Source organism: Saprospiraceae bacterium (genome assembly GCA_016712145.1).
Classification (GTDB): domain Bacteria; phylum Bacteroidota; class Bacteroidia; order Chitinophagales; family Saprospiraceae; genus Vicinibacter.
This window is the reverse complement of record JADJRO010000001.1, coordinates 576,714-692,056: the sequence shown is the minus strand read 5'-3', so window position 1 is coordinate 692,056 and position 115,343 is coordinate 576,714. Positions and strand designations below refer to the sequence as shown.

The 115,343-nt window shown below is 35.3% G+C and carries 121 protein-coding genes, 1 tRNA gene and 3 pseudogenes (2 of these 125 cut by a window edge); 53 read left to right on the top strand and 72 right to left on the bottom strand.

Annotated elements, in window-relative coordinates:
* Positions 1-3,849: the 3' portion of a T9SS type A sorting domain-containing protein gene (locus IPK91_03005; GenBank protein MBK8296258.1), read on the top strand. Its footprint begins 1,263 nt before the window's first position; 3,849 of the gene's 5,112 nt are visible here — the last part of the coding sequence; its start codon lies off the left edge, out of view; its stop codon occupies positions 3,847-3,849.
* Positions 3,850-4,031: 182 nt separating this feature from the next.
* Here IPK91_03005 and IPK91_03000 read toward each other — a convergent pair whose 3' ends face one another.
* Genes IPK91_03000 through IPK91_02970 form a run of 7 tightly spaced genes read right to left on the bottom strand, consistent with a single transcriptional unit; the run spans position 4,032 to position 11,669 of the window.
* Positions 4,032-4,742, bottom strand: a complete 711-nt coding sequence (locus tag IPK91_03000; GenBank protein MBK8296257.1) for a S49 family peptidase — start codon at positions 4,740-4,742, stop codon at positions 4,032-4,034.
* Between the two features lie 19 nt (positions 4,743-4,761).
* Entirely contained in the window at positions 4,762-5,808 is a 1,047-nt protein-coding gene (locus IPK91_02995; GenBank protein MBK8296256.1) for a S49 family peptidase, read from the bottom strand.
* 4 nt (positions 5,809-5,812) lie between these two features.
* On the bottom strand, positions 5,813-6,460 hold the full coding sequence (locus IPK91_02990) for a deoxynucleoside kinase (GenBank protein ID MBK8296255.1): 648 nt from the start codon (positions 6,458-6,460) through the stop codon (positions 5,813-5,815).
* The gene (folK, locus tag IPK91_02985; protein ID MBK8296254.1) at positions 6,444-6,950 is read right to left on the bottom strand and encodes a 2-amino-4-hydroxy-6-hydroxymethyldihydropteridine diphosphokinase; all 507 of its coding nucleotides are present in this window, start codon (positions 6,948-6,950) and stop codon (positions 6,444-6,446) included. Before folK ends, IPK91_02990 begins: the two co-directional genes overlap by 17 nt.
* Complete coding sequence (locus tag IPK91_02980; protein ID MBK8296253.1) at positions 6,940-8,496, bottom strand: M28 family peptidase; 1,557 nt, start codon at positions 8,494-8,496, stop codon at positions 6,940-6,942. Before IPK91_02980 ends, folK begins: the two co-directional genes overlap by 11 nt.
* Positions 8,497-8,505: 9 nt before the next feature.
* Entirely contained in the window at positions 8,506-9,813 is a 1,308-nt protein-coding gene (locus tag IPK91_02975; protein ID MBK8296252.1) for a hypothetical protein, read from the bottom strand.
* Between the two features lie 26 nt (positions 9,814-9,839).
* Positions 9,840-11,669 (bottom strand): UbiD family decarboxylase, encoded by a 1,830-nt coding sequence (locus tag IPK91_02970; GenBank protein MBK8296251.1) that lies wholly within the window; start codon positions 11,667-11,669, stop codon positions 9,840-9,842.
* Positions 11,670-11,768: 99 nt separating this feature from the next.
* Here IPK91_02970 and IPK91_02965 point away from each other — a divergent pair, with 99 nt between their 5' ends.
* The 17 genes and pseudogenes from IPK91_02965 (at position 11,769) to IPK91_02885 (ending at position 29,170) form a co-directional block, all read left to right on the top strand.
* Entirely contained in the window at positions 11,769-12,572 is an 804-nt protein-coding gene (locus IPK91_02965; protein MBK8296250.1) for a thymidylate synthase, read from the top strand.
* 216 nt (positions 12,573-12,788) lie between these two features.
* Positions 12,789-14,195, top strand: a complete 1,407-nt coding sequence (locus tag IPK91_02960; protein ID MBK8296249.1) for a c-type cytochrome — start codon at positions 12,789-12,791, stop codon at positions 14,193-14,195.
* A gap of 20 nt (positions 14,196-14,215) precedes the next feature.
* Positions 14,216-17,416: a 4Fe-4S dicluster domain-containing protein gene (locus tag IPK91_02955; GenBank protein MBK8296248.1), complete on the top strand. Its 3,201-nt coding sequence runs from the start codon at positions 14,216-14,218 to the stop codon at positions 17,414-17,416.
* 18 nt (positions 17,417-17,434) lie between these two features.
* Positions 17,435-18,861 (top strand): annotated as a pseudogene (gene nrfD, locus IPK91_02950) (polysulfide reductase NrfD).
* Between the two features lie 21 nt (positions 18,862-18,882).
* Positions 18,883-19,404, top strand: coding sequence for a DUF3341 domain-containing protein (locus tag IPK91_02945; protein ID MBK8296247.1), 522 nt, complete (start codon positions 18,883-18,885; stop codon positions 19,402-19,404).
* Complete coding sequence (locus IPK91_02940) at positions 19,405-20,205, top strand: cytochrome c (protein MBK8296246.1); 801 nt, start codon at positions 19,405-19,407, stop codon at positions 20,203-20,205.
* A gap of 24 nt (positions 20,206-20,229) precedes the next feature.
* The gene (locus IPK91_02935) at positions 20,230-21,555 is read left to right on the top strand and encodes a hypothetical protein (protein ID MBK8296245.1); all 1,326 of its coding nucleotides are present in this window, start codon (positions 20,230-20,232) and stop codon (positions 21,553-21,555) included.
* Positions 21,556-21,574: 19 nt separating this feature from the next.
* Positions 21,575-23,080 (top strand): OmpA family protein, encoded by a 1,506-nt coding sequence (locus IPK91_02930; protein ID MBK8296244.1) that lies wholly within the window; start codon positions 21,575-21,577, stop codon positions 23,078-23,080.
* A gap of 10 nt (positions 23,081-23,090) precedes the next feature.
* Complete coding sequence (locus IPK91_02925; protein ID MBK8296243.1) at positions 23,091-24,941, top strand: cbb3-type cytochrome c oxidase subunit I; 1,851 nt, start codon at positions 23,091-23,093, stop codon at positions 24,939-24,941.
* A gap of 10 nt (positions 24,942-24,951) precedes the next feature.
* Positions 24,952-25,362, top strand: a complete 411-nt coding sequence (locus tag IPK91_02920) for a UbiA family prenyltransferase (protein MBK8296242.1) — start codon at positions 24,952-24,954, stop codon at positions 25,360-25,362.
* Positions 25,263-25,841: a UbiA family prenyltransferase gene (locus tag IPK91_02915; protein ID MBK8296241.1), complete on the top strand. Its 579-nt coding sequence runs from the start codon at positions 25,263-25,265 to the stop codon at positions 25,839-25,841. Before IPK91_02920 ends, IPK91_02915 begins: the two co-directional genes overlap by 100 nt.
* Before the next feature lie 14 nt (positions 25,842-25,855).
* The gene (locus IPK91_02910; protein ID MBK8296240.1) at positions 25,856-26,422 is read left to right on the top strand and encodes a cytochrome c oxidase subunit 3; all 567 of its coding nucleotides are present in this window, start codon (positions 25,856-25,858) and stop codon (positions 26,420-26,422) included.
* 15 nt (positions 26,423-26,437) lie between these two features.
* A complete protein-coding gene (locus IPK91_02905; protein MBK8296239.1) occupies positions 26,438-27,280 on the top strand; it encodes a cytochrome c oxidase subunit 3 in 843 nt (280 codons plus the stop codon).
* A gap of 86 nt (positions 27,281-27,366) precedes the next feature.
* Positions 27,367-27,771, top strand: coding sequence for a cytochrome C oxidase subunit IV family protein (locus IPK91_02900; GenBank protein MBK8296238.1), 405 nt, complete (start codon positions 27,367-27,369; stop codon positions 27,769-27,771).
* Positions 27,772-27,805: 34 nt separating this feature from the next.
* Positions 27,806-28,396 (top strand): hypothetical protein, encoded by a 591-nt coding sequence (locus tag IPK91_02895; GenBank protein ID MBK8296237.1) that lies wholly within the window; start codon positions 27,806-27,808, stop codon positions 28,394-28,396.
* Entirely contained in the window at positions 28,393-28,923 is a 531-nt protein-coding gene (locus IPK91_02890; protein ID MBK8296236.1) for a DUF420 domain-containing protein, read from the top strand. Before IPK91_02895 ends, IPK91_02890 begins: the two co-directional genes overlap by 4 nt.
* 10 nt (positions 28,924-28,933) lie before the next feature.
* Positions 28,934-29,170 (top strand): hypothetical protein, encoded by a 237-nt coding sequence (locus tag IPK91_02885; GenBank protein ID MBK8296235.1) that lies wholly within the window; start codon positions 28,934-28,936, stop codon positions 29,168-29,170.
* Positions 29,171-29,235: 65 nt separating this feature from the next.
* Here IPK91_02885 and IPK91_02880 read toward each other — a convergent pair whose 3' ends face one another.
* Positions 29,236-29,730: a hypothetical protein gene (locus IPK91_02880; protein MBK8296234.1), complete on the bottom strand. Its 495-nt coding sequence runs from the start codon at positions 29,728-29,730 to the stop codon at positions 29,236-29,238.
* A 182-nt stretch (positions 29,731-29,912) separates the two neighbouring features.
* Positions 29,913-30,590: a uracil-DNA glycosylase gene (gene ung, locus IPK91_02875; protein ID MBK8296233.1), complete on the bottom strand. Its 678-nt coding sequence runs from the start codon at positions 30,588-30,590 to the stop codon at positions 29,913-29,915.
* Positions 30,591-30,651: 61 nt separating this feature from the next.
* Between ung and IPK91_02870 the strand changes: the two genes are divergently transcribed.
* From IPK91_02870 to IPK91_02855, 4 genes are all read left to right on the top strand, one after another.
* Complete coding sequence (locus IPK91_02870) at positions 30,652-32,013, top strand: hypothetical protein (protein MBK8296232.1); 1,362 nt, start codon at positions 30,652-30,654, stop codon at positions 32,011-32,013.
* A gap of 114 nt (positions 32,014-32,127) precedes the next feature.
* A complete protein-coding gene (locus tag IPK91_02865; GenBank protein ID MBK8296231.1) occupies positions 32,128-32,733 on the top strand; it encodes a hypothetical protein in 606 nt (201 codons plus the stop codon).
* Positions 32,734-32,849: 116 nt separating this feature from the next.
* Positions 32,850-32,923, top strand: a tRNA-Arg gene (locus tag IPK91_02860).
* Positions 32,924-32,946: 23 nt separating this feature from the next.
* Positions 32,947-33,687, top strand: coding sequence for a hypothetical protein (locus IPK91_02855; protein ID MBK8296230.1), 741 nt, complete (start codon positions 32,947-32,949; stop codon positions 33,685-33,687).
* Here the strand turns inward: IPK91_02855 and yajC are convergent.
* Both yajC and IPK91_02845 read right to left on the bottom strand, forming a co-directional pair.
* Positions 33,684-33,965 carry a preprotein translocase subunit YajC gene (gene yajC / locus IPK91_02850; protein MBK8296229.1) on the bottom strand — a complete coding sequence of 94 codons (282 nt, stop codon included), beginning with the start codon at positions 33,963-33,965 and terminating at the stop codon, positions 33,684-33,686. The genes IPK91_02855 and yajC overlap by 4 nt on opposite strands.
* A 9-nt stretch (positions 33,966-33,974) precedes the next feature.
* Positions 33,975-34,427: a DUF1573 domain-containing protein gene (locus tag IPK91_02845; GenBank protein MBK8296228.1), complete on the bottom strand. Its 453-nt coding sequence runs from the start codon at positions 34,425-34,427 to the stop codon at positions 33,975-33,977.
* A gap of 27 nt (positions 34,428-34,454) precedes the next feature.
* Here IPK91_02845 and IPK91_02840 point away from each other — a divergent pair, with 27 nt between their 5' ends.
* From IPK91_02840 to trxB, 3 genes are read left to right on the top strand one after another with little or no spacing between them, the layout of a single operon-like run.
* Complete coding sequence (locus IPK91_02840; GenBank protein ID MBK8296227.1) at positions 34,455-34,772, top strand: hypothetical protein; 318 nt, start codon at positions 34,455-34,457, stop codon at positions 34,770-34,772.
* On the top strand, positions 34,757-34,993 hold the full coding sequence (locus tag IPK91_02835; protein ID MBK8296226.1) for a hypothetical protein: 237 nt from the start codon (positions 34,757-34,759) through the stop codon (positions 34,991-34,993). The genes IPK91_02840 and IPK91_02835 overlap by 16 nt, the downstream gene beginning before the upstream one ends.
* Before the next feature lies 1 nt (position 34,994).
* A complete protein-coding gene (gene trxB / locus IPK91_02830; protein ID MBK8296225.1) occupies positions 34,995-35,933 on the top strand; it encodes a thioredoxin-disulfide reductase in 939 nt (312 codons plus the stop codon).
* Here the strand turns inward: trxB and IPK91_02825 are convergent.
* Positions 35,930-37,879, bottom strand: coding sequence for a DNA primase (locus IPK91_02825; protein ID MBK8296224.1), 1,950 nt, complete (start codon positions 37,877-37,879; stop codon positions 35,930-35,932). The two genes, trxB and IPK91_02825, sit on opposite strands and share 4 nt — an antisense overlap.
* Positions 37,880-37,925: 46 nt before the next feature.
* Entirely contained in the window at positions 37,926-38,648 is a 723-nt protein-coding gene (gene dapB / locus IPK91_02820; GenBank protein ID MBK8296223.1) for a 4-hydroxy-tetrahydrodipicolinate reductase, read from the bottom strand.
* A gap of 148 nt (positions 38,649-38,796) precedes the next feature.
* Here dapB and IPK91_02815 point away from each other — a divergent pair, with 148 nt between their 5' ends.
* Entirely contained in the window at positions 38,797-39,648 is an 852-nt protein-coding gene (locus IPK91_02815; protein ID MBK8296222.1) for an acetyl-CoA carboxylase carboxyltransferase subunit beta, read from the top strand.
* On the opposite strand, the gene bshC is transcribed toward IPK91_02815, so the two are convergent.
* A complete protein-coding gene (gene bshC / locus IPK91_02810) occupies positions 39,645-41,261 on the bottom strand; it encodes a bacillithiol biosynthesis cysteine-adding enzyme BshC (GenBank protein MBK8296221.1) in 1,617 nt (538 codons plus the stop codon). The genes IPK91_02815 and bshC overlap by 4 nt on opposite strands.
* A gap of 129 nt (positions 41,262-41,390) precedes the next feature.
* Here bshC and IPK91_02805 point away from each other — a divergent pair, with 129 nt between their 5' ends.
* Complete coding sequence (locus tag IPK91_02805; GenBank protein MBK8296220.1) at positions 41,391-42,359, top strand: ABC transporter permease; 969 nt, start codon at positions 41,391-41,393, stop codon at positions 42,357-42,359.
* On the opposite strand, the gene IPK91_02800 is transcribed toward IPK91_02805, so the two are convergent.
* Positions 42,349-42,987: a PorT family protein gene (locus tag IPK91_02800; protein ID MBK8296219.1), complete on the bottom strand. Its 639-nt coding sequence runs from the start codon at positions 42,985-42,987 to the stop codon at positions 42,349-42,351. The two genes, IPK91_02805 and IPK91_02800, sit on opposite strands and share 11 nt — an antisense overlap.
* A gap of 92 nt (positions 42,988-43,079) precedes the next feature.
* On the opposite strand from IPK91_02800, the gene IPK91_02795 reads away from it, so the two are divergent.
* The 6 genes from IPK91_02795 to IPK91_02770 all read left to right on the top strand — a co-directional run bounded on the left by IPK91_02795 (position 43,080) and on the right by IPK91_02770 (position 48,513).
* Positions 43,080-43,709, top strand: coding sequence for a YihA family ribosome biogenesis GTP-binding protein (locus IPK91_02795; protein ID MBK8296218.1), 630 nt, complete (start codon positions 43,080-43,082; stop codon positions 43,707-43,709).
* Positions 43,696-45,402, top strand: a complete 1,707-nt coding sequence (locus tag IPK91_02790) for a 1-acyl-sn-glycerol-3-phosphate acyltransferase (protein ID MBK8296217.1) — start codon at positions 43,696-43,698, stop codon at positions 45,400-45,402. The genes IPK91_02795 and IPK91_02790 overlap by 14 nt, the downstream gene beginning before the upstream one ends.
* Before the next feature lie 32 nt (positions 45,403-45,434).
* Positions 45,435-45,977 carry an exonuclease domain-containing protein gene (locus IPK91_02785; protein ID MBK8296216.1) on the top strand — a complete coding sequence of 181 codons (543 nt, stop codon included), beginning with the start codon at positions 45,435-45,437 and terminating at the stop codon, positions 45,975-45,977.
* Between the two features lie 2 nt (positions 45,978-45,979).
* Positions 45,980-47,017 (top strand): tRNA 2-selenouridine(34) synthase MnmH, encoded by a 1,038-nt coding sequence (mnmH, locus tag IPK91_02780; protein MBK8296215.1) that lies wholly within the window; start codon positions 45,980-45,982, stop codon positions 47,015-47,017.
* Positions 47,007-48,059 (top strand): selenide, water dikinase SelD, encoded by a 1,053-nt coding sequence (gene selD / locus IPK91_02775; protein ID MBK8296214.1) that lies wholly within the window; start codon positions 47,007-47,009, stop codon positions 48,057-48,059. The genes mnmH and selD overlap by 11 nt, the downstream gene beginning before the upstream one ends.
* 109 nt (positions 48,060-48,168) lie before the next feature.
* Entirely contained in the window at positions 48,169-48,513 is a 345-nt protein-coding gene (locus IPK91_02770; protein ID MBK8296213.1) for a hypothetical protein, read from the top strand.
* A 50-nt stretch (positions 48,514-48,563) separates the two neighbouring features.
* Here IPK91_02770 and IPK91_02765 read toward each other — a convergent pair whose 3' ends face one another.
* On the bottom strand, positions 48,564-48,920 hold the full coding sequence (locus IPK91_02765; GenBank protein MBK8296212.1) for a hypothetical protein: 357 nt from the start codon (positions 48,918-48,920) through the stop codon (positions 48,564-48,566).
* A gap of 190 nt (positions 48,921-49,110) precedes the next feature.
* Here IPK91_02765 and IPK91_02760 point away from each other — a divergent pair, with 190 nt between their 5' ends.
* A complete protein-coding gene (locus tag IPK91_02760; GenBank protein MBK8296211.1) occupies positions 49,111-49,965 on the top strand; it encodes a hypothetical protein in 855 nt (284 codons plus the stop codon).
* A gap of 47 nt (positions 49,966-50,012) precedes the next feature.
* Positions 50,013-50,786, top strand: a complete 774-nt coding sequence (locus IPK91_02755) for a hypothetical protein (GenBank protein ID MBK8296210.1) — start codon at positions 50,013-50,015, stop codon at positions 50,784-50,786.
* Positions 50,787-50,794: 8 nt separating this feature from the next.
* Here IPK91_02755 and IPK91_02750 read toward each other — a convergent pair whose 3' ends face one another.
* The 22 genes from IPK91_02750 to IPK91_02645 form a co-directional block, all read right to left on the bottom strand.
* Positions 50,795-51,265 carry a hypothetical protein gene (locus IPK91_02750; GenBank protein ID MBK8296209.1) on the bottom strand — a complete coding sequence of 157 codons (471 nt, stop codon included), beginning with the start codon at positions 51,263-51,265 and terminating at the stop codon, positions 50,795-50,797.
* Between the two features lie 178 nt (positions 51,266-51,443).
* Positions 51,444-51,713, bottom strand: coding sequence for a hypothetical protein (locus IPK91_02745; GenBank protein MBK8296208.1), 270 nt, complete (start codon positions 51,711-51,713; stop codon positions 51,444-51,446).
* Between the two features lie 10 nt (positions 51,714-51,723).
* Positions 51,724-52,074: a hypothetical protein gene (locus tag IPK91_02740; GenBank protein ID MBK8296207.1), complete on the bottom strand. Its 351-nt coding sequence runs from the start codon at positions 52,072-52,074 to the stop codon at positions 51,724-51,726.
* A gap of 8 nt (positions 52,075-52,082) precedes the next feature.
* Positions 52,083-52,523 (bottom strand): thioredoxin family protein, encoded by a 441-nt coding sequence (locus IPK91_02735; protein ID MBK8296206.1) that lies wholly within the window; start codon positions 52,521-52,523, stop codon positions 52,083-52,085.
* A gap of 3 nt (positions 52,524-52,526) precedes the next feature.
* A complete protein-coding gene (locus IPK91_02730) occupies positions 52,527-53,099 on the bottom strand; it encodes a hypothetical protein (GenBank protein MBK8296205.1) in 573 nt (190 codons plus the stop codon).
* A 10-nt stretch (positions 53,100-53,109) separates the two neighbouring features.
* On the bottom strand, positions 53,110-53,754 hold the full coding sequence (locus IPK91_02725) for a hypothetical protein (protein ID MBK8296204.1): 645 nt from the start codon (positions 53,752-53,754) through the stop codon (positions 53,110-53,112).
* A complete protein-coding gene (locus IPK91_02720) occupies positions 53,751-53,975 on the bottom strand; it encodes a hypothetical protein (protein MBK8296203.1) in 225 nt (74 codons plus the stop codon). Before IPK91_02720 ends, IPK91_02725 begins: the two co-directional genes overlap by 4 nt.
* Before the next feature lies 1 nt (position 53,976).
* A complete protein-coding gene (locus tag IPK91_02715) occupies positions 53,977-54,213 on the bottom strand; it encodes a hypothetical protein (GenBank protein MBK8296202.1) in 237 nt (78 codons plus the stop codon).
* 12 nt (positions 54,214-54,225) lie between these two features.
* Entirely contained in the window at positions 54,226-54,558 is a 333-nt protein-coding gene (locus IPK91_02710) for a fibronectin type III domain-containing protein (GenBank protein ID MBK8296201.1), read from the bottom strand.
* Complete coding sequence (locus IPK91_02705) at positions 54,558-55,820, bottom strand: hypothetical protein (GenBank protein MBK8296200.1); 1,263 nt, start codon at positions 55,818-55,820, stop codon at positions 54,558-54,560. Before IPK91_02705 ends, IPK91_02710 begins: the two co-directional genes overlap by 1 nt.
* The gene (locus IPK91_02700) at positions 55,814-57,424 is read right to left on the bottom strand and encodes a hypothetical protein (protein MBK8296199.1); all 1,611 of its coding nucleotides are present in this window, start codon (positions 57,422-57,424) and stop codon (positions 55,814-55,816) included. The genes IPK91_02705 and IPK91_02700 overlap by 7 nt, the downstream gene beginning before the upstream one ends.
* Before the next feature lie 9 nt (positions 57,425-57,433).
* A complete protein-coding gene (locus IPK91_02695) occupies positions 57,434-58,195 on the bottom strand; it encodes a hypothetical protein (protein MBK8296198.1) in 762 nt (253 codons plus the stop codon).
* Between the two features lie 18 nt (positions 58,196-58,213).
* A complete protein-coding gene (locus IPK91_02690; protein MBK8296197.1) occupies positions 58,214-58,594 on the bottom strand; it encodes a hypothetical protein in 381 nt (126 codons plus the stop codon).
* Positions 58,591-59,013, bottom strand: coding sequence for a hypothetical protein (locus tag IPK91_02685; protein MBK8296196.1), 423 nt, complete (start codon positions 59,011-59,013; stop codon positions 58,591-58,593). Before IPK91_02685 ends, IPK91_02690 begins: the two co-directional genes overlap by 4 nt.
* A 13-nt stretch (positions 59,014-59,026) precedes the next feature.
* Complete coding sequence (locus tag IPK91_02680) at positions 59,027-59,758, bottom strand: hypothetical protein (protein MBK8296195.1); 732 nt, start codon at positions 59,756-59,758, stop codon at positions 59,027-59,029.
* Between the two features lie 3 nt (positions 59,759-59,761).
* Positions 59,762-60,238, bottom strand: a complete 477-nt coding sequence (locus IPK91_02675; protein ID MBK8296194.1) for a hypothetical protein — start codon at positions 60,236-60,238, stop codon at positions 59,762-59,764.
* Between the two features lie 83 nt (positions 60,239-60,321).
* Positions 60,322-61,140: a hypothetical protein gene (locus IPK91_02670; GenBank protein ID MBK8296193.1), complete on the bottom strand. Its 819-nt coding sequence runs from the start codon at positions 61,138-61,140 to the stop codon at positions 60,322-60,324.
* Positions 61,141-61,173: 33 nt separating this feature from the next.
* Entirely contained in the window at positions 61,174-61,542 is a 369-nt protein-coding gene (locus IPK91_02665; protein MBK8296192.1) for a hypothetical protein, read from the bottom strand.
* Between the two features lie 110 nt (positions 61,543-61,652).
* The gene (locus tag IPK91_02660; protein MBK8296191.1) at positions 61,653-61,913 is read right to left on the bottom strand and encodes a hypothetical protein; all 261 of its coding nucleotides are present in this window, start codon (positions 61,911-61,913) and stop codon (positions 61,653-61,655) included.
* A 142-nt stretch (positions 61,914-62,055) separates the two neighbouring features.
* Positions 62,056-63,738 (bottom strand): transglutaminase domain-containing protein, encoded by a 1,683-nt coding sequence (locus IPK91_02655; protein ID MBK8296190.1) that lies wholly within the window; start codon positions 63,736-63,738, stop codon positions 62,056-62,058.
* On the bottom strand, positions 63,735-64,184 hold the full coding sequence (locus IPK91_02650) for a hypothetical protein (GenBank protein MBK8296189.1): 450 nt from the start codon (positions 64,182-64,184) through the stop codon (positions 63,735-63,737). The genes IPK91_02655 and IPK91_02650 overlap by 4 nt, the downstream gene beginning before the upstream one ends.
* 97 nt (positions 64,185-64,281) lie before the next feature.
* Positions 64,282-64,473, bottom strand: a complete 192-nt coding sequence (locus IPK91_02645; protein ID MBK8296188.1) for a hypothetical protein — start codon at positions 64,471-64,473, stop codon at positions 64,282-64,284.
* Between the two features lie 460 nt (positions 64,474-64,933).
* Here IPK91_02645 and IPK91_02640 point away from each other — a divergent pair, with 460 nt between their 5' ends.
* A complete protein-coding gene (locus IPK91_02640; GenBank protein MBK8296187.1) occupies positions 64,934-65,086 on the top strand; it encodes a hypothetical protein in 153 nt (50 codons plus the stop codon).
* 458 nt (positions 65,087-65,544) lie between these two features.
* Positions 65,545-65,901 carry a hypothetical protein gene (locus tag IPK91_02635; protein MBK8296186.1) on the top strand — a complete coding sequence of 119 codons (357 nt, stop codon included), beginning with the start codon at positions 65,545-65,547 and terminating at the stop codon, positions 65,899-65,901.
* Between the two features lie 653 nt (positions 65,902-66,554).
* On the opposite strand, the gene IPK91_02630 is transcribed toward IPK91_02635, so the two are convergent.
* The 8 genes from IPK91_02630 to IPK91_02595 all read right to left on the bottom strand — a co-directional run bounded on the left by IPK91_02630 (position 66,555) and on the right by IPK91_02595 (position 70,969).
* Positions 66,555-67,049 carry a ribonuclease H-like domain-containing protein gene (locus tag IPK91_02630; GenBank protein MBK8296185.1) on the bottom strand — a complete coding sequence of 165 codons (495 nt, stop codon included), beginning with the start codon at positions 67,047-67,049 and terminating at the stop codon, positions 66,555-66,557.
* 9 nt (positions 67,050-67,058) lie between these two features.
* Complete coding sequence (locus IPK91_02625; protein MBK8296184.1) at positions 67,059-67,931, bottom strand: hypothetical protein; 873 nt, start codon at positions 67,929-67,931, stop codon at positions 67,059-67,061.
* 82 nt (positions 67,932-68,013) lie between these two features.
* On the bottom strand, positions 68,014-68,625 hold the full coding sequence (locus IPK91_02620; GenBank protein ID MBK8296183.1) for a hypothetical protein: 612 nt from the start codon (positions 68,623-68,625) through the stop codon (positions 68,014-68,016).
* Between the two features lie 25 nt (positions 68,626-68,650).
* Entirely contained in the window at positions 68,651-68,965 is a 315-nt protein-coding gene (locus tag IPK91_02615) for a hypothetical protein (GenBank protein MBK8296182.1), read from the bottom strand.
* The gene (locus IPK91_02610; protein MBK8296181.1) at positions 68,892-69,161 is read right to left on the bottom strand and encodes a hypothetical protein; all 270 of its coding nucleotides are present in this window, start codon (positions 69,159-69,161) and stop codon (positions 68,892-68,894) included. Before IPK91_02610 ends, IPK91_02615 begins: the two co-directional genes overlap by 74 nt.
* A 438-nt stretch (positions 69,162-69,599) precedes the next feature.
* Positions 69,600-69,824 carry a hypothetical protein gene (locus IPK91_02605; GenBank protein ID MBK8296180.1) on the bottom strand — a complete coding sequence of 75 codons (225 nt, stop codon included), beginning with the start codon at positions 69,822-69,824 and terminating at the stop codon, positions 69,600-69,602.
* 157 nt (positions 69,825-69,981) lie between these two features.
* The gene (locus IPK91_02600; GenBank protein MBK8296179.1) at positions 69,982-70,431 is read right to left on the bottom strand and encodes a JAB domain-containing protein; all 450 of its coding nucleotides are present in this window, start codon (positions 70,429-70,431) and stop codon (positions 69,982-69,984) included.
* Positions 70,432-70,699: 268 nt separating this feature from the next.
* Positions 70,700-70,969, bottom strand: coding sequence for a hypothetical protein (locus IPK91_02595; GenBank protein MBK8296178.1), 270 nt, complete (start codon positions 70,967-70,969; stop codon positions 70,700-70,702).
* A 340-nt stretch (positions 70,970-71,309) separates the two neighbouring features.
* Here IPK91_02595 and IPK91_02590 point away from each other — a divergent pair, with 340 nt between their 5' ends.
* Positions 71,310-71,903 (top strand): hypothetical protein, encoded by a 594-nt coding sequence (locus IPK91_02590; GenBank protein ID MBK8296177.1) that lies wholly within the window; start codon positions 71,310-71,312, stop codon positions 71,901-71,903.
* Between the two features lie 33 nt (positions 71,904-71,936).
* Positions 71,937-72,197 carry a hypothetical protein gene (locus IPK91_02585; GenBank protein MBK8296176.1) on the top strand — a complete coding sequence of 87 codons (261 nt, stop codon included), beginning with the start codon at positions 71,937-71,939 and terminating at the stop codon, positions 72,195-72,197.
* Between the two features lie 71 nt (positions 72,198-72,268).
* Here the strand turns inward: IPK91_02585 and IPK91_02580 are convergent, their stop codons facing one another.
* From IPK91_02580 to IPK91_02555, 6 genes are all read right to left on the bottom strand, one after another.
* Positions 72,269-72,604: a hypothetical protein gene (locus IPK91_02580; protein ID MBK8296175.1), complete on the bottom strand. Its 336-nt coding sequence runs from the start codon at positions 72,602-72,604 to the stop codon at positions 72,269-72,271.
* Between the two features lie 14 nt (positions 72,605-72,618).
* Complete coding sequence (locus IPK91_02575) at positions 72,619-72,855, bottom strand: hypothetical protein (protein MBK8296174.1); 237 nt, start codon at positions 72,853-72,855, stop codon at positions 72,619-72,621.
* 387 nt (positions 72,856-73,242) lie between these two features.
* On the bottom strand, positions 73,243-73,488 hold the full coding sequence (locus tag IPK91_02570) for a hypothetical protein (protein ID MBK8296173.1): 246 nt from the start codon (positions 73,486-73,488) through the stop codon (positions 73,243-73,245).
* A 453-nt stretch (positions 73,489-73,941) separates the two neighbouring features.
* On the bottom strand, positions 73,942-74,214 hold the full coding sequence (locus IPK91_02565) for a hypothetical protein (GenBank protein MBK8296172.1): 273 nt from the start codon (positions 74,212-74,214) through the stop codon (positions 73,942-73,944).
* A gap of 11 nt (positions 74,215-74,225) precedes the next feature.
* Positions 74,226-74,609: a hypothetical protein gene (locus IPK91_02560; GenBank protein ID MBK8296171.1), complete on the bottom strand. Its 384-nt coding sequence runs from the start codon at positions 74,607-74,609 to the stop codon at positions 74,226-74,228.
* A gap of 52 nt (positions 74,610-74,661) precedes the next feature.
* A complete protein-coding gene (locus IPK91_02555; GenBank protein ID MBK8296170.1) occupies positions 74,662-76,734 on the bottom strand; it encodes a hypothetical protein in 2,073 nt (690 codons plus the stop codon).
* Between the two features lie 353 nt (positions 76,735-77,087).
* Here IPK91_02555 and IPK91_02550 point away from each other — a divergent pair, with 353 nt between their 5' ends.
* The gene (locus IPK91_02550; protein ID MBK8296169.1) at positions 77,088-77,477 is read left to right on the top strand and encodes a hypothetical protein; all 390 of its coding nucleotides are present in this window, start codon (positions 77,088-77,090) and stop codon (positions 77,475-77,477) included.
* 163 nt (positions 77,478-77,640) lie between these two features.
* Entirely contained in the window at positions 77,641-77,796 is a 156-nt protein-coding gene (locus IPK91_02545) for a hypothetical protein (GenBank protein ID MBK8296168.1), read from the top strand.
* Between the two features lie 232 nt (positions 77,797-78,028).
* Here IPK91_02545 and IPK91_02540 read toward each other — a convergent pair whose 3' ends face one another.
* Positions 78,029-78,397, bottom strand: coding sequence for a hypothetical protein (locus IPK91_02540; GenBank protein MBK8296167.1), 369 nt, complete (start codon positions 78,395-78,397; stop codon positions 78,029-78,031).
* A 354-nt stretch (positions 78,398-78,751) separates the two neighbouring features.
* On the opposite strand from IPK91_02540, the gene IPK91_02535 reads away from it, so the two are divergent.
* The 3 genes from IPK91_02535 (at position 78,752) to IPK91_02525 (ending at position 80,724) form a co-directional block, all read left to right on the top strand.
* Positions 78,752-79,321: a hypothetical protein gene (locus tag IPK91_02535; GenBank protein MBK8296166.1), complete on the top strand. Its 570-nt coding sequence runs from the start codon at positions 78,752-78,754 to the stop codon at positions 79,319-79,321.
* A 17-nt stretch (positions 79,322-79,338) separates the two neighbouring features.
* Positions 79,339-80,043, top strand: a complete 705-nt coding sequence (locus tag IPK91_02530) for a hypothetical protein (protein MBK8296165.1) — start codon at positions 79,339-79,341, stop codon at positions 80,041-80,043.
* A gap of 93 nt (positions 80,044-80,136) precedes the next feature.
* Positions 80,137-80,724 carry a hypothetical protein gene (locus tag IPK91_02525; GenBank protein MBK8296164.1) on the top strand — a complete coding sequence of 196 codons (588 nt, stop codon included), beginning with the start codon at positions 80,137-80,139 and terminating at the stop codon, positions 80,722-80,724.
* A gap of 292 nt (positions 80,725-81,016) precedes the next feature.
* Here IPK91_02525 and IPK91_02520 read toward each other — a convergent pair whose 3' ends face one another.
* Positions 81,017-81,292: a hypothetical protein gene (locus tag IPK91_02520; GenBank protein ID MBK8296163.1), complete on the bottom strand. Its 276-nt coding sequence runs from the start codon at positions 81,290-81,292 to the stop codon at positions 81,017-81,019.
* A gap of 383 nt (positions 81,293-81,675) precedes the next feature.
* Between IPK91_02520 and IPK91_02515 the strand changes: the two genes are divergently transcribed.
* The gene (locus tag IPK91_02515) at positions 81,676-81,972 is read left to right on the top strand and encodes a hypothetical protein (protein MBK8296162.1); all 297 of its coding nucleotides are present in this window, start codon (positions 81,676-81,678) and stop codon (positions 81,970-81,972) included.
* Between the two features lie 2 nt (positions 81,973-81,974).
* On the opposite strand, the gene IPK91_02510 is transcribed toward IPK91_02515, so the two are convergent.
* The gene (locus IPK91_02510) at positions 81,975-83,033 is read right to left on the bottom strand and encodes a PA0069 family radical SAM protein (GenBank protein MBK8296161.1); all 1,059 of its coding nucleotides are present in this window, start codon (positions 83,031-83,033) and stop codon (positions 81,975-81,977) included.
* Between the two features lie 93 nt (positions 83,034-83,126).
* Here IPK91_02510 and IPK91_02505 point away from each other — a divergent pair, with 93 nt between their 5' ends.
* The 3 genes from IPK91_02505 to IPK91_02495 are packed head-to-tail and all read left to right on the top strand — an operon-like array spanning position 83,127 to position 84,548.
* The gene (locus IPK91_02505) at positions 83,127-83,732 is read left to right on the top strand and encodes a hypothetical protein (GenBank protein ID MBK8296160.1); all 606 of its coding nucleotides are present in this window, start codon (positions 83,127-83,129) and stop codon (positions 83,730-83,732) included.
* A gap of 33 nt (positions 83,733-83,765) precedes the next feature.
* A complete protein-coding gene (locus IPK91_02500) occupies positions 83,766-84,167 on the top strand; it encodes a hypothetical protein (protein ID MBK8296159.1) in 402 nt (133 codons plus the stop codon).
* A gap of 42 nt (positions 84,168-84,209) precedes the next feature.
* Positions 84,210-84,548 (top strand): hypothetical protein, encoded by a 339-nt coding sequence (locus IPK91_02495; protein MBK8296158.1) that lies wholly within the window; start codon positions 84,210-84,212, stop codon positions 84,546-84,548.
* A 16-nt stretch (positions 84,549-84,564) separates the two neighbouring features.
* On the opposite strand, the gene IPK91_02490 is transcribed toward IPK91_02495, so the two are convergent.
* From IPK91_02490 to gyrA, 3 genes and pseudogenes are all read right to left on the bottom strand, one after another.
* Positions 84,565-85,050 carry a nucleoside triphosphate pyrophosphohydrolase family protein gene (locus tag IPK91_02490; GenBank protein MBK8296157.1) on the bottom strand — a complete coding sequence of 162 codons (486 nt, stop codon included), beginning with the start codon at positions 85,048-85,050 and terminating at the stop codon, positions 84,565-84,567.
* Between the two features lie 22 nt (positions 85,051-85,072).
* A complete protein-coding gene (locus IPK91_02485) occupies positions 85,073-86,323 on the bottom strand; it encodes a hypothetical protein (GenBank protein MBK8296156.1) in 1,251 nt (416 codons plus the stop codon).
* A gap of 128 nt (positions 86,324-86,451) precedes the next feature.
* Positions 86,452-88,969, bottom strand: a pseudogene (gyrA, locus tag IPK91_02480) (DNA gyrase subunit A).
* A 242-nt stretch (positions 88,970-89,211) separates the two neighbouring features.
* Here gyrA and ubiE point away from each other — a divergent pair.
* Together ubiE and IPK91_02470 are read left to right on the top strand one after the other, a co-directional pair.
* Positions 89,212-89,886 (top strand): bifunctional demethylmenaquinone methyltransferase/2-methoxy-6-polyprenyl-1,4-benzoquinol methylase UbiE, encoded by a 675-nt coding sequence (gene ubiE, locus IPK91_02475; GenBank protein ID MBK8296155.1) that lies wholly within the window; start codon positions 89,212-89,214, stop codon positions 89,884-89,886.
* Complete coding sequence (locus IPK91_02470) at positions 89,859-90,578, top strand: PorT family protein (GenBank protein ID MBK8296154.1); 720 nt, start codon at positions 89,859-89,861, stop codon at positions 90,576-90,578. The genes ubiE and IPK91_02470 overlap by 28 nt, the downstream gene beginning before the upstream one ends.
* Here IPK91_02470 and IPK91_02465 read toward each other — a convergent pair.
* On the bottom strand, positions 90,550-91,149 hold the full coding sequence (locus IPK91_02465) for a DUF479 domain-containing protein (protein MBK8296153.1): 600 nt from the start codon (positions 91,147-91,149) through the stop codon (positions 90,550-90,552). The genes IPK91_02470 and IPK91_02465 overlap by 29 nt on opposite strands.
* Before the next feature lie 78 nt (positions 91,150-91,227).
* Here IPK91_02465 and ychF point away from each other — a divergent pair.
* Positions 91,228-92,165, top strand: a pseudogene (gene ychF / locus IPK91_02460) (redox-regulated ATPase YchF).
* Positions 92,166-92,178: 13 nt separating this feature from the next.
* Here the strand turns inward: ychF and IPK91_02455 are convergent.
* From IPK91_02455 to IPK91_02415, 9 genes are all read right to left on the bottom strand, one after another.
* Positions 92,179-93,066, bottom strand: a complete 888-nt coding sequence (locus IPK91_02455; GenBank protein MBK8296152.1) for a class I SAM-dependent methyltransferase — start codon at positions 93,064-93,066, stop codon at positions 92,179-92,181.
* Between the two features lie 66 nt (positions 93,067-93,132).
* Positions 93,133-95,481 (bottom strand): gliding motility-associated C-terminal domain-containing protein, encoded by a 2,349-nt coding sequence (locus IPK91_02450; GenBank protein ID MBK8296151.1) that lies wholly within the window; start codon positions 95,479-95,481, stop codon positions 93,133-93,135.
* Complete coding sequence (locus IPK91_02445) at positions 95,478-96,545, bottom strand: hypothetical protein (protein ID MBK8296150.1); 1,068 nt, start codon at positions 96,543-96,545, stop codon at positions 95,478-95,480. Before IPK91_02445 ends, IPK91_02450 begins: the two co-directional genes overlap by 4 nt.
* A gap of 15 nt (positions 96,546-96,560) precedes the next feature.
* Positions 96,561-96,968 carry a hypothetical protein gene (locus IPK91_02440; protein ID MBK8296149.1) on the bottom strand — a complete coding sequence of 136 codons (408 nt, stop codon included), beginning with the start codon at positions 96,966-96,968 and terminating at the stop codon, positions 96,561-96,563.
* Between the two features lie 22 nt (positions 96,969-96,990).
* A complete protein-coding gene (locus tag IPK91_02435; GenBank protein MBK8296148.1) occupies positions 96,991-98,949 on the bottom strand; it encodes a PD40 domain-containing protein in 1,959 nt (652 codons plus the stop codon).
* Between the two features lie 42 nt (positions 98,950-98,991).
* Positions 98,992-100,011 (bottom strand): PorP/SprF family type IX secretion system membrane protein, encoded by a 1,020-nt coding sequence (locus IPK91_02430; GenBank protein MBK8296147.1) that lies wholly within the window; start codon positions 100,009-100,011, stop codon positions 98,992-98,994.
* 147 nt (positions 100,012-100,158) lie between these two features.
* Entirely contained in the window at positions 100,159-103,806 is a 3,648-nt protein-coding gene (locus tag IPK91_02425; GenBank protein MBK8296146.1) for a gliding motility-associated C-terminal domain-containing protein, read from the bottom strand.
* Positions 103,793-106,243: a hypothetical protein gene (locus IPK91_02420; protein ID MBK8296145.1), complete on the bottom strand. Its 2,451-nt coding sequence runs from the start codon at positions 106,241-106,243 to the stop codon at positions 103,793-103,795. Before IPK91_02420 ends, IPK91_02425 begins: the two co-directional genes overlap by 14 nt.
* A 15-nt stretch (positions 106,244-106,258) precedes the next feature.
* Positions 106,259-107,275, bottom strand: a complete 1,017-nt coding sequence (locus tag IPK91_02415; protein ID MBK8296144.1) for a PorP/SprF family type IX secretion system membrane protein — start codon at positions 107,273-107,275, stop codon at positions 106,259-106,261.
* Between the two features lie 229 nt (positions 107,276-107,504).
* On the opposite strand from IPK91_02415, the gene IPK91_02410 reads away from it, so the two are divergent.
* Both IPK91_02410 and IPK91_02405 read left to right on the top strand, forming a co-directional pair.
* Entirely contained in the window at positions 107,505-108,986 is a 1,482-nt protein-coding gene (locus IPK91_02410) for an NAD(P)H-hydrate dehydratase (protein MBK8296143.1), read from the top strand.
* Positions 108,983-109,672 carry an NAD-dependent deacylase gene (locus IPK91_02405; protein ID MBK8296142.1) on the top strand — a complete coding sequence of 230 codons (690 nt, stop codon included), beginning with the start codon at positions 108,983-108,985 and terminating at the stop codon, positions 109,670-109,672. The genes IPK91_02410 and IPK91_02405 overlap by 4 nt, the downstream gene beginning before the upstream one ends.
* Positions 109,673-109,677: 5 nt before the next feature.
* Here the strand turns inward: IPK91_02405 and IPK91_02400 are convergent, their stop codons facing one another.
* The 4 genes in view from IPK91_02400 to IPK91_02385 are tightly spaced (at most 45 nt apart) and all read right to left on the bottom strand, a layout consistent with a single transcriptional unit that may run on beyond the window.
* Positions 109,678-112,554 carry an outer membrane beta-barrel protein gene (locus IPK91_02400; protein ID MBK8296141.1) on the bottom strand — a complete coding sequence of 959 codons (2,877 nt, stop codon included), beginning with the start codon at positions 112,552-112,554 and terminating at the stop codon, positions 109,678-109,680.
* Between the two features lie 45 nt (positions 112,555-112,599).
* Positions 112,600-113,826, bottom strand: coding sequence for a hypothetical protein (locus tag IPK91_02395; GenBank protein MBK8296140.1), 1,227 nt, complete (start codon positions 113,824-113,826; stop codon positions 112,600-112,602).
* Positions 113,827-113,831: 5 nt separating this feature from the next.
* Entirely contained in the window at positions 113,832-114,827 is a 996-nt protein-coding gene (locus IPK91_02390) for an HlyD family efflux transporter periplasmic adaptor subunit (protein MBK8296139.1), read from the bottom strand.
* 12 nt (positions 114,828-114,839) lie between these two features.
* Positions 114,840-115,343, bottom strand: partial view of a CotH kinase family protein gene (locus IPK91_02385; GenBank protein ID MBK8296138.1) — the 3' end only. The gene runs 1,821 nt beyond the window's last position; 504 of the gene's 2,325 nt are visible here — the last part of the coding sequence; its start codon lies off the right edge, out of view; its stop codon occupies positions 114,840-114,842.

Sequence of the window (115,343 nt, the reverse complement as noted above, 5' to 3'; positions counted from 1 at the left end):
GATGGATATTTGTTGGATTCTGCATATTGGCTTTCAACTAGTTTAAGAGTTCCTAAAAAACTTGGTTGGAACTGTTTGGATTACGGTCAATACATAGGCCATCCAAATCCACATGCGATCTATTATCCTGCTAAACCAGGATGTTGGGGAGACAACGAATTTGTTATGTGGGAAGGTACAGGAGAACCTGGTAATGCAGGTTGCTCAAATATTGCGGTAACTTTCAGAGACATTCGTATTGATATTTCCAAACCTGGTTGCGATGCAGGACCGGTTGGATGTTATAAAGTATTACGTGTATGGACATTGTTGAATTGGTGTACAGGAGAGGTTAAAGACACCAATCAAATTATTAAAGTAATGGACAATGTTCCACCTAAAATATTATACCCGGATAGTCTGGTGGTTAGCACAGATCCATGGAGATGCGAAGGTCGTTGGGACGTCGCACCAGCATGGTTAGCTGACAATTGCTCTAATGAAATTCACTACACAATTCGTGTAGAGGATGGCACAGTATTAGGCAATGACAAATCAGGTTATGTCGTGGTAAATCTTCCTCTTGGTATCCAAAACGCTTATATTGTTGCAGAGGACTGTTGCGGTAATGTTACCGAGAGACGTATAGTCCTTGACGTTCAAGATAATACTCCTCCAAATGCAGTTTGTGATCAAAAAACTGTAGTCACCATTTCTGGTACTCAAAGCCCTGGTGACAACACAGCGAAAGTTTTTGCAGAAACTTTTGATGATGGTTCTTTTGATAACTGTTCTGCTCATTTGTCCTTTAAAGTAATCCGTATGGATGAACTGTTAGGAACGAATAATGGAAGTACTAAAGATAATACTGCAACCTGTAATGGCGTAAACGGAGATGATGATCTACGTGAACTCGGAAATCAGGTTTACTTTGATGATTATGTAAAATTCTGTTGTGCAGATGTTGGTAAATCCATCATGGTTGTATTCAGAGTTTATGATGTAAGCACTGGAGCAGGCCCAGTTCATCCAAATGCAATGAATCAAGGTGGCTATTTATTCGGTCATTTTAGCGATTGTATGGTTGAAGTAGAAGTACAGGATAAAAGTATCCCGACTGTTGTAGCTCCACCTGATATCGTAATCAGTTGTAATTTCTGGTTTGATGTCAATACATTAGGCAATCCAAATGATGCAACTTTTGGTAAAGTTGTTAATGATTTAGCATGGAGATCAAAAGTGAAAACTTCAGATATTGTATGCCCATATTTTTGCCAAAAGAATTTAATCACAGGATATCCTGGTGGTATAGCTGGCAGACCAGCAAGTTTACAAACTGCTGCTGATAAAGCTTGTGATGCATATACAACTTTATTTAATCCTGCTCATCCTGATAACAAGTATGATATTGTTTGGGGATTTGATGGATATGTCTTGTCTTCTTGTAATGTTACCCCTTTAATTAACGTTAGGGATTTAAGGGTTTGTGGACAAGGTAGAATTTTAAGAGATGTAACGGCTAAAGGTCCAAATGGAGTTATAATTACAGCTACTCAAACAATTTGGGTTGTAAACTGTGATCCATTTTATGTAAATAGAGGAAATAACTGTGACCCAAATGACGATATTATCTGGCCTGATTGCCAAGGTTTAGGAACAACCATTGATGGTTGTGGTGCCGATATCAGCCCTGACAATCCAAAATTGGGTAGACCTGAAATTGTAAATGGTGCAAGAAATCATTGCAATTTGATTGCTATTGAACCTTTTGATGAGATCTTTACTATCGAACCAGACGCATGTTATAAAATATTGCGTAAATGGATTGTAATTGACTGGTGTCAGTATGATCCAAATATTGATCCTGAAAAAGGACGTTGGGAGTTTACTCAGATCATTAAAGTTAGAGATCAGGTAAAACCTATAGTTACTTGTAACGTTGGAAATTGTGAACCAGCTGTTTATAGCACTAGCTTGCAATCATGTGTTGGTCATATAAATTTAACAGTTACAGCTACCGATTCATGTACACCAAACGATTGGTTATTGGTTGAGTATAAATTAGATGCTTTCAATAACGGAACATTTGATTACAATGTTGGTAAATTAACTTTGAAAGAGTACAATCAAGGAATTAAACCGACACTGCACAACAATCAGTTTGCTGACAATCCAAATAATCCATTTGATGCAAGCGGTGTATATCCTATTGGTGTTCACAGAATTTGCTGGTACGTTGAAGATGGTTGTGGAAATATTGGTCAGTGCTGTACTTTGTTTGAAGTTAAAGACTGCAAAGCACCAACACCATATTGCTTGACAGGAATTATTACAGTTCCAATGCCAACTACAGGTTGTATTGATATCTGGGCAAAGGATCTTGATTTTAATAGTTCTGATAACTGTACTCCAAGAAATAAATTGAAATTCTATTTTGATGGTGATACAGCTAAAAGAAGTATTCGTGTATGTTGTGATGATTTCGTTAGACAACAAAAATCAGATGAATTGAGTATTTCAGTTCAAGTTTGGGTTGAAGACGAAGAAGGAAATAAAGACTATTGTGTTACAACAGTTATTGTACAGGACAATCAAAATATTTGTCCTAATCCTCCAACTGCAAATACTGGAAATGTGAACGGTTTGATTCGTACTGAAAACGGAGACCTCACTGCAAAGGCAGGAGTAGAATTGTACAATAAAAATTTATTGACAAGAGAAACAACTACCAATAATTCAGGTTCATATTTATTTGGAGATTTATCATTGAATACAGAGTATCAATTGAAATCTAAGAGAAATGATGAAGCTGCAAATGGAGTTTCTACTGCAGACATTGTTAAAATTCAAAGACACATTCTTGGAATTGAAGAATTGGCTTCTCCTTACAAATTGATAGCAGCGGATGTAAACAAATCCAATTCTATTACTGCATCAGATATTTCTGAAATCAGAAAACTGATATTAGGTATTAATGCAGAGTTTACTAAGGTGCCATCTTGGGCAATTATTCCATCTGATTATGTGTTCGTGACACCAAAACAACCATGGGACTATTCATCTGAAAAGACCTTTGTTACTTTGAGTCAATCAAGTAAAGTTGATTTCATAGCAGTTAAAATGGGAGATGTTAACAATACTGCAAATGCAAGCAATGCAAATGGAAATGCAAGTACCAGAAGTGGATCTAGCTTAAATCTGTTTGTTGATGAAAAACAACTTGTTGCTGGTGAAAGCTATACCATGGATATTAAAGCAATGGATTTTAATAACGTAAACGGATTTCAGTTTACCTTGAATTTTGATCCTGCTGTTTTATCATTTGATGGATTTGAGTCAAATGCAGTAGCTGTTGATGCATCTAATTTTGGAACTGTTAAATCTGAAAATGGTTTGTTGACCATGAGTTGGGATGCAAAACAAGCAATGACTTTAGATGAAAGTCAAATTTTATTCAGCTTGAAATTTAATGTGCTTGCCAATTCAGATAACAGTAAGTTGTTTGCAATTACAAGTGATATTACAGCTGCAGAAGCTTACAATAACAAACTTGACACGAAGTCTGTTAAATTAAGTGTGCGTTCTGGCAAATCTATTGTTGAGTCAAGTATGTTTGAGTTATATCAAAATGCTCCAAACCCATTTGACAAAATAACAGAAATAAGTTTCAGAATGGCTGAAGATGCAACTGCAAATTTGAGCATTTATGATGTTACTGGTAAAGTTATTTACATCAAACAATTAAATGCTCAGAAAGGCTTGAATACAATAAAAGTTGAACGTGCTGACTTAAATGGAGCCGGTATGTACTACTACCAATTGGATTCAGGAAATCATACTGCAACGAAGCGTATGGTGATTATCGAGTAATTCAGGTTTAATTTTAAATTAAAATACAAACAGCCCTTGCAAACAGTTGTGAGGGCTGTTTTTATTTTATGCAATTCCTAACATAAAATCAAACGTCTCGAAATATTCAGTTTTATTTAGAATATATATATACTAGAATTAAAGTTTAATCAATGCTTTTGGATCAAATCAATTAAAATCCTTTAATTACTAAAAACAAAGGGAAGTTTCATGTGGTAGCCTTTCTGTGATTTCCAATATTTAAATTCAGTATAGTACGGATATAATTCGGACATTTCTGACTTTAATATGGATTTTGTCAATACTTCACTTTGATCCTCTTTTTTTCCTTGGATTGCATCGATCCATTTCTGCATCGGATCTTTTTGCGTTGGGAATTCTGAAATTCTATATTTGTCGATAGAGGCCATTCTTGAAGCACAAAGTATTGCATCTTTTAATTCCCCTAAAGCATCAACAAGTCCGATTTCAATTGCTTTTGTACCGCTCCAAATCCTTCCTTTTGCAATTTCCTGAACTTTCTCTATTTCTAATTTACGGCCTTCGGAAATTACAGAAATAAAGCGATTGTACGTTTCACTAATGTTTTCTTGCAAAATTCTGGCCTCATCAGTTCCCCATGGTAACATTACATTAAACTTGCAGGCCATTGAGCCAGTGCCCACAGTATCAATGTCAATGCCCATTTTATCCCCACTAATTTTTGTGAAATTAGGAATGAGTGCAAAAACCCCAATGGATCCAGTTAAGGTATATGGATTTGCAAAAATACTGTCAGCATGGCAAGCAATATAATAGCCTCCGGAAGCTGCATAGTTACCCATACTCACAACTACAGGTTTTCCAGCAGCCCGTATTAAATCTATTTCTTTAAGAATTTCATCACTAAGCATGGCACTGCCCCAGGTGAATTTACTCGCAATACCATAGCTTTAATGCTTTTGTAGTCCGGATATCTCTGAATATTTTGATATATTTTCTACCAATTTGGCCTTCTTCTCCACTGGCATCAGTAATGTCACCTTCTGCATACACTACAGCAATTCGATTTGAACTGGAATAATCTTCATTCTTTGATTTAGATGTTTCAAAATAATCTTCTATAGATATAAAATTCATCTTGTCAGATTCTTGAAGTCCGATTTTACTTCTCATATTGGCATAAACATCTGACTCATAAGCAATAGAATCAATGAGTTTATTTGAAAGCGCTAGTTTAGGTGAATAACATTTATATAAATCAAATAAATTTTGCAATTCATTTTTATCTATAGTTCGGGAATTAGCTATTTCTTTTAAATACTCTTGATATTCACTCTGAAGGAACTCCCTAAGTTGCAGTCTGTTTTGTGCAGACATTTTATTAAATCGAAATGGTTCTGTTGCACTTTTAAATTCACCGGCATAATAAATATTAAAATCAATTCCTAGTTTATCAAACAATTCCTTAAAATGGGGTACCGATGCTTGGAATCCTTTTAAATCAATAAATGTATATGGATGTGCATAAATTGATTGAGCTACAGATTGCAGATAATAACTTTTGTGATCTATAAATTGAGCATACGTCACAATGAATTTACCGGAGTTTTTAAATTCCAATAATGCATCACGGATCACTTTTAAGCTTGCATATGGATGATTGAATCCACTTCCTTGAAGATAGATGCCTTTAATATTGCCATCAGTTGTGGCATTTTTAATTGCTCTGGTTAAGTCGTGCAAACCAATGCTGATTGAATTATCCAGATTAAAATTTTGCAAGGGTCTATTATTGGACTGTTCTGGTAATTCATCTGGAATTACTAGCCTAAGAATGGAATTTGCCTGAACATGTTTTGAGGCTTTAGAAGTTGCCATAAACGTTGAGCCAATACCAGCAAAAACCAATATTAATACAATCAATGCTAATAAAGTACCCAAACATGAAGAAAGAATGGAGCCTAAGAATTTTTTCATTTGTTTAATTTAAAATTTTAATATGATGTAAACCTGGCGTGTATTTTGTGAATAATACCGATGTTAATTCATTAAATAAATTTTGATTTTGAGTAAAATCCTGATTTGCAATATCGATTACTACTATAGGAATTACAGTTTGGTTTTTAAAAAAATCAAAATAACTATCTTGTATTTTGTTTAAATAGGTATCTGTTATTTCATTTTCAAATAAACGCCCTCTTTTGGAAATGTTGTTTTGAACGTGTTTAATTTCCCGGTGGATATATACGATTAAATCTGGTTTTGGCAAACCTTGGGTCAATGCTTGGTAAACTTTAAAAAATAATTTGTATTCATCTGGCTCAAGATTTGCACGTGCAAACAATAAGCTTTTTAAAATAGTATAATCTGATATAATAAAATCGTTAAAGAGATCTAAATTAGATGCTTCTTGCTGAATCTGTTTTTGACGTTCTGTAAGAAAAAATAATTCAACAGTCAATGCATATCGTTTGGGATCTTTGTAGAAATATTCCAAAAAAGGGTTTTCTGTAAATTGTTCTAATATAATTTTACATGGAAAGTCTAGACTCATCAATTGACAAAGAGTAGTTTTACCAGCTCCAATATTGCCTTCAATGCATATGTATTTATTAGGATTGCTTTTCATAATGATGGTATTTAGTTATTTGACCAGCGTCTTCACAATCAATCAATAATTGTTTAATTGAAGTGGAAAATAGGGGATGGATGATTTCACAATCTAGCTCTGCAAGGGGTTCTAGTACAAATCGGCGTCTTTGCATTTGAGGGTGCGGTATTGTTAGGCTGTGATTTTTAAAATACATGGTGCCTAATAAAATAATATCTAAATCAATCGTTCTTGGTCCAAATTTTAGAACACGAAGACGACCCAGATTTTTTTCAATATCAAAGAGTAGATCCCAAATTTTAAGTGGATTCAATTCTGTTTCAACTGAAATCACTTGATTTAAAAACGGCTCTTGTTCTTTAAATCCCCATGGTTCTGATTCGTAAATAGAGGAGCACATCGGCACTGCATTAAATTTTAACTCAATTTGCGATTTGGCTGAAGTTAAATAATGCAATCGATCTCCTAAATTACTACCAATTCCAATAAAGAGTTTTCTAATTGCCATTATTAAAATATTTCCCTGACCATTTTAGTAAGTCGGAAGTAAGTGTAATAAAATAAATGCCTGAAGGCATTTGTATTGTTGTTAATGGATTTGCTTGGTTACTTAAAATATCTATTTCATGTGTTTCTATTAATTTTCCTGAAACAGAATAGATTTTAATTATTGCATCATTAATAGTTATGGTTGAATTAAGTTGTAATATGTTATTTATGTCAGAAACTGTAATTTTTTCATTAACTCCATTTTGAATAGCTGTTCCCAAATCAACACTAAATTCAGTAGAGACACCATGTTGTGTTTCTGCCAATTCCAAAAGAGTTGCAATGGATGCTTTTGTAATTTGACTCATAAAATTAAAATTTAAATATTGAACAGAATCCTTAATTGTATGGTAATTCTTGTTTCTGAAATTGGCGGCATCTGTAATCATCAAGGCGGGTATATTTTTAAGCCAAAAAGCAAAATGATCACTTCTGGTTAAATCTGGAGCAATTGAACCGTTGCCGGGTACATCAAGTGAAATTACCTTTAATTGAGGAACGTAGCTTGTTGCAAGCTGGTGAAATTTTGAACGTAAGGAATACGATAATGTATTGCCTACATTTGTAATAAAATCACCTTTCCTATTGTTTGCGATGACTTGATTATAAGCATCTGGAAAGAGTATGTTAAATCCTGTTGGGAGATCTTGTGAATTGGGTTGCTCTGAATAAAATCCAATCATTTCAAAGTTTAACACGCCCTGAATGCTATCCTTAGTATTCAATTGATTCGTTACATAATATGTACTTCCAACGAGTCCGGCTTCTTCTAAATCAAATAGAATATATCTGATTGATTTTTTACTGGCATAATCACCTAGTATGCGGATGGCTTCTAATACCCCTGCTACACCAGATGCATTGTCATCTGCGCCTGGCGCATTTGAATATGAATCGTAATGTGCATCAATTAAAACAAGTGTAGCTGGCTTTTCATATCCTAGTTTCGTTGCTTCAAAATTTTTGCCATTGTATTGTCCGGTATTGAAATTCAGTTCGCGGGTAGGTACTGATGAATTTAACGTATTGTATAAATACTCACGGGTTTTATCATAGAAAACCTGATTTCCAGTATTTCGCCTACCTTGCAATTGGGTCACTTGCTGTTTTAAATTATTTGAGTCCACCTTGGAAATGATTTCTTGAATATTTAGTGATTCACGATCTAATGCTACCAATACAATTGATAATTTTTGATAGGGTAGTGCAGAATTAAAATGAATGCTAATTTGTTTATTTATCCCTTTGCCTATTGGAAATCCAATATCTCCTGTGATTTGATCAGGTACTATTTCAACATTTTTTGTTGTTGCATCAGCACTAAATAGTTTGCATTGAACTTCAAGCAATGAATTGTCGGCATCATCTAAATTGAAATTAATGATGATTGTATTATTAAATGCATCATAATTCAATATCTTATTTGATATTATTGGCAATTGATTTTGTGTCAATGCCTTTAAATTCAATAATGCACAAATTGAAAAGACAAGTAAGTTTTTCATGTACTATAATTAATAATTACGAATTCTTTGATTTATTGGAAAATAATTTTTTAAACCATTCTGATTTACTTTAAACCAGCCTAAGCAAGCAGATTTATAAATAGCAAGGATCCATTTTGCATTGATTTCTTTGTTCAAAGGGGCATAGGTTGCACGCAGAAAATTTAAAGCGTCCTTTAAGTCCAACTCGCATTTATAAATATGTTGATTTAAGTGAATGCTTAATGCTAACCCGTGTTCTGGATAAATGGCAATTCCTTTCATTTGACAAACAGGAATAGCGCCTCCTGAGAAACGTAAAAACGAATTTAAATATGCAAACTGCTCTAGTTGATTCTGATGCACCGCATAAAAGAGTTCTCTTACTGGGATGATTTGATATGCGGTTGAATTGTTTATCCATTCAACTGGATTAAATTCCTTGTTGAATTTAGAAACAGCAGATTTTAATTTTAAATTTATGGACGATTGTTCTTGTTGTTTTTGGATGACACTTATTGTGAGTCCTTCTGTGGATAGTTTATGAGGAAAAAATCTATACACATAGACATGCTTCTCCAGGTATTCTTGTGCAAATTGATTGGGTATTTGAATGCTTTTAAAACGCCCATCCTGTACATAAGGTTCTAATTGCTGTTCGTTTTCTTCTGAATTGTACGTACAGGTTGAATAAATAATGTAACCACCAGTTTCGCACAAGGCATCTGCAACTTTTAATATATTTTGTTGCATAAGGGTGCAGGCTTTTACTTTTTGTGAAGACCATTGCTTAAGTGCCTCCGGTTCCTTTCGAAACATTCCTTCGCCACTACACGGAGCATCAACCAGAATAATTTTATAGCGCATGGATGAATTCGATAATTGTTCAAGAGATCCTTGGCTTACAAACGTGTTATTGGTGCCCCAGCGTTCCAGATTTTGTTTTAAAACTTTAGCGCGATGTGGATCAAATTCATGGCAATGGACAAATGCGTCTTCAGAAAAATAGGATAATAAGAGCGTAGATTTTCCCCCCGGTGCACTGCATAAATCTAATACATTGCATTTTTTTGGTACTTTAAGTGAATTCAAAATAAATTCTAAAAACATGGATGCGGGCTCCTGGACATAATAATGACCTGCATGAAAAAATGGGTCTAATGTAAATGAAGGTCGTTCTGTTAAATAGTAGCCGGATGGACACCAGGGAATCTGATCTGTTTTATTTAGGTTAAAACCATTCGTATTTTTATAGGGGTTTATACGAATGGATACCGGTGATTTAGTATGTAAAGCATTTTCAAATTCCGGAAATTCCTCATTTAGAAGAATCTTCATATGTGTTATAAATTGTTCTGGAAGTTTCATGTAAAAAGGGTTCTCAATGAGGGTGTTTTACTAATGAATTCATCGACAATTTGACAGGTTACACGATCAACTTCTAATTCAGGTGCATGATGCGGTTTTTTTCTAGAGTCAATAATTAACGTATTTTTACAATGCCAATGTTTATGATGATAATCAGCGCGCACCCCATAGATGTCAGAAGCTGGATTGCTACGTGTAAAGGTCACCCATAAAAAATTAGAATAACTAGCCGAACAAAATTCGGTATTGTCGCATAGTATAATAAGCGGAAAACCGTGAAATTTTGATTGATCGAGATAGTCGGTAAGTACATTCAGTTCTTGGAGGGAATCATTATAATTTTTAAATGGCTTTGTTTCTAATAACACAATTCCCTTTTGAATTAATTTGCAGTTTTTATACAGAGATGGCAAATCATTAAAAACTTGAAGGTCAATTGATAATTCTCTGCTTTTATTTCTATTGCATGCAATAACAAGTTTAGAACCACCATTCCATTGATCACCTGAATAATCAAGCGTGTCAATGGTCGTATTTGTGTAGAAATGCAAATCACTGTTCCAGTCGATTCGTTCTAAAATAAACTCAAAAAAATCTTTAATATTATGAACATCTATTTGGCGCCCTGGCTCTTCTGCAGCAATAAAGACATATTTAGATAATGACGTTTGGCCTTTACCTAGAAGCAGGTTTGCACTGGTAAGCAATTCTTCAGGCTTTCTGTCTCTAAATGGCATGTAACGTTCAGATCCGACCGCCAATAATAAGGGATGGACACCAGTGGCATCAACTGCATGAAGCTGTTTGATGCCTGGATATTCAACGGATGTTAATTCGGATACCATCTTGTGTATTAAATATCCAAAAGATGAATCTTCTTGAGGAGGACGGCCAACAACTGTGAAAGGATAAATTGGATTTGGTTTATGGTATATTTTGATATCTGTTAAAAATGGAAAAGGATGTTGTAAACTATAATATCCTAGATGATCCCCGAAAGGTCCTTCCTGTTTTAATTCATTCATCGAAACCTTTCCAGTAATACAAAAATCAACATCCTGAGGAATGAAATACGAATTGTCTATGCGGTATCGATACCTTCTATTATTTAAAAAACCACAAAAAAGGATTTCACTAAGTCCTTCAGGCAATGGAAATATTGAAGCTAAAGTATAAGCTGGGGGCCCACCAATTCCAATGCTGATTCTAAAAGACGCTGTTGATTCTTTAAATTGTTGATGATGAATTCCAATGCCTCTATGCAATTGGTAATGCAATCCAATTTCTTGGTCAGGTTTATAATCATTACCATCCAATTGAATTCTATACATTCCAACATTTGCTTTCTTTGGATCCAAGGTTCCAGGTGGAAAACTGATAACTTGTGGAAGGGTTACAAATGAGCCCCCATCTTTTGGCCACGCTCTTATTTTAGGAAGTTCACGGAGGCTGCATTCATGATTTAATCGTTGTGTGTTTATTTTTTTTGGCAATCCTTTTATCAAATAGGGTATATGTTTGATAAGGCTGAAGGGCCTTTTAATTAGTTGCTCTGGATCTGCTTTTAATTTGATTAACCATTCCAATTTATACAGTACATCTTTAAATAAAAATTCACTTCGGGCATTCGTCCCAAACAAATTGGAGACCCCTGGAAATTTTGAACCTTTAATTTTCTCAAAGTATAGCGCTGGGCCCTGAATGGCTTGAACCCTTCTGTGCAATTCTGGAATAACTAAATTCCCATCAAGTTCATCCGGAATCCGGATTAACATGTTATTTTTCTCTAAATCAACACAGGCCTCCTGGAGGCTATTGTAGCTCATGTTTTGGTTTGGCTGTAAAATTAAGTCCTTTTAGAAGGAGTAAAGAAATATTTGAAAAAATTATATTAAGAATATTTTAATATGTTTCTTTGCTATCGAATTAAATATATGCAGGACTATTTGGACCTTCTCCGTAAGGTTAAGGATGAGGGAATTGAACGAACGGATCGGACTGGTGTTGGCACTAAAAGTATTTTTGGATACCAGATGCGGTTTGATTTAGCTAATTCTTTTCCATTGTTAACAACCAAAAAGCTGCATTTAAAGTCGATCATTTACGAGTTGTTATGGTTTTTAAATGGAGATACCAACATCAAGTACCTCAATGATCATGGAGTTTCTATTTGGAATGAATGGGCAGATGAAAATGGGGATCTTGGCCCTGTTTATGGAAAGCAATGGCGCTCTTGGGAGACCAGAGAGGGTCATGTAATTGATCAAATGGCAGAATTGTTAAAAACCTTAAAGTCCAATCCTGAATCGCGTAGATTGGTAATATCTGCCTGGAATGTGGGGGATTTGTCTAAAATGGCCTTGAGTCCGTGTCATTGTTTGTTTCAATTTTATGTGGCTGATGGCAAGTTGTCTTGTCAACTGTACCAGCGCTCGGCAGATGTCTTTCTGGGCGTACCATTTAATATTGCCTCCTATGCTTTATTGACATTAATGGTAGCTTCAAGTTGCGGATTGATGCCAGGAACATTTGTACACACGTTTGGAGATGTCCATTTGTATTTAAACCATATTGAACAGGCTGAATTGCAATTAAGCCGAACTCCTTATGAAAGTCCAAAGATTATTTTAAATCCATTGGTAAAAGATCTTTTTAATTTTAAGTTTGATGATTTTGAACTGGTTGATTATCAGTGTCATCCATTAATTAAAGCACCAATTGCAGTTTAATTCATAACTAAATGCAAATGGCAAAACACAGATTAACTTAACGATATTTTAACTGTTGTGTTATTTAGGAAATTGAACTTTTTTACATATCAAATAAAACAATTTGATCAGATGTTTTGGGAAACACATTTCTGGGGTATTTTTGCAGGCGATTCGTTAAACGATTTAAAACATCGTTGTTTTTTGAAATCATATTCATCTAGTTTTCAATAATTTATGAGCTACAAAGGGATATTTGGAACTATTTTATTTGTGTTTATTTCGATTGGGGCTCTGATTTCCGCACCTGATATCGAAGTTGGCAAAAGTTCTTTTAAGAATAATTGCGCCAGTTGCCATAATAAAAACATGAAAGACCCTCTTACGGGACCCGCTTTAGGTGGTTCTGTAGAACGGTGGGCTGCTTTTCCACGAGCTGATCTAAATAATTGGGTTAGAAACTCTCAAGCTTTAATTAAAGCGGGCCATCCTAGAGCCACGGAGTTGTGGAACCAATTTAAACCTACCGTTATGACGGCTTTTCCTAATTTGTCTGACGAAGAAATAGAAAGCATTTTCTTGTATGTTGACGGGGTTTATAAAGGTACATATGGTCCTAAACCAGTTGCTGCGGTAGGCGGAACTCAAGCTCCTCAGAATCAACAAAGTGGACTTTCATTTTGGATTTATCTGATCTTTGCTTTGTTGATTGGCCTGGCCTTGTTTTTATGGAATTTAATGACGGATCTGGCATATCAAATGAAAATAAAGGCTGGTGACACGACTGCCAAAAAACAATCTGTTTGGCAATTGATGACGAGTAAATCAGTTATCAGTTTTGTAATATTTGCCTTGGTCTTATTTGCCGGCTACACAACTGTTAATAATGCGATTTCATTAGGTAGACAGCAAAATTATCAACCGGATCAACCTATTAAATTTAGTCATGAAACGCACGCAGGTTTAAATAAAATTGATTGTAATTATTGTCATGATGGTGCAAGGAGATCTAAACAATCATTAATTCCAGCAACAAATACCTGTATGAATTGTCATGCCGCAATAAAAAAAGGCAGTCAATATGGTACTGCTGAAATTTCAAAGATTTATGCATCGATTGGTTATAACCCAAACACCGATAAATATATCGATCAATATGAAAAATTGACTGAGGACGAAATTGCAGCAATTTATAAGAAATGGATTGCCACAACCTTTGCAAAAGACAACAATTTAAGAGAAGGAGCTGAATCTGCAATTCGCGAATCAGAAACACAATGGGAAGAAATTAAAAGTTCTTTGACCAGTGACACGAAATCAACCATTCCAGGGCCAATCGAATGGAAGCGGATTCATAATTTACCTGATCATGTCTATTTTAATCACTCTCAACATGTAACCATTGGGAAATTGGCATGCCAAACATGTCACGGTAAAGTTGAAAACATGCCGTTAGTTAAACAGTATGCACCACTTTCACTGGGTTGGTGTATTAATTGTCACAGACAAACGGACGTAAAATTTGCTGATAATAAATACTACGATAGTTATAAAACCTATCATGATGAATTAAAAGCAGGAACCAGACAATCTGTCAAAGTCTCTGATATCGGAGGTCTGGAATGTCAAAAATGCCATTATTGATCAGAAGCTATTAGAATAAAATGAAAATGAACGAATCAACAATTTGGATTGGAGAAGAAGATCTGGTAAGAGATCCGGATTTTATTGCTGCCAGTAATTCTGAAATAAATCCTGTTAGTTTAGAATCTATATTGGATGATGAAAAAAGCGGATTGGTAGAAAGCAACCGCCGTGATTTTCTTAAACTTCTCGGGTTTGGTATTGGAGCTGCCACATTAGCTTCTTGTGAAATTCCAGTAAAAAAGGCAATTCCTTATGTAATTAAGCCGGATACCATTGTCCCTGGAATCGCTAATTATTATGCTTCAACGTTTGTAAACGGCGGAGACTATTGTTCTATATTAGTTAAAACAAGAGAAGGCAGACCCATTAAAATTGAAGGCAACGCGCTCTCTTCTATAACTAAAGGAGGAACAAATGCCAGGGTTCAAGCTGCTGTATTAAGTCTATATGATTACAACAGAGTTAAATTCCCTGCTAAAATGAGTCAAAATCAAATTTCAGAACTTAGCTGGAATGATTTAGATAATGAAATAAAAACCGCATTAGCAGCAAGTAAAAATATTCGAATTGTTAGTAGCACCCAACTGAGTCCAACAGCATTGCAAGCTGTTTCAGAATTTTGTTCAAAATTTTCTGGTGCGAAACATATTATGTATGATGCAATATCATCGGCTGCATTATTGGATGCTGGTTTACAATGTTTTGGAGAGCGCATCATTCCTGAGTTTAGATTTGATCTTGCCGAAACCATCGTGAGTTTTAATGCAGACTTTTTAGGTACCTGGATTTCACCCATAGAATATGCTTCTATGTATGCAAAAACCAGAACTATAAAAGCAGAGGCACCTAAAATGTCTCAGCATACACAAGTCGAATCGCATATGTCCTTAACAGGATCAAATGCTGATAACAGAATTTTAGTAAAGCCATCAGAGCAAGGTGCTGCAATAGCATTTTTATATAACGAAGTTGCTTCTAAAATGGGAGCTGCATCGGTTCCAGCTTTAGAATTAAACGATAAAGCTAAAGCCGCATTTAAAAAATTAGCTGAACGTTTAATAACACAAAAATCTAAGTCATTAATTGTTTGTGGAACAAATAATGTTGGCGAACAAATTCTGTGCTACAGTTTAAATAATTTATTAGGAAATATGGGTACAACCCTTGCTTTTGATAATGTTTCGTATCAAAGAAAGGGCAGCGACGCAGACCTTAATCAATTGATGACTGAAATGAAAGCATCTACGGTGGATGCACTTATATTTTGGAATGCCAATCCGTGTTATGATTTACCATTTGCCTCAGAATTTGCGCAAAATCTTGCGAACGTAAAAACAAAAATCAGCTTAAATGCTATAATTGACGAAACGAGTTCGCATTGCAATTATTTAGCTCCTGATCATCATTTTTTAGAATCTTGGGGTGACGTTGAAGCAAAACGCGGAATGTTAAGTTTAATTCAACCGACCATTAATCCAATTTTTAATACAAGAGCAAGCGGACATTCATTTCTTTCATGGGCAGTATCCCCAAATTTGAATGCTGCAGCAGAGCAACCCTATTATGAATATTTGAAAAATCAATGGGAGCGTAACTATTACTCCAATTCAGCTTCAACAGGAGGTTTTCAAAATTTCTGGGATGATTGTGTTCACAATGGCGTATTTGTTTTTACAAAATCAACTGCGGTTCCAACATTTAAAGGAGATCCATCTTTTGCTGCATCGAAATTAACTAAACCATCTGGAGCAGCCCTCGAAATATCTTTCATAGAAACAGTCGGAATTGGAAATGGTGTATATGCAGTAAACCCTTGGTTGCAAGAAATGCCTGATCCAGTTACTAGATGCGCATGGGGAAATTATCTTATGGTTCCAATAAGTTTTGACGGGGATCGCAGATTTATTGCCTTCAATAACGTGAAGGAAAATGGAGAGTTAATTGATTTGACAATTGCAGGTTCTAAAACTACTGTAGGTGCGGTAAAACAATTTGGTCAAATGCCAGGGACTGTTGCAATTGCATTAGGTTATGGAAGAACGATGGCAGGAGATTGCGGCACTGGAATTGGAACATATTTTTATTCAGCTTGTAAAGTAGTTGATGGATATATTCAATATTTTAATACAGAAATTGAAGTTTCGCAAAGCAGTGGCACCATTGAAAAACATTTTGCTTGTGTGCAACATCACCATACATTAGGAGTCACAGCAATTGAAAAAAGCAGTGGCCAGAAATTTAATGCAGACGAAGCTGCTTTGGTAGATGATGCTTTCAAAGGAATTGCAAAGGGCTTCCAAGGTTCATTAACAGATCGATCTGTATTAAGACACAGTCATTTAAATGAATTAAAAGAGAAAATAGAAAGCTTAAAGGAAGAACGTGCAGAATTTCAAAAATTAAATTCTCACACACTCTATCCAGGGCATGAATATAGTTACAATACGGGCCATCATTGGGGTATGCATGTTGACTTAAATTCGTGTATCGGTTGTGGAACCTGCACAATTGCATGCATGGCTGAAAACAATGTACCTGTTGTTGGTAAGAAAGAAATAGCCAGACATCATGAAATGGCCTGGTTAAGAATTGATCGTTATTATTATGGGGATGTAGAAAATCCAAATGTTGTATTTCAGCCAATGATGTGTCAGCATTGCAATAATGCACCCTGCGAAAATGTTTGTCCCGTAAACGCAACAAATCACTCATCAGAAGGCATCAATCAAATGGCCTATAACAGGTGCGTCGGTACCAGGTATTGTGCAAACAATTGTCCATATAAAGTAAGACGTTTTAATTGGTATGATTATACAGCAGCAGATTTGTTTCCTGTTAACCAATTTAACATAGCAGGGGAGAAAAGCCAACCATTCTATTCTGATAATTTCGGTAGAATGGTTTTAAATCCGGATGTTACAGTTCGCTCAAGAGGTGTAATAGAAAAATGTTCTTTTTGCATACAACGGATTCAAGAAGGAAAGCTTTCAGCAAAACGTGAGAATCGCACATTAAATGACAATGACGTAAAAACTGCTTGTCAAACAGCGTGTCCAACGGAAGCAATTACTTTTGGAGATATGAATAATCATGAAGGATCTCTGTTTAAGAAAATTGAGAACCCTTTAAATTATATTGTACTGGAAGAAGTCAATGTTAAATCTGTTGTGCATTACACCATGAAGGTGAATAACAGAGATGAAAATTTAGACGCATAAAACTATAAATACTAAAGCATGTCAGGAGGATTTGTAGCACCCGTAAGAAGGCCCTTGGTTGAAGGACACAAAACCTATCATCAGATAACTGAAGATTTGTGTTCTCCAACAGAAAGAACCCCAAGTAAAGCATGGGTTATAGCATTTATCATTGCAGCTTCAACGCTTGCTTTTGGTTTGTTTTGCATTTGCTGGACTATCTGGATGGGTATAGGTTCCTGGAATGTGAACCGGACGATCGGTTGGGCTTATGATATTACAAATTTTGTTTGGTGGATTGGTATTGGTCACGCCGGCACCTTGATTTCAGCCATCTTATTGCTATTTAGACAGCGTTGGCGCACGGGCGTTAATAGAGCTGCTGAAGCCATGACGATTTTTGCAGTTATTTGCGCTGCTTTATTTCCAGTAATTCACGTTGGACGATTATGGGTTGTATTTTATTTTCTTCCTTATCCTAATACAAGAGGGTCTCTTTGGCCAAATTTTAATTCGCCTTTATTATGGGACGTATTTGCAATTTCAACCTATTTTTCTGTTTCATTATTGTTTTGGTATACAGGATTAGTGCCTGATTTTGCAACCGTAAGAAATCGTGCTACAGGCCTTCGTAAAAAATATATAATTTCTTATCATTTGGTTGGACTGGTTCTGCAAAACAATGGCAACGTTGGGAATCTTTATCCCTTGTTTTAGCAGGGTTATCAACTCCTTTGGTTTTGTCAGTTCATACAATCGTTAGTTTCGACTTCGCGACTTCTGTTATTCCTGGTTGGCATACAACAATTTTTCCACCATACTTTGTTGCTGGTGCAATTTTTTCTGGATTTGCAATGGTTCAAACGCTAATGGTTATGACTCGTAAAATCCTTAAATTAGAAGAATACATCACGCTGGAACACATTGAATCCATGAACAAAGTAATTCTTGTAACAGGAACCATCGTTGGAGTAGCATATTTGACAGAATTATTTATTGCTTGGTATTCCGGATATGTGTATGAGCAATTTGCATTTTTTAATAGAGCGATGGGAGTTTATTGGTGGTCATACTTTGGTATGATGGCCTGCAATGTGATTTCACCGCAGCTTTTTTGGGTAAAAAAATACAGACGGAGTGTTTTTCTTACTTTTTTTATGTCCATTTTCGTAAACATCGGTATGTGGTTTGAGCGATTTGTAATTATTGCTACCACATTGGCCAGAGATTATCTGCCTTCATCATGGAGTTATTATCGCCCAACTTGGGTAGAGATTGGAATTTTTGTAGGAACGCTTGGTTTGTTTTTTACACTTTATCTAATTTTTGTACGTGTTGCGCCAGTTGTAGCTATCGCTGAAATTAAACACATTCTGAAAGTTGGAGGAGATCAATATATAGGTGAACATGCAACGCATAAACACCCTGTTTCAACTTCAGATTCACATGAACATCATCATTCCTAAATAAAAATAAATCATCCTTGCATGAGACAATTAAATAAAGATGTTATTTACGGAATATATTCCGATGAAGAAGAACTCTTGAGTGCTGTACGCTTAGCCAAAAGTAAACATCTTGAAATTATGGATGTCTTTACCCCTTTTCCTGTTCATGGAATGGAAAAAGCACTTGGTCTAGAAGAATCCCGTTTGCACTATGCTGGATTTGTTTACGGTGCGATTGGAACATTGACCGCTTTTCTTGGTATGACTTGGATTATGACAAGTGATTGGCCAATTATTTTTGGAGGAAAACCATACTGGCCTGTGCCTTCATTCATACCTATTGTGTTTGAGTTGACAGTTTTGTTTGCTTCCTGGGGAATGACAATTACGTTTTATACAATAAGTGGATTATGGCCTGGAGTTCAAAACCCTCAATTGGATTTAAGGACTACGGATGATAAATTTTGTCTTGCTTTTGATCAACATCATATTTCCGAAACTGAAGCCAGATCATTCTTTCAAGAGAGTGGCGCAGAAGAGGTAAATGTTAAATCTATATAAATGATGAATCGGATTATTTTCATATTCATTTCAATAGTTTGTGCATTGAGTTTATTTCAATGCAGTCCGGCAGGTGGCAATGCAACAGGAACAGAATACATGCCAGATATGGTTCATTCCGTTGCTTATGAACCCAATGTCAATAGTTATTATTATTACCATACTTGGGGAACATCAGCAGAAATTGCGAAATTATCTGCACCCAGATTTCCAGCTAAAGGATCGATTGCTCGTGGTGGAATTGCGACTTCAGATTCGGCGCATGCAGCTATGTATACTGGCAGTTTGAGTTCAAATGCCATACATACTCCAGTAAATGGATCTGTGAATTATTATTATGGAAATACAGAAGAAGAACGGCTAAGAGCTTCCAGGGAGATCACTGCAAACAAGATAAAACTTACAAAAGCCGGACTAGAAGAAGGAAAATTACTTTACAATATTTATTGTGGTATTTGCCACGGCGAAAAGGGTGATGGTGCCGGATATTTGGTTCGAGATGATGGAGGAAAGTATCCAGCACAACCTGCTAATTTTCTTAAAGATGAATTTATTGCTGCATCAGAAGGTCGTTTTTATCATGGAATCATTTATGGAAGAAATATGATGGGCGCTTATGCTGATAAATTATCTTATAATGAACGATGGAATGTTATACATTATATACGATCCTTGCAAGCAGCTTCTAAAAACTTAAAATATTCAGAATCAGAAAATACGTTTTCAGGTTCGCAAGCAGTTTTGGATGCAGCTAAATTGGCTGCAGCTGCAACTGCTCCGGTGGTTAATGTTAAAAAATAATTTGAATTTCAAGTAGGAAACAAAATGAATACGATACAGATACCAACAAAAGACAAAGTTGTATTAGGAGTGATGGGTTTTATAGGAATCCTGTCTCTGGTTACAATTTTGCTGACAGATGATGCTTATTTTACTCGCTTTTGGAGTAGTCTTCTGCAAAATGGTGTATTTTTTACATTGATTGCTTTAATGGCCTTGTTTTTTATTTGTGTTAGCCGAACCGCTTATGCAGGATGGAATGTTGGATTTAAGCGAGTTTGGGAAGCGATGTCTGGATTTTTATGGGTTGGCTTTGCTATTATGTTTTTTATAGCCCTCGGTGTATATTTTAACTGGCATCATCTATACCATTGGTCTGATACAGATATCGTTGCAAATGATAAAGTGCTTAAAGGCAAATCCAGTTTTTTAAACAAGCATTTCTACAGTGTCGTTGGTTTGGGCATTTTGGCAAGTTGGATATTTTTTGCTTCTAAAATGCGCAAATTAAGTGTTGAAGAAGATGATCATGGGGATCAACATTTTGAACACTATAATAAAATGAAATTTTGGGCTGCAATATTTTTACCAGTAGCTGGATTTTCAAGTGCTGCTGTTATTTGGTTGTGGTATATGTCAGTTGATCCGCATTGGTATAGCACCATGTTTGCTTGGTATACTGGAGCCAGTTGCTTTGTAAGCATGATTGCACTTACCATCTTGTTTCTGATTTATCTTAAATCCAGAGGATATTATCACAATGTAAATCAGGAACATTTTCATGATCTGGGTAAATTTATGTTTGCCTTCAGTGTTTTTTGGACTTATTTGTGGTTCTCACAGTACATGCTGATTTGGTATGGAAATATTGGAGAGGAAACAGTTTATTTTCAAACCCGGATTCAACAATATCCAATATTATTTTATGGGAACCTGGTTCTTAATTTTGCGTTGCCGTTTTTAATTTTAATGCGAAATGATAATAAACGCAAATACGGAACCTTAATTGCAGTTGGAATTATCGTATTTTTTGGTCACTGGTGGGATACGTTCCAAATGGTAAAACCAGGTACATATCATACGGCACTTGAAATGAGTATGGAACATCACGCTGGACCTGCAACAAGTGAGGCATTGACTAAAGACACACATGCTGCGCCTGCTCAACATGAAGTTAATGAACATGATGGTCATGCAAATGATAAACACATGCCTCCTGTAGGATATTTTATTCCAGGCTTGGCTGATATTGGGCTGATGATTGGGTTTTTAGCTTTATTTTTTGCAACAACCTTGCATTTTTTATCTAAAGCACCTTTAGTGCCAAAGAATGATCCATTTTTACAAGAGAGTTTACATCATCATGTATAGCAAAACGAAAAAATAAGACATGACTGCTTTAATTACAATATTATCTATCATATTGCTTTTTGTAGTTCTACTTCAAATTGCTAAAATTAATGAGATCACTGCTGAAATGCGTGGTCAAGAGCAAACAGAGACTCACAGTGCCAATCAAAATGGCAAATGGCTATTGATTTTTGGAGTCGTCTTTCTTGGATCTTTTTTCTGGGGATCATTATACTATGCAAATCGGTTGCTAGGCTATGGGCCCTTAAAAGCTGCTTCAGAGCATGGCGGTTCTATTGATAGTATGTTTAATGTTACTTTGATTTTCACAGGAATCGTATTCTTGATTTGTCATGTTGCATTATTCTGGTTTTCCTATAAATTTAGATATACAACTGGTAAAAAAGCCTTGTTCCTTCCACATGACAATCGGTTGGAGGTAATTTGGACCGCATTGCCTGCATTGGTCATGACAATTTTAGTTGTTCAAGGCCTTGTGACTTGGAATAAAGTTATGGCTGATGTTACCAAAGGAGAAGATTTTATAGAAATCGAAGCAACAGGTTGGCAGTTTGCTTGGAACTTAAGATATCCAGGGCAGGATGGTAAATTAGGTGTTAAAGATTTCAGATTAATAAAACCTGGTGTTAATGAATTAGGTCAGGATTGGAACGATGACAGAAATCACGATGATTTTAATGCAGATGAACTGGTAATTCCAAAAGGGAAAAAAATTCGGGTTCGGATTACAGCTCGGGATGTATTGCATAATTTTTATTTACCTCATTTTAGAGTTAAAATGGATGCGGTTCCTGGAATTCCAACCTATTTTATTTTTACACCAATTAAAACCACTGAAGAGTTTCGTCAGGAATTAAGAAAGTATCCTGAATACCAAATGCCTTCTGATCCAAATGATCCTGCAAGTCCTCCAAAATGGAAAACTTTTGAATATGAATTGGCATGTGCTGAATTATGTGGCAAAGGCCATTATAGCATGCGTAGATTGGTGAAAGTAGTTTCTCCAGAAGAATGGGAAATTTGGAATAAAAAACAAAAATCTTATTATTTAAGCTCCATCCGCAATACGGATGAAGATCCTTTAAAAGGCAAAGCAATTAAAGCAGAAGCTTTTATAAAGACCGAAGAAATGAAGTCTATGCTTTTAAAAGCATTGGATTCGACCAATACCAATGCAGCTGATCGGATCATTCGATTGGATAATATATATTTTGAAACAGGTTCTGCAACTTTGGATTCTATTTCTGAAATGGCATTGAATGTTTTAAAAGAAACTTTTGATCAATATCCTAAATTAAAAGTTGAAGTAAGTGGCCATACGGATAATACGGGCGCAGCAGATCTTAATCTAAAACTATCCAATGAAAGAGCAACTGCAATAAAAAATTATTTGGTATCAAAAGGAGTGAGCAATGAACGAATTTCTGCATTGGGAAATGGATCAAATAAACCTGTTGATACAAATGATACAGAAGAAGGTCGTGCGAAAAACAGAAGAATTGAATTTAAAATTTTATCTTTTTAAAACATAAATTATGTCAGCTAATCATTCACCACTTGTTGAAAAAGATAAACTAATCCAGGAATTGGGTTATGATGATCATTTTCATGAACACCATCATGGCGACAAATACCAGACTAATTTTTTAACAACTTATATATTTTCGCAGGATCATAAGATGATTGCGAGGCAATTCCTTATGACAGGGATTTTTTGGGCTATTATTGGTGCTGCGATGTCAATCATATTTCGTCTGCAATTAGGCTATCCAGATGCAGATTTAAGTTGGCTAAAACCAGTTTTAGGTCAGTGGATCACAATTAATGATGCCGGCATTGGTAGATTGGAACCTGAGTTTTATTATGCTTTGGTTACAATGCATGGAACGATTATCGTTTTCTTCGTATTAACTGCAGGATTGAGTGGTACTTTTAGTAACTTATTAATTCCACTTCAAATTGGAGCTAGAGACATGGCTTCTCCATTTTTAAATATGCTTTCCTATTGGTTCTTTTTCATGTCATCTGTAGTTATGTTCTACAGTTTGTTTTTAAGCACAGGACCCTTTTCAGGTGGATGGACTGCTTATCCACCATTAAGCGCATTGCCACAAGCTTCTATCGGAAGTGGTGCAGGGATGACATTGTGGACCGTATCCCTTGTGTTGTTTGTTGTTTCTGTTTTGTTGGGTGGTATGAATTATATCACAACTATTTTAAACCTTCGAACTAAAGGAATGAGTATGTGGCGTATGCCACTTACAGTTTGGGCTTTTTTAGTAACTGCAATTTTGGGACTTCTTTCATTTCCTGTTTTAGCTTCTGGTTTTTTTCTTATGCTATTTGATAGAAGTTTAGGTACAAGTTTTTACTTATCGGATATTTTTATTAACGGACAAGCATTGGACCGGATAGGAGGTAGCCCCATTTTATACCAACATATATTTTGGTTTTTAGGCCACCCTGAAGTTTATATTATTATTTTGCCGGCAATGGGTATTGTTTCTGAAGTATTATCAGTACATGCAAGAAAACCTATATTTGGATACCGAGCTATGGTGTATTCAATTTTAGCCATTGCATTCCTTTCATTTATAGTATGGGCACACCATATGTTTATGTCAGGGGTAAATCCATTTATATCCAATTTCTTTGTAGTATTTACGCTGATTATAGCAGTCCCCTCAGCAGTTAAGGTATTTAACTGGATTAGTACTCTATATGGCGGTAACATTCGATTAAATACTCCCATGCTATTTTGCATTGGATTTGTATCGATGTTTATTTCTGGTGGACTCACCGGAATCTTTTTAGGAAATTCTGCAATTGATATTCAGCAACACGACACGTATTTTGTTGTAGCGCATTTTCACATTGTTATGGGTGTCGCAGCTTTTTTTGGAATGTTTGCAGGAGTATACAACTGGTTTCCTAAAATGTTTGGACGATTTATGAATGAGACTTTGGGTAAAATCCATTTTTGGATCACTATGATAGGAGCGTATGCGGTTTTTGGACCAATGCACTATCTAGGAATGGCAGGAGTCCCAAGACGTTATTATCGTTTTGATAACTTTGATGCATTCAAAGATTTTACAGACATGAATAAGTTTATTACAATTGCTGCAATTATTACTTTTTTCGCACAATTATTATTTGTTGTAAACTTTTTCTGGAGTATGTATAAAGGTCGGAAGATGACTGAACAAAATCCATATGGCTCAAATTCTTTGGAGTGGACAACTCCAATTGAAACAGGTCATGGAAATTGGCCTGAAAAAATTCCAACAGTTCAACGTTGGGCTTATGATTACGGAAAAGATAATAAAGAATTTATTCAACAACACGTTCCTTTAGCAGAAGGAGAGGAACACAGCAGCCATTAATTTCAATTAATTGAATCAGACAAACGCATCGGCAATAAATTATTCCTTTATTAAGGATATTGGAATATTGGTTAAGTTTAAACTTAGCCTGATGGTTATTTTATCTTCAGCTCTGAGTTATGTTATACTTGCAAAGGATCTTTTTAATATCAATACCTTTATCTTTTTAATTTTAGGTGGAAGCTTTATAACCTTTGCCGCCAATGCTATTAACCAATGCTTGGAAAGAGACTATGATAAATTAATGGTGCGTACCGCATTGAGACCAGTTGCTGATGGTCGCATGTCGATTGCCACCTCTGTTTTAATCAGCGGTATATTTTGTACTTTGGGTGTATTGTTTCTAGCTATGATAAATCCTGTAGCGAGTTCTTTAGGTATGCTGTCTTTTGTGTTATATGCTTTTGTTTACACTCCTTAAAAAGATTTTCAACATTAGCAGTACCTGTTGGAGCAATACCTGGTGCGCTTCCAACTTTAATTGCTGGAGTAGCTGCATCCAATGGATTTACTTTAGAAGCATTGTGTCTTTTTGGCATTCAATACTTATGGCAATTCCCCCATTTTTGGTCAATTGCATGGCTTGGTCATTCTGATTATAGAAAAGCAGGCTTTAAATTGGTAAAAGATGTGAACGGTAAACCAGATCCTAAATATGGCTTCTATGCAGCTGTTTATTCTGCATTGAGTTTTGTTTTCTTATTTTGGTTTGTGGCGAATGGCCTCTTAAATACATTTGTTATCATTGGAATTTGCTTGTGTATTTTATTTTATATCTATTATAGTTTGAATCTTTTTAAACATAATAATGAGCAAGCTGCTAGAAAATTAATGTTTTGCTCAATCATTTATCTGCCTGTTCTTTTATTCTTATTGCTCACTAATAATTTGCTTCATTGATGCCAATTATTCAAATGATCGATAAGAATCTGGCTCCAAGTCGCTATCAAGCATTAAAATTTGGACTATGGATTGGAATGGCTTCAATTACCATGATGTTTGCTGCATTGACCAGTGCGTACTTGGTTAGGAGACCTGCAGGAAATTGGTATGAGTTTAAATTGCCTATTCAATTTTTTGTAAGCACACTTATAATTATCGCTTCTTCCATTACAATGGAATGGGCATATAAGAATTTAAAAAACCAGAATCAAAAGAATTATAATTATGGAATTGTTTTGACATTTGGATTAGGAATATTGTTTTTGGTATCACAAATATTGTCTTGGAAAGCTTTGGTTGCAAGTGGCATAACCATAGATTTAAGTGTATCCGGTTCTTTCTTATATGCACTGTCAGGAATTCATGCAGTCCATGTAATTGGAGGAATCGCTGCAATTATGGTTTGCGTTGCAAATGCTTTTTTGAATTCATTCACAGTTAGTTCTATGAGATTATTAAAAGTTGATCTTGTTAGGCAGTATTGGCATTTTGTAGATATCCTTTGGATTTATTTGCTTCTGTTTTTAATATTACAATAGTATAAAATTAATATAATGGCATCCGATCAAACATTACAGGCGCAACAGGGACACGAAAACGAATCCGTATGGATGGGCGCAAAAGAACCGTTTAAAGCCAGTTATGGGAAATTAATGATGTGGTATTTCCTGCTTTCTGATGCATTTACGTTTGCGGGTTTTTTAATTGCATATGGTACGCTTCGTTTTAGTAGTCCAACATGGCCGGTTCCTGATTTTGTATTTTCATCATTACCTGGAGGGATTCATCATAAACCTTTGATTTTTGTAACATTCATGACGTTTGTACTTATCGTAAGTAGTGTAACAATGGTTCGTGCTGTACAAGAAGGACATCGCTATAATAAGAAAGGAGTTGTTTTTTGGATGTTGATGACCATTTTTGGCGGATTGTGTTTCTTAGGTTGTCAAGCCTGGGAATGGACTACTTTGATGGGTGGTGAAAATATGTCAATTCATACAAATCCATTTGGGACACATACTGAATCAGGTGTATACCTGGAAGGGGATGGCCATGATATTAAAGCTGGGGATCCATTTCATTCACATCAGACGTATCTCATTCATCAACATAATGGTGAATGGGCTCCACTAAAATATAAAACAGAGTCCGGTTTAATAAAAGAGCAACAGTTTGGACCTAAAGCTTTTGGCGCTTTGTTCTTTTTTATTACAGGATTTCATGGATTTCACGTATTAAGCGGAGTCGTGTTTTTATTGATCATTATGATTAATGTTGCAAGTGGCGTTTATGTCCAAAGGCGAAATCATTATGAAATGGTTGAAAAGATAGGATTGTACTGGCATTTTGTGGATTTGGTATGGGTATTTGTGTTTTTAGTATTTTATCTGCTATAAATTAAACAATAGGATGGCACACTTAAATTACGAGGAAGGAAAAAGTTGTATTCAGAGGATTTGTCCTTTTAGGAATTGTTACTCTGTTGGAAGTTATGGTTGCTTTAGTAGGTAAGGGCTATATCATTCATGGATTTCATTTACCTAGATTTATTATGTATTCATTGATGATTGGAATGTCTTTGTATAAAGCGTATTTCATTATTTATGAATTTATGCATATGCGCTATGAAGTGCCGGGATTGGTAAGAAGCGTATTGATGCCTACAATGTTATTGATTTGGGCAATCATTGCTTTCTTTTATGAAGGAAATACCTGGTATCATTGGCGTAAAAATGTAAATGATCGACCGATTCTTGAACTTACAGGAGGTATTTCAAAACAAGTTGAAAAACATCCATCTAGTGGTACTCATGAATCATCAGAACTACAAAAGGAAGCTCCAGCCGCTGAGCCAAAAGATTCAAATGCCATTGAAAAGCAGCATTAAAATTGATTTGTATCTAATAATTTCAACAGATTAAATGAGAAAAGCATTTAATCTAATTCTAATTGCATGTATCCTGATAGGGCTTCCAATCTATGCTTGGTATTACTTATCGAAAGGTACCCAAATGCGAAAAGATGCAATGGCTGATTTAAGCCCTAAAGCTGAACTTACTAATTTTCAATCAAGCCTTGAAGATGATTCGATTTTTTATTCAGACAGCCTATTGGGTAAAAATTGGATTGTAGCTGTTATTGGTGCGGATTCTTTAAGAGCAAAGCACTTGGACGTGATGCGTAAAATATTCAATCAGTCCAAAGATGAGTTTTCAATCAATATATTTACAATTGTTGGTTTGTTTCCAGGTGAACTGATTAGAGATATGTCCCAGATACTTCAAATGCCCACTTCTAAAACCTGGCTAAGATCATACATGGCTGCGAATCATGTCTATCCATTTAGTGCAGAAGCGTACTCAATACCTGAACAAATGAAGGATCAAGATGTGATTCTATTGTTGGATAAAAATGGCAAAATCAGAAATTACTACAGTTTAAATAATCAACAAGAAATTTTAGAACTTGTTAGACATATACCAGTTTTTCTTAGTTTAAAAGATTCTAAATGAGTTGGACTCCACAAGAAATCAAAAGACTAAATATTGCTGCGTCTATCTTTAGTGTTTTGATTTTATTGGTGGTTGTTTTTATGCGTAAAATTCATATAGAGACAAGCATTGATTTTTCATTTTTACCTATTTTTCATTCAAGCTTAAATGCAATTGCTGGGATTGTTCTGATTTTAGCATATATACAAATAAGGAAGGGGCACATAAAAAACCATAAACGATTGATGTCAACAGCGTTGATCATGTCAGGTGTTTTTTTAATTTCTTATGTGCTTTATCATATCACCACTCCAGAGGTTAGATATTGTGGGGAGGGTCCAATTCGCACTATATATTTTTTACTTTTAATTTCTCATGTGGTTCTTTCTGGAATCTCATTTCCATTTATTTTATTTACATTTATTCGAGGTCTAACAGATCAGCGAGCGCGACATAAAAAATTAGCTAAAATTGTATTTCCAGTTTGGCTGTATATTTGTGTTAGTGGACCGATTTGTTTTTTAATGCTATATCCTTGCATGCGATAATTTTACCCCTATGAAAAGATTTATTATCATTACGAGCATCATCTTGCTTTTTATTTTAGTGCAACAAACTGGATTTTCTCAATGTCCAATGTGTAAGATGGCCGCTGAAAGCAATATGAAGAGTGGGGGTAGTGTTGGTAAGGGTTTAAATACTGGGATTTTATATCTTTTAGCAATGCCTTATCTTCTGTTTATAGTGTTTAGCTATTTATGGAAACGCATTAAGAATCAGACTGAAGTATTATAATTAAAAATAAAAAAAAAGCCTTGTTGGAATTTCCTACAAGGCTTTTTGAAATTTTATTGATCCGTTTAGAATGCATATCTAATTGCAAATCCACCACCTTCTCCTGTAAATCCATCTCCCCAACCAACAAAATTAAATGTTGGAATCCAATCAGCAGATAAGTTAATTGGTACATTTTTAAATTTATAATCGAGACCTAGGTTTCCACAGGCACCTACAAAAAAGGAGCCATCTCCACCGTCCACTAAATCCCAATCACCTCCCCAAGAGCCTAAACGTGCACCAAATCCCCAATACCATCTTAAACCATCTACAGATGCAATATCATAATGCTTTTGAAATAGGCCTGTAAGACTAAAATAGCTATAATCATAAGCTCCAGCTCCGTAGCTCCTGTAATTTACGATAGCTTCTAAAGCATTTTTTTCATTCAGAAAGTGTTTGCCGGTTAAAGCCCAGCCCCATGCAGCTCTTAGACCAATAGCATTATTATAGTCTTGAGATTGCACTGAAAAAGAAATAGCCACCACAGCTAACACTAATAAAAATTTGATTTTCATAATAAGTTTGTTTTGAGGGTTTTTAATAAGCAAATTTATCTGATTTATTGACACCATCAAAGCAGCTGACCATTATTTATGGCTTAGAATTAAATTAATAACTTAACTAATTCACAATATATTGATTATGAGCTATATAAGAATTTTTTAGATCATTCATTCCTGTTTACATTAACTAATTATTAATCTAAGATTTCCCAATTAATGGCTTCTTTTCCATGTTTTTGTAAATATTCATTGGTCAGTTTGAAATGATTATTTCCGTGAAATTTCCCACCAGCTAAGGGTGATGGATGAACACTTTCAAGGACCAAATGGCGGTTGGAGTTTATAAGTGTTTTCTTAGATTTCGCAAAATTTCCCCAAAGCATAAATACCAGGTTCTCTGTATGTTTACTGAGTAAATTGATAATCTGGTCTGTGAATTGATGCCAACCCAAGTTTTTATGGGAATTCGGAATTCTGTGCTCCACGGTTAATGAAGCATTTAAAAGCAAGACCCCTTGAAATGCCCATGGACTTAAATCCCCGTGTTTGGGAATTTTATATCCAAATTCACTGTTTAATTCTTTATATATGTTTTGAAGAGAGGGCGGAATTGGAATTCTTTTTGGAACGGAAAAACAAAGTCCCATTGCTTCTCCAGGTCCATGGTAAGGATCTTGCCCTAGAATGACGACTTTTAACTTATTCAGTGGGGTTGAATCAAATGCATTAAATATGAGTGGACCGGGCGGATAAATTGTTTTTCCAGCTGAAATTTCAGATTTTAAGATCTTAATTAAGTTTTGGAAATAAGCCTTTTCAAATTCGTCTTTTAAAAAATCTTTCCATCCGGCTTCCATTTTCAAGTCTTTCATATTAACTTGGCATAGTCTTTTAATAGATAAAGGTATTTAATTAAATGTTCAAAATTTTAAAATGAAAAAGTATCTCATAGGGTTCTGTTTGTTCGGGATTAATATAGTGTTATCTGCGCAGCCAAATAAAGTTTGGAGTAAAATATTTGGAGGAAATAATTCAGACGTTTGCACGACAATTTCGCAATATAATGACACCATGCTGATCGCAGCAGGCAAAAGTGCTTCAACAAATGTAGGTGGGAATAAAGGGGCCGATGATTTCATGGTATGTCAGTTTAGACCGAATGGGGACCAAATTCGAATTAAAACATTTGGGGGGCCACAAATTGAACAGATCAGCAGCTACGTAACGCTTGCAAATGGGAACTTAATTTTAGGTGGATTTACCAATGGGAAAGGTTCGGATGTATCAAACTTGTATGGTTTAACTGATATATGGGTTGTTGGTTATAATCCAAATACCGGAACTAAGCTTTGGGAAAAAAGTATCGGCGGCACAAATAATGATCAGTGCAACGATTTGTTTTATCTGGAACCTGGTAGGGTTTTTATTGCAGGTCACACTAAATCCTTGGATAAAGATGTCGTTGGGAGTCCGACAAAAGGGGGCAATGACGTATTAATTACTTCAATAGATGAGAATGGTGCGATTATCAAAGCATTTACGTTTGGAGGAACAAAAGATGAAACTGCAAAGAAAATTCTTCGTTCAGATGCGTTTGGTGGACAAATGCTAGTCTTTGGGGATTCAGAATCCAATGACATGGATTTTGCTGGTTTAAGTAAAGGAAAGAAAGATATTTTCATTTTGAAAATCAATAGAAATATTAATAAAGTCTTCCTCACCACCATTGGTGGACCTGGGGACGATCTGTTTGGGGATGCAATTAATTTAGGAGATAATGGAATGATAATCTTTGGAACCGTTGCTACTCCCGGTGGTCAAGTAGATAGTTTAAAAGGTGCTAAAGATATATGGATGGCAAGATTGGATAAAAACGGTGTACTGCAGTGGACTAAAAATATTGGCGGTAAAAATGACGAAACTTCGGTTAAAGCGCAATTGGACAAGGATGGAACTATTTTGTTTTTAGGAAATTCAAATTCAAAAGATCAGGACATTAAATCAAATTATGGAGGAAGTGATGTTTTATTAATGAAGCTGGATACTTCTGGAAATATACTTTGGCAAAAAAACTATGGTGGAACCGCTGGAGATAATGCAGGAGCATTTTGTTATGGAACAGATGGTTCAGTTTATGTCGTTTCTCAAAGTTTTAGTATCAACAATGATCTTCCTCCAACCAATACAGCTGCTCCAGATTTTTGGACGCTTAAATTGTTTGAGTGCACAACTGTTGAATCAAATCATACAAGCTCAGTTTGCATAGGGGATACCATTCAAATAAATGGAAGGTAGTATTATTCTGGATTTGAAAGTGGTGTAGATACTTTAAAGAGGTCCACGGCAAATGGTTGCGATAGCATCGTTCATGTTACAGTTATTATAAATCCATCATCTATCAGCCAAATTGTGGATACATTGTGTTATAATGATTCTGTTCGTATCAACAATGTTGTGTTTACAAGACAAAATCCAATTCAGACATTTAAATTATCAAATCAATATGGTTGCGATAGTTTTCTATTAGTAGATCTATTATTTAATACAGAACTTTTACTAAAAGATAGCATCATTACAAAAGATGATGGAAATGGTACAGGCTGCATTACCATTGAGATGGAAGGAGGTTGTCAACCGTATTCGTATCATTGGAACAATGGTGTTTCTGGACCTTTAAATTGCAATTTAGTAACCGGAGTTTACACTGTTGAAGTAAAAGATTGTTTAGGTTGTACGAAAATATACACTTTTAAAGTTGGAACCACTGTCGGCAATAACAATGACATTCCAGAGCCATTCAACTATTTTGTAACAATTGAAAAAATAATGGTTCAATCCAATTCAGAATCCATTGTATCCTATGAGCTAATTAGCTCAGATGGACGAATCATTCAGTCTAGACCGGTCAGGAATGTTCAATTTGAAATAAAAAGAAGTGAAATCCCACGAGGCTGGCTAAATCTGAACTTTAAACTTAAAAATGGCCAAATCCGACAATTTAGTTTTATGAACTAAGCTGCATTTCTTGGTTTTGTTTAATTTTGTGCGCTTTTTAGGCAAGAATTCTTAATTACTTGTAGAAGCACAAACCAGAAATAACAGGATTCCAAGTAATCTGTTAGTAGAATTTTGGTCCCGTAGCTCAATTGGATAGAGCAACTGCCTTCTAAGCAGTAGGTTACACGTTCGAACCGTGTCGGGATCACTTTTTTTAAAATTCAATAATTTATGATCAGAAATTTAGTTGCCATTTCTTTCTTGTTTTGGCTCTGCGCGTTTAATTCATTTGGACAATTTTCTAGAGGCATGATTCGAATGGAAGTAGCAGCCATGAAAATGAATGGAGAAGATGCGCCCCCTGAAATGGCTTCCATGTTGGGCAATATGCAGGTAATCGTTTATTCCAATGGCATAATTCAAAAGAATGTCATGTCCATGATGATGATGAAAAATAGTACGATCCTGGACTCTAAAAAAGATTCTGTGTTTCTTTATATGGATATGATGGGTAAAAAATATTTAATCGCGGATCGAATGAATAAAGCTAACAAGGATACTATAAAAGACAGTCCAGAGCAAGCCATTTCTGTGAAAGAATTTCCTGAAGACACGAAGGAGATTTTAGGACATGTTTGTAAACGGGTCGATTTAAAAATGATGGTGCCTTCAATGGGTGCAGAAGGGGGTAGCAATACTGCAAATGAAATAACCATAAAAACATACGTGACAAAGGATTTGAATTTTGATCCATCCTTTATCAGTCAAAATAATCGTACCATAAAATTGGACGGGACTCCACTTGAATTCTCCATGCTGATGGGTACTGGTAGTTTCCAATTGGAATTACAAATGGTAGCAAAAGAATTAAAAGCCGAAATTAATCCGGACGATTTATTGCCTCCATCAGGAAATTTTAAAAGATATACTATGGAGGAATTTCAAAAAGAAGTTTCGAAAATGGGCCGTTAAATTTCGAGGAAATATTTGTCTCTTATAGCATCACTTGCTTCTTTAGAAATACTCGATTTCAAAACTTTTATAAAGCTTTTTGAATCTAATTGGAGCTCAATGACAAGATCATCAATTTTAGTTATCCGACCAATAATTCCTGATTGTGTTACAACCTGATCGCCTTTTTTGATTTCTGTAATGAAAAGATTTTGAGCTTTTTGTTGTTTGGTTTTTGGAAGTATAAAAAATACATACATGATTCCAAAAAGAATTACATAAAGAATAATAATACTCATAAATAGTTTTTATTTTAGTACGTTGCCTATTAATTGAACTTTTGTTATTGCAGGATTTGTATTGGAATAGATAGTAAATGTTTTCTCTTGAGTTCCAATTTGGTCCTGCGTTGTAAAAATAATGTTTAATGAAGTAGAATCACCTGATTCTACTTGGTTTTTTGAAATTTCTGGTTTGGCGCAGCCACAAGAACTGCTTACATTGCTGATAAGCAAGCTTGCTTTACCGCGATTATATAAAACAAACTCTTGACGAATCGTATCTCCCTGATGTGCCATTCCAAAATCGAGTACACGTTCTTTAACCTCCAGGATGGGTATTCTGACCGAATCAAGAATTCCTGATGCAGTAGTAGGGTTGTAAATCAAGTTATTGTATTCATTTACAGGGAGTTCTGTTTTGTTTTGACATGCTCCCCAAACTGTAAAAAATATAAGATATTTGCAGTAAGTAGTTTTCACGCTACAAAAGTATTAAAAGCAATCTAATTGAAATGTCCACCTTTTAAACCTAAGCTTAGCCTGATTGGTATGCCTGGATCTGGTAAAACATGGCTTGCGAACGCACTGGAAAAGGAATTAGGCTTGGAAGCACAGGATTTGGATCACTATTTTGAAACGCAATCAGGAATGGCAATTTCTCAATTTTGGAATCAATATGGAGAATCAGAATTTAGAGTCCTGGAACGATATTATATGTTTGAATTGCTTGATTCTCAGGTTTCAATAATTGCAATGGGTGGAGGAACACCCTGTTTTTTAATAATCTGGATTGTATTAAAAAACAAAGTTTGTGTATTTATATAAAAGCGGATTTAGTTCAATTGGAAGCTAAAAATGATTTTATTAACAGACCACATTTTGCAGGCAATTCAAGCAAATCAGACTTTTTGAATAAACTTTATCAACAAAGAAAGAAGTGGTATGAACGTGCAGATTTGATTATTGAGAATGATTTCAATGAACTAAATGTACTTGATAATGTTAAAAATATTTGTATAAATTACTTTAAGAGCAAGATCCTTTAATATGGAAAACAAAATTCATCATACAATAATCATTGGTTCAGGCCCAGCCGGATACACAGCAGCTATCTATGCTGCACGTGCCAATATGCATCCACTATTATTTACTGGGGTGGAACCAGGAGGCCAATTAATGATTACAACGGAGGTGGAAAATTATCCTGGATATTTTGATGGAGTTCACGGACCTAAAATGATGGAAGATTTTCAAAAACAAGCACAGCGATTTCATACAGATATACGATATGAAGTTATCTCTAAAGTTGACTTTTCTGGTCCAGTGCATAAAATCTGGACAGAATCAGGAGAAGCGTTTTTAGCACATACCGTAATCATATCCACTGGCGCAAGTGCTAAATGGCTAGGGATTGATTCTGAAAAAAGATTAATGAATAAGGGTGTTTCTGCATGTGCGGTATGTGATGGATTTTTCTTCAGAGGAATGGATGTCGCTGTGGTGGGTGCCGGTGACACAGCAGCAGAAGAAGCGAGTTACCTGGCTAAACTGTGTCCAAAAGTACACTTGTTGGTAAGACGTGATACGATGCGGGCATCTAAAATTATGCAGGAACGCGTATTAAATAATCCAAAAATAATTGTTCACTGGGATACTGAAACGCAGGAAATTCTTGGTAAAGAAGAAGTAGAGGCTGTCCGCGTTATCAATAATAAAACACAAGTTATTTCTGAGATTCCCGTTAAAGCTTTTTTTGTTGCAATTGGCCACCAACCAAATTCTGCACCTTTTGTAAACTGGATAGACATGGATGAACAACAATACATCAAAACAATTCCAGGTTCAAGTCGTACCAACCGACCAGGGATTTTTGCGTGTGGAGACGTTCAGGATAGAATCTATAGACAAGCAGTAACTGCTGCGGGCACTGGTTGCATGGCAGCCCTTGATGCCGAGCGTTATCTAGTAGAGAACCATATAATTTAATTAATAACTACTGTATTTAATAAGCTGGCAATGTAATTGCGCTGGTTTACTATATGCTGATGGGATTTTAATTCGATTTGCAATTCTTCTTCAGGAATTTCATCAAGGCGGATTCTACGTTCGAATTCTGATATGGCCTTATTGAATTTTTTTAATTTAAACCGCAGGATGGAATTCTCAATGTCTGACTTATAATTAAATTCTGGGGCTTGTTGTGTGCTTAGAAAGATCCCATGTTTTTCTTCCCAATTGCTGCTGTATTCGTATTTATTTATACTAAAATTTAAGGCCAATTTTGAAATATTCGGATCTTGATGATTCAAGTAATAATTTAATTCAGGCGTCTTGCCTTCACTGAGTTGATGCGAAACATCAAGAATAAATTGTTTTAGCAATTCGTTTTCAAAAAAAGCAAGGGTATCTGCTATGTTTTCAATTATAAATTCTGCGTAATGGATATCATCTTGAGAATTTACTTTATGATGACCGTATAATATAAGAATTCTGCAAATGTCAATTTCCTGAAATTCATCATTTGAAATTGAAATTTGACCTGAATGTGATTTTATTGTTTCATCAGATGAAATTTCATTCAATATTTTTTGATCATTTTCTAATGCTTCTCTTTTTTGTCTGAATGCTTTGTTTTTAAATTCGTCGCTGATTATCTTATTGCATGCAGATATTAAACTGACTTCATCGATTGCAAGAATTCCGGCAGCCTGTTGAAGATAGATGCTTCTTTTAATTGGATCATCGACTTTGGCTATGGTTTGAATGATGTCTTTAGCAGCAATCGACTTTTTTATTGGATCATTCTTTATTTCAGTAGAGTGTAAGTTTAGTTTATAAATAATAAAATCTTTCGCCTCTGCTGCAACAAATTTTTCAAATGCTTCAGATCCAATTTTGCGAATAAACTCATCTGGATCCTCATTTCCAGGGATCAATATTATTTTAACATCCAATCCTCCTTGAATAAGCAAATCAATACCCCTCATGGCCGCTTTAATTCCTGCAGGATCGCCATCATACAAAAGACTCACTTGTTGTGTGAATCGTTTTAATAAATGGACTTGCTCTTCTGTCAACGAGGTTCCTGATGAAGCAACCACGTTTTCAATGCCGGCTTGGTGTAAAGCCATAACATCAGTATATCCTTCAACTAAGAAACAATTGTTTTTATCCCGAATGCTTTTCTTAGCCAAATGTAAACCGTAGAGTGTTTTGCTTTTGTGGTAGAGTTCGGTCTCTGGTGAATTAATATATTTTGGGGATTTTGAATCCGTAACCAAATGCCTTCCTGCAAATGCGATTGGTTTTCCTGTTAAATTATGTATTGGAAAAATTACGCGGTTCCTAAAAAAATCTTTCTGTTGTCCGCTTACCAACCCAAGCTTTTGAAGGAATTCTAATTTGTAACCTTCTTGCAATGCTTTTTTTAAAAGAGCATCCGTTTCATCAAAAGCAAAACCTAATTCAAATGTTTCAATGGTTTGTTCAAGAAACCCGCGTTGTTTAAAATAAGATAATGCTACGGATTGACCAATTGGGTCATTTGTTAAATTGTTTTTATAATAATTTAGAGCAAATTGGTTTATAATGTAGAGACTCTCTAGCTCCTGTTGTGTTTCTGGACTTACATCTTGTTTAAAAGTCTCTTCAAGTGTTATCTGATATTTTTTAGCAAGTGTGCGTACTGCTTCAGGAAAGCTGAGTTGCTCAACTTCCATTACAAATTGAACTGTATTGCCTCCTTTGCCACAACCAAAGCATTTAAAAATATTCTTTGAGGGAGACACTGAAAACGAGGGTGTTTTCTCCTTATGGAAAGGACATAGGCCAATTAAATTGGATCCGCGATTTTTTAAATCTACATAATCCCGCACAACGTCTTCAATCCGTGCTATTTCAAAGACTTCTTCAATTGATTTTGAACTAATCATATTCCTAATAAGAAACTCATAATAAGCTAAAGGGTTGACAATTAAATCAAATAGAATTTAATCCTAAAACATCCCGCATCGTAAAATTTCCTTTTTTTCCAATTAAAAATTCAGCTGCTAAAACGGCACCCAGGGCAAATCCATCCCGATTGTGAGCGGTATGTTTAATTTCAATGGTATCAATACTTGAAGTATAGTTGATTTCGTGAATTCCCACAACAGGATCTTTTCTCTCAGAAAATATTGGAAGTGTTTCAGGAGAAATTGGTTTGTCTAAGCTCCATGAACTATAATTTGGATGGTTTCCAATAATATCTTGGGCCAGGCTGATTGCTGTGCCACTTGGTGCATCTTTTTTATGCGTATGGTGCACTTCATGAATTGAACAAGCATATTCAGGTCTGGATGTCATTAATTGAGCCAACTTTCGATTAAGTTCAAAAAACAGTTGAACGCCAATTGAAAAATTTGAAGCAAAAATGAATGCGCTGTTTGATTGCACTAAAGCATTTTGGATTTCATCCCAGGCATCCGTCCATCCAGTAGTACCACAAATTACAGGACACTGCATTTTAAAACAGGTTTTTAAATGATTTACAGCTGCTTCCGGAGACGAAAATTCAATCGCAATGTCTGAGTCTGAAAGTGCTTTTTCTAGAAGCGGCTCATCATTTCTACCCAATTTATAAGCCACCTGATGGCCTCTAAGCAAAAGTTGCTGCTCAATAGCACGACCCATCTTGCCAAATCCGATTAAACATACCTTCATATATTGCTATAAATCAATTAATTATAATTTTGCCACGCAAATTATTCCGTTTAGACTTAAGAATATCAAAATTAAAAGTCTAAGTTGGCAATTAAGTATAAATTTGTTTGTTACTAGGAAATAATTATCTAAAGAAAAGGCTTAAAATATGGGTTGGTTTAAACGGCTCAAAGAAGGGATATCGACAGCGACGAAAGTTAAAAAGGAAACCCCGGATGGAATTTGGTATAAATGTCCAGAATGTTCTGAAATGTTGACAACCAAACAATTAAAGGAAAATTTTCACAAATGTCCTAAATGCAATTACCATCAAAGAATTAGTTCTGACCAATATTTTGAAATCCTGTTTGATGGTCATTATGAGATCTTGTTTGATAACCTGATTTCTTATGATTTCTTGAATTTTACAGATTTGCAATCTTATTCCAAACGACTGGATGATGCAAGAAAAACAGCAGATCACAAGGATTCTATTACTGTGGCTGCAGGAGTAATCAATGGTCGGAAATTAGTCATCGCTGCGATGGACTTTACTTTTATTGGTGGTTCAATGGGCAGTGTAATGGGTGAAAAAATCAGCCGTGCGATTGATTTTTGTATAGAACATAAGGCCCCCTTAATGATAATTTCTAAATCTGGAGGTGCGCGTATGATGGAATCTGCATTTTCCTTAATGCAAATGGCCAAAACATCGGCAAAACTAACATTGTTAGCTAAAAATCAAATTCCCTATTTTTCCTTTTTGACAGATCCTACCACCGGGGGCGTCACAGCATCTTTTGCAATGCTTGGAGATATTAACTTTTCGGAACCAAATGCATTAATTGGGTTTGCCGGGCCAAGAGTTGTTAAAGAAACCATTAAAAGAGATTTGCCTGAAGGATTTCAAAGATCAGAATTTTTGTTGGAAAATGGCTTTCTTGATTTTATAGTAGACCGGAAAGATCTTAAAACTTCAGTCAGTGATCTGTTGGATTTATTTAATGTCTCTGAAAATTAAACCGTAGTTTCCTTAACTAAGTATAGTTTGTTCAAGCCAGGTTCATACATTTGAATTAGGTAATTTATATAAGCCGGTCCATGTTTAAAGTAATAAGGTAAAAAGTTTTGGATTCGTTCTTGAAGGGATTGATTTGGAAACAAATTATCTTTAATTTTATGTAGTTGAAGTATTTCTTGTTCCAATTTATTTTTTATTGCCTTCAAGTGTTTGTTCTCTATATGTTCTAATGACTTTAATATTTTATGAATTTCAGCCTCAATACTCGTTTTGGTTGATTGATCCAATTGATTTGAATCCGCTTTAATTTTTTCTAATAGATTGGTAATGGCTATAAAATCATCCGGTTGCAAGATGTATGAATTGTTTTGATTCTTTACAAATTTAGATTCTAATTGAGTAATTGAATCCAAAAAATCAAGTTCAGTAAAGGAAGTTTTTGAAATTTTTTGAAGGATACTGGATTCATAATAAATAGCTGAAAACCGCCTGAATAGAAGAGGGTAGGAGATATTTACATCATCGAAACAAGCTTTTAATTCTAGCCAATATGCGATTTCTCCTCCTCCACCTACAAAGGCAAGATTTGGAAATAAGTACTCTTGAAATAATGGACGTAATAATACATTGGGGCTAAATCGTTCTGGATTTGATTCAAGTTCGGATAAAATTTCTTCTTGGGTCCATTGATTAGCTGCATCAATTAATTTGTAAATTCCTGATTCCAATACCATTCGTTTTCGACCCTCCGCATGATGATAGAAAAGATTTAGTTCTCTGGGATTTACTTGTGGATGATGTCCGAGTTTTTCTATAACTGGAATGCTCTTATTAGCATTTTTGAATATAAATTGTTCAAGTAATTCCTTTTTAATAATTGGTGAAAATAAATTCTTGGCTGATTTGTTGTCCGGGTTAAAAAACAACAATCCATAAGAGCCAAAAAGTTCGTTAACAAAATGGCGGTAATAATCTACATAGGTAGCTGTTTGATTAATCCATTCTATGTTTTTATTCAAAAACACGTTTGCCTGTTCTGAATTCGAAAACATTTTTAGCAAGGTTTCTATAACATGAGATAGTTCATTTGCATCTAATTGGCCAACTGCATGTCCGGGATTTGTTTTCCACTCAATTTTTTGATTAAAAATCTGGAAATGGTTAATTTCTTCAAAGTCATGATCTTCAGAACCACAATAATATACAGGGACAAAATGCTTATTGGGAAATTGAATTTCCAAATTCTGACATAATTTTATCGTGGTGGCTATTTTATAGATCCAATAAAGGGGTCCACCCATTAAACAGGGCTGGTGTGCACAAATAACTGTAAACGTATCGCTCGATTTAAGTCGTTCAATATTTGTTTTAACGCGATCAGCTAGTTGAATGCGGCAATATTGTTCGAGTAGGATCGTGCTAATCTCTGTTCTATATGGAAAGTCTCTTTTCTTGCTAATTTGCTCTGAGAAATTGTTTAGTTCAGCTGGCTTACTGATTAAGGAACTAAATTTATGAGAATTTTGCCAATAAGCTAAATCAAATGGATTGAATCCATGTTTTAATTCAGGAAAAATGGCAATGCTTGTAAAACTATTTGATTTCTCTGGCATACTTAAGGTAAAGGTATTTACTTTTGCTTATAATCTGATTTCCCTGTGAGCTTGTTTTTACTTAAAAAAATACTAATTGGTTTCATCTCATTGATAGCTGTTATTTTATCAATTAGTCTCATAATATATATGGCTCCAGTAGATCCAGCAAGAATCCAGTTTGGCCAACGTGCAGACCCAGAAACCATTATTCAATTAAAAAAGAAATTTTATTTGGATCAACCCTATTCTATTCAAGTCTATCGGTATTTGGAAGACCTGAGTTGTATCCAATATTTACATAATTCAGATCCTCGTTTAGAAGAATATTGTTTTCAAACGATCTTTCAAGTAAGTGATAGCAAATTAATTGTCAAATGGCCATTTTTTAGAAGGTCCTATGTAAATGGAGAATTAGTATCGGATCTGCTTAAAACGGCAATGATATCAACAGGACTCCTTGGATTGTTTGCAATGCTTTTTGCGCTGGTTATTGGATTGATTTCAGGAACCTTTGCGGCTGTTTATTTTGGAACTTGGATTGATTCGGTAATTACAATGACAACGACCTTTTTTTATGCAATTCCAAGTTATATTTCTGCAGTAATTATAGCCATGTTACTGGGATATTACCTGGTAGAATATACTCATTTGCCCTTGCAAGGATCTTTGTATTCGTTAGACGATTTCGGAAATGAAGTATTTAACTGGGATCGGTTGGTCTTGCCCAGTATGGCATTGGGCTTGCGACCGGTTGCAATGATCGCACAAATGACGCGGGCATCTTTATTAGAAGTGCGGTCAAAGGAATACGTGAGAACGGCCATTTCGCTTGGAGCAAATACATTTAGGGTACTTGTTAAGCATATTTATCCAAATGCCATGAATCCAATAATTACAACACTTAGCGGATGGTTTGCTTCCTTGTTATCGGGTGCCTTTTTTGTTGAATTTGTTTTTAATTTCAGAGGCTTGGGTGATTTAACAATTCAAGCTTTAAGTCAATTTGACATTCCGGTAGTATTGGCGTGCTGCATCGTTACCGTTTGCATTTTTGTAACAATAAATATTCTTGCTGATATAATTTATGCCTGGTTAGATCCGAGGGTTAAAATATAAGGCTGATACTGCCTATGAGCCGAGAAGCTTTTTTATCAAAATTTAATTGGCTTCCAAAGAAATTAATATGGTCACCATATTGGCTAAAATTTCCTTCATGACGTATATCAATTCCAATTAAATTAAATAACTCAAAGCCTATACCAGCTTGATAGCCAAAACTAGCAGTTTTAAATTTATCTTTATATCCATCTATATCCGTCAATTCTGAATTGTTGTTGATAAAAATATGTGCTACCGGACCGGCATACAGACGTATGATATTAAATTTAACTCCGAGCATTAAAGGAATGTCTAAATACTGATATTTTTCATCACGAGCTGAATCTACCAATTGAGGTACATTGTAATTATTGACTTTGAAATGTGCATTATTTGAATTAAAAATAAACTCAGGATGCAAGTAAAAATTATTTAAATTAATCCGCAGTCCTATGCCAAAGTGATATCCGTATGAAGCATTTTTAAATGAAAATTTAAAGGAATCCAATTCGCTTTTATTAGTAACAACAAAATCCTTAGGTCCTACATCAATGCTATGCATTCCACCTGTCACAGTAAAGTCAAGTTTAGAATGACAATAATATGCATTCAAACTAAAAACAATAAGTACAATTATTCTACGCACGGTAATAATTTATATCAAATATACGAAAAAATCATAAGATGTAGTATGTGGATTTTTAATTTAGGATAAACTTAACGAACTTTGATCCCAATATGCATATAAAAGCACAGGAAGCTTTATTTTTAGGTTCATTTGGAACCTTTAATGAATTACCGGAAAGTCAATTGCCCGAATTCTGTTTTTGGGGTCGTTCGAATGTAGGCAAAAGCAGTTTAATAAACTACCTATGCAATCGAAAACAGATGGCCAGGGTTTCCCGGACTCCGGGTAAAACACAGACATTCAATTTATACAAGATGGATAATTCTTGGCTTATCATGGATGTTCCAGGTTATGGATTTGCTAATGTTTCAAAGAAATTAAAAGAAAAATGGGCTAAAGAGATTGGCAGTTACTTAAGGAAAAGATCGAATTTATGTCTGGTGTTTTTATTAGTAGATGCGTCAATTGATATCCAAAAAATAGATCTGGATACAATTAATTATTTGGGACAGCTGGGAATTCCTTTTCATATCATTCTAACGAAAGCTGATAAAACAAAAGATAGACTGGTTACTGATTTTACTAGAAAACTAAAAGAAGAATTATTGAAAGATTGGAATGAATGTCCTCCAATATTTATTACAAGTGCCGAGAAACGATTTGGTTCAGATGATTTGTTTTTAGTTATGGAGAATATTCTAATTCAAGTTCAAAAAGATACAAAAAATGGAGGAGTTTAATCTAGCCAAATATAGAAAATTTGAGCATATCGAAAAAGACTTAAACAAATGGCCTATCAGTCTTTTTGCCAATACTCGTAAATCATTTTTGATAAAACTTCATAAAGATGTATATAATTACTTTTCAAGTTTACCTAAAGAAGATCTTGACCAAGCGATTGCCCGTGCGATCTATTTAGAAAAGCAACGGGTAAAATCAAACCCATGGAAGGCGGATCCTCCAAATGAAATGCAGTATTACCGTAAAATTCAAAAGGAATACAACGATAATCAACTGCAAGCTGATAAACATGAAGCAAATAAAGAAACGCTGCTTCGTCTAATTAAACGATATTCCCTGGAAATAATTGGCCATTTTAATCCTAAAACATTTTTAACGGCTCGTAAAATATGTGATTTCTTTTTTCATTTAATTCTATATCCTTTTGGTTGGCAATCCGTGTTCAATTTGAAACGAATGAACAAAAAGAATATGGAGGCAATCCATATTAATGGGCATTGTGAAGAGGTTAGAGCATTGTTTAAGGATCATTTAGTAATCTTAGTACCAACACATTCCAGTAATCTGGACAGCGTGTTGATTGGGTATGCGGTAGACAATTTGCTTGGCTTACCCGCTTTTAGTTACGGTGCCGGGCTCAATCTATTTGATTCTGAATTTTTTGCTTTTTTTATGAATCGTTTGGGAGCTTACAAAGTAGATCGCAGGAAGAAAAACAGCGTTTATTTACAATCTTTAAACAGTTATTCCAAGCTTTCTGTACATGATGGAGTAAATACCATATTTTTTCCAGGGGGAACCAGAAGCCGCTCCGGAGAATTGGAGTCTAAAGTTAAACTGGGATTATTGGGATCCTTAGTGCAGGCTCAACGCATTCTTATTGAAGATAAAAGTCAAAAGAAAATTGTGGTAGTTCCTGTAGTATTAGGATACGAAAGCGTTTTGGAAGCTAGGTCCCTTATGATTCAACATTTGCAAATTACGGGACAGGAAAAATATTCAGCAAGGGTAAAAAAAGAAGGACTTGCTTCTTATTTGAAATTCATAAAACGCTTGCTATCCAAACCGACTCATATTGTTTTAACATTTGGTATGCCGATTGACGTTTTTGGAAATCGCGTGAATGAACTTGGATTAAGTCTCGATCATAAGGGAGTTCAAATCCATCAAGAAGATTATTTTCAATTGGATGGTAAAATTGTTGTAGATGCTCAACGTGAAGGGATTTATACCCGTGAGCTAGGGGAGAAGATCTGTCAGGTTTATAAGAAGTATAATTATATTCTGCCATGTCATTTAGTAGCTTTTGCTGCATTTAAATTGTTAAGTAAAATGAACCCGCAGGCGGATATTTATGGCTTGGTTCAAATACCAGAAGAAGATTTTGTTTTTCCCCGTAAAGCATTTGAAACACTTTGCTTGCAATTGCGAACCATCCTGATGGAATTGGTAAAAAACAAAAAACTGATTGACCCAATGGAACTGGAAGGGCCTATTGAAGAAGTTATTACTAAAGGAATCGCTGCATTGGGTATCTTTCATATCAATCGAATTTTGTTTGTAGATGAATTTGGTCGGTTGTTAAGTCAAGATTTTATTGGATTGCTGTTTTATTCTAATAAGATGTCTGTGCTGGAATTAGATGAACTGATTGATTGGTCGTCTATTCAATGGAATGTGGATCGATTTTAATCAGTTCGTTATACTATTTTTTATTTTAGACTATGGCTTATATTATTATTGATCTTGAAGCTACGTGTTGGAATCCCAACAGCGTGCAATATGAACAAGAAATAATAGAAATTGGGGCCGTTTATTTAGATTCATTTCTTACTCCTGTCAAGCAGTTTTCAAAATTGGTGAGGCCTGTTAAAAATCCTCAAATATCTCTATATTGCAAACAGCTTACAGGATTGCAACAAATCGATCTTGATAAAGCAAAAGATTTTAAGTTTGTTATTGAGGCATTTTTAGATTGGAGTTCCCATCAGGAAAATAACGGTGTTTTCTATACCTGGGGCTCAAAGGATTTGAAATTAATAAAAGATGATTGCAGGAATCATCGCATGGATTGTGATTGGATAAACGGGCTTGTTGATTTGAAACCTCAATATGCTAAAATAAAAAATTTACCAAAACCAGTGGGATTGGATAAAGCTTTAAAAATTGAAAACATAGAATTTGAAGGCGGGCGTCATCGTGCCTTACCGGATGCCTCGAATCTTGCAAAACTTTTTATTAAACTGTTTGAACATTGGGATAAATAAAAATGGTCGTCATTGAAAAAGAAGCAGGGCTGTGGCTTTTAGAGAAATCTTGGCAAATAATAGATGTACGATCTCCAATTGAATTTAAGCAAGGACATATTCCGGGTGCTTATAATCTGCCTTTATTTAGTGATCAGGAACGTCATGACATTGGCCTGGCGTATAAGAAGAACGGACCCAAGGAAGCCATGCTACTGGGACTGCAATATGTAGGACCTAAGTTGCGATATTTTGTGGAAGAAGTAGGCCAATTAAAAAAAGATAAAAGTTTTTTAGTGCACTGCTGGAGAGGTGGAAAAAGAAGCAAAAGCATGGCTTGGTTATTGGCGAATGCTGGTTTTGAAATCAATCTGCTCCTTGGTGGATATAAGGCCTATCGTCAGATGCAAATGGATTTTTACATGGAGAACACGTTTAAAATTATTATATTAGGAGGTAGAACCGGCACCGCTAAAACGCAGCTCTTACATGCATTGGAAAAACAAGGCGAACAAATCATTGATATGGAAGCCTTGGCACACCACAAAGGTTCAGCATTTGGAGGGATCGGGGAGCCTGAACAAGAAACCAATGAGCAATTTGAAAATAATCTCTTTTCAACAATTGCAAGATTAGATTATGAACGATGGATTTGGATTGAAAATGAAAGTCGAACCATTGGACGAAATTACATTCCTGAATTATTTTGGAAGCATATTAAAGCAGCTAGTTTAATTAATGTGGAGCGTGATCTATTGTTTAGAATCAATCATTTGATGTCCTTATATCAAAAAGAAGATGATAGGGCCTTGATTAGTTCATTTGAAAAAATAAGAAAGCGCTTAGGGCATGAAGCGGCGCAAAATGCAATTGATTTTATCACAGACCATAATTATGAAGCTGCAGCCCAGATCGCTTTGAATTATTATGATAAATGTTATGATTACAATTTAGAGACAAATGGTTCGCCAAAAATTATTAAAATGCAATTTGCAGATCAAGCCAATGAAGCTGTGATTGATGCATTGTTAAACTATAAAAGGAAATACTTTGGAATATAAATTAGAGCCAATCCGTCTTACTCAATTTAGTCATGGAGCTGGTTGTGGTTGCAAAATATCGCCTGCGATATTAGATCAAATATTAAAATCATCTGGCAACAATCATTTTCCCGGATTATTGGTTGGTTACGAAGGACGAGATGATGCAGCAGTTTTTGATTTGGGAGATGAGACTGCATTAATCAGTACCACTGATTTTTTTATGCCCATTGTCGATGATCCGTACGATTTTGGAAGAATTGCATCTGTAAATGCGATTAGCGATGTGTATGCAATGGGTGGAAAGCCTTTATTGGCAATTGGAATATTGGGTTGGCCAATAGATAAAATTGATCCGTATTGGGCAGGACAAGTTTTAGAAGGCGCCAGAGCGATTTGTAAGGAAGCGGGTATTCCATTGGCTGGTGGACATTCAATCGATTGTCCTGAGCCTGTATTTGGCCTCGCTGTGAATGGACGGGTAATGATTCAGCATTTAAAAAAGAATGACGGCGCCAAAGCCGGTGATCTTATTTATTTATCGAAAGGACTGGGTGTAGGTATTTTAACCACAGCAGAAAAGCAATCGATTCTGGAGGAAAATCATAAGAAAATAGCCAGTGATTCGATGCTCAGACTTAACAGATTGGGTGAGGAAATATCTAAATATCCGGAAGTTCATGCATTGACGGATATAACAGGCTTTGGATTCTGTGGCCATTTAAATGAAATGTGCAAAGCATCGAGTTTACTAGCCAAAATTAATTATGTTAAGTTGCCAGTTCTTGACCCAGTAGTATATGATTACATAGAGAAAGGGGCCATTCCCGGAGGAACCAAAAGAAATTGGAAAAGCTACGGGGCGCAAGTTCAGTTAGATAATCCTGAATGGTATAAATTACTTGGGGATCCTCAAACGAGTGGTGGGTTATTAATTGCTATTGATCCATCCTTTAAAAAGGACTTTGAAACCATTTTACAAAAGGGAAACTGGTATGCAGAATGTATCGGGGAGTTTAGCAAGAAAGCTTCAGAAGAGCGCTTAAATATCCTAGTTGAGTAGTTATCAAATAACAACTTAACATAATATAAATTATGGGAATAGATGGTTTTTAGAAAACACTGACAACCAACCAATTATAGTATGGACTATAACCTTTTTAAAAGACGTTATGGATCCAAAAAGAAGATTTTTTTCATTTCGAACCGGCAAACCGGGCTCGATTAAAGGCAGCTGGATACTCGATGATGTGAAAATTCCGGCCTACAACATCAAACAAGCTATTACGATGTATTTCTGGCTTGAATGGTTCAAGAAAAAGGATGCAAACCCCTGGATGCACAACGTACCAAAATTGTTTTATCCTGATCGGTTCTGGGTCAATTATTATCTCAGACAAGTTATAGAATATGAACTAAAAGGGAACAAATATTACTTTCAAGTGAACTACAAACGCATAAAGACCTGGAACACACACGAATACGTGCAGTATTTCGAACAGGAAAAACCATTTTAAAAAATCCTGAGACCCTTATTAAAGAATCCCAGGATTTATGCGGATTGGTTTTAACAGCCCTGCCCTTCCGGAAACAAACCCGGTGGAGGCGTTTTACCATCCATAACGACACACAATTTTTGTAATTCTCGCAAAAAGTCAAAGACTTTGCGGTAGCTCTGGATCAGGATTCCACGGCTATCGGTTGTCATGTTTTCGATATCCGCGCAAGCCATTGCTATAAAGAAAATTTCTTCCAAGTCCTCAGCTAACAACTGAGGGCTTGAAAAATTGATCAGATCCTCAACGAGGCTCATGATCTGAACAGGTTCGGCTGCAAGCCGGGAAGCATAAATTTCTTTAGTGACGTCCATGTCAGTAAGATTTATAAAATGATCAATACCGGAAGTGGACGTCACTTCCTGCATGAGCAAGAAACCGCCGGGCCTTACGGTACCCAGCCTTCCGGTGATTCTTAAAATTATTTCTTGTAAATGCCCATTATAGATTAGAAAGTAACGTCCGAGGGCAAATGTACGACAAGGTTTGGAAAAGGAAAAGTTAAAATGTGCGAGACCTTTTTTTATTATTTTTGAAGCAAATTAGAAAAACCAACCAATGATGAAGTTTTCACAGCGAATTGGCCTGACTCCCGTCAGAGATGTAATTCAAATTAATGATATTGATGACATTTTAAAAAACAGAATTTGGAATTGTTTTATATCGAATTATTTCAGAATTCTTGCAGAGAGGGAATTAAATGATCAATATAAAGAAGGCAATAGACCAATTTTTTGTAGAATTTTTTGGGTAAATTTTTTTTTAAATAAAATTGATGAAGTGCCTACTGATGCTTACGGATATGTTTCAACCAAAGAAGTGTTACAGAAAATCAAGGATTGGTTTAACAGCGCTAAGTGGTTTGAAATATATGATTTCGTTGAGTTTGTCGCAAATCTTGAAAATATAAACCCTAGAGTAAAAACAAATTTTATAAGCAATTGCAACCAATATCTTGAAGCAGAACTATCTGGTTTCAGAATCATTGATGGAATAGTTACGCCTATTATTTCAGAAATTGAAATAGAATCTATTGAAGAGGCCATTAATTCCAAGAAAATAAATCCAGAAGTTATACACCTTAAAGCTGCACTTGGCTACTTAGCAGATAGAAAAAATCCAGACTATAGAAATTCTGTTAAAGAATCCATTTCAGCAGTTGAGGCCATTTGTTGCAAAATAGCTGGAAACGAGAAATTAACTCTTGGAAAAGCATTGAAGAGAATTCAAGCTAAACACCCAATGCACGTTGCATTTAAAGAAGCCTTAGAAAAAATATATGGCTTTGCAAGTGATGCTGCGGGCATTAGGCATTCATTAATGAAAAATGATATTGATATTAAATTTGAAGACGCCAAATTTATGTTAGTTGCATGCTCAGCATTTATTAATTACTTGAAGGCAAAAATGTAAACAACAATTGGAACACAATTTGCTGGTAGAAAGCAAATTAGCTTGTTATGAGATTTGGTTATCTAGTAATGTTATCAGTTGCTTTATTGGTTGGGGCCTTATTTGTATATTTTTATGGGGAGGCTAAATGCATCAATACAAGACTAGACTTAATTGTTAATACCGTCCAGCAGTTTTCTAGCATTCCTAAAAAAGACAGTTTAAATTTAATGAAATTAGACAGCCTCACAAGCCAAATCATTAACATGAAGGCAGAGCAAATTCGTTATTCAGAAATGATAAACAGAGAAAGTGATAGATTAATCTACTTTGTCACTATCCTTTTCGGATTGTTTGGTGTCGTTGGGTTTTCTATCTTCAAATATGAACTTTCTGCTGTTAGCGATACAATAACCAAAAGCAACATTGATCAAGATACAAAATATAATTTCCATATTAAAAAAATGAATGAGTTACAAAAACTAGCCTTTGTAGGCATGGGAAATGTCTGCAGTATAATTAGTGATTACAACGCTCAGCATGATTTGTATAAATCCTATAATTTTTCAATTGGAGCCGCTTTGCATTTTAAGAGAGCTTTTCAATTGAACAACGACAATAATTTTGCAGAACTTACTACAAACAATTTAGCTAATGCAAATAACTACATAGATTTAATAATTAATCAAAATAAAAATTATAAAGGAAATGATTTTGACCGAAAAGAAATATCGGATACGAAAGCAACAATAGATGAAATTGCACAAATTGACAATGACAAAGTTAAAGTATTGTGCACAGAAATTAGGTATAAATTCTTGCAGATTGAAAAATTTATGTAAGAATAAATCTATTGATTTTCTGGTGACTTATTGAATCTTTTAATCATCAACATTGTAATAATCAGCGTTTCAACAAGTCTTGATTCTTCATCATCACAGTACATTAAAGAATGACGCTCCTTCAACAATGTAGTTAAATAGGTATAAGATTTCTTACCGACTTTATAAATTCTTGTATTTAAACCAGTTGGTCGATTCCAAAATGGAACGACAGGAGAAAACTGTACAATATTTGCTTTCTTTCTGTTTTTATAGTAAAATTCAATTTCCTTCAACAATGCTTTATCAAACTTCTTCTTAGTTGCAATGATGAAGAGCGTTTTGGTTTTACTAAGCCTTTGGCAAACTATTTTTTTGTCATGGCCTAAATGTCTAGGAACAACAAAAATTTTGTGATTATGTGAAGCTAATAAAGCTTGTATTCTAATACAGATACCTGCAGCTTCCCAATCAAGCGAAGGATAAGTTAAAGTGATCATGATTTGACTTTAAAAAAGCCAATCATCCTAGGAGACAATTGGCTTTTAGGATAAAAAGACGAAAATATTTACTAAAAACACGGATGAAGCCGATTTGAAAAACCCGACACGAGGCCCCGAAAGTCCAGGTGCCGGGAAGCGTTAAACCAATCCCGCTTTTAGATTATGAATAATTAATTTACTTGTAATTGGGATCCCCATATTTTTGACCGGTTGCATAACGGGCTGCTATGGTAAGCTGGCCAATGATGGTAAGCAGTGTTCCCCACCAGGCATTTCCATCTAGACACCAGCCAATGTTTTGACAAAGCGCCTGAACATTATCGCTAGAGAAAAGGATATTAAATGCTCCAAGGATCGAACTAGTCCAACCAAGGATAAGCGTTTTTTTGTCACCCAAGACTTTAGAAAGCATTTGGCTTGCAAGCCAGGAATAGATTTTATTCATGATATAGGGTTTAAGGTAAAAAATTGTAATTCAATAAGATCTGAGACCAATTAGGGTCTTTGTTGAATAAGTTTTGCCAAAAGCTTTTGTCGGTGATATTTGGAACGCTGGTACCATTAAAAATTCCACCTGGAGCCCAAAGCGTTTCAGAAAACCCATAAGCACCAATTACATACTGGACCCAATTTTGCCACTCCGGCGTATTGCGAGGAGGCTCAGCATAACCATTGCGCTGTTGGAGTAAACTAAGAAGGCGGGCATATTCTTCCCTCTGTTTAGATCTTTGATAATTCATGAAAATCAAAAACCCCCCAGTAAGAATCAGCCCGCCGGCAATTAAGACTTTAGTGTTGCGATTCATCGGTTTAGCTATTTTATAAGGATTAAAGCAGCCACTATTCCTGCAGCTACCAGTATTGGTTTATTATTTGTGTTGGATTGATCCGGTCCAGGATCTACGACAACTGGTGGACCCGGCCGTGTTGTAGTATTTGAGCCTGGCAATGTTGTATTTTTCTTAGATCCATTTGCAATTGCTTTTTGGTAATCTGCCCTAAGCTGGCCAGAATTAAATGGATCTTGGCCCTCATAAAGAGTTGGCTTGTCATTTTCGACGATAACCGCAGATGGAGTTAATTTAATTCCAAAAACTTGAGCAAGTTTATGATTAGCATCATCAGTGGTGCCAAGCCTTAAATTGATAATTGCAACATTTGAGAAATTAGCTTTCAAATCATCAATTACCGGTTCAACAGCTGTACAATGCGGGCAACCGGTTTGTGTATAAATGTATAATTCAGCGTATGCCATGACTTATTTGTTTTTGTAAGCTTTTATTGCTGCAATACCAGAAAGCCCAGCCAAGAGCCCCCAAATGATTTTATTGGACTCCTTTTGAGCGAGTTTGGTCATTGCAAAAGCACTAACAGTTGCAAACAGCCACCATGGTAGACTTAGGCCACCAAGCCCAAGAGCATTCATAAGATTTTGAAGCCATTGAGGCAAAATATCAAAAGGCAGGATCCCTCCCCCATTTTGTTGATTGCCAAGTTTTACATCGCGTGTCGATACCTGACGGCCACCACCTAATGAATCTAGAACTTTATCGCCTTCAAAAGTGTAGCGACCGTTGAGTATCGAAGTGATTGTATTTTTAATTTCCTGAACTTTTGCAGTTACTGGAAGCTGTGCAAATATTTTATAAACACCTTTTGCTTCATCAACCAATGCAAAGTAAAAGGAAGGTTCGAAAGGAGTAATTTTATCACCTTCAAAAAATGTGAATCGATATCCTGTTTTTACAGAGTCGATATCGGATATAAAATCAATTAATACACCAGGTACTAAATCGAATTCACTTTGTGCTAAAATTACGATGTCTTTCATAGCTTAGTATTTAGGCAATTGGGTATTCAAGTTGTTTAATAATGCTTGCAGTATATCCGGCAATCAATTCAGCCTGATCGATGCGGTTTACTACTTTACGTGCATTGAAATAATCTACAAATGCACCGTAGATGTAGCGACTTAATGCAACCCCAGTAAACAGGCCTTCCATCATCCCACGCACGAGGATATCAGCCGACACTACCCTATCAAGAGCTAAATCAGGATTAGAAGCCAGAGGGACACCCAAAGCATTGCCAATTCGTTTATAATTGTCTTCATGTGTAAGCTGAACAAATCCACGGCCATAATAATTGCTATACCAATAAGCTTCTTGAAGCTTGTAACAATTTGTACCAACAGCACATCTTTTTTCTTTTACTAGAAGAAGTTTTGATTCATGCCATGCGGTTGCAAGGATGTAAGCAAGCTTGCGTAAATCGCGATCACCGTAATTCAGAAATGATAAAACAATTTGAGCGACACTTTTAGCCTGCGCTTCATTGAGTGGGCCAAAAGATTTTGTAAGTGAGTCTAAAAATAGTTTTACCATTTCATCAAGTTCTGGATCATCATTAGATTGAGATTTTGCACTTGATCCCAGGAGTATAATTCCAAGGACCGTTGCGAATGCAATTTTCCAATTGAAGGTCATACAATGACATTGCGAGATTTTTTAGGAATGCCATTCATTCTGGGTCCACCAAAACCATTCATGCGAGTTGGCCCAATTTCAATAAAATCATCAAAACCAGAATCAACTTCTGGCTTAACGGAAGGTGGTGGTATAATTAATTTCTTTTTACTTAAATAGGAAATCAGTAAAAATGCTCCAATACCAACAACGGCTAATTTTACAATGCAAGATGTTTTCATATTATCTTTTGAGTAAAGTATTGACTCCGGATTTAATTTCTTTAATGTCGCTGTGCATTTCTTCATGGCGATCCATGGATCGATCTGAATTATTAAGCAATTGACTGAGCGTATCAGTTTGCTTATCTAGCAACCTGGTAAAAGACTGCACAATAGGACGCAGGATAAACCAAAGAATAAATCCAAGTACCAATGTGGGTACTCCATGCTCTGCAAATTGATTAACGAGATGTTCCATCTACAATAAATTTTATTTTGTTTCAAACCAATTGGTTACTACTTGTGAATTTTCTTTTCTTATGGATGCAAAAATTTCATATTGATAAAAGGTTGCTGGTTCTAGACCTTCAAATAAATGAGAATTGAACTGTCCACCGTTGTAATTCTGCCACGGTTGCCAATCAGCATACACTCCTGGAGAAATCCGGATCCGGTACCGTAATAAGTAATTACAATAACTATCCGTTTCATCCCAAATGATTAATGCTGTTGTAGTACTTGTTTCAACTGCATTTACATTCCGTGGAAAATCAATTGTAGGCAATTGAAAAAGACAAAACAAGTATATAAGTATATAATTCATTACGGATAAATTGCTCCTGTCAGGAATGATTGCAATATTGCGGTACGTGCTGTTGTACCCGCTGATTTTACTATTACATGCGAAGATGTGCACGTTGCAAGTGATGGCGGTGTACTAAATCCAAAGCCAACTGCAACACCATCAATATACCAATAGGTATATCCTTCTATATCAAATTCAATTCGAAGTGTGTAGGTTTTATTTGCAGTAACTGTTATACCTAAATCAACAGTAGTTTCTGAACCACCTGAGTTTTTTGTAAATCCAAAAAATCTACCTGAATTTGTTCCGTGTGTGTAGCGAATTCCACAAGATGAATTGCCTCCGGTTGCAGTATTTCCAGGTGCATTTGTGATGCGGTATTCATACGTATACGTATTGGTACCATCCGACAATGCTGGAAAATTTACGTTTGTTTGCGTATAAATAAATGCTTTATTAAAATATGAAAAGCTTCCAGACGTATGATAAATTTCAGCAGCTCCGGATGAACTTGTTGAAGTAGATAAACTAAGACCTCCGAATGTATTAGCAGAACTTGCAGTATTACCAATAGATCCACCGGAGGTTGCAGTACTTAATTCTGAGTAATCAGATGCTGTGCTGGAATACAAAGAAGAAAATATTTTTACATCTTTTGGATTTGCATCGTTTGTTGTTTTATTTACAAACCATCGAGACAAAGTTCCATCGTATGTGAGTGTAGCTTCTTCGCCCGGATAGACTGCCACTGCCCTATTTGTCTTTATTCGATTAGCAGCGGTTCCCCAGGTGTGTTCTCCTAGAAAAAACACTGGATAAGAACCTACGTTTCTAAAGATTTTCTTTTCTCCATCTGATTGTGCATCCAATGATGTAATTGAATTACAATTTGCATCAGAGCTTATCCGGATGATGTCAGCTGTTCCAAATCCAGTTGGATTATAATCAAACTCCTGACTGTTTAACGTCGTTGGTGTTATTATGTTTGGAGTTGATCCAGAAGCCGGTGGATTAATTGAATCTCCGGATAAAGTAAAACCGTATCCAATCTTTAATATTTGAGCTTCACCGGTACCAGAGCTATATCGAGCGATAAATGACCGGGTTGGTATAGTATCCCCTATTGCCGGTAATCCTTTCTGATTTACAAAATTAACTTCAGCTTGTGCCAATGCTTTATTACAACAAGCAATAAGCAAGGAGAACAATAATGCAGCTAACAAGATTAAAATAAATCGAGCCGCAAAAGTGTATAATGATCTGTAGTTCCTGCTTACCATGTGTATGAAAATATTGCGGTTCCAGAGATCCAAGTATAAGTCAGATTTTGACTAGCTAAATACTTGCATTTCTGTTCCGATTTTACGGAGAAAATCATACCACCAGTTATGGTGAACGTTGTAGACGTACCATCATATTTTTTATTAGTTAATGTTCCAGATCCACCAGTTTGATATACAGTAAATGAACTAAATTTACCTAAATTAAACGTTACCGTTCCCCCTACATTTTGAATTTGATTACCGTACATTCCTTTATATCGGCATCCGGCGATATCAGATATTTGATCGCATGGAATCATTACAGAAGCCTCAGGCGGACAAAGTACATTTTCACCGTATTGGTTGATAGTATTTACAACGCCTCCTAATTCATTCCTGGTAACATCATAGTATAAATAATCTTTGCAGTCTACAATTTCAAACGGATATTTTCCGCGATTGGTTGTAATTGAATCGAGCATCAGATCGGTATACTGACAGGTTATTACCCAACCATCAGCAGTTGATTTTGTGTTTTCAACTGTAAATTTTCCGTAACGGTTGGTTGACGCAAGCCATTTTTGAACGGTGTCTTGCAATTGCTTGTGATCTGGTTGAACGGTTGCAAAGTAAGAACCATTTATTGGAATGGTCATTGTTCCATTCATTGTATAACTGATTGCTGTAATAGTATCCTTCGTTGGGATATGGCAGTAATAAGTACACAAAGTTGAGTCGGTACGTGCGATATAACAGTTCTGCGATGCTGGCCGGTCGCAATCATCAGAGCGATTGGATTGATAATTACAATCTACACGCCTAGCTAATAGTCCAAATGTTGAAGCATCCGGATAAATTGGTGTTGTTGAATAATATGGAAGTATATAATAAACAGCTCCATTTTTTTCTTTGCGATAAACCTCGCAAACTTCTTCTGTACTAATATTTGATACGGTTGAATTTCCACCAGATTTAATAATATAAGTTGGTACCGGATCTTTTAAATTCACAGAAAAGTAAGCTTCATTTAAATTGATCCTCCAATTATTATCAACAACATGGATTTGAAAATCTAGGGCGTATTGACCTTTCAAAGCCCATGTGGAAGTATCTATATAGTGAATGCCTTTGCAGTTAAACCAATCTTTGATGTCATCCTGAAATCTACTAGCTTCATTTGCAGTATTTCCGTATGGATAATTTAAAGGAATTGGAGTTTTAGATTTTCCCGGGCCGACGCCTTCACCTAAAAATTCTTCATAAAAAATGGCTGCTAAAAAAATGTCATCGTGATAAGATGATACATCAGATATTGCAAGTTGCCATTTTCTTTTATTCGAGGAGTTGGTAACGATGCGTAAACGACATTCACTAACACCATTAAGACGGAAGCATGGTATTACGGTACCAACTGGTGTATATGTGGCCGTTCCGTCTGCAGTTTTCAAGTATTCTACTTTTGTATTTGTGTTTACAATTTTTTGAAATTCAACTTGATTCGATGGTGAAATCGAATCAACAAAACAGTAAGATTGATTTTCCCAATCCATTGTTATCCCAGCTTGGGATTGTATGACAAATGGAATTAGAAAAGCGATTAAAAATATTGGGATTGGTTTCATAGCTATTTATTAATCTCCTTTACGAACGATTAAAAATGTGGTAGAACCAGATGCAGTGCAATCATATGTTAAAGAAGAGCATCCTAGTAATTCATTTGACACGGGATCCATTTGGGCCCAGCAATACCATTTTGTTCCAGGATATATGTCCATGGTTGTTGAATTGACAGTAACAGTGCCTTTAACGGTGCCAATGTTCATAATCTCAACACTATGCATTCCATTGGTCGCAGAAATTGATCCAGTTGTATTAGTGGAAATTATATTTTGCAGATTCGTAACTGTTTTGTTTACCCAGCCTGCGCAATATCCGTCCATTGGTGATCCTGTAATTGTATAAGCGGCCCCAGTAGCGGCGTTAAATGTTCCTAAATAAGATCGTGTAATTGCTCCAGTAGAATTTTTCGTACCAATTCGATAAAGAATAAAGTAAGGAGTTCCACCTGTTCCAGTTGCCCAATCGCAATGCTCGTAAGCGAAATAACTATAAGATGAATCAGGATAAGATCCACCGGAAGTACATGGACCGCTTAATATAGTCGATGTAGATGTGTAAGACGTCCCATCAGGTTTATAATTTCCAATGGTAACAGCTGCTTGCCCTGGACGATGAACATCCAATCGGTAAAATGTTGTTGCACTTGCAGAATCGCACAACCAGCGCATTTCGTAGTCATAGACTTGACCCTGCAAGCCAGCTTGTGCATTTGCGTTTGAATATGTTGCTATAAATGCAACCAAGAGAAGTAAAAATTTTAAAATGTGTTTCATTTGGATATGGTTTAATGGTTAAATTGAGTCAGGGTTAACTCCTGAATTTGAAGGATACGAAACCATGATTTCAATATCTTCACCGACACCGGTACCAGGAGTAACTATAATTTCTTTTGATAATTCCCAGGTATTGCTAACTGGGTTTTTTTGGGCCGTGAATGTGTAAGATCCACCTGCTCTAAGTAATTCAGGGTTACCTGATCCATACTTAATTGTTGAATCAAGCATTCCTCTGGATATGATTGTGACAATCATTGCACCGGCTGGTATAGTAGTAGCCGCAACAACTCTCCATTGACGCGTTTTTGCAAATGCGTTGTTGTATGGAGTATCGCCTCCACCTCCACCAGCTGCATTAAAGCCAGGTACAATCGCTCCCCACAATAGCAAAATCATCTTAATTGAATGCCCTGAGGCTGGTAAGAAGAAGTAAATAAACTAGCAATTACAAGCTCTATGATTTCCAATCGATTGTTTCCATTTGCATTAAATGGATCATCGGGAAAATCATAAGAGTAAATCTGAAAATTAAGATCACGGTTATTAGAAGATCCAAGTTGTATGGTACCATCAGGTTTTAATGTGACATTACCATTGACTACAACTTTGGTAGTCCCAGCATTTTTAAAAATGATTGCATTGCGAACATTATCGATACGCCCATTTTTATTAACTGCCGGTAAGACGTTTGTAATAAATTCATTGATAGGTGATCCATCAGCAGTTTTTAGCTGTGATTGACCATTTTCGTTGGTACGATTGCTATTCCATTTTGGAAGCGTGATTCCTACAATTTTTGCTATAATTGGATTCATGATGATTTTAGTTTCATAATGATTTTAATAAAGATTTTGCCATGTCTGGATTTTTCTCAATCCAGGTAGCAAGCTTTTCTAAATTGACGGTTAGGTCTCCAATTACATTTTGAATTCTACTAAGCGATTCATTGATAGAATCTGCTTGTTCCGGTGTAAGTTCTTGCATGTCTTCCATTTTATTTGGAGTTCCATTAATAGCGGTTTGTGGAGTATTTGTATTGACAAAGCGACCAATCAATCCAAGTATAATTTGTTCAACCGGCAATTCATCCGTAATACGATTCCAAAGTTTTTCAAGCCCGGTTCCTTCTTGCTTAGCTGCAAGCTGTGCCTCTAAATCTGCTATTTTGCGATCTTTTTCAAGTGCTGATATTTTAGCATCTACTTGTTCAGCGATATGAACCTCAATTGGTTTGCCGGCAATGGAGTAAGGATCACCACCATGTATTCCAGCCATTGCAGCTTGTTGTGAACGAACGGGCAGATCTAGGTATTCAGTAGCTCCATTTGGTGAACCAAACTTGGGGGCAACAAAAATGGTCATACGACCACCGGAAGCTTGCTTTCTGCGTAAAAATTGTTCAAGGATATCCCAGGAAGCTTCCAAATCGCCTTCTTCTTCATTGTATCCGGCGCGTTCTTTAGTTTCCTTAGAAAATCCATTCCAGAGTGACCAGTATGGCATTTTCATTTGCATGAACCACTCTCTTACATCTTCAATATTACGCAGTGCAGCTTTCATTGATTACAGCGGATTATCACAGTTTGAATCATCCGGATGGATGTAAATGAAATTCAGTAAGATCGCTTCATTGGCAGTCAATGTAACTCCATCAGCTATTTGGATATAGGATGAATTTGGAACATAACCACCGGGTATTGATAATTGTACATAATCACCACAACCCTCAGCACCATCTGCTTTTTTAGAAAGCAAGGCCAAAGGAAAATCTCGCAATGTATCTTTTTGGCCTGAGCGAATTGTGATATATGCTCCATCAATAGTGGCATCAGATGCCAATGTTCTACCTGTTGGTGATTTTGAATTGGCAAGTTTGCGAAGTACCTGAACACCGATAATGTGTTTATCCTGCAACAAGTTGTTATCAGGAAAATTAAAACGGCGATTGGTACCATCAGTTACTATTTCTACAAGGTGATTGTTGCGTATAGGACACTCGCGAAAATGCGGATCCATTTGTTGCATAAGTCCTCCATTCATGATATTAAGTTTTGATAAGTTTAAAAAATCAGGCAGCAGCGTTTACCACTGCCTGACAAAAATTATGTATATGAAAGTTCTTATTAAACAGCAGCGCCACAAGCACCACCATTAGCAACAACACCACTAAACAACCAACCGTAGATATCAACTTGCAAGCAGTTGAAATCGGCACCACCTACAATTGCAGCCTGGTAACCTTTCAACAAGACTTTAATTTGATTTACTTTGTTGGTGTCCATCACTAAATTTGGAGCTGCCTGATGGTAGCCTTTTTCTTCTAATGATGATCCATAAGCTGGAAAGAATGGTTGAGCAGATGCAACAAGTTCATATTGTTGACCTGGTACACGATAAAACACATCGTTATTCAAATTTACAACCCGTGAGTTGTTATCTGTAACGATGTCCGTAGAACCGTTGAACAATGCCAATACTGATTTAAATTCATTTGCAACAACATGGTAGTTACCATCTGCGTGATTAAATACCGGGTACAACAATTTATTTGTTGCGTCAAATTTTCTTAAACCTACACGAATGAAGGCCGCAAAGAAATGATTTTTATCCGGAGCAAGAATTTCAAATCCTTGTAAGTCGGTATTGATTGCATTTTTAGCTTTTACATCAAGCGTATATGAATTATTGGTATTTGATAATTCTTTAATCATACGGCAATTGAATTGTTGCAGATTTAATTCTGATAATTCAGATACGCCATTTTGAGCTTTGAAATGTTCAGCAGCTCTTGAAAATGCAGCACGGATCGGATCCGGAGCTACCATCATGCCTGAGGCTGCAAAAACCAAAAAGGAATGATCAGCTGCACCGGCAAAATAAGGCATTGCCATAACAACGATAGCAGCTAAAATGTAAGATAAAATAGTCTTTAAGTTTTTCACGATTATAAAAGTTTATAGGTTTTAAAAATTGGTTTAAGCGTAAGCCTCAGTTTCTTTCATTGGACACCCAATGCCAGGGTAATTGCTTCCTGCGATTGCATCACGACGTCTTGGCGGCAACAGTGATTGAATACCGGCAACGTTTGAATTACCAGGTGTAAGGCTTGGCAAATACTTTTCGATCAAGTCTGTAACACCGCCGACCATAACACCTTTAGCAATGTTACCGATGGTTCCGGCTTTATTTCCAAACAATACACCGATACCAATTTTTGCAACAGCACCAATGGTCGGATTATTTTTTACAAAATCGATAGGCAGGGTGTTTATGAATTTACTCGCAACTAACCCTCCAGCGACTTCCAAGGCAGGCTGGAAGCTTTTTAAATTGAGTTTTTTCATGGAGATAGAATTTATTGATGAATTTTTTGATTTACGACGACGGCGTCCAATTCTGCCAATAGCAGATTTGCGAGCGCATGATTTACATGCGATTTTACCGGAGCACATGATTATGCAGCTTTTTTTGAGCGAACAAAAGTGCAGTAGCCACCTGCAGGATTCTTTTTAACCATAGCAGATTTACCAGCACGTTTTGATGCATTAGCTGATTTAGTGGCTGCAGCTTTGGTTCGGCTACAAGACTTTTTGGTATATGTTCTACCAAAAGCCTTTAATGTTGCACCCAAGGATTTTTTTCCTACAGTTGCTTTGCGACGACGAGTGGTAGTTTTTTTTCTGCGGCGTCCGATGGATGAAGATTTTTTACTCATGACTGAAATTATTTTTAGTGAAGAAATTTACGATTTTGGAGTAGTCTGTTTTTTAACAACAGGCTTTGCTTTTGGAGCTGGTTTGCTAGAAGCAACCGGCTCTACATTGCGAGTTCTGCGACGTCTTTGTCTCATGTTGGTTTTATTTTTTAGAATTAATTAAGTCAGGTAAAAAAATTAATGCTGCAGCTCCTCCTAACACCCATGGTAAGTATTGAGTAATGGAACTTGAATCATTTCCGGAACCAGATCCATTTAAAAGCCAATCATTAGGATCTGCTGAAAATTCAGGAGTTGCAATACCAGCTAATGAAGATTGAAATTGAATTTTCTTTTGTTGATTCATCGCTTGCATAAAAGCACTAAAAGCAGATATTGCACTTATTAGAGCAATAACTAGTTTAGTAACAGCAGCAACAGTAATACTTATAGGTTCATGAATCCCAGGTCCATTATATCCTTGTGCTCCTGCGGCTTTTAATACAGCAATAGCATCAGCTGGGAAAATGCCAATTCCATTTGGTAATTTCAAACCTGTATTGGTTCTCATGATGCCATTTTTAACCATTAGGTTAACATTGGCACGATCTACATGAGATAATTGTGCAAGATTTGAAATAGCAATTTTATGAAGTGTAGATTTAGTACTTACTACATTTGGTTGTGAGTTTGCATCTTCAATAAATTCATACAAAACATGATGAGCAGATCCATCAATTCTTTTTGCAAGTAATTCAGCAAATTCATTTGCTAATTGGCATTCATTGAAATCATTTTTTACATCAGCGATGTATTTATTTAATTCCAGATAACGTTTGTATTCTTCGCCTTTTAATCCACCGCCCTTTTGCAATTCTTTTTGATGCAATTGAAATAATTCATTTTGCAGGCGTTTAATTTCCGGAGTATAAATTTCATTGCAATTTTTAGGATACGATTTTGGACGTGTATATTCTAGGGTTCCAATTCTGTGGTTGGTACCACTGATTCTGGTATTTTGTGCAGCCCGCTGAGTTTGCTTTATTAAATCATTGAGACGAGGATCTATATATCCAGTTGGCAATGTATTGTCATAATGAAAATGTCCTCTGCGAGCGCCGAATATTATATTCTGAGCTTGTTGTAAAAGTCCATCTGAATCACCGTAATAAGCTTTTAAAATATTGATATGATCCCAAAGCAATTCTAAAGTGAGTGCTCCTTCTGTAAGTCCTGCCGGTATGAGTTCTCTTTTTGCGGCCTGCTGACGTGGACCATCTGCAATACGCTGTCGTACGGAAGGTATAGCCTTACGAGTAGCAATCATTGGAAGTCCTTGTATATAAACTATTTTAGTCATGCGGTCCCATTTTTTAGAGTAATCGACTTCTTCATCAAACTTATCATGAACACTATCGAGAATTACTTCTTGATTATTAATTGTAGCAACTACATATACATGCGTTGGCTCTGCATTGCGACCATAAGACACAAAACGATACTTGTATTTAATCTTTAAGCATCGCAGTATGCTAGCTAGAAAAAGCGAAAAGGATTTACAGTCCCCGTATCCATCCTTCCATGTTTGGCGTGGATCTTTTACTTTTTCAAGCCCTGGTCTGTCAGCAACGTATCGAATATTCTTATGCACGAAATGCCAGATTTCATAAAGGCCGGCATATGATTTTTCAAACTGTGAAGCAAATTCACACATGAAATTGCCAAGCTTTGTATCTGCCAATAGGATCACCTTAATGATGTCCCAGGTATCGCCATCTTCATACATGGTGCGTTTTATTCCCGTTGGTTTTGGAATTACGCGTGTATCAATGGCCGTTTGGCTCATGCATTAAAAGGATTTAAGTTGATGTCTATGGGTATAGAAATACTTTCATAGGCCAACTGACCTTTTAATTTTAAAGCATTTAGATATTCACCACTTTTGATGATATCAGAAATTGCTGTGCTTAATTTTGAAAATTCAATTAAGCTATCTATCGTTATGATGCTGATTGCTTGAGGCTGGATCACATAGCTTTTGCGGATATCAACCGGAGCAATCGGGTTGATGCCGTAATGAACAAAACCGCTGAATCCATCCACGGGAATGGCTAAAGCGGTGTTGTTTTTTATGTGCAGATTTACTTTGAGACTAATACCAGAAAATGAAAGTGAGCCAACTTTAACGGTAGCTTTAACCAGGCTTAGATTATTGGCCACACTTCGTGCAATGGAATTAAATAAGACATATCCAACTGCAATGGCACCAATCCAAGTAAGAACTCCTTTCAATACTTTTATTTTAGGTTAAACTCAGTATGAGAGTTAAATAAAATGTAATAATAATATAATTAAAAAGGAACGTACTTATACCGGGAATTAAGGGTATTTATAGGGACTTATAGCCTTTAAATTGGTATTCCAGGTTAAATAAGTGGATGATTTGGCGTGTTTTTACAGCATCAAAGCGTCGTTTTTTACGATATAATTCAGGCGTTAAGCCAATGGAATCTAATACTTTAGGAGTAAAGTAGTCATTGCTTAATGCGCGATAGTCAAGTTTGCCTCCTGGCTGAACCAATCCGAGCCAGATGCAGAGTTGTTTTTTTGGTTACTGTAGGAAATTGATCCAAAAACGTACCATTTAATGATACAAATATATAAATATAATGGAATATATGATAAACTAATTAGCTGGCAATTTGCTGTCAAAACTTGATATACCGGTACAAAGCTGAATTTGGTATTCAAAGTTTTGAGGATTAGCTGATTGTGGACAAAATGGTTCAGGAGTCCTGCTGGCAAAGTACAGGCATTTTGTAAGGGTTATTTCTTTCTGTTAATAATACTTGGGCAGATTGGACGTTTCATTATATAATCATGTAATGTTTCATATATGGACCTTCTAATTAATAAGGACCTAATGGACCTGGATAATATTTGATTTATTTTGTAAAATGTTTAATGTTTTTCAAATATTATGGAATTTTTGTGGGACTTTGATTAAATCTATTATATATTTGTAATACAAACTAAGATCTATGAACAGCGGAACAGAGTTTAAAGTAGGTGCATTTCCACCTGACTTTAAGGAAAGAGTAATAAACGGGTTGAAAGAAAAGAGTGAAATTCTTGATGCAATCAGCAACGGTAAAAGGGCTGAATTAATAGAAGCTGGTAAAATTACTGGTTAGTGCCTCCACCCAGAAGGGCAGTTCCTTTAAAATTTAATTGGAAATTAGAAATAAATGGAAACATTTATAGTCTAGATCTAAGGCATGGTGATGCTTATGATTGGATAAATTATGCCTATGAGTTTTTGGATTGCTATGAGATAATATTAAACAATAAAAGACAAAATCAAAATACAGTATTTGATCGATCTGCAATTACAGGTATTTGCAGTGCTATACAGGATGTGGTATGTTCACATGAGGATACAATTTTATTTTATTGGAGTGATCATGATGGTATGAATAGCCTATCTCAAATATGGAATAATTGGTCTCCAAGCAACAATGAGGTAATTTGTATAACTAAGAATTTATCTAGCAACGGCTCTAATTTATATTTTGGATGCTTTATGCATAAGGACCAAAGTATGTATGTATCAATTAATTCCCATATTGAATCAATGACCCTCTAGTTTATTATGATCTCAAATTACGTGCAATGTCAATATCAGGAAACAATTGATTCTTCCAATCCAAATTTTCCTAATTTACTCCTAGATATTAGGGAATTCAATAAAAGTAATGGCTATTACGAAACTGACTCCAATCCCATTACAAAAGAAATTTTGCTTAAAAACAATATTACCGGATTTGATTATCTGCCTTTCAAATTTGAAGCTCAAATTGTACGACCTAGGTTTGAACCTGATTGTACGGACGAGAAACTAAAAATAATAATAACTGGTATAATCGAACGTATTTATATTGGTGAAATTAGCTCTTACCAGAATAAATTATTAGAAGATCCAAGGTTTAATTTTTCTGAAATAGAATAGTAATTTATTCTTAATTGTTCCAAAACGCCCAATCCGGCGTACCCCCCAAATTTAGCGAATGACTTGAAAAGCCTTAGTTTTTGCGTAAATGCCTACTTTTTCCGTAAGCCAAAAAGTTTTTGCGTAAATACTTATTTTCTAAATATAAAATACTTAAAATCTTTTGTTAATTACGTAGTTTCTTACTTACTTTCTTCGGGTATTAAAAAAAATTAACTTATTGATAATCAATGATGATTATTCCAAAAATACCCGTATCAGTATAAAATACGGAGTTTCTAGGCCGTTTTTGAGCCAGTCGGATAAAAACAGGTGTTTTTGTAAATTATTTGTTAAATGAGCCATTTTTACCGCATTTTCTTACTCAGTTTTTTTTCTTAAAGTACGTAATTACGTACTTTCTCATGGCAAACGAGGCGCAAAATGACTAAAACAGGTACATTTTGACCATGACTAAACACATCTTGTCATATATAATAATACTTAATATGAAAACAAGCTACGCAAAATCTTATTTGGTCACTACCCTATTTTGAGTTTTTGCGCGTCGAACATCATCCTCCTGCTGTACATAGTAAACAGGTTTTGGATTTGGCCGAAGGCCAGAGGAATAAATGAAAATGAAAAATTAAGGGTCTTTGCAGGATCCAGGACTAAATCAGCCTGCAGGATAGAATCTGCTCATCAGTGATCTGATAGCGGCTGCAAATGATCCGGAAGAGCTTGCGGAGGTTTACAACATCCTCGGTATTGTATTGGATTACATGACGGCGTTTGTCCTTATCGGCCCAATCGCGCCAAATTGTAAACACACTGGTCTTGTATTTGCGCTTTTGACGGCCCACAGCGTAGAGTTGCTCGATATATGCAAGCTTGTAGCTGTTTAATCCGGGTAAGACCTGCCTAAAGAGTCTCAATGCGTGTATGCAAATGAATGTCTCCTTCAAACTAATATCAAAGTGCTTTTCAAGGTATGCGATGTCAGGTCCATAAATAATTATATATTGGACACCCTCCACCAATGCGATAAAATTCTTTTTCGTGAGCTTAGGACCGTACAGTGCACCTGTACGGCCATCAGCAAAAGCGTATCCTAATAAAAAGATGTTCTGATCGAGTGTCCACTCGGCATCAAGGTATAATGTCATTACTTAGGGTTATTTAAGTCCTAAAACATATTGTTTTAGTTCATCCTGGTATATATTTTTTTCAACTTTTTCTGATTCCATTAAATAAGAAAATAGGTCATGATTGAAAATTGATTTAATAGAATCTTCTATTAACTCGCGAAGCATCTCTGGCCTAACAGCATCTAATTCTACTTGACCCAATCCATCCCAATTAGCTGTACGCGAATCTGTAGATTTCGCGGGTGCTGGTGGTAATTTCCATTTTATTACTTGACTTTTCATTAAAGCAATTCTTCTTAAATCAACTTCAATTCCAAATCTGCTTAAATTTTCTACGATACTTCTTGGTATGTCTTCCCCAGATGGGTCGTAATCACCAAAGTATAATATGATAATTTCTTTGTCATCATCGATTGATGACATTCTTTTGTACATTTCATTTAAAAAAGTTAAAGAGGGATAACCCTTGCATGCACCAAGAGATATATTCCATTCTTGACATATTGGAGCAAAAACACCTTGTAGTGCTTTTTTCTCTATTAATACTTCTGGATAAACTGGTTGGTTTTCCCATCTATTTTTTTTGTAATTATTCATCCAAGCAATGATCTGTCTTTTTCCCAAATCAATTTCTGATTCTAGATTAGTTTCTTCATGTGCAGTTTCGCCTATCATTTGTCGATCAAGATCAGAAAATTGATCAAATGAAATTGTATTATCCCATCGAGCATCAATCATTGCAGCAACTACTCTTTTATAATGTTGAATGTCATTGGTCATGCCAAGCCCAACAAGCTGATAATGCAACGCTCTTAAAGTAAGTACACCATATTCGTATTCTTGACATATATCAACCGAGTTGTCAATAATCCATTTCTTAGTAAATGCATCTTTTCCCATTGAAATATAATTTTTTACTTAAAAAAAGCCAGGAGTGACCCCCTGGCTTTGTCTCAAAATAATTTACTTTCATCTAATTGAGCTATATAATCCACCCACTTTTGGGCCGACGTTCAGTTTTTTGTTTACCTGATGCATCCATGTACCAAAGAATTTCCCAATTGAGTTTTTTGAATGGTACGACATGTTGGTAAGAATTCGGAATGTTGCGCATATCTGCAAGCGTTCCATTGATTGGAGTTTTAGCAAGCACCTTGCCAGGCAATGTTGGCAATGAAAAAGGTTTTACCATAAAAGAAATTACCGGATAATCACTTGCAAGTTTCAAGGCGATATTATCAAGTCCTTGATTAATGTTTTGATAAGCGGGCATGATGATGCCATTTTGACGTGCATACGATGCATACGCATGATGCGCATTTTCAATCCACAGATCCTGAGTACCTCCGGGGATGGTGCCAACATAAGCAAAGAAAATTTCAACCCGATCTCTAGTAGAAGATCCATAACCTTTAGCAATAATAATATCAGCTGCAGGCACACCACAGTATTTCAAAAAGTCTGCAATAGAATTGTTATTGATATCATCAATAACAATGGATACAGTTTTATTTAAATATTTAAGCCTGACGATTTCATTTTGATAATAATCGTAAGCGGTTTGGTAGATTAAATTTCCGGTAACAAAATTCATGTTGTGAGATTTAAGTTATTAATAATTAACAAGCTGGTTTTGGATTATAAGGAACGAGCAATTCACCACTTTTAAACTGCCGGACCTGAGCCGGACATTTTACATCCATAGACTGATGTTTATTGCGTGCAATCATAAAACGATTAGCATTTTGTGCACATGCTTGGATGGTATCAATTAAATCCTTGGCCGTGCGGTATAAACTACCAGGATCCGTACCATTAGCAATTGCATTTACAAACTGCACTTTAAAATTGTGGTACTCATTATGCAGTCTGTTGCGATGTAAGCGAAGGAACTCCTCCGGAGACAACTCGCGCGCTGGTGTTTTTACTTGCATGAGAAATTGATTTTAATGAAACCAATAATTTTTTATCAACCACTTCGCGGTACCCGGTTTCAAATTCGATGTAACATTGTTTGGAGGGATTGGTAAGCACAATGCGACACGCTCTGCCGTATCTGGCCGGAAGTTCATTACCGATGTATTGGTAATCAAACTTTTTTTCCGACAACTTTTTACGAATGGTAAACACAGGCTTTGAATTTGAAATAAAAAAAATAGGCAGGAACGACGGTGAACAATCGCCGAACCTGCCTTGCTAATCTATGATAGCCGTTCAACTGGTTTAACGCAAAGAATAATTTAGAATAAAACAAAAGGCGCCGCATGACTTTACACACTGCGCCTTTAGGCCAAAAACGATTGTCCGATACAACCAACCAAGTATGCATGGACTGAATATTTACTGTATCTGTATGGGGCAAAAAAATAACCCGGCACGGAAAGCACATTTGCAAAATGGATCTGCCGAAGCCGTAGCCGGGTGTAGATTTAGGTTCTATATCATAATTGAAGTGATCCATTTTGCAAATAACACAACAAATATGGTACAATATTTACCAAATAATGAAATTTAATGCGTTAAAATTTCATTAAAAGGTACGAAACATTAAATAAAAGTGAATATAGCTTAAGCTTTTTCCTGTCGAAAATCAAGCTCTAATTGATCCAAAAGCCCTTGCAGTGCGGTATAAGAGCGATAAAGGGATACCCTGTCTTCAACAGTGTAGTCAGAAAGGATCGCGGAGCAAAAGGCTAAATTGAAAAGCTCCTCCAAGTCCATACGGACCATTTTCATGTCTAGTTCAGCGGCCAACTCTGGGAGGGCCACTAAAGGCTGGTGTGCAATATCCATAATGATTAAAATTTTCAGGGACCGAAATAAATCGATTCGGGGAAATAAGGACGAGAGCCTATTTAGACAAAAGTGTTATCTGAGAGTCCCTGTAAAAATAGAAATGTTATCAATTACAAAGACAAAAAACAAAAACTTTAACAACAAAAAAAGAGGGCTATAAAAGCCCATTGTCAGCAAAGGAGTAATAAGAATCCGAAGTAATGATGATATGATCTAAAATTGGAATGTCCATGATCTTACCCGCAGAAACTAATTTGCGCGTAAGGTGTATATCCTGTTCAGAAGGACACAGATTGCCAGACGGATGATTGTGAGCCACCAGGATACCCGTAGCACCGGCACAGAGCGCACAAGCAAATACCATGCGAGGATCGCACACGGTTCCGGTAATGCCACCAGCAGATATTTTAACAAAACCCAAGGGATGATTGGCACGGTTGACCAATAGCAAAATCATTTCTTCGCGGTATTCAATGAGGTCCGCATCAAAAACGGAGCGAAATAAATTGGCAGCATCACCAGAACAGCTGATTTTAGAAGATACAAAGCAGCCTTTTTTGTACCTGATTTTAAGCTCAGGCAGCTTTTGTTTGAAAGCATTCATAGATAAAAGTTTTATGCTTACCCCAATGCGCAAAAGCAAAAAATCCGGATCAAGGCCAGGAAGAAAAAATACTACCCGAAACAACGTCAAGGTGTGGAGATTTTTTAGAACCTGCCCTACCCAGGGCTCCGGCCTTGTCAGGATCCAAACCGTGGCCAGCCATAAATTTGCATACAAACGCTTTATCGAATGGCAAAAGCAAAAAAAAGCCCCTGACTCAAAAGAATCAGAGGCCAGCCCAGACAATGGACTATACAAATCAGAAGTGTCAAACGGTCGGGCTAGTGGACACTACACAGCCTGCAGCGTGCAGACCGCGTAAAAACTCCAACAGCTTGCGATGGGTAAATACCAACTCCCCGCGTGTAGAAGTCGAAAACTCGGTGTAATCAGGCGAAGAAAGTGCGGTGAAAAAGATTTCTTCCAACTCCTCGGCCATTTCACCCGGAACAGAAGCATCGCAAAGATCTGCAACCAGCTTTGAAAGCTGCACCGGATCTACTGCGGAAAGTTTAAAATTCAATTGTGTGACAGACATAAATACAAGTTTAAAAAATTACCAATACCGGAAGTGTCTGCCACCTCCTGCATGAGCAAGAAATCGCCAGGCCTTACGACGCTGGCCTTCCGGTGTTTCTTAAAATTATTTCTTGTAAATGCTCATTATAGATGAAGATGACAGACGGTACAAATGTACGACAAGGTTTTGAAAAGGAAAAGTTAAGATTTTTAGGGGGTGGGGGTGGTTGGATCTGGGGGGGGGCGAATAGTATTTTGGGATATGTTAAATAGTTAATATAAAAATTAATTCTTTTGGTGTATTGCAGAATTAATTTCATTACTATTAAATTTGTAATTCAACAAACCAACCAATGTATATGAAAAAATTAATTTTAGTTTTCTTTGGCATTCTTAGCATTAATTTTGCTAAAACCCAACCTTCAAATTCTCAAATTGATACTTTTGTTGATGTAATTTATGATATCAATTGGTATCTTGGGGATAATTGTATTGATAACCTGAACGCTAATGATTGGCCAGACAATTTACATTTTAGATTATATTTATGGAACTGCTTAAGTACATTGGCTGGGTATTCTTCTGACACGAGCAATCATTTATTTCATCCAAATAATATTAGTGAATTTAATGCTTGGATGGATCGAATGTTTGAAATTTATTATTTGCTTCAAACAGCAGGTCAACTTGATACGGATGAAGAAAAATTGGCTTTTCTGGAAGATTTTTTCGATAAGTATATAGTAAAAATTAATTCACAAGAAGAATTAGACATACCTCCTCAAGGTTTGAATCCCTGTACAGACAAGTGTCATGATGATGCCTTAGATTCGAGTCTTTTGTGTTTACTATCTTGTGCCGGTGGCCCCGCAGCATGTTGGTACGGCGTAGCATGTATTATTGTTGAAGCCAGAAAATATGATAGATGCATTGATGCATGTTTTGGAAGGTAAATTAATTTAATTAGTTTGAAATAAATATTTAAAATGGAAGCCAAGTTATTGATTGGGAACAAGTTAAATGTAATTTTATTCATTGCATTTGCTTCAGTAAATGTTTTTTTGAAAGATAATATAAGCTATGTTGCTTTTTGGACAATTGAAATTTTAATTGCGGTGGCAGCAATAATTAATAACATATTTTTTTACAAATCACTTGATGCTGAAGACTCAAGAAAATATCTTTTAAACTTATTGCTCCCTTTAGCGATTATTGCAGTTGTCCTAATCATTATGTTATTAAAATAGATCACTAAACATTTAATTTGAAAAGCAGTTAAATGAATTTATTTGACTGCTTTTCTTTATTTGATATGTTACTATATTCTTTTAATCACCCCATAGGGTAAACAGCCAAAACGAGTATCATCATCAGATTCTCCAGGAACAAAGGTCTTTTGTTTCATACTAATGCCCCACATCTTAAACCCTTTGGGAATACGATTATACCACTCGCCGGGGAAAAGAAACAAACCATGCACAATATGATCTATATCAACTTGATCAAAAATCATAAATCCAACTTCAATTAATCTTTTGGAGTCTGCATTTTTCATAAATTCTCTAAACTCTGATTCGTTATAGGGAATATATTTATCCCTGATCGGCTCTGATCTATTGAATTGGGGCGTAATGAATTTAATCTGATGTTTCATTGCCTTCTTCTTTTTTAATTTTCCCTTATAAATTTCCAATAACCCTTTAGAGGAATTAAAACTGCTTTCCAGCTTTCAATTTCATCAGAAATAAATGATGATGTAATTGCCCCATGAAAATCATCTTTTAATTGCTCCTCGACATAAATTGGAATGTACAATTTGAATTTTGCTATTCCATCATTAAAATCATTACGAGTAAAGACAAAATTCCTGTTCTTGTTAACTTTTTTTATGAGTGCTACTTTCATTTTTCCTTAAATTTAATTTATTAAAATCAGGCAAAGGCAATTCATTTATTACATAATACTTCTCCGGAAAATGTCCATTTTTCAGAAGAAATTCAATCATTTCAGAATCAATATACAGACTCAATTTTATCTTTTTTGTTGTAATATTTAAATTTACGAAATCTAGTATCGTCTTCAGATTGATTTATGGGTGTATCCCAAAATTCAAGGTCACCTATTATAAAGATCGACACAACGACAACATTTATCCAAGAAGATAATGAAACAAAAGTACAGAATGCAACATCTCTATATGTTGTTTGTAACTTGTAGCCATCATTAATATTCTTAATGAGACTAAAACTTAGAAGCCATCCTATCACTACGCCCAATAAGTAGATTGATAATCTATATTTCAATTTCATTGCCTTCTTCTTTTTTAATTTTGTCATAATATTTTCTCCACCTTTCAGACCAATTAAATTCAAGGCTTGATGCATCGTCTATGCTAAATTTTCCGCTAAGTTTCTTTACAGCAAATTGAACATCAAGAAATAGCTCGAGGCCTTCATAATCTAAATGAAAACCAACCATGGATAATCCAATTCTGAAATTTTCAATTTGGCTATCCCGATCTTTAATTTTTACTTTCATTTGTCTAATATTTGAACTTTAATACTTAAAATGAATACATCCAAAATCTTCCATCACATAGACTTTGCTTTTTACAAAAATGCTTTCCCTTTCAATATGGATTATCTGTTGTGATGGCTGGCCTAATGCTGATCCCAAATAAGGTTTAATAAAAACCTTTTTGCAGTTCCCGAATCTGTCCATGGTTGAGTTTGCTGCATAATGTTCACAATTTTTACATCTACCCATTAAACCAGAACAATCTTTGTGATCCATTTTTACTAGCATTTATCGTTAAAATATGACGTTGAAGACATCTAACACAACGGCGTTGCATGCGCTGAGACCGGCCACGGGTATCAGTTAGGTTTTCTATCTTCCAAACATGACCAAACAGGCATTTCCAACGGAAAGAAGAAATCTTATTCAGAAGTCTGAGTATCCAAAATTTGAGTGATTTAAATTTAATCATATTCATGCACATTTAAATTGATTGTGGTATTTCTGAAATGTTTCACATTTTATAAGCAATGCATCAAACTCAGCAAGTTTTTGCTCACATGTTTTAATTAATTGATTGATGTATTGCTTTTTCTTTCCATTTTGCGGTTCTTTTTCAAGTCTCATTTCCAAACGATGCTTAAGTCGTTCGACAAAATATTTTTGCTGTTTAAGCGAAACAATCCTTTGATCTATGTCATTAGTTTGAGGATAAGCGTGTCTTTGATTAAATTTTTCTTCTTGCATGATTAGAGTTTTTATAAGTCAGTAATTTTTTGATTGATTTCAAGGCTTGCCTGGTAGGCCTCTGCAAAACTTGTGGCTTCGCGAACAATAATATCAAGGGCCGATTCTTCACGAGGTGAAAACACATCCAACTTTTTTAATAATAGCTTATTGCGTGGATTAAACTTTTTCCAAAACAAGCTGCAATTATGAATTTTAAATTCCTTTCGCTCCATTTCTAAAATCTCATCGACACTAAACAGATTGAGAATGCCTTCCGCATCGAACAAGGAGCTTGCAGTTATGGTGTAATAAATAGAATTTTTTCTTGTTGATTCAACAAGCTCTGATCCAGTTGAATGATCAATATGGTAAACTTCATATGGATTGGAGTAAACACTATTTTTTAATCCCATTTTTCTTCCAATGCCCAACGAATTTTTGGTAGGTTAACCGATGGATCATTAATTAGATCTTTAATGTCCTTGCTTGAGTAGTATATGATGGGCTTTTAACTCTTGACATGTGTTCACAAAGCACCATTTCCAATGCATGTTCAATAGAAGTTTTAGAAACTTTTACAATTGCATCAAGAGCGTCTGTTTTAATAATATCCGGATGAAACCATTGACGATGCTCATACACCGTAACAATTTTACGCTGCTGCAGGAAATACAGAAAAGCTGGTATCTCTTTTCTAAGCTTATCATACCAGTAGCGGTCCAACTTTGCCTCAGGGATGGGCTGGACTTTACGCACCCAAAAACGAACTGCATCCTCTGGAATATTTACAAAGGATGTTTCATCGTTGGTGCCGACTCCAACCTTCATATAGTTGTCAATCAAATCTGCATCAACACCCTTGTATTCTAACTTACCCTTATCGGTTGTGACCAATGATTTAAGCTTTTCAATGGTTTCTTTTTTATCTAAAAAAGCTTCATCGATGTATACCAATAACGAGGAAGCAAAAAGAGAAGTAAAATTTCCGTTCAATTGTTGTGAGTTTATAGGTTTAACATTTTGCTGAAAAATCGCGCCCATCCATTCCCAAAATTTAGTCTTACCAGTACCGCGTTCCTTAGACACTAAACATAGGATCGGAAGGAACATCGTTGGCATCATGTAAAGCAACTGGATATAATCCAAACCAAGTTCCCACTCATTGTAGAGCTTGCCTTTATGCATGATGGTACCGGTACCAAAAATATGTTTAACAAAATCAAGAGATAGGTCAACCGGTCCAGGTTCCGGATTATGACTTAATTCAAAATAGCGGTTGTAGTATTTCATTTCGTGGTTGTTCTTACGATCCACGACGATTTCTTCTTTTTGGTAAGCAATGTGGGAAGGCCGGTTAACAAAACCGTTATAGTAAGGTATATCATATATTAGCTTATTAATAAAAACTTTGAGCGATGCTTCTTCAATGAATTTCTCAGACTTGTTTTTAAACATCCCCATGATACCAGCACGCTTAATAGGCTTCAAGGTATTTTCATGTTCCCCGTATTTTGTAGAAATTGGACCTTTGATAAAGAAGGTAGAATCTACCATGATAAACTGGCTGGCTTCTCCACACTTAATGTATTTTACTTTATTGGCAATCTCATCATACTTGTAAGTGCCATTTAAGAAAACAAACTCGCGATTGCCAATTACATGCTCATATTTATCATAAAAGGATTTTACATTGTCATCTAGACCAAAATAAGCTTTAAGCTTAGTAGATGACATGGCACCGATTTCCATCTTCTTGAAAAAGGTACCGGATCCGTGATCTTCCTGTAATTCTTTTCTGATTACAGCAATTGCGGCTGGATTGTCAATAATTAAATCATCGATGCCCTTAGAGAGGCTTTCTTCTTTAATGTGTGCAAAGAACTGTCGAACCGGAAAGTCTGCTGTACGCTCTTTAAATTGCATTACAGAGTTTAAAAACTTTCTTGGCCGCTTGCCAAGATCCTTATCTTCTTTCCATTCCACAAAAAGGGAATCGGCATCCGTTAACCAGGTTATTGTTTCAACTTGGCACACCAGAATTACATCAGCAATGAATTTGAATATCCCAGCAAGGCCTTTGGCATTCCAAATTTCAATGCCTGGAATGCCAACGATGTCAAGGCCATTTTTAGCCCCAACATAAGCCTTGATTTGTCCTTCGGTAATTACAAGGTTTTTAATTTTTTGCTTCTCACGGAACTTCTCAACGATTTGTAGCGGTATATATGGAAAAACGCCATGGCCACCCTGAAACGGGGTTATCTTACGAGCTTCGCCGTCAATGACTTTGGGTTCAGCCCAACGAACAAAGTGGAAGATCTTATGATCAAGTTTTGCAGACGATTCTTTGATGTCAACGGTTATGAATTCCCGATTGAGGTCAAAGATGCCAATACATAAATTGCCTTTAGCATCTGACCAAAAGATTGGCTTTTTGACCTTGGATCCATGCGGTTCATCCGGATGGGCATTGTAAAGAGCCCAATCCTGATCAGCATTGAATCCAATCAGATTAAGTCGATCTAAAGCGTAATTCACGATATTTCGCTGGCGACGTCCTTAAATTCAACCCCTATGATATTACATAGCTTGATGACATCGGTCATGATCAGATCCCGATCTGAGAATAGTAATGAGGTGAATTTGTGGATCGATAGGCCTTCATTAAACACACGTTTTTTCTGGTAAGCATTTAGATCTCTACCAGGAACGAGCCAGGACTCCTTTTCTGTCCCTAATACAAGGGGTTTGATGATATCTGCGAGCATAAATTTTGGTTAACTGGGAGCAAATATATAACTAAAAGGAAATAAAATGATAACTAAAAAGGTATTTTATTTAACATTTAACGAAATAAGTTGTAATATTTTTGCACTAAAATTATAAGTTATATGAATAAAACACAACCCAATCCCGAATATTTTGGCCTCCACATTGGCGAATTAGTTAAGAAACTAGTAGAAGAAAAGGGCTATAGCCATCGTTATATTGCGACAAAAATGGGAATCAGCTATACAGGCTCTCATCACAAGTATGCCAACCCAATTTATGGAAGTATTTATGATTTAATTAAGATCTCCCAGATCCTTAATGCAGATATAATAGGCCTGATATACAATGAAATACATGTGCGCTATCCTGAATTATTTGCTTACAAGGAATTTCATAATGTAAAGCAATATATCAACGGAAAAGAGAACGATCCGATGGCAGTCCTTAAAAAGGAAAACGAGAGCCTATATGCACTTATCAAGGTCTTGAAGGCAGCTCAAAAACAATAAATTAAACTGTAATTCTCATTCCATATTCCTTATAATATTATAACTAAAAGGGAACGAGACGTTTCAAATTAGTTATCAAATTCATACTATAAATTATGGGAAAACCTTAGAGAGTATATTCGGAAGTTGCCGCTTACCGGGGTACATAAAACCAATGTAATTTATGGAACCTCAACTGTATTTTTATTCTTTTCGTACCGGAATCATCGGAACGGCAAAACCTGAATGGATTTTGAATGATGTAAAGATTCCTGCGTATGATATTAAGCAAGCAATCGTCTTGTTTTTTGGCTCGAATGGTTTAGGAAAAAGAAAATGAATCCTTGGAAATCGAACATTGACAAAGTCTTTGCTCCGGACGCCGATTGGGTAAGTTACTTTATCAGACAAGTGATCGAATATGAAATTGCGTCTAAGTCGTATTGCTGTAGAGTCAATTACAGGACAAAAAAGGTTTGGAATCATCATGAATTTGCTGATTTTTTTGCTAAAAAATAAAAACACTGGCCTGACAAACTCGCATTTGTCAGTGCCAGCATCTGTGATTGGTTTTAGACTTGACTTTGATTTAAAAAGCCCTGAAAGATGTTGTACATCAATTTGTGATGTGCTTTCATGATGTGCTTAATAAAAAAGAAAACAGCACGCTGCAGTGAACTGTCTGAAGGACCGTAATATTCTGTTGTGCCGGTCATTCCGGAACATTCATACTGGCCATTGATGTATCTGATGCTTACAACAGTTGCACCAAACAATCCAAGCAGCTCAATGTAATGATGAATCAATTGCTCTCGATCTGCATCATTGACCGGTGGCTTAGCCAGGTCATGAAAATAAGCACGATCTACAATTGGTGGATCCGGATTTACTACCGGTGTTTTTTTTGCTTGACTTACAAGCTTTGATTGTTTCTTAACCATAAGAAATTTTTTAAATGGATGCAAAAAAAGCGGCGTATCCTTTCCCGCTGGTTAAAGTCCAATCATGGGCTTGCCGAATCCATTATAGACGCGGCACGGAGGTAATACGCCGCTGGATCTTCCTATAGGACATAAAAAAAGCCCTATGAGTTGTCAGGGCATCACTACCCTTACTGAAAAAAACTTTAAGCATTAAAAATATAAGATGCAGTATTGATACGGTGGTGTTATAGGAGTGTTAAAAGTTAAAAGAAAGTGCTTAAATATTTTGAGATTAATCCAATTTGAGTAATTTTATACTATCCTTAAGACCAATTCTTAAATTTCATTCTTCACTTTTTTAAAAAATTTAATATGAAAAAAATTGGTCTTAAAATATGCATTTTTTGCATATTCATTTCAGCTGTAATTTCTTGTGCTGAAGAGAAAATCGACAACAGTTATTATTCAGTAACACTGAAACCAACCAAAGATGATACTTTAAAAATGGAAAAGTTAAGGTTAAATTTAGTTGCACAATCACTTTTAAATACTGATTGGCTAGCAAATTTTGCTAATTTACAAGCTTTGAAGGATTCAGGTGTTACGTATTTAGCAAATAATAATGATCAATTTGAATTAAAAGAGCAGTTATATTCTGAAGGTGATCCTGCATATTTTGCCACGTGGTCTGAAGAAATAGAATCGAATTTAAATAAAATAAAAGATACAGATATTAAAGCATGGAAAGCAAGCAAATTTGGAATAAAAGATACTACTTTATTAAAAACAGTACAAATTGGTGGGAAATTGGTAAATATCAAAGAAGAAGTTGCAAGTCTTTTTGACCCAAGTAATCATTCTTGTTCGTTGCCTTCAAAAGTATTATCTAAAATTAAGGAACTTAATAAAAAGCAAAGAAGAATTGGACGCCTCCTTTTATAACAACATTGCTAAATAAATTGCCATCTGATCAAGCGTTACTTTATTCTGATTCTGATATTAGTGATGTAATGCATACTTTTCAAGTAAAAACTGTGGGCGCTAATTCAATTGAATATTATCGGACAGTATCAACGGCTTCAACTTATAAAAATTTTGAATACGAAAAATTCATGCTGTTAGGCAAAAGCAATTTTTTATATACCTTGGATTGTTCAGGTTATTTAAGCGCAGCTATGGAATTTACTGGTGCTGTGCCGCTTACAACAGAAGTAAAATCATCTGCTAATAGTGCATTAACTACTAAGAGTTCGTTTTTTGTTGGAGGTGGTGTTTTGGTTTCGCCATTAGCTGGTGCTTATTTTGGAAGAACTTCATTGGAAATGGATACCAGCCTTCGGATTCATTTACTTGAATTATTAACTTCATTTCCAGGTATTAATGATGCAGATACAATTAGATTTAATAATAATTATAAAGCTATCTGGTCTTCAAGTAAGGGATCACATGGATTTAATGGAGAAGCAAACTTTAAAGTGAACGCAAGTTTAAGCTTTGGAGTTGCAAGTATTGCTGGACAGACGGAAGGCAATACAAAATTGTCGCGCAATTCAACATTTTCAAATTTTACAACATATATATTGCCTCCAGATTCTGAGGAAAATCTTCCAGTGATTAAATTTGGTATGTTAAAAGCAGAGCTAACAAAATTGAAAGGAAGATAACCTGTATTTATAATTAAATAAATATTATAAAATTTGTGATTCTTTATAAAAGATACTATTTTTATAGCTGTCTATGGTTAATCTGTAATTAAAATGAGGAAATTAGGTATAGTATTAGTGACCTGGTCAGTAATTATGTTTTTTGGTTGTATATATCTTTTTTGGAAATGCTATGTACTGAATTCCAAAGTCGAAAGCCTTTACTCAATAGTAAAAACCGAAGTATCTAATAATTCCAGTAAAAATGAATTGACCCAAAGAATACAAGATTTACAGCTTCAACAAGCAAATACGATTACGTTGATTGAATATCAAAATAATTGGACAACAACATATGTTTCAATATTATTCGTCCTCTTCGGAATCTTTGGATATTCCATCTTTCAAAATTTTATTAAAATCAAGTTTGTCGAGCTCAAAAAAAAGCTGAACAATACATATAACTTGTACAATAACAAACATGAAGAAAATTACAGTATCCATGATTCAAAGATAGAGAAAATTCATGAAGATATTCAATTGATTGCCGGAAATTTATATGCAACAATTGCAAATACAAATCAAAGCACTATTCATAAATTTATTTATAGTTTTAGGTCTGCAATGAATTTCTATAACTATTATGTGAACAAACCAGAGCGAATGAGTACTGTATTACGTAATCTTCAATTTTCTGAATGATTTATTTTTTACATTAGTGAAAATGACAGATCAGGATTCGATGAAAATGATTATAATTTCTTTCTAGAGTGCTTAGATCAATGCAGAAATGATTTGATGATATTGATTCAATGTGGTAATGCCGAAGTTTCGAAAACAGCAATTAGTATACTTTCCAAAGTAAATAAATTTTAAGATCAACTGATGTACAACAAAAACGACCCCTGGTTTCCCAGTGGCCGTCTGAGACTGTTTATCTCTCTATTACCCCAATCCGATCCAGCAGGTTATGCAGATCGATATCATTCGTCTATTAATGTTTAAAAAAATCAGGGTCACGGTAGGACTGGCCGGTAGCATAGCGAAAGAGCTTAGTGGCCTCCCCTATTACAACCAGGATGGTACCAAAGACTGCAGATGTCTGCATACAAATACCATGGTGTTGGCAAATGGCCTGCAGATTTTCAGTTGAAAACATCATATTGAAAGTACCAATTGCAGTACTTGTCCAGCCAAGGATCATGGTTTTTTTTCCACCAAGTACTTTGGAAAGTAGCAGCTGAGCTGCCCAGGAATAAATCTTATTCAATGTATGTAAGTTTTTGGGTTATGGAATTAAATCGAGGTTTGTCCAAAATTCTGGACCTTTAGGAACTTGCATATATTGATTTTTAAAAATCCGCCCTTTTCATTGAAGCTTCTTGTGAATCGATATTTTAATATTGAAGCTTATATGGATATATATTCTACTCTTTAAATTACAATTAAGCTTCGAAATGAAGAATAAATAAGGATTTTTATACAATTTCAACCACCAAACGGAACCAACAACGTGTTTAATAGGAATTATTTGGAATGATAACAATGCATCTAGCATTCAAGCCTAGTTGCCATTTAACAAGTTTTAATTCATTTACTTATTAATTGAGTATTAGATATCTTTAAGTTTATAATTTTAGTTTCCAATTCCCTATGCTAAACATCACCTCCCAGCACATTTTAAATACAGCCTCTACCCTCTTGGGATTATGCCTGGTTGTGATCACCTCCTTGCATTTAACTAGCCAGCAGGAAAATAATTTAATAGATGAAATCACTTCTGTAATTTCCTTGTTGTTGGCAGCTGCCTGCATCGTTTCTTTTATTTCATTGCGTACTCAAAATCCTAAGCTGGAGCGTAACACCGAACATATAGCTGACCTCTTATTTATGATTTCCCTCTTTTCTATATTGGTCTTGATCATCTACATCGCTTACGTTGTGATCTAAGTTCACCACAAAGGCAATTGGCCGTTTTTAATTCTAATAAATAAATCTGTCCGTAAAGTGGCTTTCTGTGGATTGGGATAATTGCGTTTATACGCTACTTTGAATTGTTGCCGGATGGAATCTGAAAGGGTACCACTCCCCTTCATTCGGGTCTTAAAATTTGAATCATTCAATTGACCCTGATGGCATTCTTTGATTGCATTGAGTATTCGTTGCTTGCGATCCGGGTATTGTTCATCCAGCCATGCACTAAACAATTCAGGCAGTTGACCATTAAGCCGCACGATTTGATAGGATGCGCTGCTTGCTCCGGCATCTGCTGTTAACTTTACCATTTCCATTAATTCAGAATCATTAATCCCGGGAATAATCGGCGCAAGCATGGCATGAACCGGAATTCCGGATGCTCTTAATTTGCTAATCGTTTGCAGCCTGCTTTCAATGGTGGATGCACGCGGCTCCATGATACGTCGGGTCTTGTCTTCCGAAGCACTTACTGAGATCGCTACAGACACCAAATTATGAGAATTCAGTGCACTCAAAACAGTAAGATCTTTCAGGATAAGTGCATTTTTAGTAATGAGCATGACCGGATGTTTTAGAAAGAGGAATAGGTCCAGGATTTTACGTGTCAGGCCAAATTTTAATTCGGCCGGTTGGTAACAATCCGTATTTCCTGAAAGCATGATGGGTTTAACTACATAGTTTGTGGATCCTAATTCTTTCTTTAAAACCTCTATCGCATTTTGCTTAACCAATATTTTTGTTTCAAACTCATCTGCGATGCTGTAGCCCCAGTAGTTGTGGGTCAATCGGGCATAACAATAGGTACAACCATGCTCACATCCTTGATACGGATTTAAGGAATAATCCATAAATAAATCCGGACTTGCCACAGGATTGATCATAGATTTAGCCATAATTGGGATGTACTGCGTTTTTATTTTCTCAATACCAGCTTCTTGTTGTGATAACTCAAGTTCAGTTGCCGTTTGAAGTTTAAAAAATCGATTTGGAATGTGCATGTTGGTTCCCCTTTCTGGCAATTTAGATTTTTTCATAGACGATATATTAAACAAGGCATGACGAAATATACGACCATATTTAAATCATTGATTTGTTTTCTTTGTCCTATTTTTGTATAAAATATCAGAATGGCCTTATTTGATACTATAAAATCTTGGTTTTCAAATCCTTCTAAGTCCAATAGTCAAATAGATGGGATTGATTATCAGGATACTAGATTTTCCGAAATCGAAAATCAGCAGCCGGTGAACCAAGCCAATCATTCGGGCCAGGAAGGCAGTGGATCCTCGGAATTTTTAGAAAAAGCAAAGGATTTTGTAGCAGATTCTGTAGGTGAAGCAAAAGAGCAGGGAAAACACTTGTGGTCAGAAATCAAAGAGAAAATTGAAATACTGGACGATTCTACTCGTGAATTCAGAGAAAATATTGTAGAAAAAGCAAAAGAAGGCTTGGAAAAAATGGATCATTTTATTGATGAAACCGTTGAAAAAGCTAAAAAATTAGATGCTGATGAAAATTTAAAAGATCAGAACAATGATGGAATCGCAGATAAACCCATTGATTTTGGAAAAAATTTAGAATCTACACATCCTGATTTTTTCAGTAAAGCTGAAAAATGGTTGGAAACGCAAAAAGATCATACTGCAGTAGATCAAAAGAATTTAGAACCTAGTGAATCAAAACAAAAAACGATTACCCCGGTTGAGTTACCTGACGATACAAAAACAAATTAATTTATTTTAAAATTTAAAATTGATAGCATGGCAATGAAAGATTTTTTTAGCAAGCTTTTCGGAATAAGCAAAGAAGCTACACAACAAGCAATTGATAATGCAGAAAAAACAAAAGATCTGATTGAGAAACAAACAGAGGAATCCATTGAAAAAGCAAAAGCCTGGGCAAATACAGCCATGCAAGAAGCAAAAGAAAATACGATGGAAGCAGTTACAAAAATACAAGAATCAGAATTTGTTAAAAAGGCTGAGCAAGTTGCTGAAACAAGTTGGGAAAAAACAAAAGAAATTACGCACGATGTACTTGAATCTGCTCAACATTTTGCAGAGAAGGCAGCAGATACGATGGAGGATTTGGCTGAAAAGTTGCAACCAAAAGATACTACTCAAAATCCAAGTGATACCAATAAGCCGGAAGATCAAAAACCAGCTTAATCAATGAGATCTTGGTATTGTCTTCTGTTTTTAATTTTTGGTTTGGTTTCATATAAGGTAAAGGAAAATCAAACCTATTTTTATGTAGATGAATCTTGGATTGAAGTTCATTTTAAAAAATCAATGCCAACCGAACAGCTTGTTGATATCAGAGATCGATTGCTACCATACGGAGTCATTGTAAAATACCTGACGATTCAACGAGATTCTTTAAAAAATATCAGTATGTTTCAGATAGAAGTTCAGGATGGAAAAGGCAAAATCGCTCGATCCCACACCGAATTTTTAGATGAGATTCCTTACGGTATAAGAATCCATCGGGGTGATTTATCTGATGAAGGCTTTAAAGTCGGTCCACTTTATGAAAAGCGTCCGCAATAAATAGTTCAAGAGAAATCTATTTATTTAGAACCATTTCTAAATTGGCTGGACTGTAATTTATGGATTTTAATACTTTGCCATCTTCAGTACGGTAAACCAAAAAACGATCTCCTTTTTGCTTGATTTCTGATACAGTTTGCTTTTGTTCCAGATACATGGATTGCGTATTTAGAGCTTCTTCAAACGTGCCGCATGCTTTACTCATATTAGACCGTTGAACTTCCTCAAACAAATTGTAAAAATGGGATCCTAAACCGAATTCATGAATCGCACCTGATAACACATATTGTAAATCACAAAATGCATCGGCTGCTGCTACAAGATCACCCTGTTCAATGGCTTCCTTGAGTTCAGTTAATTCTTCTTCCAACAAAGACAATCTAAGTTTACACCGATTTGCATCTGGAATTTGAGGTTGCTCAAGAATGGGCAAATCAAATAGATCATGAAAAGCCCCTACCCCATTAAGCGCTTCAACTTCTTTAAATTTCTTTTCGTCCATATAACTGCAAAAACTGGTTTGATTAATTACCTAAACTTTCCAATTTTGTTTTGTAAGCATTCGATTTATCAAACTGTGATTTTTTAGCAAAAATTTCTTTTAATGCGATAAGAGTATTTTTATCTTTTGGTTCTATTTTTTCAGCTTGTTCGAAATAAGGCAATGCTTTATCAAAGTAGCTTTCCATTTCAGCTTTTTTCTCATTGTATTTACGTGTGCCTTCTTTACTGTAATCAGAACTTAGCTTATTTGCTTCTTTTGAAATCAGAGCAGCTTTATTGTAATACAATGCACCTAAACTATATAGGCTGTTAAAATCTGTTGCTGCAATTGTTAAAGCTTCTTTATAATACTTTTCAGCTTGTGTATAATATTCGTTACCTTTTTCAAAATTCCCGCCTTCCCATTCTTTCTGGCAAAGGTTGTCATATACATTGCCTAAAGTAGTTCTTACTGAAACATTACCTGGTTCTTTTTCAACAGCTATTTTTAATTTATCAACCAATTCATTTAAGCGTCCTTTCTTCAAATAATGATTGATTTCATTAAATAATAAAGCAGTTTCATTTGGGAATTTTTGACGTCCTTCTGCTAAAGCCTCTTCAGCCTTTTTTTCATCACGTTCTAAATAGTATTTATATAATCCTTCATAAATAAACGATTCACTGTAATTTACTTTGCGAAGGTCCTCTAGGTAAGGAAAGGCTGTTTCTAACATATTTGCATTAATCGCGCAGGCGGCAGCAAGGTATTTTTGTTTATTCAAATCTTCGGGTGTAGCTAAAACTCCTTTCATTCCGCCTGCTAATAGCATGTCGTTAATTTTAACTACTGCATCAAAGTGGTTGAATGCTGCTTTAAAATCACCTCCTTCATAAGCTTGAATGCCATAATTATTGAGATAGCGATAGGTTTCGCTTAAGGCTTCCAATGCATCTTTAGATTCATGACTTTTTGTCGCAAGTTCTTTTGATTTAAGCCATGAAGAATAGGCTATTAAAGCTGCATCCTTGTGTTTGACTTTATAAGGTCTCCCAAATTGTTGACCAATAAGTATTGAATCGCTTTCGTGGGAACAAATGGCATTATAAACTTTTCCTTTAACAGACCAGGTACGTGCAGATTTGCTAACCAATTCATTGTCGCTTGCACCATCAATCAAAGCTTTCGCTTCCCATAATTTGGAAACATTTGCTGTTGGATCCAGATAAAAACTTGCAACTTTACTATCTGCTTTTTTACATCTTTTCAGGTTCCTGAGCAAATACAGCAAAGGATAATAAAATTAGAATGAGAGAAAATAGTGGTTTCATATTTTGCTTTTATTAATACTATAACTAAGAAGCATTAAAATTAATTCGTTTCTTGGAAACGAATTTAGTTAAGTTTTTTTTAAATAAATTATTCTTCCGAATCGTCAAAACTGGGTGAAATGATGGGATTTTCACTTTCCTGAATTTCTTCAGCGAGTTCTTCTTCCCGATCAATTACAGCTACATCCCCAATTTCATCGCCTTCATCGAGTCGAATTAAGCGGACTCCCTGAGTCGCCCGGCCCATGACCCTCAGATCTGAAACATGCATTCTGATGATGACCCCTTGGGTTGTAGTGATCATTAAATCCTGGGTTTCATTCACGTTCTTAATTGCAACCAAAGAACCCGTTTTTTCTGACAATTTTAAGGTTCGTACCCCTTTGCCTCCCCGATTGGTAACACTGTAATCACTTAAATCAGTTCGCTTTCCATTTCCTTTGTCTGAAACAACCAAAATGGTAGATTGAGGATCCATTGGGTCCACACAGACCATTCCAACCACCTGATCATTGCCTTCTTCATCAAGTTTAATAGCTCGAACGCCTGCAGCTCCACGACCCATAACGCGTACCTTGTTTTCCGGAAAACGAATTGCGCGTCCTTTTTTATTTGCGATGACAATTTCAGAGGCACCATTTGTTAGACGGGCATCCATCAATTGGTCACCTTCATTTATGCTGATTGCAATAATGCCATTTGATCTGGGCCGGCTGAAGTCTTCGACACTGCTTTTTTAATGATTCCATTTTAGTGCACAGTACAATAAAATGATTTTCCAAAAATTCCTTGTTTTCTAAATCTTCTATATTGATATAAGCGCGCACTTTGTCTTCTTTTGGAAGATTTATAAGATTTTGAATGGCGCGCCCTAGTGTGGTTTTTGTAGCTTCAGGAATTTCATAAACGCGTAACCAATAACATTTACCCAATTCCGTAAACAAGAGTAAATAATTGTGGTTGCTGGCAACAAACATGTGTTCGATAAAATCTTCCTCACGGGTTTTACTTCCTGTTGAGCCTCTGCCTCCGCGACTTTGCGTTCTGTATTCTGAAGTTTTTGTGCGTTTAATATATCCCTGATGTGAAATGGTAACGATCACCTGATCGTTTGCAATCATATCTTCAATATTGATATCTCCTTCAACTTGGGTAATGGATGTACGGCGTGCATCGCCGAATTTGGAAATTATCAGTTGCAATTCAGATTTGATAATTTCTTTTTGCAAATTAATATCATCCAATATTTCCTGCAATCTTTTTATTTCAAGAATTAAAGCATCATATTCTTCTTTAATCTTTTCACGCTCTAATCCGGTAAGTTTTTGAAGGCGCATATCGAGGATGGCGCGGGCCTGAATTTCACTAAGATTAAATTGATTTATTAATCCATTGCGTGCATCTTCCACCGTGCGGGATCCTCGGATTAATGATATGATAGCGTCCAGATGATCTAAAGCAATCAATAGGCCTTCCAGCACATGCGCTTTTTCTTGAGCTTGACGCAGTTGAAATTTAGTACGTTTAACTACAACTTCAATTCGAAACTTGATAAACTGAAATATAATTTCTTTTAATCCAAGTGAAACGGGTCTCCCTTGTACTAAAGCTATGTTATTAATACCAAAAGACGACTGTAGCGGCGTGTATTTATATAAATTACTCAATACTACATTTGAAATTGCATCTTTTCGAAGCTCAACTAAAATCCGAATGCCTTCTCTGTCTGACTCGTCGCGTACATCGCTGATGCCAACGATTTTTTCTTCATTAACGAGATCAGCGATTTTTTGAATTAACAGGGCCTTATTAACCTGATATGGAATTTCAGAAATTAAAATGACCTCCCGATTATCAATTACTTGAATCTCTGCTTTGCCTCTTAAAAGGATCTTGCCTCTTCCCGTTTCATAGGCATCCCGAATCCCTGAAATGCCGTAAATCGTTCCACCTGTTGGAAGATCTGGGCCAGGAATGCATTCCATTAACTCATCCAGGGTGATATCTGGATTGTCAATCATTTTAATAACTCCATTACAAACCTCTGTAAGATTATGAGGAAGCATGTTGGTGGCCATTCCGACGGCAATTCCAGATGAACCATTGATCAGTAAATTTGGAATTTTGGCCGGCAATACGGTTGGTTCTTCCAGGCTATCATCAAAATTCAATCTAAAGTCTACAGTTTCTTTGTCTATGTCATCCAACAACTCGTCTGAAATTCGGGCCAATCTAGCCTCAGTATATCGCATGGCTGCCGGACTGTCACCATCCATTGAACCAAAGTTACCCTGGCCATCAATCAATGGATACCGCATAGACCATTCCTGCGCCATACGCACCATGGCATCATATACAGAACTATCCCCATGGGGATGAAATTTTCCTAATACTTCCCCTACAATCCTGGCTGATTTTTTATAGGGTTTATTGTAAGACATTCCCAATTCACTCATGCCGTATAAAACACGTCTGTGAACTGGTTTTAAGCCATCCCTCACATCCGGAAGGGCTCGTGCAACAATTACAGACATCGAATAATCGATATAAGAGGTCTGAAGCTGTTTTTCAATATTTACCGATATAATTTTGTCGTGATCAGACATAGCGAACGGGCCGTTTTTATTAAGTCCGCAAAAATAATAAAAAGATGGCCTAAATCCAAGGATTATTTTACAAAAAACAGCTTTTAAAAATCAGTATTTCAGTCTGTTAAAAATATTTATTTTTATAATATATACCCCCTTAAACGATCTCGTTTTTTTGAATGTACCTTTGTTTTGAAATTCACGAATAATTGGTCAATCCATATACAACAGAAGGTTCTAAAAAACAACAGGTCATTCGAATGTTTGATAATATTTCAGGCACGTATGATTTATTAAATTCAGTACTTTCTTTGGGAATTGACCGGTATTGGCGTAAAAAAGCGCTGAATTTGATTTCCAAGGCACCAGGTGATTCGTTCATATTGCTTGACATAGCTTCTGGAACGTGTGATTTGGCTACCCAAGCTGCTAAATCATTTAAAAATGCCAAAATCATTGCAACAGATGTCTCAGAAAAAATGCTTGAAATTGGCAGAGTAAAAGTAAAAAAGGATCACCTGCAGGATCAGATTGAATGTCAGTATGCAGATGCTGAAAACATCCCGTTTATCGAAAATAACTTTGACGTAATTACAGTTGCTTTTGGTGTACGAAATTTTGAAAACTTACAAAAAGGCATTTTAGAAATGCATCGTGTACTCAAACCAGGTGGACAAATTGTGATATTGGAATTTTCAAGACCTTTGATTTTTCCAGTCAAACAATTGTTTCAAGTATATTTTAAATATATATTGCCTTTGATTGGTCGCTTGCTTTCAAAAGATCAAAGAGCGTATGATTACTTATTTGAATCCGTGCAACAATTTCCCGATTTTGGGCGTTTTACAGCCATTCTAGAAGCATCTGGATTTAAAAATTGTTCCTATAAACCATTGACTTTTGGTATATGCAGCATCTACATCGGATACAAATAGTATTGATTTTTATATTAGTGTGTATATCACAGGAATTGTTGCATTCACAAGTGAATTCGCATAGTTACAACTATCTTAGTTTTAGAAAAAAAGCGCACTATTTTGGTTTAACCATCGGTTACAATTCATCTGGCTTTAAAATTGAGCATTCGCGCAGATTTATTAATAATGGAAATTACAAATGGAATGAAGGCCTATCCAATTCTGGATTAACTCTTTCAATGATTACAAATTTTAAAATTGGTGACTACTTTGATTTTAGAGTTTTGCCAAGCATTGCGTTGTCTTACAGAAGTCTTGCCTATCAGGATTTGAATACAGGCATTGAAACAAAGGAGCGAATAGAATCCGTGTTTGGAGAAATTCCCTTATTGGTGCGATTTACTTCGGCTCCATATAAGGATAAACGTGTTTACTTTATTACAGGGGTTAAATACTCCTATGATTTTTCGTCCAACAGTCGATCAGATAAAAATCAATTTAAAATAGTACGGATTTCTCCGCATGATTTTCAATTAGAAATTGGTGTAGGAATGCAATTTTATCTACCCTATTTTATTTTTTCCCCTGAAATAAAATTTTCACATGGGTTGAATAACATTTTAATCTATGATAATAAATTACCTGAATCTACTATTATTGAAAAATTGTTTACCAAAGCTTTTACTTTGTCATTTCACTTTGAGGGTTAAATCGTTCTGAAGTTTCATTTTTGCAATCCATGTAAAATCTATTGAAGCATTCTGTTAATTGTGCTTCATGTTTTTCTAAAATGGGCAAAATACTTCTAAAATCAACAGGAAATTTTGCTTTTATATTCAATCTTTTACACACGTTTTCAAGTCTGGTTAAATTGGTGTATTGCAAAAGCCAATTATCTTGAATCATCATACTGCAAATAGTTCCAATTCTTATTGGCATAAACGCTACCATTCGATTTAATTTATTATAGCAATCATCTTGAAAAGTATCAAAGCTTTTCAAATTATGTAAATCCCAGTTTCTATATAATAAATAGTCACACACAATGTCAGTACCAACCGGGGCATATTTATGGATTTGTGAGTGAAATAATTTATTTATCTGGAGTATTTCAGTGTGATTATTTGAAAAGTGATCAATCCAACGATGCATTTTAATTCCAGCTTGAAATGATTGATGAATCTCTTTTTCCTGATGCTTTGTAATAAAATCACAGATATAATTACCGGCAAGCAGTTGTTCTGAAGGGTACGCAAGGTTTAAATGAGCGAGAAAATTCATAAAAGCAGAAAGTTAATGATTTTCAATTGCATAAATTGACTCTGGCTTTTTTCTAATTTTGTGAAAATATAAAATGATATGGGTTTGCAATGTGGAATCGTGGGGTTGCCCAATGTAGGTAAATCAACTTTATTTAACGCGTTGACTTCGGCAGGTGCATTAGCAGCAAATTATCCATTTGCAACGAAAGATCCTAATTTAGGTGTAATTACGGTGCCTGATGTCCGTTTAAATGAGTTGGCGGCTATCGCAAATCCGCAGCGAGTTGTTCCTACGACTGTTGATATTTTGGACATAGCCGGTCTTATAAAAGGGGCATCGAAAGGCGAAGGACTGGGAAATCAGTTTTTAGCCAATATTCGTGAAGTTGATGCAATCATCCATGTAGTTCGTGCTTTCGATGATGATAATGTGGTGCACGTGGATGGATCTGTAAATCCAATTCGGGATAAAGAAATCGTCGATACGGAATTAATATTAAAGGACCTGGAAACCAGTGATAAACGAATGGATCGGCTTCGCAAGCAATCTAAAAGTGGAGATAAGGAGGTGCTCAGAGAATTAGAATTCCTAGAACAAATAAATAAGCATCTTGACCAGTGAAAGATGAGCAGGCGAAAGTTATTTTGATATCAGCGGGTATTGAAGCTGAAATTTCTGAATTACCTGAAGAAGAACGGAGTGAGTTTTTTAAAAGTATGGGCTTGGATGAACCAGGTATCAATTTAATCAGTCGTTCGGCTTATGAATTACTTGACCTTGTTACGTATTTTACTGTAGGGGAAAAAGAAGTTCGTGCCTGGACAATTGTTAAAGGAACCAAAGCTCCTCAAGCGGCAGCTGTTATCCATACTGATTTTGAAAAAGGATTTATTCGGGCTGAAGTTATTCAATATCAGGATTACATTACGTTTAAATCAGAAGCCGCTATTAAATCAGCTGGAAAGATGTCAACTGAAGGCAAAGAGTATGTTGTTAAAGACGGTGACATTATGCATTTTTTATTTAATGTTTAATGTCAAATAAAAATTATTGTTTTCTGAAAATATAAATTTGACTGGAATATCGATTGTTTTTTGAAAAAAATGCAATTGCATTTGAAATGAAACCAGTTACAAATCCTCTTGCCAATCCTGCTAAATTTCCTTTGTATTTTTCACTAAGCATGGCAACATAATACGCATCAAAATACATTGGTTTGGTTTCAACATGTAAAAAAGAATAATGACTTAATAGATTTGTAATAGTCTCTGGAGTAAAATGCCATAAATGCCTTGGCACATCATACCCTGCCCAATATTCCTTATAATAGCTTGCATCAAATGAATTGCAATTAGGAACAGCAATTATTAAATATGCGTTTTGCTTTAATATTTTTCTGATTTCTTCCAATCGTTTATTTAATTCTGGAACATGCTCTAAAACATGCCACATCGTGATTACATCAATGCTTTCAGCAGGTATTTGATTCATATACACTTCATCAAATACGTTAATATTAAATTTGTTTACAGAATTGGATCTTGTGTTGAAGTCAGGTTCTATTCCAAAGCAATGGAACCCCTGGGCTTGACATTCATTTAAAAAGTATCCTGCCCCACTGCCTATATCTAAAAGCTTAGGGTTTTGATGAAGTTTCCTTATTAATGCAATTTTTTGTTTTATTGTAAATTGTCTTATTCTGCGATAGATTTTATTAACAAGACCAGTATTTGTATCACTATGAGAAATATAATTTTCCGATTGATAATAGGTGCCAAGTTGTTCTGTGTCAGGTCTTGGTGAAGTAATTATAAAGCGGCAGGATGCACATAGTTCTAGATTAAAATATTCACCTGAAATCGAATGGTCTTTGATTTTTAAGAAGCGTTCAAACCGTTCCAGATTGCATATGGGACATGTAGTAATCGAAATCATATGCAAATGTATATTGATGGTTTTAAAATTAATTCGAAGGCAGGATTTTTATTTAAATAATGGACCTTATTTTAATAAAGTAATATTGCCTTTCTTAGCGTATTCTTTGTTTTCGAAGCATTTAAACTTCAAGCCATAGCCAAATACATCCGGACTAAGCAACTCACCTTTATATCGACCATCCCATCCAATGTTGATGTCAGAAGTTTTGAATACGCGTTCACCCCATCGATTGTAAATCTGAAAATCTATTTCAGTTACAGCACTGGAACGAGACCTTACAAAAAGAATATCATTTTTTGAATCGTTGTTTGGACTAAATGCATTGGGAACAAAAACAGATTCTGAACAGTCGTTAACAATAATTGTAATAGAAGCTGAAGCAGTACAACCATTTTCATCTACAATGGTCACCGTATAGCTCGTTGTTTTAATTGGTGTTGCTATTGGATTATAAATTGAAGAATCTGATAAGCTGCCATCATTGGGTTTCCAATTGTATTTCCAATTCGCATTGAAAGTAGCGGTAAGCTGTGTTTTCTGACCAGGAACTATTTGTTTAGGATCTGCATCGACTACTAATTGATTTTGAATATCAGTTACATTTACCAGATAGCTTGCTTCCCAACTACAGCCAAATGAATTTGTTACGATCACTTTATAAAGTTGATCAAACGCTGGTTTTACAAAAATACAAGTATCTTTATCATTGCCTGATATACCTTCTTTAGGAAACCATTCAAAATGCAGGCTATCCCCTTTTGAAATGTGTAATATTAATTTCACACTATCCCCTTTGCAGATGATTGGCTGACCAGAGATGTTGGCAATAAATTCGTATAAAGTAACATGGACTGTATCAGCCTTTTCACATCCATATGCATCGATAGCTTTTACAATGTAAAAAGTTGTTTTTTCAGGTTCAACTTTAATTTCTGGGCCTGAACCAATTTCTTTGTTTTCTGAATTACACCAAATCAATTTAAGTCCTGTGAAATTGCTATTGGCTTTTAATAGGATGCTGCTTTTAGCACACAGCGTTGTATCTGGACCGGCGAGCAATTGGATAGCTGTTGGAACTACAATACATATACTATCCCTAATAAAACAACTGTCAGGATACCTGGGATCATAAATTTTTACATAATACTTTTTGTTTGAACTAAGGGTGGTCTTTGGATTCGGAATATTTGGATCATCTAATCCTTCACTCGGTGACCATTCATATTTAAATGAACTATCAGCTGAAGGATTGAGGTGGATAATACCGTCACAACTTACTAACGAATCCAATACCGTAGAAAACAATTTAATAACAGTAATTTCACGCTCACTGGTTCGTTTACAAACTGAATCTGATTCTAATACAATTCGGTATGTTCCAGTTTTGTTATAAACGTAGCGATCTATTTTATTGGTGGATTGTCCAATCCCATCACCAAAATCCCAGTGGATTTTTCCGGCACTGGTTGTTTTTACTCGTATTTCTAATGATCCGCAAGCTGTTTCAACGGTAAGATCTGGTAATGAGGCATTGGCTGCATTAATTATAATACTATCAGAAAGACTGCAATTAAATTGATTTTTAATTGTAAATCGCAACACGTATCGTCCAGGGTTTGGGCAAGATACTTGAATGTTTGATTGATTTAAAGGACTGATGATAATTGGATTTGCTTCCCATGCAATCAAAAGGGTATCTGCAGCATTGAGATTTTGAATAGATATTTGAATCGAATCTCCAGCACAAATTAAATATTCTTTTTTGAAGTTCAGTTTAAGTGCTTTGTTTGAAATCGTAATTGAATCAATTGCTGCACATTGCGCCCCAATTCCAGCCTTCACATAAAATTTTCGAGTTCCACTAATCGTATCTGAATAATGAGAGCCAGTAAAATAAGTCGGATTAAATAGACGGTTGTTTGACCAGGAAAAAACGGTTGAAGAATCGGATGAAGCTGTTATATCAAATTTTCCATCGCAAACAATGGTATCAGCTTGTAACTTTAAATTCAATTTATCTTTAACGAGTATTGTAATTTGCCGGATAGCCGAACAAGGTCCATCTGTTATTGTAACAGAATAGGTCGTAGTTGTGGATGGCTTTGCAATGGGGTCACTTGGGTTTGATAAATCCAGGGTATTGGTCGGACTCCATTTGTAAGTCAATCGGGGGTTTGGGTTTTTCACCAAGTGTACAGAATCTCCGTTGCAAATACTTAATTCACTGGCGATTAAATTAACTTCGATCAGATTTACTAAAATGGATTTTTGAATGCTTGCGGTGCATCCATTTTCATCCGTTATGGTTAAACTGATTTCAATCAGGCTATCTCCTTGTAATTTAAAAACAGGATTTAAATCCATTGAATTTAAATTGTCCTTTGGACTTCTAAGATTCCAATTTCGTTTCACGATTTGGCCGAAAGCAGAAGATTGATCAAGTATAGATAGTTTAACAGTAGAATCACAATCCGTTTATGATCAGTAAAGGAAACATCTAAACCATTGCATAGCAAAGAACTTCTTGTAAATTTTGCTTCAGGTTGAATACCACATGGAACTATATTTACCTCATAATCTCTTTTAGTATACCCTATTAATTTCCCATTCCTATATTCCGAAACGCAAATTCCAAATAAGAATTGGCCACGAATTGTAGGAGTAAATGTGATTTCACCTGTTTGGGAATTAATGAATACCGGACTGCCAACTAAATTACCTAAATCGTAATTCGGTGCCCAAACTACTGTGTCATATGGAGGAAAATCAGGTCTTCCTGCTGGATCAAGACGTGTTTTGCCTTTAAACGGCGTACAAAAACTGTAGACCAACGAATCCCCATCCACATCTATGGCTCCATGACTAAAGTAATATGGTTTATTTACACAAGCATAAATTGGAGGAAATGCACCAAAAACGGGATTGGAATTTTTAACCTTTAAGTTGTCTGCAGTAATATGAACTGTATAGGTTGCACCGGTTTCTAAAGGTTCTGTTATATTTAATAAGGTTTCATTTCTACAACACCTTTGATATGCTAAAATGTAGCCTCGTTCATCAAATGGTAACAAGATGGTATCCCTGTAAATCGTTTGATGTACGCACACTTCCTTAAATTTTCCCGGACAAAAATTGTCAACTGTTTCTTGAAGTGTATCATTATTCATTAGTTTTAAAGGGACTACTCCATCAAAACCAACCCGAATTGCTTTTTGGCCATTGCCATAAAATACTCCAAGCAATGCTGGGTTGTCAAATGGAACAGTGTCAGCTCCATAAATGCAATCTCTACGCACAATGACGGTCACTTCGTAATAATTATTGCCAATGCTTCTATAATTAAGTTGTCCACCCACCAAGTGAGTTGCTTTTAATTCATCCGATGAACATAAAAGAACAATGCTCAAAACAACCAAACTCCGCAGGCTACTGATTAACCTTTGAAATTGATGCTTACTTATTTTGAAGTTGTTCATTATATAGGGTTTATGCTATTCCTTAATTTCAATAATATCAACACGTCGCTCTCTGGATGCTTCAATTGTAAAAATTGATCGCAGATCTTGTTTGTTATCACTTATGCCAGTAGGTGCATTTGTTTCACCAAATGGTTTTTGACTTAATTTTAATTGTTTAGATCGTATGTATTCTATCAATACGCCATTATTGTGTCTGTAAAATTCATTGTAAATAGAAACGATTCTGCGTTGACTTAAATTCAAATTGTATTCTGGCTTTGCAAGTGGTGAAGCGTATCCTTTTACAAATATTTCATAGCGCTTTCCTTTTACAAGATCTTTTTCCAATATTTTTAAAAATTTGTCAAATCGTTCTTTTCCATATTTAATTTGATTTTCGAAAAATGTATCCATAGGATATCCTGATGTGTCACCACGCATTTTTGGATCGCTATATATTTGCTTAGAAAATCAATTTTTTAGCGTAATATGCTTCGTATGTTTTTGAATATTTTAAAAGAGTATGTCGCTTAAAAGTATTTGGGTCGGGTCGGTCATTATCAAAATATAAACTAATTGGAAGTAAACTATATAGTTCAGGCTCCAAATATATTTTTTGAACGACAATAGTATCGGTAGCGCAGTCAATGTTTAAATACACAACTGAGGTTGCAAAATCAGGTTTAGATCCGATAATTTTATACTTATGACAGGGTATAATATTGAACTGGCTTAAATTTGTATTTAGGTTTGTAATTACGATCGTATCTCTTTGAGGGTGATCCAGATCAATCAAACTAATTGTTACTGCATGCAAGGTGTCTTTTGTTATTTTATGAAAACTTAAGACATCAAGTGAAATTGCATTGGGTTTTAAAAATAATTTCTTAGTTATATTAATAAACTCAGCAGGTTTGCCGGTATTGAAACTAATGGAATCGGGCAAATAACCTTGTTTAGTAGCTATTAATTTGTAATTTTTATCACATAGGATTGCAAATCGATACGTATTTGTTTGTTCTGTGTTTATAGTAATTCGTGGAGCAGTTGGTCGGTCTAAGTCAATAAGACTTATACTTACATTTTTTAATTCCTTTTTAGTGTAATATTGATAAACGAATGCATCTAAATTAATATCGCAAGGCAGTAAATGAATTTTAAATAAATCAAGACAACAAGCTTCACTTGCATCATCCAAAAACTGTGTTCCTGTCCTGTTGGAAGCTAAATACGCCACGGTGTCCAGATTGGTAATTACATAATATACATCATCAAAGCTACTATTAACAGGAACTCCAATGTTTTTAGGAATTGCCCAGGATTGATCTATATATTTAGAATGATAAATATCAAATCCACCCATTCCAAGATACCCCTTAGAAGAAAAATAGAGCGTTTTGGATTTTGGATGATAATATGGAGTTATATCATCTGTGTTTGTGTTTATATCTGCGCAGTTTACGGGCTCAGAATAATTTCCTGCTTCATCTATTTTTACATACCAAATATCCAGACCCCCTTTACCCTTTGATCTATTAGACACGTAAAACAATGTTGGATTCACATCATTATCTAAGTAACAGAGATGAGGTTGTGTACTGGTGCTACCCGTAGTATTTATAAAATCAGGCAATTTAACTGGAGCTGACCAATTCCCTGAAACATCAATTGTACTGGTAAATAAATCACACCGTTTGTCATAATCATTTAAATCTTCACAAATAGTAAAATAGACTTTTGTATAATCCTTATTATAACTGGTATGTGCAATGTTTAATCCTTCAGCAATATAATCTGTGGGAAGCAACTCACTTGGAAATTCAGATTTATGGCTTAGTAATATTTTTGAATTGTATCGTTTTGGAATTGTTGTATTCTTTTTGTTTTCAAAACGAAGGGATGAATAAACTAAATCATCTTTAAATAATTCAGGTGCGAAGTCTGAGAATTGGGAGTTTATCTGATCAGACATCCTTTCCATGGTCAATCCTTTTATTGGATATTTGAGCTGTTCAGAAGCCCACTCACAAGCCTGTATTTCTTTTTTAGCTACAGTAAGATAGCTTGAATCTTCTCCTGAATGTTCTGAGTTAAAAATTTTAAAAGCAAGAATTGCATTTGAATAATCCCCTTGAATTTGCTTTACCTGACCTAACCAAAATCCCGTAAGCGGATAAAAATTATTTAATTCATGGTGTAATACACTATCATAAAATATGGCAGCCATTTTATAGGCACCAAATAATCTGGCACATTCTGCTGTTTTATATAAATAAGATACATTGGTGGGTTCAAATTCTAATGCTTCTCTATATTTAGAATATGCATCAAAATAATTTTTTGAGGCAAGTGATTTTTCAGCAGCCTCTAAAACACGTGTTAAACTTTGTCCATTGGAGTCAATGAAAACCAAATGTAACATTACAAGAATTATTCCTACCGTTCTACCCCACATACGATGTGATTAAAATATTGGACAAGATTTTAAAACAGTCAATGGATGTGCTTTCACTAAAATGTACATGAGTGAAAATTCGGGCCCACCTTGATTGTTTACAATGTTTTTAAAACCTGAAGTCGTAATATCATAACTAAATCCTGCATACCAGGTTTTATATTCTACAGCAATTTTGGGAACAATGGCATCATCCAATCGGCTAGCTAGTCCTATTAATAGATTTAATTCTTTTCCACGTTTTTGATTGAGATAAAATTTTCCATAACCACCTACCACCAATTCACGGTAAGCTTGTTGAAGTTGATACTGCCCATGCAATAACAGGTCAAATGAACTGGCAAGTTTAATAGCAGGCTGTATATTAATATTAAAACGAATGGGAAGTTCAATGGATAAAGATTGGTCAAAAAACTTTTGCTCTGGTCTGGTCAAGTGATAGGCTGCAGCCCCTAAATCGATTTTTGTCCTGCTTGATTTTTGCCATCTGTAATTAATTCCTGTTCCTAAATCAAAATAATGATTTGAAGTATTGGATAAATTTTCACCGGTTGGTCTGTTGGGGTCAAAATTATCCACCCATTGGGCGTCCCATTGCAATTCTTCCGTTTTAAATTGTCTTTGTGAAAATCCCCCTAAAATACCAAGGCTAATCAAATTTTGATTGGTGATTGGATAAGTATAGGATATACTTAAACCTAAATTTGCCAAACCTAATTTAGAATCTCCAGCTTGGTCGTAATTAAACAGTAATCCGGCGTTCCATCGTCCCTTTGTAGTCCATTTTTTTGGATAAATTCGGATATCATAAGAACCGGTAAGTGTCATATAACGAACAATGTCCTCTACAAACCATTGTCTGCGATAATTTAAAGCCAACCTTTGATCCCCATTAAAAATACCGGTTAATCCAGGATTTAAATTTAAAGGAGATGTATAAAATTGAGAATGGTGTATATCCTGTCCATTTACAAGACAGTACATATTAAGAAAAACGATCAGTAAAATAAACCGCCGGATACGACTCATATTCAGTATGCTAAGGTATTAAATATTGCAAATAATTGTAAACCAATATTTTACAATATTAAAAGCCACCGGTTTTTGGTTGGTCCATTGTAGCTTTAACTGAGATAAAGGTAGCTTATTCCCGATATATTAAATAATTATTTATATTTATTTTAATAATGTGACGTTTCCTTTTTTAGAATATTTCTGCCCGTCGTTGCAGACCACTTTAAAATAATAACCATAAACGTCCGGAGGAAGTTCCGATCCTTTATAACTACCATCCCACCAATTTGAAATGTCTTTTGTTTCAAACACTTTTTCACCCCATCGATCGTAAATATACATTTCAACGGATTCAAGAAATTTACTTTCTATTCGTAGGATATCATTGTTGTTATCCTGATTTGGACTAAACACATTGGGCATAAAAACGTCTTCTTCATTACATTTAGGCCTGATTACAATCACAGCAACATCAACACTTTCTTCACATCCATCAGCATTTTCAGCTTTTACAGTATACAAAATTGAATATTTTGGTGATGCAATCGGATCTGTACAATCCAAACAACTTAAATCATAAGGAATAATCCACTGATACTTATTAAATCCTTTGGTTACATGCAATGTGGTAGTTTCTCCCAAGTAAATGGTATCCGGATCTGCTGTCGCTTCCAATGGGGGATCAAATCGACTGATATTTACTTGAAAACTATCCTGAAATGAACACCCATATTCATTTACATAATAAACATGGTAAACAGTGGTGTCTTTTGGTTTTACAATAATACGGTACAGTGTATCCAGTGAAATTATATTTTTACCTGTCCAATTTAATTTATACGTGTGATTATTTAAGGGTATAAATTCAACAAATCCATCCGCTCCAGGACATAAGTTGTGTTTACCATCTATTTTGTGCAATGGATAAATTGGGACTACTTTAAAGGAGTCAACATCCCCGCAACCATATATATCTGTTGCATAGGCATACACATACATTGAATCTGTAAATTTCCGAGTAACCTGATAGCCATTTCCAATCAAAATTCCGATTTGATCAGTCCAATCAATATTTTGAACTACCGAGTTGGAATCCGTATAAGCTTGCAACATTAGGGTATCATTGTAGCACAAAACAATATCTGAATTTACTCTAAGATTAATTGGTGGTGGTACAAATACAGTCACTTCCCGATCAATAAAACAATCCGGTATGAACTTATCATAAATCCGAACCCGGTAGCTTGTCGTTTGTGAAACCGTTGCGGTTGGATTTGCTAAAAGTGGATTATCCAAACCGGTTGACGGAAACCATTCGTAGGTATAGTTGGTATCCGCATTTTCATTTAATTTGACTGGTTTTCCAAGGCAACTTACGATACGTTCCCGAATATTTACCATAATAAATCCAACATCAATAGATCTTATGATCTCATTAGTACACTCTGCGTCAACCCGGAGTTTTACTATGTATCGTCCAGGCTTAGCATAAACATGAACAGGACTTTTTTCTTCGGATGCGTTTGCATCTCCAAAATCCCATTTATAACTTCCCTGTGAGCTTAAATTTGTGAAAGTGACGATGGTATTATCACAATTTTTGTCTACTTTAAATTCTGCAGCTGGTTTACAGATAGCTCTTACCGTTACAGAATCTGTTGCTTTGCATTGAAACTGATTTTCTAGTTCAACGTTAAAAGTATATTGACCACAATGTGCAAGGGTGGCCTTAATATGTTCAGTTCCTTGTCCACTTATAATCGAACTATCTGGTTTCCAAATTATTGTCAGCTGATGATTTGCATTGGAGTTAAGCAATTTTAACTCAAAGGAATCTTGTTCACAGATAACTAAAGAATCAATGCTGGTTTGTATTTGAATTTTTTGATTTTCTACCGTAATGCTGTCTGAACCTGGACAATTCGCGCCACTCTTAGCTCTTACATAAAATGTTTTTTTATCCAGCGTTGATCCGGAATAGTTGAAAGAACCACTTTTAAGAATATTTGAAAAATCCGGAGTGTCAGACCATTCCACGGAAGATTCTACACCCCCGATGGCCTTTAGAAATAAACTATCCTGACATATAATTCCATCACCAGAAATATCAATGTCTAATAAACGGGAGACCTTAACTAAAATAGAATCTGATTCTGTACAATTTCCATCAGTAATAACGACTTTATATACAATATCTGAACCCGGACTGGCAATTGGGTCCGGACAGTCATCACAACTTAAATCAGTAGAAGGAGTCCAAGTATATTTAAATCTGCTATCAGGATTACTAATTAATTTTGTAGATTCTCCAATGCAAATAGGAATATTATCGGATAGGAACATTGGTTTTAATCGATTTAACTTGAATTCCTGTTCAATGGTGTCTTTGCACCCTCCGGATGAGGTTACAATTAGTGATACATATAATTGACCGGTGTCGGTTGTAACAAGACTTGGATTTTGCTGCGTTGAAGTATTTATTTTACTGTTCAATTGCATAAACCAATTCCAATTTGAAATATTTAGTAAAGAATCAACCGATTTGTCCTCAAATGAAATATTTATACTATCCGAACATGAACCATATTTTGCACCAAAATTTGCTTGCAATAAATTATCATCGTATAAATAGATATCCTTATAATTTGTATCAATACAATCCTTTGCACGAACAGCAATTAATGCTACCCGATATTTTCCTGCTTTTGGGAAATTAAATTCTGGATTTGTGTCATGCGAAACATAATTCGTATTTGGATAATCAAAATACCAGGTAAAGGATTTTGAATTTATACTGTTGTTTGTAAATTTAACAAGACTATCTCCTTTGCAAAGTACAGATTTATCAGCATCGAATCTTGAAACCGGATTGGTTGTACAAAAACGGACATTATATTGAAAGTCCCTTCGAACTCTTGAAAGTAATTTACCATTTCGGTATTCATCAACACAAACACCTACTAAATATTGTCCAATGGCAGCAGGTTGCCCGGTTATAAGTCCGGTATTTCGGTCAATTTTAAGAGTTGGTGTGCCTCCTAATAAATCATTTAAACTAAACGGTGCTTTATAATTTATTAATGGGAATGGTGGTTTGCTTGGTCTGGTTGGTTTTGAATTCGCTGTATCTGCTCCTGCAAAAGGAACACACAAACTATAAACCAAGGAATCTCCATTTTCATCTTTTGCAGAATCATCAAATACAATCATTCGGTCACCACAAACATAAATAGGAGGAAATGCTCCAAATTTTGGAGAGCTGTTACAATAGCGCAATGCATCCTCGGAAATCACAACACTGTAAGTTGCCCCCACCAAGTCTGGATCCGTTATATTCGTAATCGTTTTATTTCTGCAACATCTTTGATAGGCAAGTGTATAGCCGCCTTTAGCAAAGGGAAGTTCAATTTTACCTCGATACGTAGTTGTATGAACACAGACATCTCCACCTACAACTTCACATTCTGTTTTCAATATTTCGTTGAGTGTATCATCATTTCTAAAATCCAATAACAATAATCCGAATTGCCCTACATTTCTTGCAGGGTTTCCTTCTGTATCAAAAATTCCAATATGTGCAGGATCATCAAACTCAGCTTCAGGACTTCCATTAAAACAATCTCTCCTTAAAGTTAAAGTGATTTCATAGACCTGACCGCCTAAACATCTATAGGTCATTTCTCCACCAACAATATGGCTGGCTGTTAATTTAGTAACAGAAAATCCAACTAGTATATAGATGCCTATTAGTAAAGGAATTCTTTTAATAAGCGTTTGTATCATCGAACTGATTTTATTAAAGTTTACCATTTTCTTCAACTCCTTTTAAAATTTCTAATATTTCAACTCTTCTTTCATATGCAGCTTTCAAGCTGTAAATTGAATTTCTTGTGTCTTCTAATTTATCACTAACATCATTCGATGATAGCGATTCTCCAAATGGAATTTCCTTGATTTTAAAATTGCGATTTACAATATAATCATGAAATACTTTATTGCTGTATCGATCAAATTCATTTCGCACACTATAAACCCTTCTGGAGGATAAATGTTGATTGTAATCTGATTTTGCCCGAGGTGAAGCAAAGCCTTTCAAAAAGATATCTATTTCATGACCTTCTTCCAGAATAATAATGAGTTTATCCATGAATAATTTTAACTTCTCAGCATTTGCTTTAACATTTCTTTCAAAAAAAGTGTCTATTTCTAAAATGGAGCGATCTTTCGAACTGCCACGCATTTTATTTGTAAACTCATAAATGTATTTTGATTTTTTATTGTAATATTCATTGTAAATATCCAGAAAGCCAACCGATGTTGAATCTGATTGGGAACGAATATCAGGCATGTCATTTTCGAAAAACAAACGGATGGGCAATAATTTTCTTAATTCTGCAATGGCAGTTAATTCCAGATATAAATTTCTTCTTAAGATGGATTCTTTAGACGTTTCTAAAGGAGTGATTAAAACCATCGCTGATTCATATTTGTTTTTCTTAGCGGATAACTTATAATTAGTCCCTTTCAAAATGGTAAAATCAAAGAAATTACTATCAAGTTTTGTAGTGGTTTTAATTAATTTATTATGATCCATATCCCATAACTCAATGGTTACGCCTTTTAATGGAACATTGGTAGTGCGCTCAAAAGTCAATGCTTCTAAAGACTTTATTTCTGTGAGATATAAATTTTTAACGATGGGATCAAAATTCTCAAGATCTATAGCACTGCAAAACACGGTGTCCCCTATCCAATTTGGTTTATTGGCTGTAATACGATATTTACGATCTTCTGTAATTTTAAATTTTTGCGCTGGTTCGTCAGGTGTTGGAGTTGTTAAATAGCTAGTGTCTAAGTCTGTAATGTCTTTAACAATAAGCGTCACTTTTCCTAAAGGAGTGGAATCATACTTATCATAAGTATTTACAGTAAGTTCAACCGTTGCAGGTACGTATTTGATTTTATAAATATCATAGCAACAAGCCTGCACCTCTTCGTCTACATAAAATGATGTGGGTCTGTTGGAAACTAAATATCCCTTTCTTTTCTTTAAATCTTCTGAATAATATAAGTCATCGTAGCTGCTGTTTACAGAGGGACCTAAATTAATGATTTGGCCGGCCATCTTACCTTTAAAGGCATAACTAAATACATCTAAGCCTCCAAAACCTTTATGTCCTTTACTACTAAAGTAAAGTGTATTTTCAGATGTATTATAGAAAGGACTAAATTCATTTTCTTCCGTATTAATAAACTCGATGTTTTCTGACGGAGTGGGTTGGTTATTTTCATTAAGGAGAACAGAGTAAATGTCATACCCACCTTTGCCACCCGGGCGATTGCTTGCAAAATATAATTTATCAAGTTGAGTTGAAGGATCCTTTGTTATAAAAGGTTGAGAGGAAGAATAGTTTGGTTTATTAACGGGTTCTTGCATTTTAATTTTTGGCCCCCACCCTTTTGATGTTTTTATTTTTGAATAGATGTCACATTTTAAAGTGGTTTTACTTTCTTCATAATTACAAACAGTAAAAAACAATTTTGTTCCTGCTTGATTAAAGCAAGCATGACCCAGCATGAGATCTTCTTCAAAAAGTACTTTATCGTCTGGCAACGGTTCCATTGTAGTTTCTCTCAGCTTAATGATTTTACCACTATTCTTTGCTATTTTGCCCTTTTTGGTTTTTTCAAATGTATTTTGGCTTGTGATGTAAAGAAAGCTATCCATTAAAAATGGGGCAAATTCATTTTCTTTAGTATTGACTTGTTCGTCCAATCGTTTTATTTGGATGAGAGGATCCTTTTTAGCTAAGTTCTCTTTGGCCCACATGACAGCATCAATCCGTTTTTTTCCAAGATCATACATGTGTCCTTCTTGGACGGTTGTTGCAAGATACGACTTGTAATATATCAGTGCATCTGAATAAAACCCCTGATAATATTGTGATTCTGCAAGGTAAAATTCAATTTCAGGATGGCGTTCAATAATTGACCGGTCAACAATTATTTTAAAGTGTTTAGTAGCTCTGGAAAAAGCATTTAAATTAAATGCAGCCATACCGGCCAACATATGAAACGAATCTACTTCCGTATCATACTGCAACGCCTGCTCAATTAAACTATAAGCTTCATAGAAATCTTCCTTGTTTAAGCTGTTGGTAATTTCAGTTTTGTATTGATTTAATGATTGTCCCAAACAATTGTGAATCAATCCTATCATCAAACAACTAAATATAAATAATCTCATTGGGTAATATTCTATTTAATAAATAGGGCATTTTTTATATAATCCAATTGGTTCAATTCCTTTAAAAATATATTGAACTGCAATTTCAGGTCCGCCCCGGCTATTTGTAGCTGTTTTGAAATCAGAAGTGGTGATATCATATGATCCAGAAATCATCCAATTATTGTATTCAAATCCAAGCATTGGAAAATAAGCATCATCTAGGCGAATTCCACAACCAGCTAACAAATTAAATTTAGAACCTGGCTTTTGATTGATATAAAATCGAATCAAACCAGTCCCCAATTTTTCTTCATAAGCGTCTTGTTTTTGAAATTCACCATTAAGTAATAGATCCAAATAAGCTCCAAGGCCCAGGCTTATACTTCCGTTTAATACATTTCGCTGTGGCAGTTTTATTTTGTTCTGACTGAGACCATAGAATGTTTGGTCAGGTTCCAATAAATGAAAAACTGCAGCTGAAGCCATTAAGCGAGTGCGCTTCGTAAATGAATATTGGTAAGCTAATCCTCCGGATAAGTCAAAAAACACATCACCAGTTGTATTAAATTTTTCATTTGGAGAGCGATTTTTATCATAATGGTCACCAGTCCATTGGCTACCCCATTTAAGCTTTTCATCTGATAAGCGCCTCTGGCCAATATTTGGACTCAATCCCAAGATGATTAAGTGTCCTTTACTTAAAGTTAATCCATAATTCAAACTGATGTTTAAAGAGCTAAGGCTTAATTCAGAGTCCCCTGCCCGATCGTAATCGAAACCGATACCGGCTCCAATATAATCGCCATTCGACTTTAATTTGATCTTACTGTCGTAAAACAAACTAAAACTCATATATGGCACAGGTACTGTTTGCCATTGGTTTCGGTAATTGGCCGTAATCCGATGATTTCCGTTGTAAAAGCCAGATTGGATCGGATTTTGACTTGGATAATGGTATATAAATTGCGAATAATGAATGTCTTGTGCTTCAATTTTCGCATAAAAACATATCCAAATACCTATTAAAATACAAATAGGTTTAAAAGGCATAATTAATTGTATATTAATTAGTTAATAAATTTTGAGCAAATGAATATTGAAAAAAAACGGAGTGTTATGGAGATTAATCCCATTAGGAATAGCAATATTATGAGATTTAGTACAAATATTCAAACATATTTTGATTTATTTTATATATTATATTAAAATTTTTCTTAATATTTGTTAATTGAACTAAGATATACTCATATGCGTTTCGAAAAATCAATCAAATAAATAGATGAAACCAGTCTACAATGCCATGCAATTAAAGGCCTGGGATCAATTTACTATTGAAAATGAACCCATTAAGCCAATTGACTTAATGGAACGGGCAGCAGATTGTTTTGTAAATTGGATGGTTTCTACCTTTGATAATTCGGATCCTGTATTTGTTGTCTGCGGCAATGGCAATAATGGCGGTGATGGTTTGGCCATTGCCAGAAAATTGCTTTCATTCAATTTTACAGTATCTGTTCTTTGTATAGGAATTGCTCCACACAACTCGCCAGAATATGAGATTAATTTAATTCGATTGGAAAGTAAGTTATTTACCAGTTTTAAATACTTAGATACCCTTGAAGAACTTATAACTCAGGCTAAAAATCCAATTCTTATCGATGCATTGTTAGGTTATGGAATGAGTCGGGGCCTTTCTGCTGATCTGGCATCTGCTATTAAACGAATGAATGCATTGAAAGCAACCAGAATTGCCATTGACCTGCCTTCAGGTTTATATTCAGACAAGATGAATGATTCAATCTGTATTCATGCTGATTTTACATTTACGTTTCAAAGTCCAAAACTCAGTCATTTAATTGCAGATACTGGAATTTATTGCGGAAAGCTAATTATAGGAGATATTAAATTAAACCAAAGTTTTATAGATACTAACCAAACGGATTTCTACTTCATAGCGTTGGATGATATTAAGAATATATTCAAAAGTAGAAATCAATTTGCCTATAAAAATCAATTTGGACATTGTTTATTGGTTGGAGGATCTTTTGAAATGCCTGGTGCTATCCTGCTAAGTGCAGATGCAGCATTGCGCAGTGGTGCCGGTTTAATTTCAGTAAGTACGGTAGCATCCAATCGCGACTTGTTGCTTTTGAAATTGCCGGAAGTTCAATTTGTCAGTTCATCTAACATGGAGTTTTCTAAATACAAATCTTTATTAATTGGACCCGGCATGGGTCGCACTGTAGAAAGCCAGAATCTGTTATATGAAATACTAAATTTAAAAATCACAAATCTGGTTCTAGATGCAGATGCGCTCAATATGATAGCTGAAAACCATTGGCAGCATTTATTGACCCCAAATACGATAATAACACCTCATGTTGGTGAATTTGATCGTTTGTTTGGAAAGTCAGCAAGTGGATTTGAACGTATTGAAAAAGCCAAAGCGATGGCTTCAAAATATTCTATTTATATAGTTCTAAAAGGAAAATATACTGCAATTTGTACACCACAGCACAAAGTTTATTTTAATAGCAGTGGAAATGCAGGATTGGCAAAAGCCGGGAGTGGTGATGTATTGGCTGGTATTTTAGTTTCCTTGTTGGCACAATCCTATCCTTTTGAAGAGGCCTGTATATTAGGCGTTTATTTACATGGATTGAGTGCAGATATTTGTGCAAAAACCTTGGCCGAAGAGTCGATGACTCCTTCAGATGTCATTTTACATTTATCTCAGGCATTTAAAACGCTCACGTCTTGAAATCCAATTTAGTTGTTTTAACTGGAGCAGGCATCAGTGCGGAAAGTGGGATTAAAACATTTCGTGATGCTGGCGGACTATGGGAGGGACATGATGTAATGGAAGTTGCTAGTCTTGAAGGATGGTACAAAAATTATCCATTGGTACTCGATTTTTATAATCAACGCAGGAAGCAATTGTTGAATTCAGAACCCAATATGGGTCATTTCATTTTAAAAGAATTGGAACGTTATTTTGATGTAAGCATTATTACTCAAAATGTAGATGATTTACATGAAAGAGCAGGAAGTAACCATGTTTTACATCTTCATGGAGAACTTTTAAAATCGAGAAGTTCAATTGATTCTTCTTTAATTTATACATGCACTCAAGATATTTTACCTGGAGACGTATGCGAAAAAGGCTCCCAATTACGACCACACATCGTTTGGTTTGGAGAGGAGGTTCCACTGATCCCATTGGCTGCAAACAAAGTATCAAATGCAGATCTTGTAATCATCGTTGGGACATCTTTACAAGTTTATCCTGCTGCCGGATTAGTAGCTTATGTAAAGTCCTTAACGAAAATCTATTATGTTGATCCAAAGCCTAGTTTGAATTATGAAATTTCAAATCATAAATCGCTGGAGATTATTCAAGAAATTGCAAGCCGAGGTTTGGAAATCATACTACAGCGCATTACTTAAAGCAATTAAAATCTACGTTCCTCCCATCGTCCCATTCGCTCGCGTTCGCGGTCTGGAGCGAATTGTGTAGAAGGCTTTTTACCAGAATTGTAGTTTTTAATATTATAAGTAAATGAAAGCAATAAAAACCGTTTGACACTATTGCTTCTTGAATCTTCTATATATGAATCAGATACGATTTGTTGAATATTTTCATTTTGATTAAGTAAATCGTTAATTCCCAGAGAAATTTCGCCTCGCTTGTTTTTAAAAACTTTCATGCCAAATGCAAGGTTTATTAAATTTATTGTTTCATTTTGAGTGTTGGTAATAGTTTGATTTGATTTTGAATTAAAATCTCCTCTAAAAACAAAATCTCCATAAAACTGCCAAGCAAGTCTAAGTTTACTATCAAAATAGAAATAACGATCCATTGAGTTTTGTGAAGCGTAGGTATTGAACGTAGGCCTAAATTGAAAACCAAAATCTAATTTTGGACCTACATTACTTGAGAGTCCAATGCCGCCAGAAACTATATTTTGCTTAGAGTTATATTTTAATGAGTCAATCCAGCCCGGTGTAAGTGTATATTGATAAGATCCATCTATTGCAAAATTGCATTTAATATAAGGAATTGGCAAGCTGTACGTAAAAAAACATCTCCCTTGGTACGAATTGCCATTGTTTTCCGGAATACTTAATTGGCTACCAATTGGAACGTTGATTATATTAAATATCGGATGCGTTCTGCTTCTGATAAATAAATGATTTGTAATGTAATCTTGTGTAATTGACCCAGACAAAGCAACAAACAAAACACTGGCGTCTTTATTGGAGCTGGTATATCGCAAACTGACATTGTGACTTGTCGTTTGATTTAAATTTGGATTTCCAGTACTTAAATGAACTGGATTTGTATTGTTTATTACATTTTGTAATTGACTCACGCTTGGCAATTGGGTATTGCTTCGGTAGTTAAATTGTAATGTTTTGTTCCGATTTATAGTGTACCGAAAGAATGCAGATGGAAGTACATTGTTAAAGTAACTCGTATTGATTTTAGCAAGGGGCACTAATTGCTCATTTCTAATTCTACTTAATTGATAATTTACTCTTATATTGATATTAAGTTTTTGCTCTTTGTTAAATTGATATCCAATTCCAGGAGTGTGAGAATCTGTTTTTGATATAAAGTGATTCGATAATTTTGAATTAAATTGTTTTGAAAGTCCGTCTTGAAACGGAATATCAAAAGTTTTAAGATCACTTTCTTCCTGCTGTATTGCTTGTCGGTAATTTAGTGAAATGGACTGCCTTGAGTTAATAGGCTCCGTGTATTCCAAACTAGAATTTAGTCCCCATTTGTCTGTTTCGTTCTCAGATTGTTGGTTAATGGTATCTATAAAATTTCTGTTTTTATTAAGGTATTCAGTAAAGTTTTGCAATTTGCTATTTTCATTTTTTGGTGCCAAGGATTGTCCAAATTCAATGGAAATGCTTCTGCCTGTTTTTATAAATTTATGCCTAAATAAGATCGAGTTGCTAAAATTTAATCCCGAGTTGTCAATATGTTGAATCGCTGCACTTGAATTCGTCAGTGTATCTCTAATAAATGTTTGTGAATTTAACTCGGAAACACTTTTGTTTGACTGAAATGTCAATCGAGGTCTAAAAACAAAGGAATTGAAACTGTCTAGCTTGTATTCTATACGAGCATTTAATCGATGATTTTGATTGGTTGGTTTGGATGTGCCTGTTTCAAAATATTGTTGATTAAGTTTGCCATCTTCCAGGTAATCCCGGCTCAATTCATTTTGAATGTGATTGGTATTATTATTATAAAAGTATGATCCGTTTAATTCTAATTTTGTGTTTATATTATCAGTAAAATTAATGCCTATGGCATGAGATTTTGCAATGCCACCAGATTGTGGAACCAAAAAATCACCTGGACCTCCAGAGTTAGATCCTCTAGAATCTCTTCCTCCCGGAGGTCTTTGAAAATTGCCGGAACCCCCTCCTCTGTTTCTTGAATTCCCGGTGCTGCCAACTACACTTAGAATGTCGTCGATTGAAAAATTTTGAACGTTAATATTATTAGACATTCCGATTAAACTTATTCTCCTGGAACCATCAAAAAGATTGTAGTTTGCTCCCATTTGATATTTGTCTGGAATGCCATAACCTGCATACGCTTTGCCAAATTGCCCGTTGTTTAGACCAGTTTTCGTAACTATATTTATAGTTTTAACCGTATTGCCATCATTAATTCCAGTAAATTGACTTTGTTCACTTAATTGATCAAATATTTGAATCTTATCAATCAAATCTGCAGGTAAATTTTTCAGGGATAAATTGGGATCGCTTCCAAAAAAAGGTTTCCCATCTACGAGTATTTGTTTTACATCGTCTCCTTGTGCCTTAATGACGCCATTTTCTTTTGTAATAGTTGGTACTTTGTCAACCAATTGATCTGCTGAAGCGTCGTCCATGGTTTTAAATGAATTTGCATCAAATTGCAGGGTATCGTTTTTAACTTTTGCGATTGATCTTTTATCTTTTACTGTTACTTCTGACAGTTGCTCTCTTTTAGTAATTAAATAAAACGGTCTAATGTGATTTGTTGTACTGTCTATAGAAAATAACTCATTTAAAGGTTCGTATCCTAATTGTCGGGCCCTAAGGGTATAGGAACCGGCCACTAAGTTTATTACTTTAAAATATCCAAGAGAATCAGTTTCCACTTTGTGGCGAATTCTTCCATTCTCTGAGCTAATTTGAATTGGAATACTGCTAACATGCTTTCCATTTTCATCTAAAAGTTGTCCATTGAATTCGAATGATTGCCCAAAAATCCACTGATTTAAACAAATTAATAAAATGCTATAGGAAATTTTTTTCATAGGGTCACTTGGTACACATTAAATACAATTTACTTAAAACTTTGTTTAAAATTCAATAAATGGAAATTCTAAGTAATAACGATTTGGGTTATTATACAATGTCTTACTTGTAGAAATAAATTGAATATAAAGTTCTAAAATATCGTTTCTAATTTCAACTTGATCTATATTTATTTTAGCCAACTCCAGTTGAATTTCTGCAATGAACACAGGATCACTTAATTCAGAAGATGCCAGTGTATCCGGATTAAATTTTTGTAAAACAAACCGTTGGTTTTCAACTAAATTGTCATAGGTAGCAATCAACTGCTTTAATTGATTTTTCAATTCAACCAGTTTCAACTCAGTATCATCATTTTCTTGCAATTGCTCTAAACTTAAGCTTAAGCGTTTAATTTCATATTCATCTTTTATTTTTTGATTACTTCCCATCATTGGAATACGGAAACCAGCTCCTATGGTAAGTTTTTGATTTACGGGATCACTCGGATCTTCGTGATAATGAATTTGCAAATAATCTAACTTTTTAGTTGCGTCACGAATTTCTTGTTTATATTCTAACTGTTGCTTATTTAATTCATTAAAATAAAGAGAATTGTTTGAATCTAAGACATATAATTGGTCTGTTACTTTTAAAATATCTTCGTTTGAAATAAGCTTATTAAGCAGAAAATCCAGTTTATGATTTAATAGGCTGTCAATCTGAAGAATACTTTGTTTGGTATTTAAGTTATTAAATTCATTTTTAGCATTTAATAGTTTAAGATTTAAATCTAAATGTTTTTCAAAGTTGATATTTAAACCCATTCCGGATCTATAATTTAATATTTCCAATTGTTTTTCAATGCATTTTATATATTGACTCTGAGCATTTTTTAGCATTAACACCCCAAGCAATTTGGTTACAGCTTTATATTTTTTGTATAGTTGATCTGTATTAAGAATTTTCTTTTTGATTTCCCATTCTTCTTGTTCAAGCTTGTTTATTTTATTTTGGTATTTATTATAACTGATGCTATTTGTTTGAGCTCTTAAACTGTATTCTTGCCGGTTTAATTTAAATTCATCCGTTTCAGTGCGAAGGCTTAATCTGGAAATAAATGGCTTGTGTAATCTTGAGGTGTAATAAAAGTTAATGATACTATCAATTACTTGTTCCGTCTTGGTATTTTTGGATTTTAAATAATCAACAATTGGATTTTGTGAATTTACTTTTAAATTAAATAGAATCAATAAAATTATAAAGTAATGTTTACAGAACGTAGCAGTCATATTAACTATTTTAATAGTTGTATTTTGACTTTTTCACCTTGCATAAAAATATTATCAGCTGGTATTTTAATTTGTATTTCTCTGCCCCAGGCTCGTAATTCCGGAATCTTTTTTAAGCGCTCCGGCAATGGACTTACCCTTGTTCCTAAATTTGAAACTTTGCCTGGCAACTTATATTCTGGATTGCTAAGCGAACTGATTATAAGTGAATCACCTTCTGCAAGGGTTGTCAATTGCTTGTCGCCAATATAACTGGTAACGATATAAGGATGTGTGCCGTAGATTTTTAAAATACTGGTGTAAGACTGAATTTTGTCTCCAACATTAAACTCCAATTGTCCGATAATTCCAGATTCTGGAGCAAGCAATACCGCATTCAATTTCATTCTATCTAATATAAATATCTCATTTTGTATTTTAGATATTCTTACTAAATTGGCGGATTCGCTTACCTTCATTTCATTAATTAAATTTTTTATCCGGAGGTTTGTCTCAGCGTTTTCGGTTTTTTCTTTTTGATTTAATGCTTCTTTTAATAATTGATACTTCTTGTGAAATTCTTGCAGGCCTATTTCAGAACTTACACTTTGTAATAGCTTTAATTGAAGTTCTTTTTCATGTTCCAATTCTAATCGTTTTGTCTGATACGTTTCATAGGTTGCATGCAATTTATTTTGCAATAAACTTAAATCGTTACGATTGATTTCAAGATTTACCTGATTTCTCTTTTCTAATTCTAGTTTTTCATACTCGAGATTCTGCTTTTGGCGTTCCTGGTCCAATCGACTGTATATCATAAGCGTATCCCCAAGTCTTACGGATTCTCCTAAGGTTTTGTAGATTTTAATTACTTCAATCGGATAATCCAAATTTATATTTCGAATTTGATTTTCGGCAATGCCAAAAAATTCATTGTTCGTTTGCAGTTTATTTTTTATTAACGGCAAAAGCAACAGGATGCCTGCTAAGGCAATTAAATATATGTAGTTGAATCGTTGCAAATAGCTCTTTTGTTAGTCTCTTTTAATGAATTTTTGAATTGTAGCGCCTGACTTTAAAAAATATACACCGCCAGGAACTTCTTTCAGATCTATTTTTAAAGAATGATCCAATTTAAGCTCTTGAATTAAAACACCAAAACTTGTATATAATTTTAGTGGATGAATTCCAGATGTTGTTGTCTCGACGATTAAAAACTGTGAAGCTGGATTTGGATATAATTTTAATGCAGTTAGGGACAATTTATTGGTTTCGGACACCAGGTCGTTGCTTTTATTAAATGTAGCTTCTTGAATTACAAAATTACCGGTAGCATTGGGACTTCGGGCATAACTTAGGTCTTGAATTTGTTCATAATAGACTATTTTATCAACTTGTGTTGCATTTGAATCAAGGAGATAAAGCGCTTCACCAGATGCAGAAAGTTTAAAATTAGCATGCATACCGGTTTGTTTGCCGTCTTCATCAGCCCAAATGATTAAATAGGATTGCGGGAGAATTTTGGTACCGGCTGGAAA

Excerpts from the sequence above, each read along its gene's own strand:
- IPK91_03000 (MBK8296257.1), bottom strand. The coding sequence starts at position 4,742 with ATGCTTAGTGATGAAATTCTTAAAGAAATAGATTTAATACGGGCTGCT.
- IPK91_02995 (MBK8296256.1), bottom strand. The coding sequence starts at position 5,808 with ATGAAAAAATTCTTAGGCTCCATTCTTTCTTCATGTTTGGGTACTTTA.
- IPK91_02990 (MBK8296255.1), bottom strand. The coding sequence starts at position 6,460 with ATGAAAAGCAATCCTAATAAATACATATGCATTGAAGGCAATATTGGA.
- folK (MBK8296254.1), bottom strand. The coding sequence starts at position 6,950 with ATGGCAATTAGAAAACTCTTTATTGGAATTGGTAGTAATTTAGGAGAT.
- IPK91_02980 (MBK8296253.1), bottom strand. The coding sequence starts at position 8,496 with ATGAAAAACTTACTTGTCTTTTCAATTTGTGCATTATTGAATTTAAAG.
- IPK91_02975 (MBK8296252.1), bottom strand. The coding sequence starts at position 9,813 with ATGAAGATTCTTCTAAATGAGGAATTTCCGGAATTTGAAAATGCTTTA.
- IPK91_02970 (MBK8296251.1), bottom strand. The coding sequence starts at position 11,669 with ATGAGCTACAATAGCCTCCAGGAGGCCTGTGTTGATTTAGAGAAAAAT.
- IPK91_02960 (MBK8296249.1), top strand. The coding sequence starts at position 12,789 with ATGAGCTACAAAGGGATATTTGGAACTATTTTATTTGTGTTTATTTCG.
- IPK91_02955 (MBK8296248.1), top strand. The coding sequence starts at position 14,216 with ATGAAAATGAACGAATCAACAATTTGGATTGGAGAAGAAGATCTGGTA.
- IPK91_02945 (MBK8296247.1), top strand. The coding sequence starts at position 18,883 with ATGAGACAATTAAATAAAGATGTTATTTACGGAATATATTCCGATGAA.
- IPK91_02940 (MBK8296246.1), top strand. The coding sequence starts at position 19,405 with ATGATGAATCGGATTATTTTCATATTCATTTCAATAGTTTGTGCATTG.
- IPK91_02935 (MBK8296245.1), top strand. The coding sequence starts at position 20,230 with ATGAATACGATACAGATACCAACAAAAGACAAAGTTGTATTAGGAGTG.
- IPK91_02930 (MBK8296244.1), top strand. The coding sequence starts at position 21,575 with ATGACTGCTTTAATTACAATATTATCTATCATATTGCTTTTTGTAGTT.
- IPK91_02925 (MBK8296243.1), top strand. The coding sequence starts at position 23,091 with ATGTCAGCTAATCATTCACCACTTGTTGAAAAAGATAAACTAATCCAG.
- IPK91_02910 (MBK8296240.1), top strand. The coding sequence starts at position 25,856 with ATGATCGATAAGAATCTGGCTCCAAGTCGCTATCAAGCATTAAAATTT.
- IPK91_02905 (MBK8296239.1), top strand. The coding sequence starts at position 26,438 with ATGGCATCCGATCAAACATTACAGGCGCAACAGGGACACGAAAACGAA.
- IPK91_02895 (MBK8296237.1), top strand. The coding sequence starts at position 27,806 with ATGAGAAAAGCATTTAATCTAATTCTAATTGCATGTATCCTGATAGGG.
- IPK91_02890 (MBK8296236.1), top strand. The coding sequence starts at position 28,393 with ATGAGTTGGACTCCACAAGAAATCAAAAGACTAAATATTGCTGCGTCT.
- IPK91_02885 (MBK8296235.1), top strand. The coding sequence starts at position 28,934 with ATGAAAAGATTTATTATCATTACGAGCATCATCTTGCTTTTTATTTTA.
- IPK91_02880 (MBK8296234.1), bottom strand. The coding sequence starts at position 29,730 with ATGAAAATCAAATTTTTATTAGTGTTAGCTGTGGTGGCTATTTCTTTT.
- ung (MBK8296233.1), bottom strand. The coding sequence starts at position 30,590 with ATGAAAGACTTGAAAATGGAAGCCGGATGGAAAGATTTTTTAAAAGAC.
- IPK91_02870 (MBK8296232.1), top strand. The coding sequence starts at position 30,652 with ATGAAAAAGTATCTCATAGGGTTCTGTTTGTTCGGGATTAATATAGTG.
- IPK91_02855 (MBK8296230.1), top strand. The coding sequence starts at position 32,947 with ATGATCAGAAATTTAGTTGCCATTTCTTTCTTGTTTTGGCTCTGCGCG.
- yajC (MBK8296229.1), bottom strand. The coding sequence starts at position 33,965 with ATGAGTATTATTATTCTTTATGTAATTCTTTTTGGAATCATGTATGTA.
- trxB (MBK8296225.1), top strand. The coding sequence starts at position 34,995 with ATGGAAAACAAAATTCATCATACAATAATCATTGGTTCAGGCCCAGCC.
- IPK91_02825 (MBK8296224.1), bottom strand. The coding sequence starts at position 37,879 with ATGATTAGTTCAAAATCAATTGAAGAAGTCTTTGAAATAGCACGGATT.
- dapB (MBK8296223.1), bottom strand. The coding sequence starts at position 38,648 with ATGAAGGTATGTTTAATCGGATTTGGCAAGATGGGTCGTGCTATTGAG.
- IPK91_02815 (MBK8296222.1), top strand. The coding sequence starts at position 38,797 with ATGGGTTGGTTTAAACGGCTCAAAGAAGGGATATCGACAGCGACGAAA.
- bshC (MBK8296221.1), bottom strand. The coding sequence starts at position 41,261 with ATGCCAGAGAAATCAAATAGTTTTACAAGCATTGCCATTTTTCCTGAA.
- IPK91_02805 (MBK8296220.1), top strand. The coding sequence starts at position 41,391 with ATGGCTCCAGTAGATCCAGCAAGAATCCAGTTTGGCCAACGTGCAGAC.
- IPK91_02795 (MBK8296218.1), top strand. The coding sequence starts at position 43,080 with ATGCATATAAAAGCACAGGAAGCTTTATTTTTAGGTTCATTTGGAACC.
- IPK91_02790 (MBK8296217.1), top strand. The coding sequence starts at position 43,696 with ATGGAGGAGTTTAATCTAGCCAAATATAGAAAATTTGAGCATATCGAA.
- IPK91_02785 (MBK8296216.1), top strand. The coding sequence starts at position 45,435 with ATGGCTTATATTATTATTGATCTTGAAGCTACGTGTTGGAATCCCAAC.
- mnmH (MBK8296215.1), top strand. The coding sequence starts at position 45,980 with ATGGTCGTCATTGAAAAAGAAGCAGGGCTGTGGCTTTTAGAGAAATCT.
- IPK91_02770 (MBK8296213.1), top strand. The coding sequence starts at position 48,169 with ATGGATCCAAAAAGAAGATTTTTTTCATTTCGAACCGGCAAACCGGGC.
- IPK91_02765 (MBK8296212.1), bottom strand. The coding sequence starts at position 48,920 with ATGCAGGAAGTGACGTCCACTTCCGGTATTGATCATTTTATAAATCTT.
- IPK91_02760 (MBK8296211.1), top strand. The coding sequence starts at position 49,111 with ATGATGAAGTTTTCACAGCGAATTGGCCTGACTCCCGTCAGAGATGTA.
- IPK91_02755 (MBK8296210.1), top strand. The coding sequence starts at position 50,013 with ATGAGATTTGGTTATCTAGTAATGTTATCAGTTGCTTTATTGGTTGGG.
- IPK91_02750 (MBK8296209.1), bottom strand. The coding sequence starts at position 51,265 with ATGATCACTTTAACTTATCCTTCGCTTGATTGGGAAGCTGCAGGTATC.
- IPK91_02745 (MBK8296208.1), bottom strand. The coding sequence starts at position 51,713 with ATGAATAAAATCTATTCCTGGCTTGCAAGCCAAATGCTTTCTAAAGTC.
- IPK91_02740 (MBK8296207.1), bottom strand. The coding sequence starts at position 52,074 with ATGAATCGCAACACTAAAGTCTTAATTGCCGGCGGGCTGATTCTTACT.
- IPK91_02735 (MBK8296206.1), bottom strand. The coding sequence starts at position 52,523 with ATGGCATACGCTGAATTATACATTTATACACAAACCGGTTGCCCGCAT.
- IPK91_02730 (MBK8296205.1), bottom strand. The coding sequence starts at position 53,099 with ATGAAAGACATCGTAATTTTAGCACAAAGTGAATTCGATTTAGTACCT.
- IPK91_02725 (MBK8296204.1), bottom strand. The coding sequence starts at position 53,754 with ATGACCTTCAATTGGAAAATTGCATTCGCAACGGTCCTTGGAATTATA.
- IPK91_02720 (MBK8296203.1), bottom strand. The coding sequence starts at position 53,975 with ATGAAAACATCTTGCATTGTAAAATTAGCCGTTGTTGGTATTGGAGCA.
- IPK91_02715 (MBK8296202.1), bottom strand. The coding sequence starts at position 54,213 with ATGGAACATCTCGTTAATCAATTTGCAGAGCATGGAGTACCCACATTG.
- IPK91_02710 (MBK8296201.1), bottom strand. The coding sequence starts at position 54,558 with ATGAATTATATACTTATATACTTGTTTTGTCTTTTTCAATTGCCTACA.
- IPK91_02705 (MBK8296200.1), bottom strand. The coding sequence starts at position 55,820 with ATGGTAAGCAGGAACTACAGATCATTATACACTTTTGCGGCTCGATTT.
- IPK91_02700 (MBK8296199.1), bottom strand. The coding sequence starts at position 57,424 with ATGAAACCAATCCCAATATTTTTAATCGCTTTTCTAATTCCATTTGTC.
- IPK91_02695 (MBK8296198.1), bottom strand. The coding sequence starts at position 58,195 with ATGAAACACATTTTAAAATTTTTACTTCTCTTGGTTGCATTTATAGCA.
- IPK91_02690 (MBK8296197.1), bottom strand. The coding sequence starts at position 58,594 with ATGATTTTGCTATTGTGGGGAGCGATTGTACCTGGCTTTAATGCAGCT.
- IPK91_02685 (MBK8296196.1), bottom strand. The coding sequence starts at position 59,013 with ATGAATCCAATTATAGCAAAAATTGTAGGAATCACGCTTCCAAAATGG.
- IPK91_02680 (MBK8296195.1), bottom strand. The coding sequence starts at position 59,758 with ATGAAAGCTGCACTGCGTAATATTGAAGATGTAAGAGAGTGGTTCATG.
- IPK91_02675 (MBK8296194.1), bottom strand. The coding sequence starts at position 60,238 with ATGAATGGAGGACTTATGCAACAAATGGATCCGCATTTTCGCGAGTGT.
- IPK91_02665 (MBK8296192.1), bottom strand. The coding sequence starts at position 61,542 with ATGAAAAAACTCAATTTAAAAAGCTTCCAGCCTGCCTTGGAAGTCGCT.
- IPK91_02660 (MBK8296191.1), bottom strand. The coding sequence starts at position 61,913 with ATGAGTAAAAAATCTTCATCCATCGGACGCCGCAGAAAAAAAACTACC.
- IPK91_02655 (MBK8296190.1), bottom strand. The coding sequence starts at position 63,738 with ATGAGCCAAACGGCCATTGATACACGCGTAATTCCAAAACCAACGGGA.
- IPK91_02640 (MBK8296187.1), top strand. The coding sequence starts at position 64,934 with ATGAACAGCGGAACAGAGTTTAAAGTAGGTGCATTTCCACCTGACTTT.
- IPK91_02635 (MBK8296186.1), top strand. The coding sequence starts at position 65,545 with ATGATCTCAAATTACGTGCAATGTCAATATCAGGAAACAATTGATTCT.
- IPK91_02630 (MBK8296185.1), bottom strand. The coding sequence starts at position 67,049 with ATGACATTATACCTTGATGCCGAGTGGACACTCGATCAGAACATCTTT.
- IPK91_02625 (MBK8296184.1), bottom strand. The coding sequence starts at position 67,931 with ATGGGAAAAGATGCATTTACTAAGAAATGGATTATTGACAACTCGGTT.
- IPK91_02620 (MBK8296183.1), bottom strand. The coding sequence starts at position 68,625 with ATGAATTTTGTTACCGGAAATTTAATCTACCAAACCGCTTACGATTAT.
- IPK91_02615 (MBK8296182.1), bottom strand. The coding sequence starts at position 68,965 with ATGCAAGTAAAAACACCAGCGCGCGAGTTGTCTCCGGAGGAGTTCCTT.
- IPK91_02605 (MBK8296180.1), bottom strand. The coding sequence starts at position 69,824 with ATGGATATTGCACACCAGCCTTTAGTGGCCCTCCCAGAGTTGGCCGCT.
- IPK91_02600 (MBK8296179.1), bottom strand. The coding sequence starts at position 70,431 with ATGAATGCTTTCAAACAAAAGCTGCCTGAGCTTAAAATCAGGTACAAA.
- IPK91_02595 (MBK8296178.1), bottom strand. The coding sequence starts at position 70,969 with ATGTCTGTCACACAATTGAATTTTAAACTTTCCGCAGTAGATCCGGTG.
- IPK91_02590 (MBK8296177.1), top strand. The coding sequence starts at position 71,310 with ATGAAAAAATTAATTTTAGTTTTCTTTGGCATTCTTAGCATTAATTTT.
- IPK91_02585 (MBK8296176.1), top strand. The coding sequence starts at position 71,937 with ATGGAAGCCAAGTTATTGATTGGGAACAAGTTAAATGTAATTTTATTC.
- IPK91_02580 (MBK8296175.1), bottom strand. The coding sequence starts at position 72,604 with ATGAAACATCAGATTAAATTCATTACGCCCCAATTCAATAGATCAGAG.
- IPK91_02575 (MBK8296174.1), bottom strand. The coding sequence starts at position 72,855 with ATGAAAGTAGCACTCATAAAAAAAGTTAACAAGAACAGGAATTTTGTC.
- IPK91_02570 (MBK8296173.1), bottom strand. The coding sequence starts at position 73,488 with ATGAAAGTAAAAATTAAAGATCGGGATAGCCAAATTGAAAATTTCAGA.
- IPK91_02565 (MBK8296172.1), bottom strand. The coding sequence starts at position 74,214 with ATGCAAGAAGAAAAATTTAATCAAAGACACGCTTATCCTCAAACTAAT.
- IPK91_02560 (MBK8296171.1), bottom strand. The coding sequence starts at position 74,609 with ATGGGATTAAAAAATAGTGTTTACTCCAATCCATATGAAGTTTACCAT.
- IPK91_02550 (MBK8296169.1), top strand. The coding sequence starts at position 77,088 with ATGAATAAAACACAACCCAATCCCGAATATTTTGGCCTCCACATTGGC.
- IPK91_02545 (MBK8296168.1), top strand. The coding sequence starts at position 77,641 with ATGGAACCTCAACTGTATTTTTATTCTTTTCGTACCGGAATCATCGGA.
- IPK91_02540 (MBK8296167.1), bottom strand. The coding sequence starts at position 78,397 with ATGGTTAAGAAACAATCAAAGCTTGTAAGTCAAGCAAAAAAAACACCG.
- IPK91_02535 (MBK8296166.1), top strand. The coding sequence starts at position 78,752 with ATGAAAAAAATTGGTCTTAAAATATGCATTTTTTGCATATTCATTTCA.
- IPK91_02525 (MBK8296164.1), top strand. The coding sequence starts at position 80,137 with ATGAGGAAATTAGGTATAGTATTAGTGACCTGGTCAGTAATTATGTTT.
- IPK91_02515 (MBK8296162.1), top strand. The coding sequence starts at position 81,676 with ATGCTAAACATCACCTCCCAGCACATTTTAAATACAGCCTCTACCCTC.
- IPK91_02510 (MBK8296161.1), bottom strand. The coding sequence starts at position 83,033 with ATGAAAAAATCTAAATTGCCAGAAAGGGGAACCAACATGCACATTCCA.
- IPK91_02505 (MBK8296160.1), top strand. The coding sequence starts at position 83,127 with ATGGCCTTATTTGATACTATAAAATCTTGGTTTTCAAATCCTTCTAAG.
- IPK91_02500 (MBK8296159.1), top strand. The coding sequence starts at position 83,766 with ATGAAAGATTTTTTTAGCAAGCTTTTCGGAATAAGCAAAGAAGCTACA.
- IPK91_02490 (MBK8296157.1), bottom strand. The coding sequence starts at position 85,050 with ATGGACGAAAAGAAATTTAAAGAAGTTGAAGCGCTTAATGGGGTAGGG.
- ubiE (MBK8296155.1), top strand. The coding sequence starts at position 89,212 with ATGTTTGATAATATTTCAGGCACGTATGATTTATTAAATTCAGTACTT.
- IPK91_02470 (MBK8296154.1), top strand. The coding sequence starts at position 89,859 with ATGCAGCATCTACATCGGATACAAATAGTATTGATTTTTATATTAGTG.
- IPK91_02465 (MBK8296153.1), bottom strand. The coding sequence starts at position 91,149 with ATGAATTTTCTCGCTCATTTAAACCTTGCGTACCCTTCAGAACAACTG.
- IPK91_02455 (MBK8296152.1), bottom strand. The coding sequence starts at position 93,066 with ATGATTTCGATTACTACATGTCCCATATGCAATCTGGAACGGTTTGAA.
- IPK91_02445 (MBK8296150.1), bottom strand. The coding sequence starts at position 96,545 with ATGAACAACTTCAAAATAAGTAAGCATCAATTTCAAAGGTTAATCAGT.
- IPK91_02440 (MBK8296149.1), bottom strand. The coding sequence starts at position 96,968 with ATGCGTGGTGACACATCAGGATATCCTATGGATACATTTTTCGAAAAT.
- IPK91_02435 (MBK8296148.1), bottom strand. The coding sequence starts at position 98,949 with ATGTTACATTTGGTTTTCATTGACTCCAATGGACAAAGTTTAACACGT.
- IPK91_02430 (MBK8296147.1), bottom strand. The coding sequence starts at position 100,011 with ATGAGTCGTATCCGGCGGTTTATTTTACTGATCGTTTTTCTTAATATG.
- IPK91_02425 (MBK8296146.1), bottom strand. The coding sequence starts at position 103,806 with ATGGTAAACTTTAATAAAATCAGTTCGATGATACAAACGCTTATTAAA.
- IPK91_02420 (MBK8296145.1), bottom strand. The coding sequence starts at position 106,243 with ATGAGATTATTTATATTTAGTTGTTTGATGATAGGATTGATTCACAAT.
- IPK91_02415 (MBK8296144.1), bottom strand. The coding sequence starts at position 107,275 with ATGCCTTTTAAACCTATTTGTATTTTAATAGGTATTTGGATATGTTTT.
- IPK91_02410 (MBK8296143.1), top strand. The coding sequence starts at position 107,505 with ATGAAACCAGTCTACAATGCCATGCAATTAAAGGCCTGGGATCAATTT.
- IPK91_02400 (MBK8296141.1), bottom strand. The coding sequence starts at position 112,554 with ATGAAAAAAATTTCCTATAGCATTTTATTAATTTGTTTAAATCAGTGG.
- IPK91_02395 (MBK8296140.1), bottom strand. The coding sequence starts at position 113,826 with ATGACTGCTACGTTCTGTAAACATTACTTTATAATTTTATTGATTCTA.